Origin of the sequence: Anaplasma phagocytophilum str. Webster (genome assembly GCF_000964685.1) — a bacterium.
Taxonomy (GTDB): domain Bacteria; phylum Pseudomonadota; class Alphaproteobacteria; order Rickettsiales; family Anaplasmataceae; genus Anaplasma; species Anaplasma phagocytophilum.
Window position 1 is genome coordinate 1 of record NZ_LANS01000001.1, and the last position, 115,343, is coordinate 115,343.

83 protein-coding genes, 2 tRNA genes and 5 pseudogenes (1 of these 90 running past the window's edge) are annotated in these 115,343 nt (G+C 42.2%); 18 read left to right on the plus strand and 72 right to left on the minus strand.

Features of this window, described 5'->3' with window-relative positions; genetic code table 11:
* Window positions 1–145: 145 nt before the first annotated feature.
* The 8 genes and pseudogenes from APHWEB_RS00005 to APHWEB_RS00040 all read right to left on the minus strand — a co-directional run.
* Window positions 146–358, minus strand: a complete 213-nt coding sequence (locus APHWEB_RS00005; RefSeq protein WP_152538981.1) for a hypothetical protein — start codon at window positions 356–358, stop codon at window positions 146–148.
* Window positions 359–756: 398 nt separating this feature from the next.
* A complete protein-coding gene (gene dnaA, locus APHWEB_RS00010) occupies window positions 757–2,136 on the minus strand; it encodes a chromosomal replication initiator protein DnaA (RefSeq protein WP_011450597.1) in 1,380 nt (459 codons plus the stop codon).
* 215 nt (window positions 2,137–2,351) lie between these two features.
* A complete protein-coding gene (fabI, locus tag APHWEB_RS00015) occupies window positions 2,352–3,167 on the minus strand; it encodes an enoyl-ACP reductase FabI (RefSeq protein WP_202805309.1) in 816 nt (271 codons plus the stop codon).
* Window positions 3,168–3,223: 56 nt separating this feature from the next.
* Window positions 3,224–3,297, minus strand: a tRNA-Asp gene (locus APHWEB_RS00020).
* Window positions 3,298–4,157: 860 nt separating this feature from the next.
* Window positions 4,158–4,832 carry an exodeoxyribonuclease III gene (locus APHWEB_RS00025; RefSeq protein ID WP_020849575.1) on the minus strand — a complete coding sequence of 225 codons (675 nt, stop codon included), beginning with the start codon at window positions 4,830–4,832 and terminating at the stop codon, window positions 4,158–4,160.
* Between the two features lie 163 nt (window positions 4,833–4,995).
* Window positions 4,996–6,447, minus strand: coding sequence for an Asp-tRNA(Asn)/Glu-tRNA(Gln) amidotransferase subunit GatB (gene gatB / locus APHWEB_RS00030; protein ID WP_011450594.1), 1,452 nt, complete (start codon window positions 6,445–6,447; stop codon window positions 4,996–4,998).
* Window positions 6,448–6,472: 25 nt separating this feature from the next.
* Window positions 6,473–7,858: a malonyl-CoA decarboxylase gene (locus APHWEB_RS00035; RefSeq protein ID WP_011450593.1), complete on the minus strand. Its 1,386-nt coding sequence runs from the start codon at window positions 7,856–7,858 to the stop codon at window positions 6,473–6,475.
* A gap of 402 nt (window positions 7,859–8,260) precedes the next feature.
* A pseudogene (locus APHWEB_RS00040) lies at window positions 8,261–8,907 on the minus strand (PCRF domain-containing protein); the annotation flags it as partial.
* Between the two features lie 1,010 nt (window positions 8,908–9,917).
* Here APHWEB_RS00040 and ssb point away from each other — a divergent pair.
* The 3 genes and pseudogenes from ssb to prfB all read left to right on the plus strand — a co-directional run.
* Complete coding sequence (gene ssb, locus APHWEB_RS00045) at window positions 9,918–10,397, plus strand: single-stranded DNA-binding protein (protein ID WP_011450589.1); 480 nt, start codon at window positions 9,918–9,920, stop codon at window positions 10,395–10,397.
* 511 nt (window positions 10,398–10,908) lie between these two features.
* Complete coding sequence (locus APHWEB_RS05870) at window positions 10,909–11,214, plus strand: preprotein translocase subunit YajC (RefSeq protein ID WP_020848879.1); 306 nt, start codon at window positions 10,909–10,911, stop codon at window positions 11,212–11,214.
* Window positions 11,187–11,339 (plus strand): annotated as a pseudogene (gene prfB, locus APHWEB_RS06160) (peptide chain release factor 2); the annotation flags it as partial. The gene APHWEB_RS05870 and the pseudogene prfB, both read left to right, overlap by 28 nt.
* 1,220 nt (window positions 11,340–12,559) lie before the next feature.
* On the opposite strand, the gene APHWEB_RS00055 reads toward prfB, so the two are convergent.
* Entirely contained in the window at window positions 12,560–12,772 is a 213-nt protein-coding gene (locus APHWEB_RS00055; protein WP_152538981.1) for a hypothetical protein, read from the minus strand.
* Window positions 12,773–13,018: 246 nt separating this feature from the next.
* A complete protein-coding gene (locus APHWEB_RS06165; RefSeq protein ID WP_155237129.1) occupies window positions 13,019–13,168 on the minus strand; it encodes a hypothetical protein in 150 nt (49 codons plus the stop codon).
* A gap of 578 nt (window positions 13,169–13,746) precedes the next feature.
* Between APHWEB_RS06165 and APHWEB_RS00060 the strand changes: the two genes are divergently transcribed.
* Together APHWEB_RS00060 and APHWEB_RS00065 are read left to right on the plus strand one after the other, a co-directional pair.
* On the plus strand, window positions 13,747–15,138 hold the full coding sequence (locus APHWEB_RS00060) for an HGE-14 family type IV secretion system effector (RefSeq protein ID WP_020849278.1): 1,392 nt from the start codon (window positions 13,747–13,749) through the stop codon (window positions 15,136–15,138).
* Window positions 15,139–15,372: 234 nt separating this feature from the next.
* Window positions 15,373–16,824 (plus strand): HGE-14 family type IV secretion system effector, encoded by a 1,452-nt coding sequence (locus APHWEB_RS00065; protein ID WP_011450582.1) that lies wholly within the window; start codon window positions 15,373–15,375, stop codon window positions 16,822–16,824.
* Window positions 16,825–17,312: 488 nt separating this feature from the next.
* Here APHWEB_RS00065 and APHWEB_RS06170 read toward each other — a convergent pair whose 3' ends face one another.
* The 9 genes and pseudogenes from APHWEB_RS06170 to APHWEB_RS00105 all read right to left on the minus strand — a co-directional run bounded on the left by APHWEB_RS06170 (window position 17,313) and on the right by APHWEB_RS00105 (window position 31,619).
* A complete protein-coding gene (locus APHWEB_RS06170; protein ID WP_011450581.1) occupies window positions 17,313–17,477 on the minus strand; it encodes a hypothetical protein in 165 nt (54 codons plus the stop codon).
* A 69-nt stretch (window positions 17,478–17,546) separates the two neighbouring features.
* Window positions 17,547–17,741 (minus strand): hypothetical protein, encoded by a 195-nt coding sequence (locus tag APHWEB_RS00070; RefSeq protein ID WP_045890449.1) that lies wholly within the window; start codon window positions 17,739–17,741, stop codon window positions 17,547–17,549.
* Window positions 17,742–17,961: 220 nt separating this feature from the next.
* Window positions 17,962–20,298 (minus strand): annotated as a pseudogene (locus APHWEB_RS00075) (APH_0455 family type IV secretion system effector); the annotation flags it as partial.
* A gap of 73 nt (window positions 20,299–20,371) precedes the next feature.
* Window positions 20,372–21,718: an HGE-14 family type IV secretion system effector gene (locus tag APHWEB_RS00080; protein ID WP_020849276.1), complete on the minus strand. Its 1,347-nt coding sequence runs from the start codon at window positions 21,716–21,718 to the stop codon at window positions 20,372–20,374.
* Window positions 21,719–21,750: 32 nt separating this feature from the next.
* A complete protein-coding gene (locus tag APHWEB_RS00085; RefSeq protein WP_133121361.1) occupies window positions 21,751–21,999 on the minus strand; it encodes an HGE-14 family type IV secretion system effector in 249 nt (82 codons plus the stop codon).
* A gap of 526 nt (window positions 22,000–22,525) precedes the next feature.
* Entirely contained in the window at window positions 22,526–24,004 is a 1,479-nt protein-coding gene (locus APHWEB_RS00090; RefSeq protein ID WP_020849275.1) for an HGE-14 family type IV secretion system effector, read from the minus strand.
* 1,220 nt (window positions 24,005–25,224) lie between these two features.
* On the minus strand, window positions 25,225–26,607 hold the full coding sequence (locus APHWEB_RS00095) for an HGE-14 family type IV secretion system effector (RefSeq protein ID WP_011450578.1): 1,383 nt from the start codon (window positions 26,605–26,607) through the stop codon (window positions 25,225–25,227).
* 769 nt (window positions 26,608–27,376) lie between these two features.
* Window positions 27,377–29,215: a translational GTPase TypA gene (typA, locus tag APHWEB_RS00100; protein ID WP_011450577.1), complete on the minus strand. Its 1,839-nt coding sequence runs from the start codon at window positions 29,213–29,215 to the stop codon at window positions 27,377–27,379.
* A gap of 82 nt (window positions 29,216–29,297) precedes the next feature.
* Complete coding sequence (locus tag APHWEB_RS00105) at window positions 29,298–31,619, minus strand: AAA family ATPase (RefSeq protein ID WP_011450576.1); 2,322 nt, start codon at window positions 31,617–31,619, stop codon at window positions 29,298–29,300.
* A gap of 143 nt (window positions 31,620–31,762) precedes the next feature.
* Here APHWEB_RS00105 and APHWEB_RS00110 point away from each other — a divergent pair, with 143 nt between their 5' ends.
* Window positions 31,763–32,473: a TerC family protein gene (locus tag APHWEB_RS00110; RefSeq protein ID WP_011450575.1), complete on the plus strand. Its 711-nt coding sequence runs from the start codon at window positions 31,763–31,765 to the stop codon at window positions 32,471–32,473.
* Between the two features lie 151 nt (window positions 32,474–32,624).
* The gene (locus APHWEB_RS00115) at window positions 32,625–32,852 is read left to right on the plus strand and encodes a translation elongation factor G, truncation (RefSeq protein ID WP_011450574.1); all 228 of its coding nucleotides are present in this window, start codon (window positions 32,625–32,627) and stop codon (window positions 32,850–32,852) included.
* Here APHWEB_RS00115 and rbfA read toward each other — a convergent pair.
* From rbfA to APHWEB_RS00200, 17 genes are all read right to left on the minus strand, one after another.
* A complete protein-coding gene (rbfA, locus tag APHWEB_RS00120; RefSeq protein WP_011450573.1) occupies window positions 32,849–33,205 on the minus strand; it encodes a 30S ribosome-binding factor RbfA in 357 nt (118 codons plus the stop codon). The two genes, APHWEB_RS00115 and rbfA, sit on opposite strands and share 4 nt — an antisense overlap.
* Window positions 33,202–35,673: a translation initiation factor IF-2 gene (gene infB / locus APHWEB_RS00125; RefSeq protein ID WP_011450572.1), complete on the minus strand. Its 2,472-nt coding sequence runs from the start codon at window positions 35,671–35,673 to the stop codon at window positions 33,202–33,204. Before infB ends, rbfA begins: the two co-directional genes overlap by 4 nt.
* A gap of 17 nt (window positions 35,674–35,690) precedes the next feature.
* Window positions 35,691–37,235: a transcription termination factor NusA gene (nusA, locus tag APHWEB_RS00130; RefSeq protein WP_011450571.1), complete on the minus strand. Its 1,545-nt coding sequence runs from the start codon at window positions 37,233–37,235 to the stop codon at window positions 35,691–35,693.
* 239 nt (window positions 37,236–37,474) lie between these two features.
* A complete protein-coding gene (locus APHWEB_RS00135) occupies window positions 37,475–40,609 on the minus strand; it encodes an efflux RND transporter permease subunit (protein ID WP_226988834.1) in 3,135 nt (1,044 codons plus the stop codon).
* A gap of 221 nt (window positions 40,610–40,830) precedes the next feature.
* A complete protein-coding gene (gene tatC, locus APHWEB_RS00140; RefSeq protein WP_020848869.1) occupies window positions 40,831–41,571 on the minus strand; it encodes a twin-arginine translocase subunit TatC in 741 nt (246 codons plus the stop codon).
* A 168-nt stretch (window positions 41,572–41,739) separates the two neighbouring features.
* Window positions 41,740–42,942, minus strand: coding sequence for a flavodoxin-dependent (E)-4-hydroxy-3-methylbut-2-enyl-diphosphate synthase (ispG, locus tag APHWEB_RS00145; RefSeq protein WP_020849274.1), 1,203 nt, complete (start codon window positions 42,940–42,942; stop codon window positions 41,740–41,742).
* A 183-nt stretch (window positions 42,943–43,125) separates the two neighbouring features.
* Window positions 43,126–44,877: a TRP75-related protein gene (locus tag APHWEB_RS05735; RefSeq protein WP_155237126.1), complete on the minus strand. Its 1,752-nt coding sequence runs from the start codon at window positions 44,875–44,877 to the stop codon at window positions 43,126–43,128.
* Window positions 44,878–45,079: 202 nt separating this feature from the next.
* A complete protein-coding gene (dxr, locus tag APHWEB_RS00155; RefSeq protein WP_011450566.1) occupies window positions 45,080–46,237 on the minus strand; it encodes a 1-deoxy-D-xylulose-5-phosphate reductoisomerase in 1,158 nt (385 codons plus the stop codon).
* A 96-nt stretch (window positions 46,238–46,333) separates the two neighbouring features.
* Window positions 46,334–47,722: an NADH-quinone oxidoreductase subunit N gene (locus tag APHWEB_RS00160; RefSeq protein ID WP_155237125.1), complete on the minus strand. Its 1,389-nt coding sequence runs from the start codon at window positions 47,720–47,722 to the stop codon at window positions 46,334–46,336.
* Window positions 47,723–47,729: 7 nt separating this feature from the next.
* Window positions 47,730–49,193, minus strand: a complete 1,464-nt coding sequence (locus APHWEB_RS00165) for a complex I subunit 4 family protein (protein ID WP_044104213.1) — start codon at window positions 49,191–49,193, stop codon at window positions 47,730–47,732.
* 8 nt (window positions 49,194–49,201) lie between these two features.
* Window positions 49,202–51,079, minus strand: coding sequence for an NADH-quinone oxidoreductase subunit L (gene nuoL, locus APHWEB_RS00170; protein WP_011450563.1), 1,878 nt, complete (start codon window positions 51,077–51,079; stop codon window positions 49,202–49,204).
* A 119-nt stretch (window positions 51,080–51,198) separates the two neighbouring features.
* Window positions 51,199–51,525 carry an NADH-quinone oxidoreductase subunit NuoK gene (gene nuoK, locus APHWEB_RS00175; protein ID WP_011450562.1) on the minus strand — a complete coding sequence of 109 codons (327 nt, stop codon included), beginning with the start codon at window positions 51,523–51,525 and terminating at the stop codon, window positions 51,199–51,201.
* Between the two features lie 43 nt (window positions 51,526–51,568).
* On the minus strand, window positions 51,569–52,174 hold the full coding sequence (locus APHWEB_RS00180; protein WP_011450561.1) for an NADH-quinone oxidoreductase subunit J: 606 nt from the start codon (window positions 52,172–52,174) through the stop codon (window positions 51,569–51,571).
* Window positions 52,175–52,579: 405 nt separating this feature from the next.
* A complete protein-coding gene (locus tag APHWEB_RS00185; protein ID WP_020848867.1) occupies window positions 52,580–52,915 on the minus strand; it encodes a hypothetical protein in 336 nt (111 codons plus the stop codon).
* Between the two features lie 490 nt (window positions 52,916–53,405).
* Complete coding sequence (gene nuoF, locus APHWEB_RS00190; RefSeq protein ID WP_011450560.1) at window positions 53,406–54,686, minus strand: NADH-quinone oxidoreductase subunit NuoF; 1,281 nt, start codon at window positions 54,684–54,686, stop codon at window positions 53,406–53,408.
* Between the two features lie 69 nt (window positions 54,687–54,755).
* Complete coding sequence (locus APHWEB_RS00195) at window positions 54,756–55,697, minus strand: 3-hydroxyacyl-CoA dehydrogenase (RefSeq protein WP_155370084.1); 942 nt, start codon at window positions 55,695–55,697, stop codon at window positions 54,756–54,758.
* A 209-nt stretch (window positions 55,698–55,906) separates the two neighbouring features.
* Window positions 55,907–56,374 (minus strand): hypothetical protein, encoded by a 468-nt coding sequence (locus APHWEB_RS00200; protein WP_011450558.1) that lies wholly within the window; start codon window positions 56,372–56,374, stop codon window positions 55,907–55,909.
* Window positions 56,375–56,778: 404 nt separating this feature from the next.
* On the opposite strand from APHWEB_RS00200, the gene miaA reads away from it, so the two are divergent.
* Window positions 56,779–57,717 carry a tRNA (adenosine(37)-N6)-dimethylallyltransferase MiaA gene (miaA, locus tag APHWEB_RS00205; RefSeq protein ID WP_011450557.1) on the plus strand — a complete coding sequence of 313 codons (939 nt, stop codon included), beginning with the start codon at window positions 56,779–56,781 and terminating at the stop codon, window positions 57,715–57,717.
* A 285-nt stretch (window positions 57,718–58,002) separates the two neighbouring features.
* Here miaA and APHWEB_RS00210 read toward each other — a convergent pair whose 3' ends face one another.
* The 3 genes from APHWEB_RS00210 to APHWEB_RS00215 all read right to left on the minus strand — a co-directional run bounded on the left by APHWEB_RS00210 (window position 58,003) and on the right by APHWEB_RS00215 (window position 60,479).
* Window positions 58,003–58,698 (minus strand): VirB8/TrbF family protein, encoded by a 696-nt coding sequence (locus tag APHWEB_RS00210; RefSeq protein ID WP_020848864.1) that lies wholly within the window; start codon window positions 58,696–58,698, stop codon window positions 58,003–58,005.
* Between the two features lie 121 nt (window positions 58,699–58,819).
* On the minus strand, window positions 58,820–58,978 hold the full coding sequence (locus APHWEB_RS06610; protein WP_011450555.1) for a hypothetical protein: 159 nt from the start codon (window positions 58,976–58,978) through the stop codon (window positions 58,820–58,822).
* A 169-nt stretch (window positions 58,979–59,147) separates the two neighbouring features.
* Window positions 59,148–60,479: a DNA recombination protein RmuC gene (locus APHWEB_RS00215; RefSeq protein WP_020848863.1), complete on the minus strand. Its 1,332-nt coding sequence runs from the start codon at window positions 60,477–60,479 to the stop codon at window positions 59,148–59,150.
* A gap of 89 nt (window positions 60,480–60,568) precedes the next feature.
* Here APHWEB_RS00215 and serS point away from each other — a divergent pair, with 89 nt between their 5' ends.
* Window positions 60,569–61,855 carry a serine--tRNA ligase gene (gene serS / locus APHWEB_RS00220; protein ID WP_011450553.1) on the plus strand — a complete coding sequence of 429 codons (1,287 nt, stop codon included), beginning with the start codon at window positions 60,569–60,571 and terminating at the stop codon, window positions 61,853–61,855.
* Between the two features lie 367 nt (window positions 61,856–62,222).
* Here serS and APHWEB_RS00225 read toward each other — a convergent pair whose 3' ends face one another.
* The 6 genes from APHWEB_RS00225 to yihA form a co-directional block, all read right to left on the minus strand.
* Window positions 62,223–64,205 carry a hypothetical protein gene (locus APHWEB_RS00225; RefSeq protein ID WP_133121360.1) on the minus strand — a complete coding sequence of 661 codons (1,983 nt, stop codon included), beginning with the start codon at window positions 64,203–64,205 and terminating at the stop codon, window positions 62,223–62,225.
* A 465-nt stretch (window positions 64,206–64,670) separates the two neighbouring features.
* Window positions 64,671–65,861, minus strand: a complete 1,191-nt coding sequence (locus APHWEB_RS00230; protein ID WP_011450550.1) for a dicarboxylate/amino acid:cation symporter — start codon at window positions 65,859–65,861, stop codon at window positions 64,671–64,673.
* A 135-nt stretch (window positions 65,862–65,996) separates the two neighbouring features.
* Window positions 65,997–66,155: a hypothetical protein gene (locus APHWEB_RS06825; RefSeq protein WP_230474279.1), complete on the minus strand. Its 159-nt coding sequence runs from the start codon at window positions 66,153–66,155 to the stop codon at window positions 65,997–65,999.
* Between the two features lie 7 nt (window positions 66,156–66,162).
* Complete coding sequence (gene hemF / locus APHWEB_RS00235; protein WP_011450549.1) at window positions 66,163–66,987, minus strand: oxygen-dependent coproporphyrinogen oxidase; 825 nt, start codon at window positions 66,985–66,987, stop codon at window positions 66,163–66,165.
* 182 nt (window positions 66,988–67,169) lie between these two features.
* Window positions 67,170–68,153, minus strand: coding sequence for an acetylglutamate kinase (gene argB, locus APHWEB_RS00240; RefSeq protein WP_011450548.1), 984 nt, complete (start codon window positions 68,151–68,153; stop codon window positions 67,170–67,172).
* The gene (gene yihA / locus APHWEB_RS00245) at window positions 68,131–68,712 is read right to left on the minus strand and encodes a ribosome biogenesis GTP-binding protein YihA/YsxC (protein WP_011450547.1); all 582 of its coding nucleotides are present in this window, start codon (window positions 68,710–68,712) and stop codon (window positions 68,131–68,133) included. The genes argB and yihA overlap by 23 nt, the downstream gene beginning before the upstream one ends.
* Window positions 68,713–69,037: 325 nt before the next feature.
* Between yihA and prfA the strand changes: the two genes are divergently transcribed.
* The 3 genes and pseudogenes from prfA (at window position 69,038) to APHWEB_RS06180 (ending at window position 71,654) form a co-directional block, all read left to right on the plus strand.
* The gene (prfA, locus tag APHWEB_RS00250) at window positions 69,038–70,117 is read left to right on the plus strand and encodes a peptide chain release factor 1 (RefSeq protein ID WP_011450546.1); all 1,080 of its coding nucleotides are present in this window, start codon (window positions 69,038–69,040) and stop codon (window positions 70,115–70,117) included.
* Window positions 70,118–70,405: 288 nt separating this feature from the next.
* Window positions 70,406–71,521 (plus strand): annotated as a pseudogene (locus APHWEB_RS00255) (TraG/VirB4 family ATPase); the annotation flags it as partial.
* On the plus strand, window positions 71,514–71,654 hold the full coding sequence (locus tag APHWEB_RS06180) for a hypothetical protein (protein WP_011450544.1): 141 nt from the start codon (window positions 71,514–71,516) through the stop codon (window positions 71,652–71,654). The pseudogene APHWEB_RS00255 and the gene APHWEB_RS06180, both read left to right, overlap by 8 nt.
* Before the next feature lie 375 nt (window positions 71,655–72,029).
* On the opposite strand, the gene APHWEB_RS00260 is transcribed toward APHWEB_RS06180, so the two are convergent.
* The 4 genes and pseudogenes from APHWEB_RS00260 to mutM all read right to left on the minus strand — a co-directional run bounded on the left by APHWEB_RS00260 (window position 72,030) and on the right by mutM (window position 76,659).
* Window positions 72,030–73,559: an acyl-CoA carboxylase subunit beta gene (locus APHWEB_RS00260; RefSeq protein WP_011450541.1), complete on the minus strand. Its 1,530-nt coding sequence runs from the start codon at window positions 73,557–73,559 to the stop codon at window positions 72,030–72,032.
* 348 nt (window positions 73,560–73,907) lie between these two features.
* Window positions 73,908–74,141, minus strand: a complete 234-nt coding sequence (locus APHWEB_RS00265) for a hypothetical protein (RefSeq protein WP_020848860.1) — start codon at window positions 74,139–74,141, stop codon at window positions 73,908–73,910.
* Between the two features lie 963 nt (window positions 74,142–75,104).
* A pseudogene (locus APHWEB_RS00270) lies at window positions 75,105–75,698 on the minus strand (FAD-dependent oxidoreductase); the annotation flags it as partial.
* A 154-nt stretch (window positions 75,699–75,852) separates the two neighbouring features.
* The gene (mutM, locus tag APHWEB_RS00275; protein ID WP_011450538.1) at window positions 75,853–76,659 is read right to left on the minus strand and encodes a bifunctional DNA-formamidopyrimidine glycosylase/DNA-(apurinic or apyrimidinic site) lyase; all 807 of its coding nucleotides are present in this window, start codon (window positions 76,657–76,659) and stop codon (window positions 75,853–75,855) included.
* A 137-nt stretch (window positions 76,660–76,796) separates the two neighbouring features.
* Between mutM and APHWEB_RS00280 the strand changes: the two genes are divergently transcribed.
* Both APHWEB_RS00280 and gltX read left to right on the plus strand, forming a co-directional pair.
* Window positions 76,797–76,870: transfer RNA gene (locus APHWEB_RS00280), tRNA-Thr, on the plus strand.
* A 122-nt stretch (window positions 76,871–76,992) separates the two neighbouring features.
* Window positions 76,993–78,399: a glutamate--tRNA ligase gene (gene gltX / locus APHWEB_RS00285; protein ID WP_011450536.1), complete on the plus strand. Its 1,407-nt coding sequence runs from the start codon at window positions 76,993–76,995 to the stop codon at window positions 78,397–78,399.
* A gap of 1,035 nt (window positions 78,400–79,434) precedes the next feature.
* Here gltX and APHWEB_RS00290 read toward each other — a convergent pair.
* From APHWEB_RS00290 to APHWEB_RS00370, 16 genes are all read right to left on the minus strand, one after another.
* Window positions 79,435–79,632, minus strand: coding sequence for a hypothetical protein (locus tag APHWEB_RS00290; RefSeq protein ID WP_011450535.1), 198 nt, complete (start codon window positions 79,630–79,632; stop codon window positions 79,435–79,437).
* A gap of 343 nt (window positions 79,633–79,975) precedes the next feature.
* The gene (locus tag APHWEB_RS00295) at window positions 79,976–81,751 is read right to left on the minus strand and encodes a porin (protein ID WP_020849270.1); all 1,776 of its coding nucleotides are present in this window, start codon (window positions 81,749–81,751) and stop codon (window positions 79,976–79,978) included.
* Between the two features lie 1,619 nt (window positions 81,752–83,370).
* On the minus strand, window positions 83,371–85,008 hold the full coding sequence (locus APHWEB_RS00300; protein WP_020848855.1) for an APH_0405 family surface protein Asp55: 1,638 nt from the start codon (window positions 85,006–85,008) through the stop codon (window positions 83,371–83,373).
* Between the two features lie 38 nt (window positions 85,009–85,046).
* Window positions 85,047–86,777, minus strand: a complete 1,731-nt coding sequence (locus APHWEB_RS00305; protein WP_155237397.1) for an APH_0404 family surface protein Asp62 — start codon at window positions 86,775–86,777, stop codon at window positions 85,047–85,049.
* Between the two features lie 746 nt (window positions 86,778–87,523).
* A complete protein-coding gene (locus APHWEB_RS00315; protein WP_020849268.1) occupies window positions 87,524–88,276 on the minus strand; it encodes a cytochrome c1 in 753 nt (250 codons plus the stop codon).
* Between the two features lies 1 nt (window position 88,277).
* The gene (locus APHWEB_RS00320; RefSeq protein WP_011450530.1) at window positions 88,278–89,504 is read right to left on the minus strand and encodes a cytochrome b; all 1,227 of its coding nucleotides are present in this window, start codon (window positions 89,502–89,504) and stop codon (window positions 88,278–88,280) included.
* 8 nt (window positions 89,505–89,512) lie between these two features.
* The gene (gene petA, locus APHWEB_RS00325; RefSeq protein ID WP_011450529.1) at window positions 89,513–90,082 is read right to left on the minus strand and encodes a ubiquinol-cytochrome c reductase iron-sulfur subunit; all 570 of its coding nucleotides are present in this window, start codon (window positions 90,080–90,082) and stop codon (window positions 89,513–89,515) included.
* Between the two features lie 302 nt (window positions 90,083–90,384).
* A complete protein-coding gene (locus APHWEB_RS00330; protein ID WP_011450528.1) occupies window positions 90,385–91,149 on the minus strand; it encodes a hypothetical protein in 765 nt (254 codons plus the stop codon).
* Window positions 91,150–91,367: 218 nt separating this feature from the next.
* Window positions 91,368–92,162 (minus strand): metal ABC transporter permease, encoded by a 795-nt coding sequence (locus APHWEB_RS00335; protein ID WP_011450527.1) that lies wholly within the window; start codon window positions 92,160–92,162, stop codon window positions 91,368–91,370.
* Window positions 92,163–92,430: 268 nt separating this feature from the next.
* Window positions 92,431–93,294, minus strand: coding sequence for a translation elongation factor Ts (gene tsf / locus APHWEB_RS00340; RefSeq protein ID WP_011450526.1), 864 nt, complete (start codon window positions 93,292–93,294; stop codon window positions 92,431–92,433).
* 35 nt (window positions 93,295–93,329) lie between these two features.
* Window positions 93,330–94,220 (minus strand): 30S ribosomal protein S2, encoded by an 891-nt coding sequence (gene rpsB / locus APHWEB_RS00345; protein WP_011450525.1) that lies wholly within the window; start codon window positions 94,218–94,220, stop codon window positions 93,330–93,332.
* Between the two features lie 138 nt (window positions 94,221–94,358).
* The gene (locus APHWEB_RS00350; RefSeq protein WP_020849267.1) at window positions 94,359–94,949 is read right to left on the minus strand and encodes a Maf family nucleotide pyrophosphatase; all 591 of its coding nucleotides are present in this window, start codon (window positions 94,947–94,949) and stop codon (window positions 94,359–94,361) included.
* Between the two features lie 13 nt (window positions 94,950–94,962).
* Window positions 94,963–95,208 (minus strand): translation initiation factor IF-1, encoded by a 246-nt coding sequence (infA, locus tag APHWEB_RS00355; protein WP_011450523.1) that lies wholly within the window; start codon window positions 95,206–95,208, stop codon window positions 94,963–94,965.
* Window positions 95,209–95,285: 77 nt separating this feature from the next.
* Window positions 95,286–96,365 (minus strand): efflux RND transporter periplasmic adaptor subunit, encoded by a 1,080-nt coding sequence (locus APHWEB_RS00360; protein WP_020849266.1) that lies wholly within the window; start codon window positions 96,363–96,365, stop codon window positions 95,286–95,288.
* 8 nt (window positions 96,366–96,373) lie between these two features.
* Window positions 96,374–97,780 carry a dihydrolipoyl dehydrogenase gene (gene lpdA, locus APHWEB_RS00365; protein ID WP_011450521.1) on the minus strand — a complete coding sequence of 469 codons (1,407 nt, stop codon included), beginning with the start codon at window positions 97,778–97,780 and terminating at the stop codon, window positions 96,374–96,376.
* A gap of 7 nt (window positions 97,781–97,787) precedes the next feature.
* Window positions 97,788–98,969 (minus strand): PQQ-binding-like beta-propeller repeat protein, encoded by a 1,182-nt coding sequence (locus APHWEB_RS00370; protein WP_020849265.1) that lies wholly within the window; start codon window positions 98,967–98,969, stop codon window positions 97,788–97,790.
* Between the two features lie 497 nt (window positions 98,970–99,466).
* Here APHWEB_RS00370 and der point away from each other — a divergent pair, with 497 nt between their 5' ends.
* Complete coding sequence (der, locus tag APHWEB_RS00375; protein ID WP_011450518.1) at window positions 99,467–100,789, plus strand: ribosome biogenesis GTPase Der; 1,323 nt, start codon at window positions 99,467–99,469, stop codon at window positions 100,787–100,789.
* A 105-nt stretch (window positions 100,790–100,894) separates the two neighbouring features.
* Here der and gpmI read toward each other — a convergent pair whose 3' ends face one another.
* The 4 genes from gpmI to APHWEB_RS00395 all read right to left on the minus strand — a co-directional run bounded on the left by gpmI (window position 100,895) and on the right by APHWEB_RS00395 (window position 107,644).
* Window positions 100,895–102,385, minus strand: a complete 1,491-nt coding sequence (gene gpmI, locus APHWEB_RS00380; RefSeq protein ID WP_011450517.1) for a 2,3-bisphosphoglycerate-independent phosphoglycerate mutase — start codon at window positions 102,383–102,385, stop codon at window positions 100,895–100,897.
* Between the two features lie 319 nt (window positions 102,386–102,704).
* Window positions 102,705–104,363: an HGE-14 family type IV secretion system effector gene (locus APHWEB_RS00385; protein ID WP_133121370.1), complete on the minus strand. Its 1,659-nt coding sequence runs from the start codon at window positions 104,361–104,363 to the stop codon at window positions 102,705–102,707.
* Window positions 104,364–104,512: 149 nt separating this feature from the next.
* Entirely contained in the window at window positions 104,513–105,967 is a 1,455-nt protein-coding gene (locus APHWEB_RS00390) for an HGE-14 family type IV secretion system effector (RefSeq protein ID WP_020849263.1), read from the minus strand.
* 174 nt (window positions 105,968–106,141) lie between these two features.
* Window positions 106,142–107,644, minus strand: coding sequence for an HGE-14 family type IV secretion system effector (locus tag APHWEB_RS00395; protein ID WP_020849262.1), 1,503 nt, complete (start codon window positions 107,642–107,644; stop codon window positions 106,142–106,144).
* A gap of 616 nt (window positions 107,645–108,260) precedes the next feature.
* Between APHWEB_RS00395 and APHWEB_RS00400 the strand changes: the two genes are divergently transcribed.
* A complete protein-coding gene (locus APHWEB_RS00400; RefSeq protein WP_230468229.1) occupies window positions 108,261–108,527 on the plus strand; it encodes a hypothetical protein in 267 nt (88 codons plus the stop codon).
* Between the two features lie 645 nt (window positions 108,528–109,172).
* Here the strand turns inward: APHWEB_RS00400 and APHWEB_RS00405 are convergent.
* From APHWEB_RS00405 to APHWEB_RS00415, 3 genes are all read right to left on the minus strand, one after another.
* Window positions 109,173–110,417 carry an HGE-14 family type IV secretion system effector gene (locus tag APHWEB_RS00405; RefSeq protein ID WP_020849261.1) on the minus strand — a complete coding sequence of 415 codons (1,245 nt, stop codon included), beginning with the start codon at window positions 110,415–110,417 and terminating at the stop codon, window positions 109,173–109,175.
* 32 nt (window positions 110,418–110,449) lie between these two features.
* Entirely contained in the window at window positions 110,450–110,698 is a 249-nt protein-coding gene (locus APHWEB_RS00410) for an HGE-14 family type IV secretion system effector (protein WP_133121361.1), read from the minus strand.
* A 526-nt stretch (window positions 110,699–111,224) separates the two neighbouring features.
* The gene (locus APHWEB_RS00415; RefSeq protein ID WP_045890440.1) at window positions 111,225–112,658 is read right to left on the minus strand and encodes an HGE-14 family type IV secretion system effector; all 1,434 of its coding nucleotides are present in this window, start codon (window positions 112,656–112,658) and stop codon (window positions 111,225–111,227) included.
* A 661-nt stretch (window positions 112,659–113,319) separates the two neighbouring features.
* On the opposite strand from APHWEB_RS00415, the gene carA reads away from it, so the two are divergent.
* Window positions 113,320–114,417: a glutamine-hydrolyzing carbamoyl-phosphate synthase small subunit gene (gene carA, locus APHWEB_RS00420; protein WP_011450510.1), complete on the plus strand. Its 1,098-nt coding sequence runs from the start codon at window positions 113,320–113,322 to the stop codon at window positions 114,415–114,417.
* Window positions 114,418–114,984: 567 nt separating this feature from the next.
* A protein-coding gene (ispH, locus tag APHWEB_RS00430; protein ID WP_011450509.1) for a 4-hydroxy-3-methylbut-2-enyl diphosphate reductase crosses the window boundary here: on the plus strand, window positions 114,985–115,343 show its beginning. It continues 616 nt past the right edge of the window; the window shows 359 of its 975 coding nt (coding positions 1–359); its start codon is at window positions 114,985–114,987; its stop codon lies beyond the right edge, outside the window.

Below are 115,343 nucleotides of genomic sequence, written 5' to 3' on the forward strand. Positions count from 1 at the left end.
ACCATAAGCCGTTATTTCACAGCCTGGAAGATATAGTCTGCAGCATTAATCTCCAGTACACCATACTTTTTCTATATATCAAGACCTATGCATACTCTTAGAAGGTGCTCTCAAAAATCACCCGCTATTCGTATAGTTTGCGTATTCACCTTAAGGCAATTTTACTTCCTCGAGAATGCATTGCGAATTTAACGGAAATAGCTATAAGATTCCCAGTACATAAGATACAGTTTCTGTATGAATTTCCAGACTTACGTGTATCAGGATTATTCCCTAGATACAGCCCTAAAATCACATGCGACATACCCTGCATACGACCATAATTAGAGGAATAGGCAGTTACTGTACTAATTCTCACATAAACAACCATAAGCCGTTATTTCACAGCCTGGAAGATATAGTCTGCAGCATTAATCTCCAGTACACCATACTTTTTCTATATATCAAGACCTATGCATACCCTTAGAAGATGCTATTGAAAAGCACCTGCTCTTCGTATAGTTTGCATATTCACCTTAAGGCAATTTTACTTACATGCAATGCATTGCCACCTTCACCTCTAACAACATTTGCTAGACCTAAATAACAAGCCATTATGCCTGCCAAAAAAGACGGCATTACACAGGTGCAAGCATACGCCTATCCCCTCCAGAAAATACGCCTGAAACTACTACATACCAGCGCATGCACATCTTTTCAAAAGCTATACACCCAATATCTCCACCATAGGACACACACTTCTGTCGTTACGCCGACCTACCTCAACATCCTTATCAATAGACTTATATCACCCGCAAGCTTTGAATCAGTATCTATAAACTTTTCCACCTGCTTGACAGCATGAATAACAGTCGCATGATCCCTACCACCAAAGCTTTTGCCTATGTCAGGCAAACTCTTCTGCGTCAGCCTTTTCGATAAATACATGGCTACCTGCCTTGGTCTAGCAAGAGCCCTCAGCCTCCTCGCAGAATACATGTCTTCTAGCCTGATGCCAAAAAACTCCGCCACCTTCTTCTGAATAGCGTCTATGGTCACTAATCTATGATTCGCACGTAACAAATCAGACAAAATGTCACTCGCAAGCTCAACAGTAACACTACTCCCAACCAACGAAGAATGCGCGACCACTTTATTTAAAGCACCTTCCAGCTCCCTGATATTAGACTTAATGTTTTTAGCAAGAAATTCAAGTACCTCATCTGGCACGTGTATGCCCATCTTCTCGACTTTCAGCTGCAATATACCCAGCCTGAGCTCAAAAGTAGTCTCATTAATATCAGCTACTAACCCCCATCCCAATCGAGACTTAATCCTATCTTCTACCCCATCTAGATCACTAGGAGACCTGTCAGCAGAAATCACCAACTGCTTACTCTGATCTATAAGCGCGTTAAATGTATGAAAGAACTCTTCTTGCGTGCTGTCCTTGCCACTAATGAACTGCACATCATCCACCATCAATACATCTACTGAACGAAACTGCTCTTTAAACAACATGATGTCCTTACTTCGCAGCGCCGTAACGTACTGATACATAAACTTCTCAGCAGATAGGTAAGCTATCTTCCTCTTCCTAGGAGACCCAAGCGCGTACCAGGCAATCGCATGCATAAGATGCGTCTTACCCAAACCTACACCACCATATAGAAACAACGGATTACTCCCTGGAATTGGCTCCGAAGACTCGGCTACACGCCTTGCCGCAGCAAAGGCTAGCTCATTCGGCTTCCCTACAACAAAATTATCAAACGTAAACCTCGGATCCAAAGGCGAACTCAAATGTTCATATGTACTAACAGAAGAAACTTCCTGCGCCTCTGTAGACCTAACCGAAACACCCCTATTACCCTGCAGAACGCTACTCTCAGCACCATCTGCAACACATATGTCAATACAGTAAACAGCGCTATTCTCCCCACGCCAATACTCAAGGATTTTCTCCAGGTAATGCACGAGAATCCACTCCTTTATGAACCGCGTAGGCACCAAAAGAATAACTCTACCGTTTTCATAACCAGAATACACCAAAGCACTCAGCCAGCTATCATATGCTGCACTGCCATAGAAATCCCGTAACTTTTTCTGAACACTCTGCCATGACAAATGCCCGTCATAGGTACTATCCCTATCCATAGTACCCACATTACAATCAGTAGCCCCGGAATTACCCATCATTTTGATAAACCCAAATCACAACTTTGACTTACTCTATCGCTACCTCCGCAACAATAGACAAGCTCAAAAACTAACCACAATCTCAAAGCACACTCCCCCTATGCGAGAGACAAAACAAGCATCACGCTAAACGGAAAATCACTTATAAACTTTTACTGCAAGGCTACCAACGCTCACACGCTATGATCGCCTTTCACCCGGCTTATGTCAGGAGCATCAACCGATTTCATCCCCACCACATGGTACCCACAATCCACATGCACAGTCTCACCAGTTGTCCCTCTACCCAAATCACTCAGCAGATATAACGCAGCCCCCCCGACATCATCAAGAGTAGTATTGCGCCTCAACGGCGAATTATACTTATTCCACGTCAGTATATAATGAAAATCACTAATTCCAGAAGACGCCAAAGTTCTAACAGGCCCCGCAGAAATAGCATTAACTCTTATCTGCTGCTTACCCAAATCAACCGCCAAATATTTAACACTTGCCTCGAGGGCCGCCTTGCACACGCCCATCACATTGTAATGGGGCACTACCTTCTCAGCACCGTAATAAGAGAGAGTCAAAATACTGCCACCATTGGTCATCAGTGGCTCAGCTTTACTCGCAATGTAAGTAAAAGAATAACACGATATATGCATCGACGTCAGGAAGTTACCCAGAGAAGTATCAACATACCTTCCCTTGAGCTCGTTCTTATCGGAAAATGCAACCGCGTGGACCACAAAATCCAGACTACCCCACTCCTCAGCAAGAACTTTGAACATATTGTCTACAGATTCCGCATCTGATACATCACACGGAACCGTCAACTTAACACCTAGAGACTCCGCAAGGGGATCTACCCTTTTCTTAAAAGTCTCTGAAAGATATGTAAGAGCAACCTCGGCACCCTGTGCACACACAGCTTTCGCGATGCCCCACGCCAAGGACTTATCATTAGCTACACCAATGATGACTCCCTTTTTTCCTTCCATGAGCATGCCGGTACGCACAAAACACCCGTAAACTTCTAACAATACCTACTACAAACACAACGCGGGAGTGACGAGACTCGAACTCGCGACCTCAAACGTGACAGGCTTGCGCTCTAACCAACTGAGCTACACCCCCAGCAACCATGCGAAATGCTACTGGCTCATAGCCATGTTGTCAATCACAGTTTTGGCATCAAATGCAAATTAAAATTGATGGCAAACTTATGCATACATATGTAGTACAAAACTCGAAAAAACTCCCACTAACTACATATCTTCAAAATTACATAAAATAAGTATCATACTGTAATTCTACTAGTTTTAAGAAAAATTACACCTGTACTAAAAATAGTCGCGGGTTTGACAACCTACTGCACCATATAAACATAACAAATGCGAAACATTTTACTTCTCAATCTCCCTAAAGATTTATCCGAGAACAAGGTTTGCCCTCAATACTATCAACCTTCGCTTATCTAATAACTGACTCCAACTCTAGTACATGGTGCGTACAATCCACATGAATATTCTCACCCGTCGTCCCTCTTCGCAAATCACTAGCAAATACAACACGCTCCCCCTATTAGAGTAGATAGATGCTATAGATCTAGCTTTGAACCATCTAAGTGCAAAGTATGAAGCAGCTGAAAAAGAGCGAATGAAAAAGCCATCGCGGATCTAGAGACAAAACAGTACGTATCTATTGTACTACAATAGCGAATTGTATCTATTCCACGTCAGTACATAATGAAAAATCACTGATCCAAGCAGACACAGGTCTAATAGATCCTGCCAAAATCGCATTATCTCACCGCTAGATGACTCCTGAATCAATTGTCAGGTACTGAACACATGCCTCAAAAGCTGCCTTATACATACCTATCAATTGTAAAGGAGCAATACCTTAAAAACACCTCATAAGAGAGTCAAGACACCCCACAACTTATACGTATCAAAACCCCAAATAGCACCAAGAATTAAGCACATGAACCCACATTAGACATCTATGTCGCCCATAACCGGAGCATGATCCGAAGGAGTATCCCAACCTCTAACCTTCGATAGTATAGAACAATCTAGAACTTTATCAGCGATTTGAGGAGAAGATAGCAGAGCGTCTATTCTAAGACCTCTATTATTCTGCCATCCGCCTTCTCTGTAATTCCACCAACTAAACTCTTTTCTATCAATACCCACAAAAGTGCGAAAAATATCCACTATACCGTTATTTAGAATTTCTCTGAATTTAGCACGCTCTAAAATATGAAAGCATAGCCTGCCATCAAGAGCTTTAGGATCGTGCACGTCTATCTCTTCAGGTGCAACATTGAAGTCACCCCCAGCAATGAGGAAGTCCTCTGTTTTCATGATGTTTAACAATCTGTCCTTCAGATGTTCCAGGAATTTCAATTTATAGAAAAACGTCTCAGATTCTACCTCCTGCCCGTTGGGAACGTAGACGCTCACTACTCTTATTTTCTTATTCCCAGTACACCCCAGTGTACACTCTATATATCTTGATTCCTCAGATGAATAACTTCCTGCGCTTTCCAACTCCTTTGTTTCTGGCTCTGACAGCGCTGATGCAGGTGCGCAAGAACAATACTGACACTTCTGCTTATTTTTAAGGTGATGTAGATGAAAGCTGAGATTATCAAAGAGTTGTGTCAAGCCACTGATGCAGGAATTGATGACTGTGCCTGCATCATAAGTGGCTAAGTCTCACCTGCAAGCATCTACAAAAGCACATAGGAATTAGAGCCTATCTCCCAGTACTCCACATTTCACTAGACACAACAAGCCCGAAAGTGCTTATCAATAGAGTAAAATACTACTACTGACTCAGCTTGCTCTGAATGAGTGCATTGAGAACTTCAGGATTCGCTCTGCCCTTTGTTTCCTGCATTATCTGTCCTACAAAATATCCAAATAGCTTTTCCTTACCCTGCTTATATTGCTGAACTTTATCTGGGTTTTTCTCAAGTACTCGCTCAACCATAGCACTAAGCACCCCTTCATCTGCTATCTGCTGTAACCCTTCTTCTTCCACTATCTTCGATGCTGACTTTCCTGTCTCAAACATTGTTGCAAAAACCTGCTTAGCCATTTTGCCAGAAATAGTCCCATCTACCATTAAGCGCAGCAAATCTCCCAAGGCATCTGCACGTACCGGTGAATCACTAATGCACATGCCTCGCTTATTTAGCATTCCAAAAAGCTCACCCGTAACCCATGCCGCAACTAAGTCCCCTGGCAAATTGCGCTGCATAACCTCATCGTAGTATTCTGCAACGTCCCTATCAGAAGAGAGAATCACTGCATCATACCTCGAAAGAGAAAAATCATTCATGTACCGCGACATCTTCGCCATAGGAAGCTCAGGCAGCGTATCTCTTATTGACGCAATAAACTCATCCGTTATCTCCAAAGGAAGCAAGTCAGGATCTGGAAAATAGCGATAATCACACACATCCTCCTTACTTCTCATAGTCCTAGTAGTACCAGTGTCAACATCATACAAAAGAGTGCTTTGCTCCACTTTACCACCGCTTTCCAGCACTTCAACGTGTCTCATAGCCTCGTATTTTATAGCCTGAGCCACATACTTTATGGAATTCAAGTTTTTGATCTCAGAGCGGACTCCTAACGCACTCTCACCTACCTTACGTACCGAAACATTTGCATCACAGCGCAAGGCACCGTTTTCCATATCACCACTACACGCACCAATGTACCTTAAGATAATACGCAGCTTCTTAAGATATTCGGCAGCCTCCTCCGGAGACCGTAAATCCGGATCTGTAACAATCTCCATCAGAGCAACCCCTGCCCTATTAAAGTCTATACACGTCTTATCACCAACGTGCAGGCTCTTTCCAGCATCTTGCTCAATATGAATCCTTGCAATGCCGATCTTCTTATTATCAGCAGATTCATCGAGCATTATGTGGCCATTTTTAGCTATAGGATGGTAAAATTGCGTAATTTGATATCCAAAAGAAAGATCAGGATAAAAGTAATTCTTTCGATCAAATACTGAATATTTCTTCACCTCGCAAGAAAGCGCAAGCGCTGTTTTTACCGCCTGAACAATGCAATACTCATTAGTTACTGGCAGAACACCCGGCATCGCCACATCTAACAATGCCACGTGCGAATTTGGATCTACAGAAATCTCCGTAGAGGCCCCCGAAAATAATTTACTATTCGATACAATCTGTGCGTGTACCTCAAGACCAATTACAACCTCCCAATCATGGCTTGCACCGTTGATTATCCAAGACACCACGCCCTCCTACATTTGTCTTTTCTCAACTTTTCTTCAAAAGAGTAGCTATTTCTCTAGAATATGTGACCTTCCCATGCACAACATAGGCCTCATGATTATCATCAATTTTAGACAACTCATAACTGTAATTAACCATAATCCCCAAAGAACTCAGCAAACCCTTTTGAGAAGTATCAGCCATCCAATTTAGTCGCCTAATAGATGCACCATTACTAAGATGAAAATGAGCAACAGGATCGATAACCCTACTACCACTCTTAGTATTTAAATAGTGCGCACATAGCCTTAGCAATAACTCCTGAGACACAACAGGAATACTCTTAGGATCGCTACTAATGGAATTTATATAACTTTGCAACCCTTCAACAGAATGAGATATACCTACACTGCGCAAGAACGCATCGCCATCTGATGCCAAAACCTCATTGAGCCACCTGACAAATCCCGGTATCGGCGAGAGAGTAGCATAAGTTTTAATGTTACTAAACTCACTGGAAAGCCTGCTCACCACTCTTTTGATGAGAAAATTGCCTAAACTAATCCCAGTAAGCCCAACCTGCGTATTGGAAATAGAGTAGAAAATCGCAACTTTAGCCTCAGACGGATCCTTTTTCGGAGCACTATCATCAAGCAACGCCTGCACACTATTTGCAACATCGTTTACCAATGCCACCTCAACAAATATTAAAGGTTCTTGAGGCATCTTATAGTGGAAAAATGCAAAACACCTGCGATCAGACTCCAACCTATGACGCAAATCCTCCCACGAAGAAATCGCATGCACTGCTTCATAAAATATGAGCTTTTCCAACAGTGACGCAGGAGAATCCCAAGTGATGTGACGCAGCTCTAATAAGCCCACATCAAATAACGAAGAAAGTACTCCTTTTAGATCTCTCTCCAATGCGAAAAAATTCTCCCCCTTTCTCGAAAGCGTAATAGCATCCGCCCTCATATCTACAAGAAATTTCACCCCTTCAGATAAGGACATAAACTGCTTTAAGATACTCAGCCTAGGAGAGGACAAAACTGAAATCAGCTCGAATCTAAGCTTTTCTTCTAGAGCACTGTCTGTATTATTAACATACTCACTAATCTTGCTATCTACTTCTTCCTGTGTAGAGTTGAATCTATCGTTCAACATCCGCAAGAACCTTGCCTTGCCCACATCAGACAGCTGTAGATAAAGATTACCCAACGATATAGTATTGTATCTAGCCTTAACTTCCCCTCCCTTTGGGCTTACGCACTCGCGCATCTTGCTCAAGAGATTGTCTATATCTTGCTTCCTAGATAAGTCTTTGCCTATATTACCAACCCACGATAATACAACGTCGGTCACCTCGTCAAATACCTTAACTACACTGCTAATCGTCCTGTATTTTATCTTCAGTAGGGAGTTTTCCACAAAGCAAGCGCGGCTGGTTAATTCCGCTGATGCTATAACATTTGCAAGGCTTCGTCTACATCAAAGTTCACAACATAGCGTCTAGGAAGTTTGATAAGCGTATAAAATGCACCATCTGGCAACTATTCCCCTTACCAAACTACACCTAACGCTATACCGCTTGAGTGGCAAAGTTGCATCTTTTGCCACCATGACTACATTCCGGAGGAGACTACCACCACGGCAGCAAAGTTTATGGAGAAGCGTATCGTACTGGAGTGTACATAATGCAAAGATGCCACATATTAAGTGTATACTCTTTAAAATTACGAAAAACAAGCCCCTTACCCCAAAAAATATTAGCCAAAGTAACATTCAAATAACACTTAATATGAGCTAAAAGTGGGGATAACAGCTAAACTTACGGACCGCACTTTCTGTTTTATTAACATGCTGCCCCCAGCACCAGAAGCACGATAAGTATCAATACGAAGATCCTTTTCTAGAATTTTTATGTCAATTTCATGATCCACAACAGGAGATACCTCAACACTAGCGAAGCTGGTGTGCCGTTTTGCAGCATGGTCAAAGGGAGAAATGCGAACTAACCTATGAATACCACTTTCAGTACGTGCCCACCCGTAGGCGCCAATACCACATATTTTCACAGTAACAGCCTTCAGACCTGTTTCCTCACCGTCAACAGAATCAACAGTCTCAACAGTAAACTTATGAAAAGATTCAGCCCACTTTGTATACATGCGTAAAAGCATGCAAACCCAATCGCTACTTTCGGTTCCACCAGCTCCAGAACGAATAGTCAAGAAACAACTATTAGCATCAGCTTCGTGAGAGAACATGCACTCAGTCTTTTTCTGAGAGATACGCAACTTCAAGGATTGAAGCTCAGCATTTATCGTTGCAAGAAAGTCTCTGTCATCACTGTCAGAAATCATTTCTGCTAATTCAGCTAAGTCCTTATGTTCTTTTTCTAAAACACGAAAAGATGTGAGAACGGCGCTCACTCTCGACCGTTCACTAAGCAAGCTTTTTGCTTTTTCAGCGTCATCCTCCACTAAAAAGTAGATGTAAAATAAAGGAGAGTTCAGTAGCTGGACGCTAGGCTATAAAAAAAATGGTATTGCTTAGAAGGGATTGAAATATCTAATGTTATTTTGTGCACCAGAACATGCATACTCTATCTTAAACTAAAGACTGCTGTTCCTTTCCTGTGCATCCCATAAGGAAAGTGACAAGCACTTTATATCCAGGCTCTCCAATGCAGATTCCAGCCCCAAACACCTCGCTAGATAGCATTGCACAAGTTACCGATTACTAATCCATCGTTGAGTCGACTAATACGCCCCTAATATTCCGCCAAGTTTGGAAAAATATCAATACTACAGGAACTTAGGCAAGAAACTTGTAAAATTACTTTAAAAGAATAGAGAGACAAATTCCAACTTAATAGCTAATCTCACACCTATTAATATGGCTTTTTACGTCAGAAATCACGAGTAGCCGAATATCGCGGCACTACTGCGTGGCATTTACATGAATAGTGCTTCAGAATTTTATCCCTATGTGTTTTTCTATATTTCTATTATCTGTCACTGATTGAACACAACGAGGTTTGAAGGCTTAACATAAAGCCGTACCAATGCTAAGTAATTTCAACCATATCAATACAAAACCCTTGTGGTAAAAATAAAGATACTGGAAGAGGCTTGTTGTAATAATACACACACCATTCTTGTAGTCGGCAGCAGAGCCTCTACCTTGCCGCATGGAATATACAACAGCTATACCTTATCTTACGCTCAAAAACTCCTCACCAAGCAGAGAAGTTTTCTTCCTCTACCCAGCCAACCTATACAAAAAACTGCTATGTGTGTTACATTCCCCTTGTCCTCATAGAGCAGTACTTAAATATCAAAATTATTTAATATCGCTTCCAGCGCGGATAGGGGCAATGCAGATCAATTATATAAAAATATTCATGAAATTCCGATAACAAAGACTTGAATAAAACGAATTAGAGGATTAGTATTACCGGTGTTTTTCTATTACGTTTGCGGTTATGTCCTCGATAGGAGTCAATAAGGTTATTTTGATTGGGTATCTTGGAAAAGACCCAGATGTGAGAGTTATGCAAAATGGGAAGGAAATGGCAAATTTCTCCCTTGCTACGTCCGAGAGCTGGCTGGACAAAGCGTCTGGTTCGCGCACTGAAAAAACAGAGTGGCATAACATTGTAGTGTTCAGTGAAGGCCTCGTGAAGGTAGTTAAGACATGCGCACGCAAGGGTAGTAAAGTCTACCTAGAAGGTTCTCTACGCACAAGAAAATGGGTGGATCAGAATAACAATGACCGTTACACAACCGAAGTTGTCCTCCAGGGTTTTAATTCGACTCTATGTCTTCTTGACCCCAAGGGAATGTCCTCCGGTGATGCTGCTGCTTCAAGCATAGGCGCTCCTCCAGCAAGCAGCGAAGAGGCTGGTTCGTTTGGCGGCGGCGTGGATTTTCTTGATCCTGATGTAGATGAAATTCCCTTCTAACAGGGCATTTGCTAGCAAGTGTTGCAGTGTGTAAGATGCGCACCTGGGTGTCTGGTTTTTCTACCATCTTAATTGTGTAGGTTTGACGCTCTTTGTGGTTTGCACTCAGTGTGGCTTACAACGGACTGCCCTTCTCTTTGCTCACCTCAAAACAGGAAACCACACGCTAACCGTTCCCATGTTGTTTACCACTAGAGAATTCCCATATGACCCACACATCTATGCCCTTTCCCGGCATGGTCACAACCATGCCTCGTATCTTCTTACCTACCTGAGTAAACTTCTGAGACAGCGCCACTATACCTTATAGATAACTTGTAATCCAAGCTACAAAAAGCCCTACTAACCGAGTATTATAAGCGGTAACACTTGTATGTAGTTATAGGTTTAGTTGGGAGTGTGATTAGGTATATAGCACACCTTTATAAAACTTCTCCTGGCCTCAGGGCCCATCCGTAGAAATTCAGGTCAGGGTACAAATGCTCTATAAGATTAATGCTTGCGTTTACTGATGTTTGCTGCAGATCTTTCGTCTACTTCGGCACCTAATGCTGGAATCTGGGTTTCTACTGCTGGTTTTATCCCCCTACTTCCAATATGCGGTATTTTTTACTTTCTGGTAATACCTCCCCAACAAAAGAAACTCGAGGAACGTAACAAGCTTTTAGAAAGCTTAAAAAGGGGTGATAAAACTGGCAATAATCCACTAGTTTACACCTGTATTTGTTTTTACGAGGCTGTACACATATTAGAATCGTTAAGCTCCCATGTAATGGCATGCTGGCCCTATATAAAATGCATCCATATCGTATGGTGAAGGACTTACGTACAGGACATGAAACTGGCAATGTAGATGCAGTAATGAATGGAGACTTAGACGCTTTTATCACTGCGGCTCTCATGCGTGGATCTCTTGCCAAGGTACAGCGATCTGGATCTTAAAATATTCCATGGTGCTTACCTATGGGATAGGATAGCGATACGCAAAATCACTTGAGAACATAATACGGCAGTACGGGTATGGCCCACGCTGAAGAAGATTATTATGTGCAGAACTAATAACATGGATGTGCACTGTTGCATTCCATGCGCATATCCCTATTCTCCGAACAGTTAGCTATAGTGCTTACCTATGGGACAAGATAGCAATATACAAACCGAAGAACATAATATAGCAGTACGGGTACAGCCCACACTGAAGAAGATTATTATGTGCAGAACTAATAACATGGATGTGCACTGTTGCATTCCATGCGCACGTCACTATTGTCAAAACAGTTCTCTATAGTGCTGACCTCGTAGGGCGTAAGAGACTAACTACAGACTTTCAGGAGAACATAATACTGCGGTACAACCCGCTTTTATAGAGAACTACGCTTTGTAGTATTCTACACGTACATCATCGCGACAAACAATGTAGTGTTGAACACAACGTAGTCAGTATTTAAACTTCTGCTTTATAAAGCACGCTTAAATCCTCTAGCATCTTATAAAATGCCTCTACCACATATTGTTTTCTTATAGTTTGTGCCTTTACCTAAAATGCATTATGACCTCTACGAGAATGTATCGCCACTTTCACAGTAATAGCTATAAGATTCCCGTGCAAAAATACAGTTTCTGTGTGAATTTCCAGACTTACGTGTATCAGGATATTCCCTAGATACAGCCCTAAAAGCACTTACTATCACATAGTATGCTCCTTTACCTAATGCATTACAACACACCCTGCATACAACCATAATTAGAGGAATAGGCAGTTGCTGTACTAATTCTCACATAAACAACCATAAGCCGTTACTTCACAGCCTGGAAAGGTACTAAGCTTTATGAAAGACTAGAATGTGCATATGTGTGGAAGCTGTGTCTGATGGGCTAGCTGTCGGGCTCTTGGTTCGTAAAAAGGGGTTTACCCACTTTGAAAACTGGCCCACAGTTATGGATAATAATTGAAAATATTGCTGCTGCGTTATCAAGATGATGTGCTTTTATTTTTTATAACTTCTTCATACAGACCTATAGTAGTCTTCATGATTCTATAACATTATGGTCTGCAGCATTAATCTCCAGTACACCATACTTTTTTTTCTAAGTATCAAGACCTATGCATACTCTTAGAAGGTGCTCTCAAAAATCACCCGCTATTCGTATAGTTTGCGTATTCACCTTAAGGCAATTTTACTTCCTCGAGAATGCATTGCGAATTTAACGGAAATAGCTATAAGATTCCCAGTACATAAGATACAGTTTCTGTATGAATTTCCAGACTTACGTGTATCAGGATTATTCCCTAGATACAGCCCTAAAATCACATGCGACATACCCTGCATACGACCATAATTAGAGGAATAGGCAGTTACTGTACTAATTCTCACATAAACAACCATAAGCCGTTATTTCACAGCCTGGAAGATATAGTCTGCAGTATTAACTTCCAATACATCCTGCTTTCAGCGTATCAAGGCCTATACCTACTATCCGTAGATATACCCCCAAAATCACTTACTCGCACATAGTATACGTTTTCAGCAACACATTACGACACACCCTGCATATGACCATGAGCAGGCCTCTGTCTAGGCGTTACAGACAGTTCTCAGTATGAATTTTCAAATGAACGATTACAAGCCGTTATTTCGCGGCCCGGAGGATATAGTCTGCAGTATTAACTTCCAATACACCCCAGCTCTCAGTGCTTCAGGATCTATACCTACTCCACGTAGATATGTCTTGAAATAACCCAGAACTAGATACGGCTGTATGCACCCCAAATCCCCCCCCCTTTCACACCAGTAACCATAGCTGCATACCTCACAACATACCTAGAAGATCGCAGCACATGCGTCATATACCCTCAACTCACACCCCTCCTACTACATTCAAAAAATTCAGAATCTCAAAAGAGCTAGAACAGCTAAAATATGCCGCTACAGCTCCATCTACACCTGTATAGAAAATCTTAAAGCAAATGCTCACATTTAATGCAGGAATTAAATCTTAGACATATGTAAGCACAACCCCACTAAAAAATTTCAGCATATATTCACACGTATAACCTTGCTCTCAATCCTTACGCATATCGAGCTCCAAGCTTACATTTCACAACGCTGACAAAGCACCATTTGCAACAGAATTTCATCAGATCTCATATCCATATACTTGCATCATAGCTTTTCACAACAAGCAAATATTTCTCATTACAAAAAACATATTCTTACAATCCCGCACCACCTTCGCTAATACCTAAGAACTTAATAAATGTCTTGCAAGATGCTTAATGAATAAACTAATTAAGTATGCTTATTTATTAATCTAAAAAATTAAAATTTAAATACAGCGTGAGGAGATCATGTCTCATTCCGTGCGAAGCTCGTATACGTATGGTGACGCTATATGTCTCAAAACCGTGGGTAAGTTACTCGCGCAAAATGACGGAGTTGCTAGGGTTATCATGTATTATGTGCAGGAGGCCTATGCGAAACTAGGAAAGATATCCGTTGGTGTTCCGGAACTTGTAACGGCTAGTGATGACCTGCTTCTAGTATCCGCATATTGGGGAAGGAGCAAAGACAGTGGCGGGCGTGTTTCACTTACGGATTCTCTATCGCAAGACAATGCTGTTTTAGAAAAACTTTACTCAACGTTGGTTACTTGCATGTCAATTGTATACAAGAATTATTCCCCTTATCACGACAACGTAACCGAGCATTACAGATTTGTATACAACGTTACCCTGGTGAGCGAAATGCTTACTACCGTAATATATAATCACCAAAATATTATTGCCGAGAAAAGTCCTCAAACACTGGAAACATCCCATCACAAACTTGCTATGAGACACACCGGGAACAAAACACAACAAGCCTTATGTTCTTTACTGGATAGTTCAAAATACGCATACTCTTATGCATATAAATTGCTTGAGAAACAACTTAAATCCGCCGATAACACTCATTCTCTATCCTGTCTCCTGCCTCCATATGCGGTAAAAAGTAATCTGCGACTTGCGCGTAAAGCTGCTGGACTTCTAGACGAAAACACACCTGCTTATGTGAAACATTATGTTCATCAATGCGTTGGCATCATAATTTCTGGGATGAACTCTTTGAATAGGACGTACGCATCAATATTTGTGGATGACAAGGATATAACGTTGCTCCTTAACCTCGCGGGAAATGCGCATAGTATACTAGATACTTGCCTTAGGAACTACATTGCCGGCCAGTGCATCACAACACTTAATACAGAAAAGGAACTTGATGAGAATATTAGAGATTTTGTGGGTACTACCGGGTGTTTGCATAAGATGTATGGCTTGTATGAAGAGGTAAACGATACAGATCATCCCTATGCTCTGAGCTTTCACCACTGCCTTGCCCTCGTACGAGATAACATTTACCCGCAAATTACCAGAGGGTTAGAAGAGGATGATAAGTCAGCATATCACTTCCACAGAGTGCGAAGGCTAATGACCAAAGCTATAGAAGAAATGGAAGTTATAGACCCCAATCTGATGATAGACCCTGAGAAATCAGTTCACTTCCATACGGAATCAATGCAATATTTAAACTCCTTAGCTTGTCGGTGGAATGCAATAAATACACAACATATCTACACAGCTCCCTCATCATCGTTACAAACCGATAATGTTGTTGCAGGATGTTCAAGTTTAGAGCGTGATAGATGCCCCTTGAGTGCGTACCGCAATAGACGTAACACAATAATCTCTCCTTTATCATAGCGAAGAGTAAACGCATGCAACCTGCTAATTGCAGCAATCACTTGGATGATGTAGGCCTACTAAAATTTTTCTCCCCTTACTGTTCATCAGGAAGAAGCAAAGTACCTTATTACTAACAAATGGATTTCATCCTAGCATCTCATAAAGCCATTACTTTTGAGCGTATACTCTATGAGTTAATACTCTTGAAAGTATATAACATTCGCGCTACAGTGCATTACATTATTAACTAATATGCACATGCTCACTGTATGTAGTGGCACACATGGCTTCAAGTATTCTTATACTGCTGAGACTTCCTCTGCATATAAGGATATCATATGCGCCGGGATTTATACTAGAGTGTTTTCCCCCGTAGATTTCTCAAAAATCCTACTCTGCAATATTGAAGCTTTGCAGCAAACATTAGACCGTGCGTTCTCTTTAGATCCAGAATTTTCTTCTATTGCTGCAAGAGTTGCTGCTATAAAACTGCTCTTAATAACCAAAAATGCTGGTAGTAGCAAAGACCCAACAGCAGAAGAGGCAATTTTAGCGCAAGTGCATGGTGTCTTTAATTTGCTGTACGATGCGCTGTACGCTTGTGTTACTGCCACCTGCAATTCTGAACCAGGTAGGTTTATTAGCCCTACACATACAGAACATGGTTTGCATCTACATGCGGCTACGGCAGTTGCCTTGCTAGTCAATATCATCATGATGTGTCGCTACTTTGTATTGGTTAGCACTTCTCAATCTCCAGTTACGAGCGAGGAGACCAGCACACATCCCGTAATGGATATCAAGTTGGCAGTTAACGCGTACATAGACGCTGTTCAGTCAGCCACTCGTCGCTCTTGTATGCTAGCTGAAGTGCCTGAAGAAGAAATAAAGGCATTTTCCAATGCAATACTACATAACTCTGAGCTTCTCATAAGAGTTTCCGAATTGCTTGATGAAGACGGCCCATTTTTGCACCGGTCAAGTACAGAACATTGCTTGAATACCCTACTTAGCACGATCAGCCGTTTATCTTCTACCTGTAGCCGATTAGGAACTCACATAAACGATGGTATTGTATCATCGCGTAGAGCCCTGAGTAGTGAATCATATATCATGCTTAGATCTCAGCTAAACCGTTATGCTCTCCGCACGCTGGACCATGATGCACTCCGTACGGATAGCTCTCTTAAAAATCGCAATACAAATATTGTGCAAGATTTGGTTAGTGGATTGGGTGGCTTGTGCCTTATACGAAGGGAATACTCTTCTGTAAGCGCTGAAGAGCATCCTTATGCGAGCCATATTGAGCGTTGTATTAGGCTCATACGCGACAAAGTTTACTCAAGTATACATGCTTCCGAAATGGAGGATGCACTTAGTCCATCACAAAGCACAAATCATGCAGTACAGTTACACCTTAGTGAAGCAATTGCAGGCCTAAAATGCATCAGGGCGAGCCTACTATTAAATCCATCGATTACTACTGAGTTACACGAAACGGCACTGAATCATCTAGAGAAGGCGGAACGTCTTTGGAAATCTAAACACGACGTAGAACAAGCACACTCTTCTTCTGATATGGAAACCTCGGGGCAGGAAAGCACTAGTTCTATACTACAAGACTTACTTGTAACCTCCCCACTACAATCAAATAACGAAAGTGAACTTATGCAGCCTCCTCAAAAACGCCCGCGGTCCGTATAATCTTTCTCTCGAGTATGCTCTTAGCATCATGCCTTATTGTGGGCTTCTCTTTATATACAGTCTGAGGCATACTCATTTCGAAACTGCGGTAGACGCATCATACTTTCATACACCGTCACCACATATGGTCGGCTCGTATTTTTCGATCCTATAGCATTTCTTAGCTATGAAGCATCCAAGCGCCACCTATGCCTTCTAGAATTATTCTCAGCATACGTAACCGTGGCATAAAAAACCAATTGTATTGAAAAAAGAGGAAACAGTGTGTTACTTCGTGCCCGCTTTGAGCTGTCCGTACTAAAAGCACTCACATAGCAAGGAAATAGCTAATACAACATATTCTCTCAAGGACATAAAGTCTCAAATCCTAGATAAACTTGACTTATGCAACGTATATTACCTATCTCACTGTTCTATCTTAACGCAACTCTGCAATAGATCTTCCCTACAAGAAGAATATATATGGCTATCGCACTACATTTCTTATCTTATCCCATTCCCCGCACCACTATAAGCAGCATAAGATTTTGATACGAAAACCCTGTATCACTGGAATCGATACTGATTTGTAGCAGCTGTTTCTCAAATGTCGCATCAAAGAACTGCCTTACTTTGATTTCGTGATACGTACAACTGCTATGAATGCGCTCCACATAACTAGCATAACGTTTTCAGCAACGGCAGATCTTCATATATAAGCACTGAACACCTACGTTCCAAGATCATGCTCTTCGCGCCTGTTTACTTGGTGGCTCAGAGTCATCATCACTAGGAGTTCGTGGTCTGTGAGAGCTAACTTGTGCTTCTTCCAGCGTAGAACTAGCACCTCCCAATCCTGATGCTGAAGGTTGATCCCACGAATAAGGCATAATCCCTTGATCCTGAGGTGGCACATAGGGAGCTTGTGATCTTCCCATTCCAGTACTAGTACCTCCTAGCCCAGATGTTGAGAATTGGCTAGATGGATAAGGAACATTCTCTAGGACACGTAGTAGAATATGAGGGGGGGGGGGGAACGAGTTGAGCTCCCTGTCCGGCAGTACCTCCCAATCCTGATGTTGAGGGTTGATCCCATGATGTTGAGGGTTGATCCCACGATGTTGAAGGTTGTGCATACGAATAGGGCATCATCCCTGGATCATGTGGTGGAATATGCGAAGCTTGTTGACTTCCCATTCCAGCGGCACTTCCTAACCCTGATGTTGAGGGTTGATCCCACGATGTTGAAGGTTGTGCATACGAATAGGGCATCATCCCTGGATCATGTGGTGGAATATGCGAAGCTTGTTGACTTCCCATTCCAGCGGCACTTCCTAACCCTGATGTTGAGGGTTGATCCCACGATGTTGAAGGTTGTGCATACGAATAGGGCATCATCCCTGGATCATGTGGTGGAATATGCGAAGCTTGTTGACTTCCCATTCCAGCGGCACTTCCTAACCCTGATGTTGAGGGTTGATCCCACGATGTTGAAGGTTGTGCATACGAATAGGGCATCATCCCTGGATCATGTGGTGGAATATGCGAAGCTTGTTGACTTCCCATTCCAGCGGCACTTCCTAACCCTGATGTTGAGGGTTGATCCCACAATGTTGAAGGTTGTGCATACGAATAGGGCATCATCCCTGGATCATGTGGTGGAATATGCGAAGCTTGTTGACTTCCCATTCCAGCAGCACTTCCTAACCCTGATGTTGAGGGTTGATCCCACGATGTTGAAGGTTGTGCATACGAATAGGGCATCATCCCTGGATCATGTGGTGGAATATGCGAAGCTTGTTGACTTCCCATTCCAGCGGCACTTCCTAACCCTGATGTTGAGGGTTGATCCCACGATGTTGAAGGTTGTGCATACGAATAGGGCATCATCCCTGGATCATGTGGTGGAATATGCGAAGCTTGTTGACTTCCCATTCCAGCAGCACTTCCTAACCCTGATGTTGAGGGTTGATCCCACGATGTTGAAGGTTGTGCATACGAATAGGGCATCATCCCTGGATCATGTGGTGGAATATGCGAAGCTTGTTGACTTCCCGTTCCAGCAGTACCCCCCATTCCTGATGTTGAGGGTTGATCCCACGGCGCACCATAGGGTATGGGTATACGCTCAAGAACACGTAGTGGGACACTGATAGCTTGTGCTCCTTCCACTCCAGCACTAGTACTCCCTAATCCTGATGTCGAGGGTTGACTAGGTGCAGCACCGGTCTGCTCAACAGCATTGAAATATCTTCCGTATTTCTTGTCACAAATATTCATCATTACTGAAAGATACCGCAATGCTGTATTGCGCCACTTGACTTCTATCTGTGGAATTAATAGCGCATCTTCCGTAATATGCTCATTGATCTCCTCATAGACATGGCACATGTCTAAAAATGATTTGCGAGCCCTGTATGCCCCGAGCTCCCTTCTTCTGCTATATAAAGCACACAAAATCTGGAGACAATGCCCAATCCTACCTGCAACAACATGATCTACATTACCGGTGGAAGCGTATACTCTATACATCAAGAACAAACCACCTACTGCATGCACTAAAGCACCACCCCGATACCTTTCTCGCTTGAGTCGTAAATCAAAACTGTGAACTCCTAAACCTTCAACATATGCCTCTAAATAGTAGAGAAAATTTGCCATCGCTCTTCTAGAGAGTCCTAGACGCAGGCGTGCACTTTCATTATTACGTACCATCGCTTCACATGCAGCTGCACTAGTCTCAATAGCATCAATAACACTGTCCAAGCAAGCCTCTGTACGATGACGGAAAAAACGCGGTGTATTAGGCTCAACTAACTCAGCAACCTTACTGCAAAGCTCTATGTTATGCCGCACTACGCGCAAAATCGCCTTTATATTCTCTGTTTCCTCAGAATCCAAAGAAGAATTTAAGCATCTACTTAAGGCTGAAAATTTTACATAGCAGTATGCACTTAAAGCTGTCACTGTATGAGATGCACTACCATCTCTACGCTCACTACTCACTGCACCAGTAAACCTCGTGGCAATAGTTCTGGCACAGCAGTTCACTATAGCAATAACATTCACTATGATAGCACATGCCTTGCCTATTTGTAGGTGTGCCTTACGCTTAATAAAGTCTTGATCCATGAACAGCGGCACTTCTTTGTTGCACTGCGCCGTGATGCAGTCCTGCAACGCGTCGTACAACCGATTGATCAAACTATACAACACCCCCGGTTCTGCGCTTGAAGCACCTTCTGCAGCAGTTATACAGCTGTTAATACTGTCTATCTTATCAGCTGCCGCAAACACGACATCTACACCCCGGAGCTTGACAAACGTATCGCGCAATTCCAGCATACATTGACGTATAGCCTGCAGGCATGCAGCATATGGCCTGGAATTAGTCATTATTGAATTACATACAGTTTCTTTATATTCCGCAGAAGAGCAACCACTGTAGGCATATCCAGACATAACTGGAGTAGTGAATATACGAGGCATATGCATCTAATTAACCACTGGAACAACTTCACACCTTGAAAGTGTAGCATACCGGTGTGACGCAGCTCAATATTAAAGATTATGCACTTCGTGATCGTTTACTAGGAGGCTCAAGTTCATCATCACTAGGAGTTTGTGATCTAGGAGAGACTACCTGTGCTCCTTCCAGCGTAGAACTAGCACCTCCTAATCCTGATGTTGAGGGTTGTGCATACGAATAATCTTGCAACGGACCACAAGGTGCCTGAGCTTGCAGTGCTCCCTGTCCAGCAGGATTACCTCCCAATCCCGATGTTGAGGGTTGACTAGGTGAAGAGGGCATATGCCCTGGATCATGAGGTAGCGTATAGGAAGCTTGTGATCCTCCTATTCCAGCCCCAGCACTTCCTAGTCCAGATGTTGAGGGTTGACTAGGCGAACCCTCAGTCTGCCTAATATTATTGAAATATCTCTCGTACTTCTTTTCCCAAATACCAATCATTGCCGAAAGATACCCCAACATAGCACTACAGAACCCAACTTCTGTCTGGGGATTTAATAGTAGACCTCGCGTAACGCATTCCTGAATCTCATCATAGACAGTACACATGTCCAAATATAATTCTTGTGCCGTATATTCTGAAGCTCCCGCTCTTCTGACCTTATATTTATAGAGAGTAAGCAACATTTGAAGACAATGCTCAATTTTACTCGCAACAACATGCCCTGTATTACCCGTGGAAGCATATACTCTGTGCATTGAGAATAAACTACCAATTGCATACACTAAAGCTTGCACATACTTGTCATGCCTGAAACTTTTAAAAGCAACGCTCAGTCCTAAACTTTTATATGTCTTGAAATGGTGTAAAAAACCTGTTCTCGCTTTTTTAGCGAGAGCTAGGCGGTTCTTTGCACTATCGTTATCACTCACCATCTCTTCGCATTCAGCCGAGGTAGACCCAACTGCATCAAGCATACTGTTTAAGCAACTCACCGTACGATCACGGAAACAATATGGAATCTCCGGATCAACTAGCTCAGCAACCTTATTACAAAGCTCTATGTTATGCCTCACCACACGTAGAATAGCCTTTCTACGCTTAGTTTCCTCAGGACCCGGAGAATAATTTAAACATCTGCTTAAAGCTGAAAATTTTGCATTTACGTATGCACTTAAAGCCATGTTGGCATGAAACGCACTATGCTCATCAGCCTCACCTATTGCACTGTCAGACGCCTCGGCTATGGTTCTGACATAGCAGTTTGCCATGGTAATAGCATTCACCAGGATAGCACATACCTTAGCGATTTGTAGGTGTACTTCACGCCTCGTGAAGTCTGGATCCATGAACCGCGGCACTTCTTTGTTGCACTGCGCCGTGGCACAGTCATGCAGCATATCATATGCACTATGGATTATGGTGTGCAATACCCTCTCTCGCACTGCAGGGTCTGCGCTTGCAGTACCCTCTTCATCTAAAAATAGCTTGCAAGCAGCTCTACCCTATCAGCATGCTTCGCAAACACAGCATCTACACCCCGTATCTCGCTAAACGTATTGCGCAACTCTGCCACGCATTCACGCAGAACCTTCAGGAATTCATCATACGCCATTAAACCAGAGGTTATGGCTCTACATAAAGAATTTTTGTATTCTGTAGAAGAGAGACCACTGTAGGCATATCCAGACATAGCTGGACTGGTGAATATACGCGGCGTATGCATCTCATTAACCACTAAACAACTTCACACTCTAAAAGTGTAGCATACCGCTGTGATGCAGCTCAATATTATTGATTTTTTAATAAATAGTAATGCCCATAGAATGAGGCGTTTTGTTTTGATGCACTACACAACCAATAATAGCGGCATGCCTATATTACAAACCTAAATTGGCAGCAACCATATAGTATTTCCTTGCAAATACCTACCGAAGCATTGCTGTTTTATATTGGTCACATGTGTCAGAAATGCCTTCTACAAGAGAAATAGCTTACGTTATGCTAGATTTCAATAAACCGTAATAAAACCTAACTACACAACCAATGGGGCATCCCTTCTCTATAATCTGAAATCGATATGCAGATTTGTATTACCGCTTTCTTGCGTGCTTCATGCAACGGAATATCCCGGCAGTAACCCTCTTTGCATAAGACATTCCACTGCTACAAATTACAAGACATGACTAACCCAATGTCTTCAGCGCCATATCTGCATATAGAACGCTAAATACCTAGATATTGGCGAAAGACTATGCGCTTCGCGCTCGTTTAACAGGTGGCTCGATATCCCCTCTAGGAGTTCGTAATGATCTAGGGGAGCTGATGCGTGCCTCTTCCAGTACGGAACTAGCACATACTGATGCTGGAGCTGAAGTTGAGACTGATGTTGCTTGCTCTGTTGAGAGCGATATCGAGGGATGACGAGACGAAGATTCTCCCTCTTCAGGAACACTGAAATGTTCACTGTTAGCTGACTTCCAAGCACATGACATTTCTTTAAGGCAACACAATGCCTTTTGGTGCAATTCACCAGATATATGAGGACTTAGTAGCAGCTCTGGCGCAACGGCTTGCAGCTCATCAGCGGCTCGACACATGCGTAGGTGTGTCTCATATGCTACATTAGATCCTTTCTCTTCTCCCCATTCATGGCAGGACACTTTCGGGTAAACGCTGTCACGTAGAATTTCAATACAGCGCTTAATGCTGCAAGCAAAAGGATGGTTTGCGCTTTCTGAAGCAGCATATTCTCTATATATCAATAGCAAACAACCAATAGCCCTTATCAAAGCATATGTACATGAACTGCTACGATGTTTAACGGCACTGCCAACTTCTGATCTGTTTACATACCGCGAAAGATCATCAAAACAAGCTTCACTCGCTTCAGAAGACAACAGTATCCTCATGCATGCTATTTCGTCGCCTTGCAAAATCTCTTCACATTCAGATGAGCATGAGTCAATCACCTCACTTAAAGTGCCAAAACAACTCTGAGTATAATGACGGAAACAATTCGGTATGCTATGATCAACCAACTCAGCAACTTTCCGCAAAAGCTCTGCATTGTGTCGAACTACACGAAAAGCGCTCCTTCCATATTCTTGATTTTCAGCACTCAGCGCAGGATTTAAGCATCTAACTATAGCTATACATTTTGTATTGAGATACGCATTTAAAGACAGATTGATATTAGATACTACTTCTTTATCACACGCTACATCTTCAGTGTGAGCCTGAGGATCAGCATCATTAGCAAAGCAGTGTACCATGGAAACAACATTCACCAGGATAGCGCATCCTTTAGCCATTTGTAGCTGCATTCCACGCCCAACAAAGTCAGGGTTTCTAAACATCTCATGATTGCAAGTTGCTGCAACACATGCATACAGCGCATCATAGAGGTGATTCACCAGGTTCATGAGATTCAATTGCCGCACTACATCTTCTTGTGGCTCACTGCCTCTTGCCCTCTCATCATCCACTAGAGATTCGATGTATGCCATCCTCGCTACAAGATCAGCAACCTCTGGATCTGCTTGGGCGACAAGTTCAAACGTCTCGCGTAATTCGAGCACACATCTACGCAGGATCCCAAGAAAATCCTCTTGTGAAATGGCCCCTATTCTTATTGCAGCACATACAGTGTCTTTATACACAGTAGAAGCGGTTCCACTGTAAGTATAGCCATAGTCAAGCGCACTTGTGAATGTACGTGGCGTATGCATCTTATTTAACTCTGCAAGGTATCACACCCCACAATTGTATCATATCAGCGCTGTACAGTTCAATATTATTGATTTTTTAATAAATAGTGATATAAGCCACTATATGGCCTATAGGACTTGTGTTGATGCATGGTATGACTCTTAATAATCACATGCGCATAGTAGTTATTAAAACGTATCAACACGAAAAATTATCAACGTTTTAAGGAGTGAGAATAGTTAGTAGAATACTCCGGATTGGTGGTAAACTGACCATGCTTGCGTTCTCGTTTATTTCTTCAGGAAGCAACTGTAAGCACATGCATATCTGAATATACTACCTCTTTGCACAACGGCATTGCTAGAAGATAACTTCTTCTGAAAACACAACCTATGCCTTATTTCTTGTGAGCAAGATTGAAAACACAGAACTCTCAGTTATTATACTCTGAAGAGCACATAACCTTATGAAGCATTGTACGACGTACGCACGTAGCTCTTGTGCCTACTATGCATTCCTAATATTTTCTCGCGCCTTATGAGCCATAACAATAAAGCCTACCGTTATAGTATTTTCCAAGGGTACCCAGCATGTTTGTCAAGAGCGTCCAAGCTAAACTACACAGTATAGGAACACTAGAAAAGAGACGCAGACTGAGGACATTAGCTGCCACCATTAGAAAATGTATAGCAGCAAAAACACCCATTCTAATTAACGTGCTAAGAGGTATTCATATTCTGCCACATCTATCTAACCTCAATACTCTACCTACTAGAGCTGTATGATGAACTTCATATTACGTCAGAGCTTTAGCATCGCCTATACCTAAGCATCAAACTTCTTGAACCAACCGTATGTGCAATCTTTTCTTGTCTGCAGCATGAAAGAACAAGAAGTTTTGCCTCCTGCTATACCCTATACACAGCACCTTCCAGAGCTTTAGAAACAGCCGTACCTCAAAATATTTCTTTTTTTCTCTACTTTGCTATATTAAACGCAACTGTGCTCCTAGTGTAGAGCCGTAAAATTACCAATACTAGTATATAATAAGCACCTTGGTGACTTCTCTGCTACTAAAGCTCCTATAGATTCTCCACTAAAGGAAAAAACAATACAAAGCATCCCTACTCTCTACCATAAAAACATTCGTTTTAGGTTAAATGACTACTATCAAGTTATTCCTGTAATACAAATATTTCCTGCGTAAATAACACAATAAAAAGACGTTTTAGCAGCTCTGCTATATCTTTCTTGTAAGATCCAAATCTGTAGCATAAAACACCTGCTGCGAAGAAGTAATTTGAGGAGTTCCTAGTGGAGCACCGGTAAACGTAGTAGTGTTAGTTGTTTGTTTTTTCTTATTTGGAAATAAGTATAGTGGGAGCATCGCTCTATATTTTATAGCCTCTATATTCCACGCGGAGGATGCTTTTTCAAGGTATAGAGATGCTATATTGTATAAAGCAACCGACTCCGCTGAGTTTAATAATAAATCTAGTGAAATAGCTTTCAGCTTTTTAGTAGCGTGAGATAAATGTATGGGGACAACACAAGCCAGAGCAGAAGTACTCACAAGCTCATTCTCATAGGAAAATACTATTGGATAAACCTCATCGCGTAAAATTGTAATACAACTCTTAATGTCACGGGTAAGAGAATTATCTAATTTTGCCTGTAATAAGCATTCCCTACATAACAAGAACATACAACCCACAGCCCCGATCAAAGCCTTCACAACCGGGCTTGTCTTACTTTGTATTGAACATGCAGCTTCACTCTCAGTAACATAACGATTCATGTAGAAATTAAATACAATGCGTGCTTCAGTTGCGAGGGAAACGTGTAAAACTTTTTCCTCATCAGTAAGTGCATCAGGCCTCGATATGGAATATGAATTCTCAATAGTGTCCATCATAGTATATAGCAAGTGTCCAATCCGGGGCCTGTAAAAAAAAGGTACGTCTACATCAACTAGCTCACTCACCTTGAGCGCTAATTCTGCATTATGCAAAATAAACCGTGAAAGCGCCATTTTCTCCCCTTTAGGCACCACAGACATTAGGTAGTAATAGCTTTTCGCAGCATGTAGCGCATTTAGATATGCACTTAATGCAAGCTGTACATGCAAAACAGTTTCATCATCATTATCTCTGGGCACAATAGTATGTCTAGGAGCATAGGTTTGTACAAAGCAGTGATATATTGAGATGATATTTACCAGGAGCGCACATGCTTCGAGCATTTGTACACGTATACTATCGCGAAAAAGTAACGGGCTCGTAAATTCACTCAGGTCCTTATTACAAGTAGCCGTTATACATGAAAACAATGTGTCATATAGAAAATCTAAGACGCTATGATCTTGTGCCAATATCCCGCCTATTGAATAGATAACTATCCCGTCTTTTCGTGCAACTATTGATTGCACAAAGGACATCTTATCTGCCAGGAGAGAGAACTTCTCATCTTTAGAACATGCACAAACAAATACCTTCTGCAACTCCCCAATGCTGTCACTGAGAACCTCCATCAAATCACATAGCGAAACTTTCCCCGCTCTAATATAGTAACACACAGTATTTCTGTAATCCGAAGAAGTTCTATCACCATTGAGAATGTCCATAATCGCCTACATCACTCACCCACATACTCATATATTATTAAATATTTAATAATATTCATCTTAGAATAGAAGTGGTGTACCACAAATGCTACTAATTTTTTAATAAAAAATTACGAAAAAGTCCTTTTTCATTGCAATCGCACGCAAAGGAGAATTGCTATGTATGTGTGGAACGGTAAAAGTTGCTTAGGTAAAATAACACGTGCGCTACTAGTCATATCCTAATAGAAAATAGCCAGCGTGAATAACCAGATGACCAATTGAAAACTTTCATTAATCCCTGCAATAGTACAAGGCAAAAACAAAAGAGACTAACCCACAGTGCTTATCTATGGGACAAGACACTAATAACGACAAACTCCTGTAGAAAATAATATGGCGGTACAGCTCTCTAGAGAAAACAACTATTTGTGTTATTCCATGCACAACTCACTATTCCCCAAACAGTTAGCTATGGTGCTTACCTCTATAGGATGAGATAGCGACACACAAACCTACCGGAGAACAGTAATCTGGCAGTACTGTTCGCTTTTATAGAGAACTACGCTGTATAGCATCTTATACGTATACCATCGTAACAAACAATATAGTGTTTGGACACAACATAGGCAGTATTTCAACTTTTCCTCTCCCCTGCAGAAGAAAGGAATAAGTGCATACCGTACACCGGGCAAAGCTCACCCAAACGTCAGCCTAAATACCAGAGCACAGCAATATTCAAATAAAGTGCCTAATAGCCAGGATCCCCTATTGGAGATCCCAACATAATCTAACCTTCGATAATTCCCTTAGATCTGGCAAAGCGCTTCCGCTCGTTTGGATCAAGGAATCTCTTCCTCAACCTTATTGATTTCGGAGTACATTCAACCAGCTCATCGTCATTGATGAACCCTATCATCTCCTCCAAAGACATCATTTTCGGCGGAACTAACCTCACAGCTTCATCCGATCCTGCAGCCCTCACATTAGTCAACTGCTTACCCTTCAGCACATTGACTTCAATATCATTATTTCTATTATGAAGCCCAACAATCATCCCCATATAAACTTTATCCTGAGGCTTGATAAACATCATACCCCGATCTTGTAAGTTAAAAATGGCATATGCAACGGCCTCTCCCTGCCCTGTAGAAATAAGCACACCGTTCATCCTTCCAGAAATTTCCCCCTTATGTGGAGCATATCCATGGAACAATCTGTTCATTATACCGGTGCCTCTAGAGTCTGTCAAAAACTCCCCATGGTAACCTATTAGACCACGTGACGGCATTAAAAACACCATTCTAACCCTGCCCTTCCCAGAAGGAGTCATATCTTGCATGTCACCTTTCCGGAAGCTCAGCTTTTCCATTATAACGCCACTATACTCTTCATCTACATCTATTATCACCTCTTCTATAGGCTCTAATATTGTGGAACCTTCCTTTTTAAAAATCACACGCGGTCGCGATACAGAAAGCTCAAACCCTTCACGCCTCATTGTCTCTATCAAGACACCAAGCTGCAATTCACCTCTACCGCCTACCTCATAGGCCTCACTTCTAGCACCTTCTTTTACAGTAATCGCAACATTAGTTTCCGCTTCAGAAAGCAACCTCTGCTTTATAGCAGTAGAAGTCAATTTCGTTCCCTCAGTCCCTGCAATTGGCGAGTCATTCACACCAATAGTCACAGCCATAGTTGGAGGATCTACAGGAGTAGACTCTATAGGCACAGTTACAGATACATCTACAATGCTATCAGATACAGAAGCCCTTTCCAGCCCTGCAACAGCTATTATGTCACCCGCATCTGCCTCTTCAACAGGAACCCTTTTTAGCCCCGAAAAAGACAAAAGCTTCGTGAGCCTACCACTCTCTACAACCTCACCAGCGAGGTTCAATACCTTCACCTGTGAGTTTATCTTGGCCCTACCGCCATAAACCTTACCAGTCAGCACCCTACCCAAAAACTTGTCTGACTCCAATAACGTCAATAGCATACTAAACGGCGCATTTAAGTCGTACTGTTTTGGCTTTATATGCTCTAATATTCCCTCAAACAGCGGCTCTAACCCCTTCTTCTCATCAGTCAAACTCTTAGAGCACCAACCTTCTCTACCAGAAGCATAGAGAACCGGGAAATCTAACTGCTCACTCGTAGCATCCAGATTGATAAAAAGTTCATAAACCTCATCAAGAACCTCACTTACGCGACTATCTGGACGATCTACCTTATTAACAACAACTATGGGCAATAATTTAGCCTTTAGCGCTTTTGAGAGCACAAATTTTGTCTGAGGCATAGGGCCCTCAGAGGCATCTACAAGCAACAATACCCCATCTGCCATAGACAGTACCCGCTCCACTTCACCACCGAAGTCAGCATGTCCAGGAGTATCGATAACATTGATCTTATGGTTCTTCCAAGTAATGGCAGTACACTTGGCCAAGATGGTAATACCACGCTCCCTCTCAAGATCATTGCTATCCATAACACGGTCCACAACATCTTGATTATCTCTAAAAGCACCACTCTGCCTTAGCATACTATCCAGCAACGTGGTCTTTCCATGATCCACGTGCGCGACAATAGCTAAATTACGTATGGAATCGTAGCCACTCGACATTATTTATCTTCTCTAAAACGCAATGGGATAAATCTATATTATTAGCCAAAATAATCAAAGATAAAAACACACTTCTCGTAAGTTATCCCACCATGCTACTAGCAGCAGATCTCTCAAAAAATGTGTACTTGAAGTCATCACTGTCGGGATCGTACCTAACTTCAACCTTGCCTCCGTGGACAAGTTTACCAAACAACATTTCAAAAGCTAGCTGCTTCTTCAGCTTCTGCGCCACAATACCTTGTATCTTTCTAACGCCGTAGTCTTCCCTTTGACCAAGTTTTGCGAGATAACTCAGCGATTCCTGATCAATATCGATGCTCACATCCTTATGAGCAAGCTGCTCCCTGAGCTCATTGATAAATTTCTCCACAACCTGTGCTATGACACAAGAATCCAGGTACGCAAATGGCACTATCGCATCAAGCCTGTTACAAAACTCCGGACCAAAAATCTTTTCAATGACCTTACGTGCATTGTCAATCCGCACGTTACTATCACGATTAAATCCTATAGGATTGCGGCTAAGCTCCATAGCACCAGCATTGGTAGTCAGTATTATAACAACATTGCGGAAACTGACCTTTTTGCCATACGTATCTGTAATGTAACCATAATCCATAATTTGCAGCAGTATGTTATATAAGCTGCTATGGGCCTTTTCTATCTCATCTAATAGCAGAACACTATACTGATTACGGGAAATGGCATCAGTTAACAATCCACCCTGTTCGTATCCCACATAACCTGGCGGCGAACCTATCATCCTGGAAACTGTATGGGATTCTACATACTCAGACATGTCAAATCTAATCAACTTCATGCCCATACATTTGGCAAACTGCCTAACTAGCTCCGTCTTCCCAACACCCGTAGGACCTGCAAATAAATAACACGCCAAAGGCTTCTGCGAACTTCTCATCCCAGCTTTCGCTATCCTTATAGCATCTACAACATGCGTTATAGCCTCATCCTGCCCGAAGATCACCTTCTTAAGATTATCCTCAAGATCCCGCACCTTTCGTATATCATCAGAAGCCAAAAGGTCGCTACACGGAACCTCAGTAATTTTAGAGATTATAGCCCCTATATCCTTACCCGTAACAATCCTGCTGGATTCTGGAGAGCGTAGTTTGCTATAAACACCAGCTTCGTCAAGTACATCCACCGCCTTATCTGGCAACATTCTTTCGCTTATATATCTATCCGACAACTCTGCAGCATACCTGATCGCTTGGTTTGTATAGCGCACGTCGTGATATACTTCGTAGTAGGACTTAATTCCACTCAATATTTGAACGGTTTCCTCTACAGTAGATTCTTCAACATTGATTTTTTGATATCTTCTAGCTAGAGCACGGTCCTTTTCAAAGTTACTGTTGTACTCCTTGTGAGTAGTAGCACCAATACACCTGATAGTACCTCTAGCAAGCGCAGGTTTAAGAAGATTACTGGCATCTAAAGGGCTGCCACTAGTAGAACCAGCACCGATGATAGTATGAATCTCATCTATAAACAGTACCGCATTTTTCTTATTCTCTATAGCCCGAATAACAGCCTTAATCCTTTCTTCAAAGTCCCCTCTATACCTTGTTCCTGCTAATAGAGACCCCATATCTAAGGAATAAACTTCAACACAGCGCAACTGCGAAACTATATTACCTTCTACTATTCTAAGTACTAACCCCTCTACTATAGCTGTTTTACCAACCCCAGAATCTCCGACGTATAGAGGATTGTTTTTCCTACGCCGCAACAAAACCTCTATTGTTCTTTCCTGTTCGTATTGACGGCCTATAACGTAATCTATCTTACCTTCCCTGGCCAAGTCATTAAGGTTAACACAATACGCTTCAAGGCTGTCACCATCCTTCCTTACTGAGTCCTTGACTATATTTGGAAACGCAACAGAACCCCTCCTACTACTAGCATCAGCATCCTTTATAATATCGTGCTGCTCATAGCCCTCATCGTGCATATTCTCGCCGCTAGACATGCAACTCACTACATCGATGTACTTAACGTTATGCTCGTTAAGAAAGGAAAAGCTATGGGATTCCTTTTCCAAAAACATCTCAGCCAGGACATTCACACCATTAATTTCATCCGCACCTGAAGCATGAGCATGAACTACAGCTCTGTGTACCACCTTCTCAAAAACCCTGCTAGGCTTTACTTCCCCAAGAATGTGCCCTGAAGATACTGACATTTCATATCGCAGAAAGTTCATGACCGTAAGCCTTAACCTATCTACTGAAACTCTGCACACATACAACACACGACGCACATCAACATCATCAGTAAGCGCTAATAATAAGTGCTCGAGAGTCGCACATTCATGACGAAAATCGAATGCTATCGATATAGCGCGGTGCAAACTCGCTTCAAGATTTTTCGACAACACTAAACGCAACCCCTATTTCTCTTGTGCATCAGGGTATCAGGTAAGCATTAAAATATGTTGAAAACAACTTGGATTGCTTGCAAAAAAAGATGTAACCTATAACATTACGAAGTGCCGTATAGATCAGGGGTTTTAGATCGATTATGTACGTTATTTACAACTGTATATCAGAATTTTTAACCCTGCTCATGCTGGAGATAATACTAGGTATTGATAACTTAATATTTATATCGATAATATGTGAAAAACTCCCTATAAACATACGCGATAAAGCTAGAATATGCGGGATATTCATAGCTTTGGGCATGAGATTCTTAATGCTCTATGGAGCATCCCTCATTCTATCAATCAACGAACAAGTTATTTCTATATTAAACATAACCCTATCATATCGAGATATGTTCATGATAGCAGGAGGTGCATTCTTGATATACAAAAGTGCAAAAGAGATGTACTCCGAAGTTTTTCCTGAAGATTTACAGGAAATTCGCACATACTCAGGTATCCTCTGGGCAACACTACAGATTGTTGGCATTGATATAATGCTATCCCTTGACTCAGTAATATCAGCAGTAGGCATTACATCAAGAACATACTTAATATGGATAGTATTTGTAATTTACGCCGTGATGGCGCTCTTTCTCTCTAAAAGCTTCAGCAACACAATACGCAAGTTCGGTAATTGCAAAATTATTGCGCTATTATTTATAGGAATGTTAGGCATCATATTGCTATTGGATGGGTTCAAGATATCGATTCCTCACGAATACCTATATACAACACTGATGTTCTCTCTTGCAGTGGAGGCTATTCAACTCTTAAAACAGCGTTTTAATTCGAAAATAGAAGAATAGAACCAGGCATTCGCTCTAGAAAAGAATTTCTACTTACCTTTTTCCATAGCAGCACTCCCGTAAGGATAGATAAAAACCTACCTACTTACACAAAAACACAGTGTCCATATCCCCTGCATAATACGATAATTTAAAGGAAACTAATCTCTAGATGCAGGATTACATCTACTCTGTTGTGTTGAATTCCGGTAAGGGTTATACAGAGTCTGTAGGTAGGATTTTGTTAATGCACGAGAATAACAGGGAAGACATAAGGGAGATAAAGGCCGGTGATATTGCGGCGCTAGCTGGGCTTAAGAAGACTACTACTCAGAAGATAAAACAGAACTTGATATCCTGTAATTCAACTGTGATTACTTATATCAAACAACAAAATTAGTCATTCAACACTGCAAGCGCATCACTAATACGCAAAAAATTCTCAAACTCTACATCTAATTTAAAATGCAACCTAGGCACATACCTGAGTTTGAGATACTTAAAGACAGACTTCCTCACAACATTAGAAGAGGCATTCAAGGCACGCACTATCTCGTCACCATCTACACCCTTACCACGGACTACAACGAAAATCGTTGCGTTACGAAGATCCTCCCCTACCTTCACTTCAGAAACAGATATCAGCGTACTCAGATCATAGAACTCCCTTAGAAATAACTCGGAAAGCGCCTTCTTGAGCACTGAAGAAACCTTGAGACTCCTATGCTCAACTGGATGATCAAAAACAATCACTCCACACCCCTCATGCGTTCTACAATCTCTAAAACCTTAATTACATCACCAGCAAGCACACCCTTCACGCCATCCACAAGAAGACCACACTCTAACCCACGGTTAACTTCCTTAACATCTTCCTTGAACCGCCTCAGCGCTTTCACAGTGCCTTCACCAATGACAGTCTCACCTCTACAAACACAAACAGTAGCTCCTCGCGTAACAGCACCCTCCGTTACATAACAGCCAAGAACTGTCCCGCTCTTCCCGGAAGAAAACATCTGCCTCACCGTAAGCAAACCAACTTGCATCTCCTGAACAATAGGCTTCAACTTACCAGATACCATATTCCTCACATCATCTACCAAGTCGTATATAACCTGATAATGACGCACATCCACCTTTTTTAACCTAAGGAGATCACGCGCTTTCGCATCAACCCTAACATTAAAAGCCAAAATCACCGCCGAAGACACCTCAGCAAGCAACACATCAGACTTTGTTACATCTCCCATTTCCTTGTGCAAGACATTAAACTTCACTTCTTCATGCACTAACTGCTCAACAGCACAAGAAACGGCTTCCATCGAACCAGCAACATCCGCCTTGAGTATTAAATTAATTTCCTCCACCTTACTATCCATAGAGGCCATAATAGCCCCGCTAAATGAAGGCACAGCGCGATTCTCTTCACGCGCAGAATTAATCTCAGACCTATGCCACAACAAATCCCTAGCTTGCTTCTCCGAAGGCATAACAATCAAAGTGTCCCCCGCCTTAGGAATTGCATTTAACCCCAGAACCCTAACAGGCATCGCAGGCAAAGCAGAAGTCACAACCCTATCAGCGTCATCGAACATGCTACGGACCTTTCCATAAGAACTATCGCCCGCAACTATTATATCGCCCTTTTTCAAGGTACCCTTTTGCACTATAACCGTAGCAACTACACCACATCCCCTGTCAATTTTTGCCTCAATCACAACTCCTTGAGCCCTGCACTCCCGCGGAGCACTCAACTCCAGCATCTCAGCAAGAAGCAATATTGCAGACTGAAGCTTATCTATATTCTCCCCCGTCTTCGCAGATACAGGCACTATCATTACATCTCCACCAAGCTCCTCTGCAATGACCCCATATTGCAATAACTCGTTCGTAATTCTACCAACGTCAGCATCACTCTTATCTATCTTGTTAACAGCCACTACCATAGCTACACCAGCAGCCTTAACATGGTTTATAGACTCAACAGTTTGAGGCATAATTCCATCATCAGCAGCAACCACCAAGACTACAATATCTGTAACATTAGCCCCACGAGCACGCATATCAGCAAATGCCTCATGTCCCGGCGTGTCCAGAAACGTTATCTTTTTGCCATCTACATCTATCTGATAAGCACCTATGTGCTGAGTTATCCCTCTAAATTCCTTCTCTGCAACATTTGACTTACGCAACACATCAAGCAAAGAAGTTTTCCCATGGTCAACATGCCCCATAACAGTCACAACCGGAGGACGCGGCTCAGAAACAAAATCATCACCACATACGTCACTAAGCTCCTGCTCCATCTTGACTATGCTAACTACCCTAGGACGATGACCAAATTCCACAGCTATCTCACACGCTACCTCAGAATCAAGCCCAGTATCCATCCGCGCCTCGACACCAACATGAGATAGCATGCGTAGCACATCCTGCGCCTTCTCAGCCATAGCCAACGCAAGATCACGAACCGTCATCTTGTCACTAATAACAACTTCCCTCGATATTCTACGCCCACTTTTAACATTACTACTGCGACGCTTATGAGTAGATGATGAAAACCTAGTAACACGCTTGTCTTCTAACCCACTAAGCGCATTCTCGATATCCAATTTTATATGCTTACTCGCACCCCTAGAAGAAGCAACCTTCTTTATACTAACGCCTTCCTTTTCCTTATGACGCCCCGTAGCCCCATGAGCATACTTCTTACCACCCCTGTCATCATGGCCACTCTTATTGCTATGTGAAGGAGTTGCCACAGGCGCAACCACCTCTTCAACATCAGGCACTGCAGCCTCTACCGCTTCCACAGGCGGCACATCACCCTCAACGGATACCTCCTCGACAGCTTCCTCAACCACAGCTGCCGCAGCAGCCAATTCCTCCTCTTCCTTAGCCTTTCGCGCCGCAGCTAACTCCTTTTCTTTAGCACTAATACTATCAGCCATATTTATGGCATTAATCCTAAATAACTGCTCCTGCGCAGTCAGCCCACTAACCGCCTTATTAAGACCAGATCTTCGCTTATCATCGTGGGAAATATACTCTCCAGGCCTCCGCTTCTTGCTCCGTACTTCAACTGTCGTAAAAGACTTTCCAGTAGAGGTACCCCTAGCCAAAGAAGGCGGCACTTTAAGCTTATCACCAAGCTTAAGCGTCAAACGCTCCCGTTTACCCGAAGCACTACACTCCCCATCAACCTTTTCAACATCACTCATCTGCAGTACCTGGAAAACTAAACCCACCCAACTCGTTTGCGTGATTCCAGAATGACGGAATCCACTTGCTCTTTACTTAACTTAGCCCTGGGAACAATATCATAAAATTCATCAGTACAAAGAGAAGCTATATCTTCTACGCTCCTCACGCCATTCTCACTTAACTTTACGATATCTTCTACCTGCAAGAACGGAAGTTGCATAACCTCTTCACTCACCGACATGCTTTCAAGCATCTCAATAGCTTCCTTACGCTTGCGCGCCAGACACTCAGCCGCCCTCGTCTTCAACTCTCGCGCTATCTCTTCATTGAAGCCATCAACAGCCGCAATATCGCCAACCTCAGCTCTATCTAGATCTTCAATACTAGAAAAACCCTCACTGACAAGAAGCTGCCCTATAATTTCCTCAACATCCAAATCCTCTACAAAGACCTTGGCACCACTACTCAACTCCTTAGCCTTCCTAGTCGATTCAGTCTCATCCCCAATTACATCAATACTCCAGCCAACCAGCTCTGAAGCCAACCTTATATTTTGCCCATATCTACCTATAGCCAAACTCACTTGGCTCTCAGGTACCACCAGCTCTATCTTTTCTACATCTTCGTCGATAATCACCTTCACCACTTCCGCAGGCGCAATCGCACTAACCACAAACTTGGCAAGATCCGGAGAATACGGAATTACATCTATCTTCTCTCCGTTGAGCTCCGCAACTATATTCTGTATCCTAACTCCACGAGCACCAATACACGCCCCAACTGGATCCACATTCTTATCAGACGAATAAACCGCAACCTTAGACCTAGAACCAGCATCCCTAGCCAAGGCCTTTATAGTAACGATACCATCATATACTTCTGAAATCTCCTGCTTAAACAGAAGCTCCATAAACCTCTTACTAACCCTCGAAAGAAAAATCTGAGGCCCCGTAGCTTCCCTACGCACATCCTCTACATGCGCCTTGACCCTAGCATTAGGACGAAATACTTCCCCCCTAATAGTATTGTATACAGGAAGATACCCCTCGCTCCCGTTTAGATCTACAATAATGTTGTTGTACTCAACACGCTTCACAACCCCATATACAAGATCACCAACTCGATCCTTGAACTCCTCGTATTGCCTCTTCCTTTCCTGCATCATTATTAGCTGCGCAACCTTTTGCTTTGCGAGCTTCGCAGAATTATAATCAATATCAATCGGCGGCAACGGCTCCAACAGTATATCACCAACCTCAACCTGCTCCCCGTCAGCCAACGCATCAGAGATTCTCACAAGCTTATACTTATTAACCTCTTCAGCCGCTATACCACACTCTTCACTATCAAAAGTGAAGTCATCCTTCACTACCAGAACCTGCCGAGCTACAGATATCACCCCCGTCTTCCTATCAATGGAGACCTTAATCTTACTATCCCCATACTTAACATGACTCACAACCTCAAGCGCTTGCTCTATAGCTTCTACTATTACACCAAGATCCAGACCTCTTTGCTCTGCAACATCCCTGGCAACTCTTATGAGCTCAAGATTATCAAAATTATACAAATTCACCATAAAACCCCTTGCACGAGTAGCAAACACCTATCACACACCATGCCATTAGCGACAGTGCTCCATACTAGTCTGCCACGGGGATTCTACTTACGATACCAATTAGAGTCAAGTAATTTCTCCGTATCATGGACACCAAACCTCGCTTATCATTCTAGCCATAGAACAGAAAACGCCTTCTCTAACCCCTTGCTTTTAACCACGAATATGGAGCCCCAGGTTATAGTATCTATGGAACATAATCATAGCACTTTATGTGACGATTTTTGCCTACCTCCACACATTAAAACAGCAGGAGTAAAAAGCAACGTAACAGCCGTTGCAAATAATAATCCCATGGACGTCGTCGTAGACAATTCAAACCACAACTGGCTTGTAGGTGAATCGTATAGAATATTCCTGCCTATAAAGTCAACACTTAACCTCAGCACCATAGGCATAAGACCTAACACCCCTGTTATTACTGTGAGAAAAATAGGTCTAAACCTTGAGAGAGCAGACTTTATTATCGCATCTCTGTAACTAAGACCACTTTTGATGTTAGCGCAAAACGCATCTATGAGCAGTATATTATTGTTAACTACCACTCCTGCTAGCACTATAATCCCCACTCCCCCCATTACTATTCCAAATACTTTGCTAGTGAGTAAGAATCCCAAGAATACACAGGTGGTAGATAAAAACACCGCCGTCATCACTACCATAACGTAGTACCAACTGTTGAACTCAGCGATCAACACAAGGGCTATCATCAGTAAAATTAGAAAAAATGACTTGATCAAAAATGTCTTCGATTCCGCCTGATCTTCCATATCTCCCAGAAAGGCAACCTCCACTCTTGGTTCCCTATCTAGAACCTCTTTTATATACCTCACCCTATCAGCTATAGAATATCCGGGTGCAATGTCAGAAGAAATCGTTATTGCCCGCAAACCGTCAATGCGATTTATTGTTCCCGTACTACTCCTTGCTTTTCTACTAATAAATGAAGAAACAGGTCTAGGACCGTACATAGTGTTGATGAGAAAATTGTCTAAGTATTTCAGCGATCTGTGTTTCTCCTGAAAGCGCGCTATTATGTCAACCCCATCTGTGGAATCCTTAGGATAATACGTGCCTACTAATAATCCGTCAGTGAGCATTTTGATGTACTGCCCTATCATTGAAACACTCACTGCAGCAACATCTGCCTTTTTCCTATCCACCATCATGACCCATTCCATGCCAGAAACCGGGTTATCACTGGATACTCCCCTAAAACCTTGTGATGCAGACATCTCTTTTTGTAACACCCTAGCAGCTTTTTGCACCAAAGCAGGATCATCCGCCCTTAAACTGATTTCTAACTGCTTCCCTACACTAGGCTTCATACTGTATTGCGCAATATCAAAAAACACCCCCTTCATGTCTTTTAAAAGAGTCTCAATATTCCGCAGCACTTTAGAAGACTTTGCCCGCAAATACCAATTCACAAATTCCACGTGTATAACGCCTAACACCTCACTACTAGTAGAGGCCTTGCTATCGCTCAACCGCGTATAGAGGTACTTAATCCCTGCAACTTCACTAATTCTCCCCTCCACCTCCTTCATGAGAAAGTCCTTTTCCTTTAAGGACAAATTACTATCGCTCTTCACCGTTATAGTAGCCTGATCAGGCTCTATATCTGGAAAAAACTCACCCCCGGGACCTAGAGTAAAATACGCTACAGTAGAGAAGATTAATACACCTGATACAATGGAAACAAACTTTATCGGATGATCAAGTACCACACCAAGCACTTTCGTATAAAAGCGCGCTCCCTTTCCAAGATTCTCAATATCTATATCTTCAATTGCATTAACTCGAGCCAGCTCCCCAGGTGATGTTGCAGAACCCCTACCAAACATAGCGCCTAATACTGGTGTAAAAATCAGAGCCGTTATCCATGAGCCTACCAATGCCGATATAGACACCACGGGAATATACTTCATAAACTCACCAGTAAACCCTGGCCAAAATAATAAAGGAATAAATACGGAGAGCCTTATCATGGTGGAAGTAGCCACAGGCCAAAACATCGCAGTAGCGGCTAGACGATACGCTTCCAATCTACTAAAACCATGCGCCATTTTTCTATCTGCATACTCACTAACGACTATCGCATCGTCCACCAGCATGCCTATGACCATTATCAGCGTGAACAGGATTACAATATTTATTGTATAGCCCATGAGATACACTACTGTTATGCTAAACAGTACTGAAACTGGAATAGCCACTGCTATTAAAATTGCAGTCCTTATTCCCATAAATATCATCATAACGACTGAAACAAGGATCACTGAAAACACTAAAGTATTTTCAAGCTCACGAAGCGCAGACTTCACTTCCTCTGATTGATCTTGCAAAAACAACAATGAGACATCCTTAGGCAAAAACCTTGCCGCACTATCACAAATGTGTTCTACACGCTTGACCACTTCAGTAATATTGCTTCCTTCTCTCTTAGCAACTTTTAAGACAACAGCTGGTTTCCCGTTAACTCGAACCAACTCATGATTATCTTTCCTAGCAAATCTAACTGTAGCAACGTCTCTTACCGTAACGAATTGATCTTCCCCAGCCTTGAGAACAAGATCCATAATCTTCTTGTAGCTATCTAGTTCGCCTTCTAGCTTTACTTTATGACTACCAACATCAGATTCCAGCATCCCGTATTCAACAAAAGCATAACTAGAAGATAGAGCACGCTGTATATCCTGAATCTGTATACCGTGATAATTAACTAATTCTGGTGAAAAATTTAGCTCAAGAACGTATTCGTGCAACCCTTCTGTCTCAACACTAAGTACATCTCTTAGTGGCTCAATTTTGGACTTTAATTCACGCGCAACTTTTGATAGCACAACAGCTTCTATATCCCCTACAATAGCCAGATGTAATATCGGCATTGAACCTAAATCCATCTCCTGCACAGTAAGCGAGGTAAGCTGTCGCGGCAACTTTGGACGAATCACATCCAGCTGATTCCGCACATCTTCCATAGCAATGCGCATGTTAGCATCATGATTAAACTTCAAAGCCACACTAACATGACCATCTCTCACTTCTGATAGCACCTTCTTAATACCAGAAACAGCTCTCAGCTCTTTTTCCATTGGAATAGCCAACAGTTTCTCCGCCCTTTCTGCAGATATACCATTAACAACCGCACGCACTGAAATTACGGGTATCTTAATAGTAGGAGTTCTTTCCTGCGGAAGCATCCAGTACGAATGCACCCCTAATATCGCTATAAATAACAACAGAAATAGTGTAAATCTGTTATTTTTCAGGAAATAATCCGCTATAACATTCATATTATTAATATTGTATAGTCTTTTATGATCTAGCAAACAAAACCTACATGCCGAGTCTACCATCCATGTAATAGCATTGTCACCTTCTTCTTACTATGAGATAGATGCCTAAGAAATTGCGTCACGCATTACCACACCATAGCTCTGTACCACTATTTTCTGTGTCGCTCAAGTTAATAACCACGCGCTGATTGGTACTTGCGCTTAAACGTATCGCACGGCAGTTCACGATTTAAATGTCGAGCGCAGTAGGAGCCTTATCTTTTCTCGATATATCTACATGCAATAATAGAGGCTTCATATAATAAAAGCATAGGAACAGCCAAGCCTATCTGACTAAGTATATCTGGAGGGGTCAGTATAGCAGCAACAATAAATATAACCACTATCGCTATCCTCCTCTTCGAAACCAAGCTCTGCGCAGATATAACACCCACACGAGCAAGTAATGTCAAAATCACTGGCAACTGAAACGCTAATCCAAATGCGAACATGAGCTGCAGTACCAAATCCAAATACTCACTTACCGAAGGCATAAACTCTATGGGAACCCCCACTGAGGAGTCTCGATTTTCGAATTTTATAAAAAACTTCCATGCTAACGGAAATATATAATAATACACCCCTGCAGCACCTGTCACAAAAAGCACAGGAGCCGCTATAAGATACGGTATCAGAATACATTTTTCTGCCTTATACAAGCCTGGAGCAAGAAACATATAAAACTGCCAAGCAAACATAGGAAAGGAACAAAATAAAGCCGCCATCGCACCTACCTTTAGGTATACGAAAAACGCCTCAGTAAGATCTGTATAAATCAGTGAAAAATCCTCATTATCCCCCTCAAGATCCACAAGAGGAACAAGCAAGAACTCGTATATCTTCTCAGAAAAAAAGTAACAAGCGATGAATACCAGCACAAAAAACGCAATAGAAAACAGTACTCGTCTCCTAAGCTCTTTCAAGTGGCCAGCCAGTGACATCGTTCCCTTATTCATGAAAATAGAACCCTAGAAGTGATACTGCAAAATGGGTAGACATGACAACGTAAAACACCCTAAGACTACCTCATCACATGATTCAAGCAATAACTCTCTCCCCACTATCTAACAAGCCTAACTCCAAAAAACTCGCACACAGTAATTTTTCACTGTTTCCCAATGCAGTTAGCTATAATTCTTTGCAATGTAAGACTCAATAATATTCAAAAACTGCTCCAATATGTCAGCACCTTGAATGGTACATAACTTGCTGCCATCCTCGTAAACCGCAGCCACTTCTCGCTCTCCCTTACCAGGCATACTAAGCCCTAGATTGGCATGTTTGCTCTCGCCAGGCCCATTAACAACACATCCCATAACCGCAACTGTCATATTCACAACACCCGGATACTTCTTCTTCCAAGCCTCCATGTTACTTTCCATATACTTGTTCACCCCGGAAACAAGCTTCTGAAAAACATCAAAATTTGTACGATTACACCCCGGACAGGAAGTACTCTGCGCTGTAAAATATCTTAATCCTAATGATTGCAAAATCTCCTTACATACCTTTACTTCCTCAGTTCTACCCTCTCTAGTAAGAGAAGTAAGCGATACCCTCACAGTATCACCTATACCCATAATCAATAGATGAGCTATACCCGCAACACTGCTAACAACCCCTTTTAACCCAGCTCCCGCTTCAGTTAACCCAAGATGCAATGCATGATTACTTTGCCCAGCTAAAGCGGTGTATACCGCCACTAAATCTCTCACTTTGCTGACTTTACACGAAAGTACTATTCTATTAGAAGGCAAACCTATCCCCTCTGCTTTCTTCGCACTCGTGATAGCAGAAAGCACCAAAGCCTTTGCCTTAACAACATCCGCGGATTCTGGCACCGGAAGATTCGCATTATCGTCCATGAGCTTCCCAACGAGAACCTTGTCCAAACTACCCCAGTTTACCCCTATTCTCACCGGAATATCGTTCTTTATAGCGAATTCTATAACCTCCTCAAAGTTCTTATCCCTCTTATCACCAAAACCTATATTACCTGGATTGATTCTTATTTTCCCCAATGCAGCAGCACACGTTGGATAATCTCTAAGAAGCCTAGCAACTTCATATTGACCGCATCCAACGATCATCTTCTCATCGAACCCATGCTTTACCAGCACATCAACCATGTCAGGAATTACTTTTATAGACTCATCAGAATTTATAGCCACCCTAACTAACTCAGACCCCTCTCTCGCAAGGGCTAGCACTTCCTGCATGTCCCGATCAAAACTTCCGGAACCCCCAAGAGCCATAGATTGCACCACTACCGGATGCCCACCACCAATTGTTACCTTGCCAACCCTTACAGCTTGACTTACTCTCATACCATACCCTTAATTTTTACGCTTTAAAACAAACCACCCCGTCACAGATACTCAAAAACTGCGAGAAGTTCCAATTAATAGATAGCATTTCTACACTAAAAACTGAGAGCGCTACCCTACTCGCAACCTACAAACGCCACGAATACAGTAACACTCCCACATACACAACGTGAAATAGCGAACCTACCTTAGGCTCACAAAATCACCAAGATCATAATACCTGGAACGACTATCTGGCAACGACATAGGAATACGATATCCGTCGCTATCCTTATCAATTCCTTTGTACCCACCTTCTTCACCTTCATCAAGGAAAGTTGAATCATCGACTGATAAGTCATCTGCCGCGCCTTTACCAGCACTAGAAGAAGTAGTAACATCGCCATCATTTGGCAAATAGTCACCTTCTTCTTCCCAATCTGTCACAGAGTCCGCTCCAGAATCAGCCTCTAAATCCTCAGAAGAATCAGTAACTCCCTCATCATCCACTTCTACTGGATCTTGATACACATCAAAATCTTCTTCGGCACGCTCTTCTTCTCCAAACACAGGAGAACTTTCGGAGTAGTAACCCTCACCATCGGAGCTGTCATCAAACGCCCCAAACCCTTCTACGACATCATATTCTTCCCACCACGGGTAAATATCATTACCTTCAGCTACATCATCTCTATCGGCGCCAACATCACCAACAGAACCATACTCTGCAACATTATCCTCATCTTTACTTGAAGCACCTTCCTCTCCGTAAACCGCAACCTCCTTATTTCCATGCTCTAGATTCAACTCATCACTAGGGCAATCATCTCCAGCATTGCAGCCACCTTTTACCCCTATCCCCTCTTGATCCTCAGCAATGTCATCCTTAGGCAATTCACTACTTATCACATCAAGCGCAGGTCTTTGCTCCTCTTTCACCTCTACAGGATGAGACAACTTCTTGTGTCCCCCATGAGATTTGTGAGCGCCAGTAGGACAATCGCAATCATCTCCGCAGTCGCAATCTACTTTTATCCCCTCTTGATCCTCAGCAATGTCATCCTTAGGCAATTCACTACTTATCACATCAAGCGCAGGTCTTTGCTCCTCTTTCACCTCTACAGGATGAGACAACTTCTTGTGTCCCCCATGAGATTTGTGAGCGCCAGTAGGACAATCGCTATCATCTCCAGCATTGCAGCCACCTTTTACCCCTATCCCCTCTTGATCCTCAGCAATGTCATCCTTAGGCAATTCACTACTTATCACATCAAGCGCAGGACTTTGCTCCTCTTCCACCTCTACAGGATGAGACAACTTCTTGTGTCCCCCATGAGATTTGTGAGCACCGGTAGGACAATCGCAATCGTCGCCGCAGTCACAATCAATATTTACTTCAAACTCCTCGTGTTCTTCATCAGCACTATCCCCTGGCAATCCGCCGCTAAGCATAGAACTTTGCTCTTCTGCATCAAGCAACTCACCTTCTTTAGTTTTTACCAAGATCGATTCGTCAACCCTTTCTTCTTTCCCAGAAATAACCCCACTCTTATTCAGATCAACATCTATAAAGCGTGCTCCCCTCACACGAGAAAGGTCGATACCCTCGCTGTTTACCATCCCACCTTTCCTGCGCTCACCAGCATTGTACATTACACCATATCTTTGCAACTCATTGATAATCCTGCCTTTTTCCTCATCACTGATCTGGCGACGCCCACTTTTCTGCTGCAAATCCCTGCCACGATTCCGCTTTTTCATACTCTCTTGTTCACGAAGAGCATCTTCTCTACGCTTCTCGTATATCTCGTAAGATTGAGCAAAACTCTCATCATCATCGAAATAATCCCCACCAGGATTATACGGAGGAGCATAATTTCTACTCATCTCAAAAGCATACTTGCCTCCACAAGAAGAGAGAATCAATAAAACCACTACAGACAGTACAAATCTCAACATGTAACTAACCGATGAAGCCGATATATAAAAGAACAACACATCTATAAAGCCAAGCCCAACAGAACATACGCACCCAAAAGTATAGTGTGCATCACTGCTTTAGAATAAATAACACCATTAAGCAATCCAATACAACATTTATCGCATTTAAAGTATCACCAAAAATGCTAAACTGTTTCCTCATATCGAAAAAGCTTAATTAAGACGCATCGCTAATAACCTCTCTAGCTATACACCTGCCTAATAAATCATATTCCATTATGTCTGCTAGAGAAGAGACTTTTCCATAAGGAACCTTGTTCATCACATGCAAAACAATATTAACTATCTCTAAAAAAGTAATCTCGGAATTTAAAAATGACTCCACCGCAACTTCATTTGCAGCATTAAATACTATACTTGCAACATCCCTCTCAGAAGACTGTAAAATATCAAATGCAGCCTTCAGTGCCGGAAATCTCTCAAAATCAGGCCTAATAAAGGTCAATTTGCCATACGCAATTAAATCCACCTCCCTTACAGACACCTCCTTCCTATGAGGCCAATATAACGCATGAAGTATTGGGATACTCATATCCGGCAACGACATTAACGCAGTAGAAGTTCCATCCTGATAAAACGCCAAAGCATGAACTATTGATTCCGGATGAATCACAACATCTATTTTCCTATATCCGAGCTCAAAAAGGTAACTAGCTTCTAATACTTCCAAAGCTTTATTCATCATCGTTGCACTATCCACAGAGATTTTCTTACCCATTTTCCAAACTGGATGAACTAGCGCATCTTCTATTGTAACACTTTTTAATTGATCATGAGACCAATGCAGAAAAGGCCCTCCTGAAGCCGTAATTGTAATCTTATAGGGATTATCCCCCTGAGATAATAGACGAAAAACCGCATTATGCTCTGAATCCACCGGAACAATCCTAGTTCCACTTTTACAAGCAGCATCCCTTAGAAGAACTCCCCCACAAACTACACTCTCCTTGCTGGCTAAAGCAATAGTACCTACACCACTTTCTATCAGCCGCATCACCGCACTTAAAGCCACAATACCAGTGATAGCCATTACAGCGGTATCTACACTAAGGGCAGCCGCTTCAAGCACAGCCTCCTTACCAGCAGCAACCCTTATACCTGAACCATGTAAAGACCTTTTAAGCTCCTCATATTGAGCATCATCAGCAATAACCGCCATTTCAGCATTTAATAACTTAGCCTGCTGCGCCAACAAGCTCACGTTACTACCAGCTACAAGCGCAATAACCTTAAAATCTTCTGTATTACCCGATAAAATACCTACAGTAGTTTTACCTATAAATCCTGTAGAACCGAAAACTGATACCTTTTTCACACACCTCTACCGTATACAAAAAACTCCACTAGTAACTCTTACAACACATGATCTTCCTACTGCTTACTTGCTTATGCAGAGATTAGCTCAGAGTAGCTATATAATACGCTCTCTTAGAAGCACAACTACAAGACTAAGTGTTACAGCGACAAATGCCATAATCGACAAACCAACATTCCTGCTTGTAGCGGAATGTTCCCCCGTCGGCACATCAAAATAAACCACCTTGGCTATGCGAAAACAATAAAAACACGGGATAATACTAGTGAGACATAGGAATACTACGCATACAAGCGTCGGCACCCCAAATGCATCAACACCACCTATCGCCTTAAGTAATGTGTACTTAGCAAAAAAACCAGAAAACGGTGGCAACCCAGCCGACGCCAACAACGCTGCCACAAACGTAAATGCCAAAAACGGATTTTTTGCGGCTAAACCAGCAACATCTGTTATCTCAAACCCCTCGTCATCATACCTAAGCAGCACCGTGAAAATCCATACATTAATGAGCAGATATGTCACCACATAAAACAGCACAGGCTTGAAAGTAACAACTCCTGTACTCATGCCGGCTAATACATAACCAATATGGCCAATGTTAGCATACGCAAACAGCCTCTTAACATTCTTCTGCTGCATAGCAGAAAACTCACCCACCACCATCGATAATGCAGCCATCAACAACATGCTCCATACAAAACCCGTAATAGGAATAACAACCCCCTGCATTAATCCTGCAAAGACTAATACCATAGCTGTTTTAGTAACTATAGTAAAAAACACCACCGCAACAGTTGGCGCACCTTCATACGTATCGGGAATCCACATATGAAACGGAACAGCACCAAGCTTGAACAATAACCCCACAAGCACTAAAGCACAGCCAAAAGTTGCCCCTAGAGATTCCTCTCCTCCCAACACTTTAGAAACAACACCAAGACTAAATTCCGAAGCATATCCATATACTAAGGAAATACCATATAGCATTATGCACGATGAGAGAGCACCTAGAACAAAAAACTTGATAGCAGCCTCTGACGCCTTTATAGAGCTGCGATTAAAGCATACCAATATGTAAGAAGCAAAGCCTATCAGCTCAAAAGAAAGATAAAAAGACAGGAAATGATGCGCTTCGACAAGAGTCAGAGTTCCCAAGAAAGCAAAAAGCATCAAAACAGCAAACTCATAGCGGTAACTACGCTTCGCAAAGAAAAATAACAAGAAGGCAAAAAGCCCCGATACTGCAACTACTGCCCTAGCAAGACAGGTATGCGCAGTACGCACCACGAAGCCACCAAAAAGAGATACCTCTTCTCCAGAAAAATATATTAACTCCTTACACGCCAACACAGCCGCTATAGCAACAGAGATAAGAGACATACTCCGCACTCGCCGCTCACTCGTAAACATCCCCAACACCAGTAGCGCTAGAGCAGAACCCAATACAGTAATCTCGGGCACTATGTATAGAAAGTCGCTCAAATACACATCACCCCCAAGACAATTGAAACTTTTGTAATTCTGGCAAAATAGCACTTATCCAAGGCTTTAAAAATGTTATCACGGAAGCAGGATATATACCAAAGAATAGAACAAGAGCTGCCAATATCCCCAAAATAACAAATTCAACAGCGTTAATGTCACTATCTATCACCTTAGCACCCTCAGGGCTACTTCCCCATATCACTTCACGACACAAACGCAACGTGTAAGCAGCGCTCAATACCACTCCAACCGCGAAACAAACTGCAGTAAACCTAAAAGCCTGAAAAATTCCCAATATGGATAGAAACTCCCCGATAAAACCTGAGGTTCCCGGCAAACCAGCTGAAGCCATGCTAAAGAATATCATCATAAATGAAAGCTTGGGCATCGATGCAGCTATCCCACCACACTTAGACATATCCATAGTACCAGTACGGCTATATATCATACCAACACATAAAAACAGCGCAGCTGAAATAAGACCATGACTGAGCATTTGAAAAATTGCACCAACAATTCCACTCTCATTTAGTGAAAATATACCAGCAGCAACAAAGCTCATATGCGCTACAGAAGAGTATGCAACTAGAGTCTTCATATTCTTCTGGGCAAAAGCCACTAACGACGAGTAAACCAGTGAAATCGCGCTCAAATAAACCACAAACTCCGAGAGCTTCCAGCTGATTTCAGGAAGTGCACTAAGGCAGAACCTTATAAACCCGTACCCCCCCATTTTGATAAGCAACCCAGCAAGCAACACAGAACCCAGAGTAGGAGCCTGTACATGGGCCTTAGGCAACCAAGTATGACAAGGAACCATAGGAAGCTTCACCGCAAATGCAAAAAAGCAGGCAATCCAGAGCGCTATTCTAATACCTATAGGTAAAGCTAGCGCAACAGAAACATCTGCGTAAAAAGACTCAAACATCCCCAGAGAAAAAACTCGCGAATATACCAGCCCTATCAGAAATAACAGAGATGCCGCTCCAGTATAGATTAAAAACCTAAATGCAGCACTGATCCGATCTCCATGGCCCCACTTGCCTATTATAAAGAACATAGGAATAAGCGAAGCTTCGAAAAATACATAAAACATCAGAGAAGTGTGCACAGAAAAGACGCCAAGAACCGTCGCCTCTAGCAATAACAACAGTGCAAAAAAGGAGCTTTCTGATTCTTTATCAACACCACAGGCACGACTGAATACTCCACATAATGCACATAAAAAGAAGAGAAACGTCGATAGTATCACCATCAACAATGATAACCTATCTACCGCAAATACCTCTCCTATCCATGTATAATCTCTTAATACTGGAAGCCCGTTGCCATAGAAAGACAGCAGAACCGCGATACTCGCTATGAACGTTGCAAAAGTAATTGAAATAAATAGCCCGCCCCTCAACTTAGAGGAAGAGTCTCTCAAAAAAGCAATAAGGCATCCCCCTAATACGGGGATAAGAATCATAAAAGGGATCACTGTGTTTTAAAACCATATACCACTAACAGCGCAGCAGATACCACTCCAAGCAGCATTACAAGAGCATAGCCAACTACACGTCCACTCTGTATTCTTACACCATGCTGAGCAGACATTACAACCGCCTTAGTAATACCACCTAAGATAAAATAATCAATCACTTTTTGGTCAACAGCACGCCAAAGCAACTCGGATATTTTTTGCATTGGAATTACAAAAACACCCTCATATATCTCATCAAAATAAAACTTATTCTTCACTACATTTTTTAATGCATGAGGAATATAGTAAATCAAGCTTTTGTAACGACAAAAGAGATAACACAACAGCACGCCCAGCGCGACCATGCCCGTAGGAATCAATTCTATTATCCTGCTTATCTCTCCTTCATGCGCATGGACACTCAAACTATTGGACCAAAACGCACCCTCTGTTATCCCCAACACATTCTTGAACACCATACCGGAAAATACGGCACCCACCATGAGCACCAAGAGCGGAAGCAACATGATTTTCGAAGACTCATGTATGGAAGGAATCCTCTCAGAATGAGAATTATGAAACACCCTTATCATTAACCGACATGAATAGGCGGAAGTCAAACATGCTACCAAATTCGTGATAACAAACCCCGCTACATGCCCATAACTACTCTCTATAATGAGATCCTTTGAGTAATACCCCGCCAACGGAAAAACACCCATGAGCGCCAGAGAACCTATCCACATCAAGGCATAAGTGAAAGGTATATCTCTCCAGCAATTTTTACTCATATACGCAATTCTCTGCTCCCCATTATTGGAATGTATCACATTACCCGCTAAGAGAAACAACAACGACTTGAAAAACGCATGAGTCAATAGATGAAATATAGCTAAATGGTAGCTCGAAGTTCCACACGCTACAAACATGTACCCAAGCTGGCTACACGTAGAATAAGCCACTATCTTCTTAATATCTTCCTGCAATATAGCCACTACCGCTGCAAACAAACAGGTTGCTAGCCCCACTACCAATATGACTTCCTGCCCTATTGGCGACAACTCTACAATGGGAGAACTCCTCGCTATAAGAAAAACCCCTGCGGTAACCATTGTAGCAGCATGTATAAGCGCAGATGCAGGAGTAGGCCCTTCCATCGCGTCAGGAAGCCATACATGTAACCCCAATTGCGCAGATTTACCCATACATCCCACAAACAGCAGAATAACAGCTAAATCCTTCAGCGGAACCTGGTAGCCCCAAACATCAACCACTCCCAAATCCCAACCATCGGCAATCTTCGCAAAGATTTCATCGAAATTTAATGTATGGAAAGAATAAAAAACAACTAGAATCCCACAAAGGAAAAATAAATCCCCTACTCTATTTACTACGAATGCCTTCATCGCAGCTTTGGTCGCAGAATCTTTACCGAACCAAAAGCCTATTAGAAGATAAGAGCATAAACCAACTCCCTCCCAGCCAAAAAATAGCTGCATGAAATTGCCACTCGTTACCAAAGCCATCATGAAAAAGGTAAACATGGAGAGGTATGCTAAAAACCGCACAGCACCCTTATCTTTGTGCATATACCCAACAGAGTACAAGTGTACGATAAACGAGACAGTAGTTACTACGATCATCATCACAGTAGTCAACTTATCAATGTAAATTGACCAGCGCACCGATACACCACCCACTTCCAACCAAGAAAGCAAATCTACCGCATAACTCTGCTTGGTGGCTAAGAACAAATACCACGACAAAATAGCCGACTTGCCGATAAATGAGCAAGCCACTACATGAGAGACAAACCTCCCATGCTTTAACAAATACCCCAATAGAGCACCTAAAAGCGGAAGCACTACACATAGAAACTCTATACTGAACATAACAGCCACTATAGCAAAATTACACGCTCACAAACATGAGCCACACTTACATAACAAGAACTACAAGCGTACTTAACACAAAAAAGCCACAGACAGCAAATCTCCCCTCTGGAGCAACATTACATCTTTAGCAAATTATCCTTACCAAGGTCTATGTTCCCAGCATTACGAAAATGAGCCAACATTATAGCCAACCCTATAGCAGATTCTGCAGCAGCAACGGTAAGTACAAATACCACAAAAATTTGTCCTTGCATATCTCCACTATACGAAGAAAACGCAGCAAAGTTCAAATTTACGGAGAGCAACATGAGCTCCAAAGACAGCAAAACGTTTATGACACTCCTGCTATTAATCACAATTCCACAAACCCCAATGGCGAACAAGATAGCAGCGAGTGCTAGAAAATGACTCAACGTTATGCCAGAACTGATTAAAAAATCCATGCGTTACACCCCGTGCTATCTCCAAAAATACACAATTCGAAAATTAATCAATATCTTCAATACCTTTACAGACAGCAGGAGAGCATAACTCCACCTTTGAAGAACGATCAACTTGTGCGTACACATTCTGCTTGCGCGATTTCACAGCCTTTGACCTCACCGTCAAAACCAAAGCCCCTATAGAAGCAACTAAAAGTAAAATGCCCGACATTTGAAATGCGTAAAAATATTTCGTGTACATCTGAGATCCAATCAGAAATACATTTCCCATAGCGCTAGCTCCTGCCTCACCTATACCCCTAATGAAAGCAGCCTTAGTATGGAAAATCGCATACGTCGCACATCCAAAAAGCGCCGTAGCAAGTGCAACACATATAGGATAATACCTAACAAACCCATGGGAGGACTTGACAAAATCCATATCTAGCATCATCACCACAAATAAAAACAAAACCGCCACTGCCCCCACATACACAACAACAAGCAGCATAGCTACCAGTTCCGCACCAAGCAGGATGAACAGAACACTAGATATAAAAAATGTCAAGATCAGGCTCAGAACTGCATAGACTGGGTTAGAAGATATCACAACTGCTACTGCGGAAAACACTACCATCCCAGCAAAGCAGAAAAATAAGAACCCAACCATTTAGCAGAACCTACAACCACCGGGATGATAATATAACAGTTTAAGTTATCAAGTCAAATTACTGTGTATCCCAAAAAAAGCATCTATGCCATTGAGAATCTCAAAATTTGTATTCCATCGTCTAAAAATTGTTAACAATTCTTTCCAATATCAGTTCACATGCTGAGCTTTTACTGCTACCTATATCTCTCCAGAAAGCTGGACCACTTCTATCACGCCTAGCAAGGCTCCTAAAACTAACAAACGCTTCTAAAAATTAAAATTGTTTACAGCGTAACAAACAGAGCGTCTGAAAAGCCAATTTTCACATCTAGATAATTATCGAAGAAATGCTAATTATGCTCGAAATCCAACGCGATAGCTTATGCTGAATAGCGAAAAAGGCTCTCATAATCACCTGAAAATCTACGTATCACACTTCTGCATAACAATTCCCTGAAAAGTAATGCAACATGCACGAAGATAGGAATCGGAAGAAGCACCTGCGCGAGGAAGCCACAACCTAATCAAGACGCTGCGCTTGGTATATGCCGAGACTACAATGCGGATCGCGGCATACATAAAGTGCTTTCCTATACTTCCGCCACTACCCATACAATTCATTGCCATCTCTCTTGGCTCCAGAACGGAAACACTACCAAACATCCGCCATACATAGTTGGTGAGGCACAATATTTCAGTGCGGCTCCTATCGAGGGACGTACAGCGAGAAGTATCATGCCTCCCCATCTCCCTACCCATACAACTCACCTCTCTCTTAACTTCAGAAGAGAAGACAGACCTAATATCTGTATTGTATTAGGCATAATACCCCAACGCAGCTCTTATCGAGGAAAGTAACGCAACATGAACTCAAGATAGAAACTGGGATAAGTGCTTTAAGGGAGACACAACCTAATCTAGATGCTGCGCTTGGTACATACCGAGACTACAATGCAGATCGCAGCATACATAAAGTGCTTTCCTATACTTCCGCCACTACCCATACAATTCATTGCCATCTCTCTTTGCTCCAGAATGGAAACACTACCAAACATCTACCACACATAGTTGGTTAGGCACAATATTTCAGTGCGGCTCCTATCGAGGGACGTACAGCGAGAAGTATCATGCCTCCCCATCTCCCTACTCATACAACTCACCTCTCTCTTAACTTCAGAAGAGAAGACAGACCTAATATCTGTATTGTATTAGGCATAACACCTCAACGCAGCTCCTAAGCAGTACGTAATTAAGCTAAACGTCGCGCCTTAGAACTTCTTAGCCTCTCCTCTACAACAGATCTAAAATGACGAAATAGACCTTGTATCGGCCATACCGCAGCATCCGCCAACGCACAAATTGTATGCCCCTCTATCTGAGAAGCAACATCTAGCAGCTTATCTATCTCACTCTCCTCTGCTGTACCATCGAGCATTTTTCGCATCATTCTCCACATCCAACCAGTGCCTTCCCTACAAGGGCTGCATTGACCACACGATTCATGCATATAAAAACTCGAAATCCTCTCTATAGCTTCGATGAGATCAGTAGACTTATCCATAACTATCAGGCCAGCAGTTCCTAACCCAGACTTAGCAGCCCTCAAAGAATCAAAATCCATAGTTATATCGTCGCATATGTGCTTCGGCAACATGGGAACAGAAGACCCTCCAGGAATCACGGCAAGCAAATTATCCCAACCTCCTATTACGCCCCCTGCATACTTCTCAATGAGTTCTCTCATGGGAATTCCCAATTCCTCCTCGACATTGCAAGGATTGTTCACGTGACCAGATATACAAAAGACCTTAGTCCCAGTATTATTCGGTATACCTAGCGAAGAGAACCACCCCGAACCTCTTCTTAGGATATCCCCTACTACAGCAATAGTCTCAACATTATTTACAGTGGTCGGCGACCCGTATAATCCCACAGCAGCCGGAAATGGAGGCTTCAATCTGGGCATGCCTTTCCTGCCCTCAATAGATTCAATCTGCGCACTCTCTTCTCCGCAAATGTATGCCCCCGCTCCCCTATGAATAAAAACGTTCAAGTTATAACCAGAACCACACGCATTTTCTCCTAATAGACCATCTGCATAAGCTTCCTGTAAAGCCTTGAAAAGAACGGTGTACTCATTATAAAACTCACCCCGAATGTAAATGTAAGCAGCAGTCACACCCATAGCAAAACCTGCAATAAGTATGCCTTCTAGAATTTTATGCGGATCATACCTAATTATGTCCCTGTCCTTACACGTACCAGGCTCGGACTCATCAGCGTTTACCACAAGATACGCAGAAGAACCCTCCGGCAAGGCTTTCGGCATAAAACTCCACTTAAGCCCTGTGGGAAACCCTGCTCCTCCTCTCCCCCTGAGGCCTGAGTCCTTAATTTCTTGAATGATTTTATCACGCCCTAGTGCCAGCAACTCTTTAGTGTTAAACCACGTACCACGGCTTTTTGCCGCCGCTAAATAAGGGCTTTCTTTTCCGGATAAATTAGTAAATATAGAATCCTCGTCTCTCACAATACCCCCACTAAGACCATGTCTATATTACTAAAGTACAGAAATAACTCAAATTCTTAAGTTCGCAACTTACTTCAACGAACACTGCATACCAAGCCTGGAAGCAACCTCACAAACACCATACTTCCATCCATATCCTATACGTAGAATATCGTCTACCCTGGATATTATCGTGGCACCATACAGCCCTGAGATATACTCTGCGTACGCCAAAAATCGACTCCATATTGCGTTAGAAAATGTCTCGCACTTTTTGTCTAAAAGGCTTTCATGTAAAAACATATCTTTTTTCAGCCCCCTGTAGAGCCCACTACGCAGATCTATTACCTGATCCATGGCACCATAGCGCATGTGATACGTGCGATAAAAGCCACCTCTTCCGTTGATACCAGTCAAACCATCGGAAATCATACCATAAATGACTTCTGGTAATTTTTGCCGCAACTCAAGCATGGGATCATTTTTCTCTAGACAGCCCACCAGCCTCTCCAGAGAGGAAACAAAACAATCCAATCCCATCTGGTCAAGGATTGAAAAAACCCCCGGTAATGGCACTCCCGTATTATCATTTGTCACAATATGATCAGCAACCTCTACATCAAGACCATACTCCAAAGCCGCAGAAATACAGTTCACTGCCCAAAAGTATCCCATCTGATCAAACAGAGGTTTTTCTCCCTCTGAATAAGTCAAAAAACGCAATTTATCAGCCTGAAACTCGCTCAGAACACGACTGCAAGAAGAAGCGTTGTCATCACACAAAATACACTCAAACACAGGAACAGGTTGAAAAAATGTCGGAAGATGAACAGAAACCAGCCTCGATAATACGTCATCAGAAACCGATTTACGAAGAGCACTACGCTCTTCCAACGACATTCCTAAAGACAACAACGGCACCGCGCTATTACGAATACGATCTCCGCTGTAGAACCTAGCCCTTTTATCTTGATCCTGCAGTAGCTCGAGAACACAACCCACATCCTCAAGAGCGCCAACTTCAGAACTCAAGCTGCGAACCCTCACGCGACTATCAATAGTTTGCCCGCGAGCACATTATCGCAGTACAGCACCAAATCAATACCAGAATCCGCAAGGCACCTGAGCAGTAATACGTTCGAGCACGCAGGATCTACAACTGCTAATTTCCTGGAAAGCAAGCAACCTCCTACAATTGATCACAATGCCGTAAACACCACCCAAATGGCTAACAAGTGCCCCTATGCACCAAACTCGTCCTTAATTTTCTGCACCATATCCTCAGGAGGATTCTCTCCCCAACCAGAATATAGAATCTCCCCATAGAGCGCCACGTCCATCGACCCACTTTTGCTCTTTGCAAGGAACATCTCTTTCTTATGCTTGTCCACCAGTACATAATGCCAAGCCGGCCTGCCTTTATCCTTACCACGCACCAAGAACAAGCAATCTAACCTACTTTTCTTAGTTGCCTTCGCAAACCCTTCGTTATTACTTGTTTTTGAGGTTCTAAGAACGCTCTTATCCTCACGGAAAGAAGCAGGGCGCTCACTCTTGCTTAAGAGTTTGGTAAAACCACCACCTGCAGCAGAAGACGAAGCATCAGAATTTCCCCCTATACCCTTCTTTTGGGTAAAAGTCCCCCCTTTACTGAATCTAGAGGCAAACCCCTTGCCACCGCCACCGGAAGCACCACCTTGATCAGCCATAGCACACACCTTTAAAGTTCAACAATCCAGAACAGCAGCCTACACGAAGTTTAGCATGTGCTACATTCAAGTTCAACATGATTCCGGCAAGGTATTGTAAATAACAACATCCTCCATACATGTCAGGAAACTCGCATTTTAATACCGGTTACCATTTGTCACCATTACAATACCTAAAATTATAAACATTTTTGGTATCCATTGAATTAAAAACAAATTTACAACACTGAAATGCCTCTCAGAAGACTGATTCACGTTTATCAAATCTTCGTAATGAGCATAAAAACTCCTTTTCGATCATCCTAGAACAATACATACTGTATATCATCGTACAATTGTGGTATCCTGCAAGTTAGTTACACGGAATTGTACTCTCAGAACAAAATTTGAGATAATTAATAGACATGGAGAAAGAAATAGTCGTAGTTACAGGACCAACAGCGTCCGGCAAGTCTGCAGCTTGTGATATTATTGCCGATGATCTCAACTGTAGAGTGATAAATTGTGACTCAAAACAAATTTACCACGGTGTGCCAATTCTCACTGATCAACCTGTATCTGTACGCGACATACATAAGTTGTATGGATATGTTGCGCCAACACAAAATTATTCTGCAGGATTATGGTTACAGGACGTAAAAAGAGAGGTACAGCAGGCTTGGGATGACAATGTGCTACCAGTCATAACAGGCGGCAGCGGGATGTATATAAACAGCCTCGTCAACGGCATATCTGACATACCGGCAATAGATCCTGAAGTCCGCAAAACCGCAAGAAATCTTTTAGAATCTCTCGGGAACGCTGCATTTTATGAAGCACTTGTTGCAAGAGATAGCAATGCTGCACGTCTACATCATAACAATACCCATCAGATATTACGCGCATTTGAGGTTTTGGAGCAAACTGGAACGTCGATATTCACTTGGTGGGAGCGTTCACCGCGTATTAAGCCTTTTGAGAATTGCGAAGTCTTAGTCTTGTTACCTCCTCGCAACAAACTATACGACAAGATTAATCGAAGATTTCTCACAATGATGCAAACGGATGCAATATCTGAGGTAAAGTACTTAATGTCACTGAATCTGCCTATGCATGCGCCCGTTATGAAGGCACATGGAGCTCCTGAAATTGTACAATACTTGCAAGGTAAAATAGAGTTTATGGAAGCTGTGGAAATAGCTCAGAAGAATACGCGTCATTATGCAAAAAGGCAATGTACGTGGTTCAGAACCCAGTTGCCTTGTGATACACGCTTCTTCAGCTCTCAGAATGAAATCATAGATCACGTACTTGCGCAATACGCTTCAAAGTATCCGAGAACCCACACACGGCCCTGTAATTAGCACATAACATGCCATCTGTAACAATGTTTGAAAGTATAGCTGAAGAGCATAAATCATAACGCATCAAAGTATCAGAACGTTATCGACTACATATAACCTGTCTCGTGCATTGTGCTTCATACACAAAATACCTAGTATAGAGCAATATGAGAGCCCCGGGACAAAACACAGAAAATCCGTTGGTAATGATCATCTTCTAAATAGCCAGGTCCAAGAATGCATAAACACGTTGAGTGTTACAAACAACATCCAACCATAACCTGCGGTGTTCTGCTACAAAAGACGCTAGTCTATATACTGGTATGCGTGAATAGTGAACTCAAATGGAATAACCCCAGCTGCCGCTATTCTGATGTTCGATAATGCAAAAGAAAGCTGAACCTTCCTCGATTGGGTATCCACTAAAACTCCCTGCACAAAACAGTCAACACTAAATTCCACAATAGCACTGCTCATAGATGAAATGTGCCGTGGTAAAAGTTCAACTTTATTAATCACAGCCTCTAAAGTTACGTCTTCTGTTTTGTACTTGGAAATCAATGCTTGTATCCCAGAACCTTGTTCCATCGCGTTCTTGAATCCGACAAATATCTTACGTGACGAATTATTCTTTACAAAACCAAGCTTGGTCTCTTCGTCACCACGTACGTATGATTCATAACGTTTTACATACTCCCCCGCCAGATACGAAGCTAAAACATCTTCTTCCTTGTCGTCTAAATTCGAACTGAGCTTCTTTATCCTCATGAATTCATCGCTGTACCGGTCAGTATACTTTACAAAGCTAAAATCCGTCTTTGTAGGAAACAGCGAATATATATCAAATGCTAAAATTAGTATAAATACCGTAAGTACAATGAGAAAAAATGCAAGCCATGCTCTTTCAGTAACAACGGACAAGTACCGCACAAAATACCACCGAAGTGCCTTCTCAAAGTACTGTTCCTTTTCTCCTACAAAACAGCCGCCAGTCTCCTTCACTCAAAATACCCCACAAATGGATTACCCACATCCCATAATGTTCTCTTTTTGTACAGTAGAACCTACCTACTGACCACAGAGATACCTCGAAACAGGAAAATACACGCTAACCGTTACAATTCTATTGACCACTGGAGAATCGTGACCCCATGTCAGGTGATAAACTCTGCATTCCTATACCATTTGCCATATGGCCACTAACCATGCTTCTTCCCCTTCCTAAAGCAAGATAGCCCTTCCGAGACAACAACACTGTACCTGAAGCTAACGTGTAATCCAAACTACAAAAAGCCCTACTAACCGTATTATACTCTCAAATTGATAAACATACTCTCTACACCTAGAAGACTGCTTTTAGTAATTTCCAAACGTACGGAAAACCCCTCAGCACGCTAAAAGCGTCAACCTATCAAGCATCTGCGGTTTATATGTGATTATGCACATGCTTTTTAACCGTCCACCGCCTCTATTTCTAAGCTTTTTGAAGCTTTTACCCCCAAGTTTTTTAAATTTTTAGTCCTGGATAAAATATTTCCATGCCCTTCAGAAAGCTTTTTCATGGCATCTCTATACACACACCCTGCAACATCGAGCTGCTTGCCGAGCTTTTGCATATCTTGAATAAAACCGGCTATTTTATCGTATAATGCCCCACCTTGACGGGCAATCTCCAGTGTGTTGCGATTTTGCTTCTCAAGCCTCCACAAAGATTCTATAGTCCTCAAAGTCGCAAGCAACGTGGATGGGCACACTATAACCACTTTCTTACACCAAGCATATCCGTGCAATTCTGTATCAGCTCTAACCATTAAAAAATACGCACTTTCTATCGGAATGAACATTAGTACAAAATCAGGCGCATTAAGGCTATCTATGTCGGTATATCTCTTCCCTGCCAGATCATTCACATGAGATCTTACCGAATGCACAAATTGCTTCAGGTGCGCCAATCTGAGATTTTCATCCTGCTTTTCTGAACAATACCTCTCATAGTGTACTAGAGACACTTTCGAATCCACAACTATGTGTTTATCTTCCGGGAGTAGTACAACAACGTCAGGATACTGCTTTCCTCCTGTGATGCCTGTTAAGCTCATCCCAGCACTGTGCATTTTATAATCTTGATCTCGTCGTAACCCGGAATCTTCTAAAACCTTTTCTAGAATTACTTCTCCCCAGCTACCCTGCAACTTATTATTCCCCTTAAGCGCACTTGCCAGATTTTCTGCCTGTAAAGTAATTCTCTCATTTGCAAGAACTATACGCTGAATTTCGTTCTTAAGAGAAAATTGCTCCTTTCCCTGACGCACAAATGCTTCTTCTAATTCCTTTTTTAAAATCTGCATATTCTCTTTGACTGGCTCTAACAGGTAATGCAACCCTTCGCGTGACATTTTGCTGAATTTATTCATTTTTTCATCAAAGATTTTATTAGCTAGATTTTCAAAATGGAGCTTCGTCTGCTCATCGACTGACTTGAGAAACGCATCAAACTGCATATTCGTTCTCTCGAGATTTTTCTTCTCAATATCCAAAACCAGAGCTTTATCCCTCGCTTCTTGGAGTTCTAGATGTAAATTTTGAATTTTCTGCTTTAACCCCGCGTTTTCCTCTAAATTTTCCCGCAATCTTTCCTCTAATCCAGCCTTTTCGATTACAACGTCATAGTAGCTTCTTTCTGCCACCCTTCCTTTAGTAGAGATAAAGTATGTGATAAAAAAAACACAAATCGCCTCTACCCCCATAGCAGATACGATCTGCCAAGTTGTATTCAGAATCATAAATAAGCCGCATCGTGCAGTAAAATAGTCTTAACAATTGTATGGCTTATCGTATAGTATGTCTAAGCTCTTCTGCGTAGAGATAAGTAATGCATGATATCGAGTTTATAAAAAACAACCCTGAACTTTTTGATAAAGCAATGCTGTCTCGTGGGCTCGAGAGTCAAGCTGCAAAGATCATAGAGCTTGATTTACAAAAACGTAAACTGCTAACAGAGCTTTATGCCCTAAGAGAGCAGCGCAATGCGATTACTAAAGAGGTAACTGTACTAAAGCAGAGCGGCGCAGATTGCTCGTCACATGTAGAAACTTCTAAGAAGCTTGCTCATGAAATTTCAGAGCTTGAAGAGCGTATTAAGCGTGACACCGGGCTCTCGTACCTGCTATGTAGTCTTCCAAATATTCCTGATGATGCAGTACCCTTTGGCAAAAGCGCTGATGATAACGTAGAAGTTCGTTCCTACGGACAGAAGAGGAGTTTTTCTTTTGAAATTAAACCTCACTACGTTCTTGGTGAGATGCTCAACCTCATGGACTTCCGTAGAGCTGCTTTTCTATCAGGATCCAGATTTTCCATATTAAGTGGTCAGCTTGCAGCTTTGGAGAGGGGCCTTGCGTCTTTTATGTTGGAGATGCATACAAAGGAGTTTGGATACACAGAAGTTTTTCATCCATCTCTAGTCAATGACCTTGCAATGTTCAATGTGGGGCAATTACCAAAATTTACCCATGACTCCTTTCAGACAACTGATGCCATGCGCTTGGTGCCGACTAGTGAGGTTGTTTTGACTAACTTAGTTGCAAATACAAATCTGCATCGTAATTCTTTACCTCTCAGGTTTACCGCGTACTCACAATGCTTCCGTTCTGAAGCTGGTAGCGCTGGGCAAGATACCAGGGGAATGATTCGTCAGCATCAATTTAGCAAGGTAGAGTTGGTAAGTATCACCGATGCTAGCCAGTCTAATGTAGAACTGGAGCGTATGCTATCTGTGGCTGAAGAAGTGCTAAAAAGGCTCGAGTTACCATATCGAGTGGTGCTGCTATGTACGGGAGACATGGGATTTTCTGCTAGCATCTCTTACGATATTGAAGTATGGATGCCTGCTCAAAATAAATACAGAGAGATATCAAGTTGCTCCAATTGTAAAGACTTTCAAGCAAGAAGAATGGGCGCAAAATGTTTCTACCTAGAAAAACAGAATAAGCGTTCTTCTTTTGTGCATACCTTGAATGGTTCAGCCTTGGCGTTAGGAAGAACTATAGCTGCTATTATGGAGAATTATCAAAATTCAGATGGGACTATAACAATACCTGATGCTCTGCGGAAGTTCATGTCAGCTGATTATATAAGGCCTGGAACTGCTCTTCCCTAAAACACCGATGCTCCCTCTCCCTTAGAGCATTATTGCGCGGGAATCTTGGCACATAAATGTGCTGCAAGTTCTCAGTCCATGCCTTAATACCTATGCTTATCTAGAGTAAGGGATTATAGCTTCTATAATGAAGAATTATCAAAATTCGGGTGGGAGCCTGTACAGCTGTCTCAATATGTGGGTGGATCCTGTAACTATAAAGACTATACAGCGGAGCAGCATTTAATATTCATTACATGAAACTATATCTACATAGCTCAATAACACACCAATCTCCCAAAAACACAATAATAGTCGCAGTATATAGAGCTTCTTTTTGCATACACTAAGTACACATGTGCCATCACCTAGAAAAATAAACCTCTTCTTAATCCAAGACTACCCCTGCATTTACCTCACCCCTAATTTCTCTTTTCTCCCTTCCATAAACAAGCTCATATACCACATCTGACAGAGAACCGCGACTTACCTTGACCAATGTATCTTCGCACGGGGCCACCCGAAAGTTTAGCGAAACTTCGTCCAATAACATGGCGTCTATGGGAACACTATACTCATTCCCCCTCATGAGTACATCTACACCCAAATTTCTCCAATAAGACTTAACATATAACCCTAAAACACTATGAACAGAACATGCTTCTAACTCTAAAGGCTCTACACCCCGTAGTATACTCAATTCCTTTGCAGCCCACATCCATACCGCAAGCTTCACAAAAAACATTAGAACACTAGGATCTGGCCACGCAGTAGCACAACACGTGGTTTCCAATATTTCAAACTCCCTTAACATTCTATAGATCCTGTTCCTACTACTACGTATATACTTCTCCTCCTCTTCTTTATTCCCTTCCCAATAAACTTGCTTCTCTTCTCCATGATAGGAAATCATACTTAAAATTGTCCGTTCATTCGGTCTAGTACAACCAAAAACATCGAAGTTTTTAATTCTATAGGAAATATCCGAAACTAACATCCTGTAATGAGCATTTTTCTTAAGAAGCCTATACACCCTGGTTTTATGAAAATACGGGACCATAATTCCACACATGGCAAAGAACTCCATGCCCTTCTCATCCACAAAATCCAATATCATGGAGTGAGTCACATCATTTGTAGAAAACCTCAGGAGATTATCCATATGCTTTCTCATAATACCAAATGTCTTCACCTCACTGCATAGATCACCGTATATACTACTGAGCAATTTACCTTGAAACATCTCCCCCCCTAGGGATGTCATTGCAACGTGAATTGCAACTTCTTTGCTCCCAAAATCGTGCAGCATAATGCCGTTTAACCACGATTTTATACTGGTTCTATCGAAAAAGTTATGAGTATCTCTAGACAGCATCACATACATAACGGACAGCATATGCATGAGTGCTTTTTCTGCATAAACACATTCACGCTTATCAAATTTACTATAACCCTCTGCCCCCCTTTGTAGACTCTCTAGAAAAACAATTTCACTATTAGAAAAATAGGTGTTGTCAGGCTCCTTATTCCTACTTAATGCAATATCCTTGCTGTAGTCAATTACGTGCTGAAAGACCTCTTTATAGTTATACGCCGCCCACCATGCCCCCGGAAATGCATCGAAGATCGACGTACTGTCCACATCCATAAGTGCTTGCTTATAAGGCGTAGTACTCTTAGTCATACCTAGACAACAAACAGGGTACCACTTAAAAAATTCCATACCTATACCAGAAATTAATTCTTGCGACATGGCCATGGAATACAAAATATACTCAACTACACTTCCCCTGAAATCCTCAACCATTGATATAGATATATGTCCCTCGTGAGGCAGTACTTTGAGCATTTTATTCATAGCACGCCTTCTAATCCCAGCAACAGATTTGCGTTCCTGAGACAAACAAAGAAATTTCTTCTCTAGCAATAATCTAAAATACCGCTCATCATGCTGTGAAAAAAATTCTATAGGAAACGCTATACCATTGCGTGGAAGCTGTTTACACTCCTGCAGTTTTCCTTCGTTTATCAGATAACTGTTAGCGTCAACCCCAATCTTAACTCCATCAGATGTCTCTACTCTGGAATTTTCACTTATATGAACTTTACTAGAAAAAGGAATTGCCTTAACACCAGGTTCTTCCAGCAAAGCCGTTATATAATAACCTTTTGTGCTACCAACGGGCTTTTTCTCTTTTTTAATCTGGGAGTATAACAGACATAATGAAAGCGAGATAAGTGTTAACGATACAAAAAGTAGCCACGTCGTAAAACGATCTTCAATTCCGTACTTAGCACCTACTACGCCAGCTGATACTAATACAACTATTCCGCTGATAAGTAATACCTTTCCTGTTCGTATGATAAGCATACCCATCCCGTATTACCCCTTAAGCGGCATACCAGTAGGAAACACATCTCACACGTGAACATTTACAGCGATTATACTAAAATCTCAATACTTTTTTGCCTACTGCAGCATACACCTGCTATATAATACAGAATAGTCGTCCTCGCATAGCAACCGCAAAAAGAAAACCCCTTTTAGTATGAGCTTTTGAAAGCGCACTCCGCCCTGCACAAGAAAATCCTGTATTATAGGCCTTGATTAAAGTCAGCATTATTGTGCGCAATACACATGGTAGAGCATATATAGTGATGAACTCAAGGCATTTAGAGTCAATTACGTAGCTCGGAGCGGAAAATAGCCGTTGTGGATTCTGAATGTGCCCTTGTAATCATAATGCCATGACAAAGAGCACTTGAAGCAGCTAATACAAGAGCTCGACGACAAGGTGGTTAATCCGTTTGTGCGCCATGCTTAAAAGTACCACACCTATGAGCTTATCGCCTGATGCTTTCTTCCTATGACTCGAGTAACACATATGTCTGACCACACATTTAATGCAGTTTCAAACATGTCAAGGATAGAATACATGGGCAATATCAAACCCATAACATGCAAGGGCACCTTCATATAAGTAAGGTAACTCATGACCATAAAATAACATCCCATAGGCACGCCCGCATTACCTACAGCTCCTCCTATAGCGAAAATAACCCATATTAAGATTTCCATAAATGAAAAAGAATGCAAATTAACTTCACATACAAAAAGTACTGTTATCAAGATGAATGAAGCACATGCATTCATGTTTATGCTTGCGCACAGCGGCAATACAAAAGACGTTACTCTTTTTGATTCACCTAAACCTTCATTGACACACTTAATGGTCACTGGTAACGCAACTACGGATGATCTGGAAAAAAACGCAGTTACTAACGATGGTAAAACAGCTTTCAATGTGGGTATCACCGGTATACCCTTTGCCATCAGTAACCCGGGCAATACTATAACCGCTTGTATGGCGTTGGCCAACATAACGCATAGTACATACTTTGTAAGCCCATTAGAAAAATCTTGTCCCTGAGGCATGCACAAAAACACAGTCATAAATCCCCACACCGCCAGTGGCATAAGATATGTAAGAAAACCTGCAGCTCGTAAAAATACCTCAAACATCGCAGAGAAAAATTTGCTCAGAAATGCACGCTGTTCGTCTTCAATAAATAAGCACCCCGCCCCTAACAAAAAAGAGACTCCTATACAGCCTATTACATTATTATCGAGAAAAATTCGCACGAAATTGTCTGGAAATACTGACATAAGGTGTGCACCATAATCCCAGTCCATAACACTAGACGAATCGGATACTTCAGAGATGTTTATACCTTGAGCCGGCGCTATGACTATGTACAAGCATAACCCGATCAACGCTGCTACTGTAGTCGTTGCTAGCGCATAAAAGATAGTGCTACCTATAAGACTCTTAGCATCTTTTAAGCCGCTTAACCCAGAAAAAGTCGACATTACGGACAGAAATATCATGGGAATACCCACGAGTTTCAGCAAACCTATGAACATGGAACTGACGCCCTGAGCTGCTTCTAATAGTACAGGAATATCCAGATACTTGGTTAAAAATGCAAAACCTACAGCAAGGAAAATAAGAAAAAACTTCAACATACTACTCTCAACAATTCCAGTACTTCAGTTCAAAACCATAAAGCACACCACCTTTGCTAACACTTTACAAAAATAAAACCACTCTATAAACCAGAAAACCAAGTGGCCATGAGCATCACAAAAAGCAATACAAACCTAAACCCATTTCGCAAGCGGAGGCATCATTATGGCATCGGAATTACCGTCCGTCATTAATCCAAACCTGCTACTACGGTTCGTAAAGCGACAGCACAAAACCATCCTACAAGCCACAAAACCACGTTGCCAGATGGCCATGAACATCACAAAAAGCAATACAAACCTAAACCCATTTCGCAAGCGGAGGCATAGACATCATTATGGCATCGGAATTACCGTCCGTCATTAATCCAAACCTGGTACCACGGTCGTAAAGCAAATTGAACTCTACATAGCGACCACGACTGATAAGCTGATAATCTCGCTCTTCTTCACTCCACTCCTTATGCATATTCCGTCTCACTATCGCCGGATAAACCTCTAGAAAACATTCCCCAACCGCGCGAGTAAAGGCAAAGTCCTTCTCAAAGCCAGTCTGCAGATAATCGTAGAATATTCCGCCGACTCCCCTAGGCTCCTTCCTATGCGGAAGATAGAAATATTCGTCACAGTTCTTTTTAAACTGATCGTAGTAGTGCGCATCAAACTTATTACACATGGCTTTCAAGGCATCATGGAAGAAAATAGTGTCATCATCATTGTGATACACAGGAGTAAGGTCGATACCACCACCAAACCAACTCTTTGAAGTACAAATAAACCTTGTATTCATGTGTATCGCTGGAACAAATGGTGAACACATATGTGCAACAATAGAAACGCCACTCGCCCAAAATTCACCATTACTTTCTCGTGCACCTGGAATTTCTGCAGCAAAGTCGCTTTTCAGCTTTCCGTGCACTATAGAAAAATTAACACCCGCTTTTTCAAATACAGATCCTAGAATGATAACTGACTCCCCGCCACCGCCACCTTCTCTTTCCCATTTTCTTTTCTTAATTGTGGGAGCATTGTCAGAAAAATCTGCCTCTACTGCAAGAAATGCACTAACTATTTTATCCCTTAAAACAGCAAACCACTCAGTAACTAGATCTTTTTTCTCGTCCATCTTAGAGCTCTCAACACATCAACAATCTATCCATATTTAAAGAGCACAAACAAAACACCCCTCTACCACTACCACAGAGAATATGCTCTAGATAGTAGCAAATATATTCCATTTAAAAGGTAATACTACTAAATTACGGAGTCCTTATAGCACAGCATAAACTGAGCAGCCCACTATATAACTCAGTCCTTGGAAAAATCGCCGCATATACTGGTGCCGGTTCCATTGATAGTAAATAACTCCATAAGCAAAATATGCGGTATTGAACCATCCACAACATGCGCAGTACCACACGTTTCCCTAGCGAATTTTATACAAGTTTGCAACCTCTGGACCATAGTCTCACAAACCTTACCGTCATTTAACAACTTCTCAGCTTGCTCTACCGTACCTACCAGCAATTCATCATCATGCTGCATATTTTTTATATCCTCTGCACTATCAGTAAGGATAACTAACTTAGCCGCCGATAACGAAGATGCAATAGCCCCTGCAACCAAATCAGGGTTGACCACATGCGTCATTCCATTTGGGCCTCTACAAATTGGCGAGACGATAGGAATAAAATCCGATTCCTCTAGGAAAAATAACAACTCCGTGTTGACACTCTGAGGCTCACCAACAAACCCTATATCCATTATCTTTTCTACATTGTTTGGTTGCCCATTTCGTGCAGTGAAGCACACCTTCTTTGCCTCTACCAAGCATGCATCCTTCCCGCTTATACCCACGGCATAGCCGCCATTTTCATTAATTGTCTGAACAATTTCCTTATTTACCAAACCAGAAAGCACCATTTCCGTGATTTCTAAAACCTCAGAATCGACAACCCGGAAATCATTTACAAAGACTCCTTCTTTTTTGCCAAACTTCTCTAAAACCTCTTCTACCCGATAATTCCCGCCATGCACGATTATCGGATGAATGCCTACTTGCTTTAATAGCACTATGTCACTAGCAAAACTATCTGCAAGCCTCTTATCTTGAAGAGCCGTGCCATCGTACTTGATAACAAACGTCTCACCAGAAAACTGATGTATACTCTTTATAGACTCAGATAGAACTCGTGCTTCGTTTAACCACTGATCTTCTTCGGAAAGCTGACCGCCCTCAAGCCACGGACCATTCTCCTTGCGAGAACCTTTAGATACATCTTGAAATTTCATGAGCCAACTCCCTTATTCCCCTTCCAGATTTACTACTTACCCACATGATTGGTTGTAGCAAAAAATTACCGCCTTGTGCTTGATTTTGCACGAAAGATACCATACTACCAAGCGCTTGCTCAGAAAGTTTATCCGCCTTTGTCAGAACGATACTGTAGTAAATACCGTGCTCCTCCAACCAGCACAAAAAATCCCTATCTATCTCCTTAAGACCAATTCTGGAATCTATAAGTAAAACTAGCCTCTGTAAAGCTTCTCTACTCATTAAGTAGTGTTCCATGACGTCTAGATACCCCCTAGTCGCTTCCTTAGACGCTTTAGAGTAGCCATATCCTGGAAGATCCACCAATGCCACGATTCCCTTATTAAGGTAAAAGTTAATTTGCCTTGTAGAACCGGGATTAGAAGAAGTTTTGGCGTTTTTCTTGTTATTGGTAATGGCATTTATCAAACTAGACTTCCCCACGTTCGATCTACCTGCAAACGCTACTTCTGGGACACCAAAATCTGGAAATGACTTCCGATCCTGCACCCCAGCAACAAATCTACAGCCAAGCATATAGACACCCCGTTAACCTGGAAAAATCCGTTCCCATCTGTGTCTCATACGGTAAACACAAGCCGAATTCAACTTACCCCAGATAGCAACACTATAAAGCCATAGGGACTAATTGTATACAAATGAGTTTACAGGAAATCACGCTTGTCACTGAAAAATACTTTTATATATTCTCTTTTCGATATCGCTCGAATATCAATGTAAATCTATTGCAAACAGTAGTACAAAAATTTACAATTCCAGATACGGGTGTTTGTAGCAGCGGTATGCTTCTGTCACTTACATACTTACCGTTTCTGGGCGTTTTAGAGGTACAGGTAGAATTATGAGCTTTGAAAGCACCTTTGAGGGGTTGTGTGAAAAATTTCGCATTTTGAAACAACAGCTTTCCGCCCCCGAGACACTTGGAACCCAAGCTTTTGTCGTGGCATCGCGTGAGTATTCAGACTTACTCCCTATCATGTCTTTGATCGAAAAATACAAATCTACGCAGAAGGAAATTGCGGAATTGGAAGAGTTAGTAAATAGCGCCAGTACTGACCCTGAACTCCGCAGCCTAGCTAAAGATGAGTCACACATCAAACAAAAACTCTTACCTAAGCTCAGACACGAACTACAACTATCGCTGCTGCCCAAGGATAGAGACGATTCTCGTAATGCAATTTTAGAGATTAGAGCAGGTACAGGGGGCGAAGAGGCCGCGCTATTCGTGGGGAATCTATATCGTATGTACCTTAAGTATGCTGAAAGAAAAAATTGGAAGGTGGAAACCATTAACATTTCCACAACAGGAATCGGCGGCTATAAAGAGGCATCGTTTAGTATAGGCGGTAAAGATGTTTTTGCGCGGCTGAAGTTCGAATCCGGCGTGCACAGAGTACAGAGAGTGCCTGAAACTGAATCATCAGGTAGGTTGCACACATCTGCTGCAACTGTGGCTGTTTTACCTGAAGTTGAGGAAGTAGATCTAAAAATTGATGAAAAAGATCTCAGAATAGACGTTTACCGTTCTAGTGGACCTGGAGGACAATCAGTAAATACCACAGACAGTGCTGTCAGAATAACACATATCCCTACCGGCATAGTGGTAATCCAGCAGGATGAAAAATCGCAACATAAGAATAAGAGTAAAGCATTAAAAGTGCTCAGGGCTAGGTTATATAACCTAGAAAAACAAAAAAGGGAGGAGGAGATCTCTAAAATGCGTAAAAGTCAGATAGGTTCCGGAGACCGGTCCGAGCGCATTAGGACCTATAATTTTCTTCAGTCCCGCATCACTGACCACAGGATCAATTTGACGTCGTACAGGCTCGATTACGTAATGAAGGAAGGAGACTTAGACGAGTTCATAGATGCTCTAGTCGCAGATGATCAAGCTAATAAGCTGAAACAAATAACGCACTGAAGCCTCGTTTCATACTATGGACCAACTGTTTGGGATTTATTCCCTTAGGGTACGTAGTAATAAGACGGTCCTTAAGTTGTATCTCTATGTACAGGGTGCGGCGTGTTACATGATACATTTGACGTCACACAAACTAGGTTGTGTCATGAAATAAGAAGGCTTGGACAGGTTCATAAACGCTCTCGGCACGGATGATCCAAGTTTTGATGTGTGGCAGGAATGACTTTTCCCTGACAGTGCGCTACACAAACTCTTGTGTCTTTTGTTTTCTACTATGAATAAAATGCAGATACCAAATCAGGCACGCCGTTCTTTTTCAGTTTTCACATGCGTGATGTTGGGCATACAGCAATCATTGGGCCAACTGGTGCGGGAAAGACAGTACTGATGAACTTTTTGTGTGTTCAGGCGATGAAGTTTTCTCCGCGGGTGTTCTTTTTTGACAAAGATCATGGTGCTGAGATATTCATCAGGGCTTTGAAGGGGGTATACAGCATTATAGAGACAAGAGGCTCCACTGGGTTAAATCCGCTGCACTTAGACGATACTCCTGACAATAGGGGTTTTCTCATGGAGTGGTTTAAGTTATTGGCTACTACTCTGTCAGATAAGCTTACGCCTGACGATATATTGCGCATTGATGATGCTATAGAGGGTAATTTCAAGCTCAAAAAGGAAGACAGAAAGTTACGTAATCTGGTTCCTTTTTTGGGTATAGGTGGAGAAGATACTCTAGCGAGTCGCATGATGATGTGGCATTCAGAAGGGTCGCACGCGGCGCTTTTTGATAATGACGAAGATGTATTAGACTTCACTAAGTCTAGAGTATTTGGATTTGAGATGGGATATTTGCTAAAAGATCCCATGGCTCTTGCTCCGACGCTTTTGTATTTGTTTCACAAGATAAGTATTTCTCTCGATGGAACTCCTTCTATGATTATCTTGGACGAAGCGTGGGCGCTGATAGATAATCCTGTTTTTGCGCCTAGGATTAAAGACTGGCTAAAAGTTCTTAGGAAGCTCAATACTTTTGTCATATTTGCGACACAGAGTGTTGAGGATGCTAGTAAAAGTCAGATAAGTGATACCTTAGTTCAGCAGACTGCCACTCAGATATTTTTGCCTAATCTTAAGGCTACTAGTGCTTACAGGGATGTTTTCATGCTGACTGAGCGGGAGTATTCTTTAATAAAATATACAGATCCTGGCACTAGGTTTTTCCTAGTCAAGCAGGGGGTCAGTGCTGTTGTGGCCAGGATAGATTTACGAGGGCTCGATGACACGATAAACGTTTTGTCAGGTAGGGCCGAGACCGTTGCCATACTTCGTGAAATTATGGAAGAAGTAGGGGATGATCCAAATGTGTGGTTGCCTATTTTTTATCAAAGGGTGAAAAATGCATAGGGTAGCAAGGGCATTGGTATTTTTGATGTTTCTTGTTGTTACAGTTCCTTTAACGTCATACGCGGCGGGCGATGCTACTGCTAGTACACCAACAGAGGAAGAAAACAACTTGGTGCATTATAGAAGGTTATAGTCCAAGAACTCATAACATAAGCTATCGCCCTCACCTAAGCCAATGCACCTAGATGGAACGGGGTCTCAGCCCATACCTTGATACTCAATAGCTACACAAAAACACATAACCTAGCGCGCCATAAAGTCAGATAAGTGATACAGCAAACTGCAACCCAGATATTTTTGCCTAATCTTAAGGCTACTAGTGCTTACAGGGATGTTTTTGCTGGCTGTACTGAGAGTATATCCCTATCACATGAACCCAATGACGCATCACAGATGTAACTGCAGAACCCTACTTTGTTGCATAACATCGTAACAAAGTATCAGAACAGCTAGTGAACACCCCTTCTCTCCCTCTCTAAGCACCTATATATAAAATGCTCTACCTGACCTATAGCGGGAGGTTATCATGCTTACGCCATGGGCGATCAACCTTCTTATCACGCAGCATATGTAATGCATTGTATATATGCCACCTAGTAGTTGATGGCATGATCACATCGTCTATAAATCCTCGAGAAGCTGCAACGTACGGGTTCACCACCTTGTCGTTGTACTCCTTTATTAGCTGCTTTAAGTACTCTTGGTCTTTTTCTTTACGGAATATTATTCCCACCGCACCTTCTGAACCCATAACGGCTATTTCAGCACTGGGCCATGCATAATTAACATCTCCCCTTAGGTGTCTTGAGTTCATCACTATATACGCACCACCGTATGCCTTACGCACAATCACGCTAACCTTTGGTACTGATGCTTCAGCATATGCATATAACAACTTAGCACCATGATCTATAATTCCTGAATATTCCTGCGACACGCCAGGTAAGAACCCTGGGACGTCTATCAGCGTCACTAGCGGAATATTAAAAGCATCACAAAATCTCACAAACCTCGCAGCCTTTCGCGAGGAATCTATGTCCAGACACCCAGCCAAGTGCATAGGTTGATTCGCGACAATACCAACCGCGCTACCACCTATCCTACCAAAACCCACAATGATATTCTTGGCAAAATCTGGCTTTATCTCAAAAAACACCCCCTCATCGCACACCTTCGCAATCAATTCATACATATCATACGGAACCGTACTGTTCCTGGGAATAAGTGTGTTCAGCGACTCATTTTCACGATCTACAGGATCTGACGTCGGCATAGCCCTTGCTGAGCTCCTGTTGTTCGGAGGAAGAAATGACAAAAACTTACGCACCTGACTTAGAGCATCCACTTCATCATCAAAAGCCAAATCTGCAACTCCTGTCTTACGAGTATGCACCGCGGCACCACCAAGCTCCTCCTGAGTCACATCTTCGAAAGTGACTTTCTTAATCACGTCCGGCCCGGTAACAAACATACACGAGCCCCTGACCATAAATACAAAATCCGTAAGTGCAGGAGAATACACAGCACCACCAGCGCATGAACCCATAATAAGAGATATCTGCGGCACAACACCCGACATATCTACATTACGCTGAAAAATCTCACCGTAACCCGCCAAAGAATCTACTCCTTCCTGTATCCTGGCTCCCCCAGAATCGTTGATCCCGATTACGGGCACTCCCGCCTTCGCTGCCATATCCATGACGTGGCAAATCTTTTTCGCATTCATCTCACTCAGAGATCCGCCAAATACAGTGAAATCCTGCGAATATACACAAACGCGCTGCCCGTAAACAGTACCGCACCCTGTGACAACCCCATCACCAGCAACTTTGGATTCACTCATACCAAAGTTTACCGACCTATGTTCGACAAATACTCCGTATTCTTGAAACGACCCCTTATCGAGAAAAACGCCCAACCTTTCTCGGGCAGTAAGCCTACCCCTACTATGTTGCTTCTCTATCCTAGATGGCCCACCACCCAGTTTTAACTGAATTTTCTTATTCTCTAACTCCTGGAGCACCACGGGACCCATGATATACCCTGAAAAATTGAACTATTAACTTTTTGATTATAGCAAAAAAAAGGCCCTGTACGTTAAACTAATGCACAAAACACAGAGATATGCCCTGCCATGATTGCACATAATAGGATACTTTGCAACTCCAGGTTAACAGCAAGCCCAGATAGAACCCGAATTTACACGCTACAGCTTATAAAAAACCACCCACTACTTTCACGGCTTCCAGAACGGGACATCACTCTGAAAGCAGCGTAATAAAAAAACACGAGCAGGACAGATTTAAACACCTTTTAGAAACACTTCTAGCTCCTAGTTAGATCCAAAGACTTATGCACTGCTACTCGGCTATTACACATTTCTCTAATACCCAACACTGCTAATTGCCACAATCGAGAAACCCACTGTCGCATTATATCCGTTCCATCTGTAAATCCTAGCACGAATAGTAAAGAATGAAAAATTTCCATTGCTGCACTTAGTGCTTACCTCACTTATTCTTGACCCTGTAGTATATATTGTTCCAGCCTTAGAGCTTAAAATAGTAGTATTGGTGTTGTACAATCTAAGCCAGAAGATCGCATTTCTCCCATGCATACGTTATGCACCTATGGCCTTACAAAAGCAGTAACAGCATCTCCTCTATCTCCACACTCATAGCCGCACTTCTAGCATCCACATCCTGCCTCTCTATGACAATTTTGTACTATAAGCTCACCAAGCAACCTAATGTAAAACTTTAACCACACAGCAACTCTAAAGCGCTGAACCAAAAGTAAGTATAGCAACACTGCTCTGCAAAAGATGCCTCGCACTTCCAATACAACATCATCGTTCCACATCTATAACACTGTACCTCGCTGAGACATGGAGCTTTACCCATTTCCGGCACTACACCCAGTTCAATAGAAAATTATCGCAGAGAATGCAGCATATTCTGTAAAAGTACGAAGCAAGAATAAGAAAATGGAAGGCAATATCACTACTCCATATCTAAAGATGAGGCACCTTCCCCCCTAGACAATATCGGTCTTCATAATTCCGGCTCGCCTTGCACCATTTCCAAGAGCAAATTATCGCAGGGAATGCAGCAAATTACGTAAAAGCACGGAGCAAGAATAAGAAAATGGAAGGCAATATCACCACTCCATATCTAAAGATGAGGCACCTTCCCCCCTAGACAATATCGGTCTTCATAATTCCGGCTCGCCTTGCACCATTTCCAAGAGCAAATTATCGCAGGGAATGCAGCAAATTACGTAAAAGCACGGAGCAAGAATAAGAAAATGGAAGGCAATATCACCACTCCATATCTAAAGATGAAGCACCTTCCCCCCCCTAGACAATATCGGTCTTCATAATTCCGGCACCCTGCACCATTTCAGTAGCAAATCACCACAGAAAATATGAAATTTGCCGTAAAAGCATGAAGCAAGTAAGAAAATGAAGAGTGCTTTCATTCTCAAAAGTGCAGCACATTAAACGCCCCACTACCAACTCACACAAATTGTAATAAGCTAGAACAGCGCGGGTAGTCCCTTAAGGGAAAATTGCAGAAACAAAACGCTCTTGAGATACTAGTGAGTACGCACGTCCGATCTCAGTTAAGCGCATATCAGCATTATCAGAGCGCAGAGTTAGCCTATACTCAGCACGTGATGTAAAAAGCCTATAAGGCTCGCTTGTACCTAATGTTACAAGATCATCTATCATCACTCCTATGTATGAGTCACTACGCTTCAAAACCAGAGGTTCCTGATTTTGCACTAAAGAAAGCGCGGCATTTGCTCCGGCAACGATACCCTGTCCGGCAGCTTCTTCATACCCTGTAGTGCCATTAATTTGCCCTGCGCAGAAGAGCCCTTTAATTTTTTTAGTCTCTAACGTATGGTACAACTCGCGAGGATCTATGAAGTTGTATTCCACAGTGTATCCATGGCGGAGCATCACAGCCTGTTCTAGTCCATTAATACTCCTCAGCATCTCAAGCTGCACTTCAATAGGACAAGAAGTAGATATACCATTTGGGTATACAGAGTTAGTTTCAAGTCCCTCGGGTTCAAGGAAAATCTGATGGCTTTTGTGGTCTGGAAATCTGCGTATCTTTTCTTCTATAGAGGGGCAATACCTAGGAGCCATTACATCTATAAGAGAGACTCGCACCGTGAACCTGCTAGATGTAGGTTCCTCCCATGGCCTCTTATATATAAGGCAGGCATTATAGTGTTTGAATAACCAAAAGCAAACAGGAAAAAAATACTTACCGAACCATACGATAAAACTCAACATATAATCAACTGCATCTATATCATTTCTGACAGTGCCTACAAAAAAACGTACTTCTCCCTCCTTGCTTTTCTACTTGTATCTCACCTCCACATGTATAGCACTTTTCGCCTTTTCTGCCATAAACCCTAAAGTGCTTCGAAAAATTACCAACGTCACCTGTAGGTGTACGGTAGTCGCGAATTGACGACCCCCCAGTTGCTATAGCAAGCTTGAGTACTTCTCGTGTAGACTCCACAATTCTACAGCACTCCTCCCTGGAAAGAGTGCTAACTTCCCTGTGTGGCAATATAGCAGCAGTGAACAGTATCTCCGATGCATATATGTTGCCTATTCCTACAACAACAGCACTATTCATTAAGACAGACTTTATACGAGCTTTCCCATGCATATTCAGCAAACAATCTGCATTGAAGGCTTCCGAAAACGGATCAGGACCCATCTTTTCCAGCAAAGATCTGTAACCTTCCCCATCCAGCAGTGTAACTAGTCCAAATCTGCGTGTATCATTGAACACAAGACTATAGCCATGCTGCATAGCAAAAACCACACAATCATGCTTCTCCGGAACAGGAGCGTGCATATATAGGATTCTGCCACTCATACCCATATGGAACACAAGCTTTGCTCCAGAATCCAGCTGCATCACCAAATACTTGGCAACCCTATATACGGAACATATTTCTCTTCCGGTCACTAACTGCTCGAAATCATCAGCTATACGGACCCGCAGATCACGTCTCTTCACCTCGACATCACGTATGCGCTGACCTATTATTTTATCCGCAAGAGACCTTGCAATCACCTCAACTTCTGGTAGTTCTGGCATCGTCGCAACAAGCTCTTTTCTTCTGCTTCCTTCGGGTTATGTTCTCTTTAAGGAGAATTGCTAACTTTTTCTTCCTCTCCTCAATGTTCGTGTTTCTCTTTGACTTGCTCATAACAAAAAACTACAATCTCCCCCGGGCCGTTATAGCTTAGTGGTAGAACGCGTCCTTGGTAAGGACGAAGCCCGAGTTCGATTCTCGGTAACGGCACCATCCCCAAAATAACAGCTTTCTACGTCTCTGTGTAGTACTTTAATTCTCCTGCTAGTGCGTTGCTATTGGTTTTTTTTCGTTGTACCATAACCCCTCTATGGATTTTTAACAGGTCTACAGCAGTGCGCGTCGTTACGAGATTTGCTCCATCTCCCACTGGAAGCTTGCATTTAGGAGGAGCTAGAACTGCGCTTTTTAACTGGTTATTTGCCAGACATCACAAGGGAAAATTTTTGCTGCGCATGGAAGATACCGACAAAAAACGGTCATCCGACGTGGTTGTACAGTCTATAATCGATGACATGTCATGGCTAGGCCTCCAACACGATGGCGATATTGTAGTACAATCTTCTAGAGCCGCTAGACATGTCGCAGTAGCGAGAGAGTTAGTAGAATTAGGTAGAGCTTATCGGTGCTATTGTTCGGAAGATGAAGTCAATGAGCAAAAGTTACAGTCTGAAGGTACTGGTAAATATTTCAGACACGTGTGTCCCTGGAAACATCTGAATAGCACTGGTGATCTTCCCAACAAACCATATGTCGTAAGGCTCAAAAGCCCTGAAAATACCACAATAGAGTTTCTCGATGGTGTATATGGGAAAATATCCGTAAAAAGCGATCAGATAGACGATATGGTGATATTGCGCTCTGATGGCACGCCTACATATCTTCTGGCCGTTGTAGTTGATGACCATGATATGGAAATTACGCACATAATACGGGGTTCTGATCACATCACGAATACTGTAAAGCAAATCGTGCTAGCTGAAGCTATGAGCTGGGTCAGTCCGAAATTTTTTCACATCCCATTAATTCACGATGAAAATGGAGCCAAGCTATCTAAGCGCAATCGTGCTCCTGGAATACACGAATACAAAGAACAGGGGTTTCTGCCTGAAGCACTGTGCAACTATCTGCTGCGCATGGGATGGAGTTACCAAAATAAGGAAATTGTGTCTATGCAAGAAGCAATAGCGCTATTTTCCATGGAAGATGTAGGAGTTTCATGTTCGTGTTTGGACTACAAAAAATTGGTGTTTTTAAACCATCATTACATGGGATCAAAAAGCGAATCAGAAATTCTAGATTTGTTGCTACCAATCCTTGAAGAAAAGCTGGGTGGTAGAATCTCCGAAGAAAAACTCTCACGTTTATCCTTGGGAATAAAACAACTGGTAGAACGCGCAAAAACCTTAACTGACCTCGCTGAAGACTCACTTTTTTATGTTCAAGACGTGGAAATCAACATCAATCCAGAAGCTGTAGAAACAATTCAAAACAGCAAAAAGTTCCTTGCAGAATTGCTGGAAAGTATGTCAGGAATCCACCCAGATATGTGGAAGAAAACCCACCTATCTTCGCAGATTAAGGAATTCTCTAAAACACGTAATCTGGCTATGAGTGATGTATATCATTTCCTCAGAGCATCTATAACGGGTAGACTGCAATCCCCTAACATTTCGGAAGTTATGGAGATATTAGGACAAGAAATGTGTATCAACAGGATGCTTTCAGCACAGGAAATCTGACACTTCACCGTATTGGGCGAAGCTTGAGTTTTGGTACCGCATGTATCATGTACACTTGCAGTATTAGTTGTACTAGAGGCTTTATTAGAATCGTATCGGCCTTGTGTGACCTTATGTAAAAAGACACAGCTACGTGGCGGTAGTCCTATGAGATCGCGCAGTCTACTGGCATGATAAATGTATTTGCCTTGCTACAAGAGTACCAATGGTCTTCCAATCACTGCACAGATGCTGGCATCCCATCATAAAGCTCCGTAACAATACGTTCACATGACCCCTGCAATGGTATTTTGCTGCAGGACAGTGCTATCTATAATAAGTCATAATCTCATATTCATGTGCGACACCTACCTCATAAGATGATGTGGCAATACGCTCGTTCAGCTGCCGCAATAGTATTTTGCTTCAGAGTAGCATCACCTATGATACGCCGTAATAACATCCCAATACAGATGCGACGCGTTACTTCACGATGTTCGCGAGCAGTGCGTCCATGAAACCCGTACAATAGTCTTTTGCTTCAGGACAGTGCTATCTATAATAAGTCATAATCTCCTAATTCATGTGCACACCTACCTCATAAGATGATGTAGCAATGCGCTCGTTCACCTGCTGCAATAGTATTTTGATTCAGAGTAGCACCACCTATAATACGCCGTAATAGCATCCCAATACAGATGCAACGCGTTACCTCACAATGTCCTCGAGCAGTGCGTCCATGAAACCCGTACAATAGTCTTTTGCTGCAGGACAGTGCCATCTATAATAAGTCATAATCTCATATTCATGTGCGACACCTACTTCATAAGATGATGTGGCAATGAGCTCGTTCAGCTGCCGCAATAGTATTCTGATTCTGAGTAGCACTATATATGATACTACATAATAACATCCCAATATGGACGCAGCACGTTACTTCATCAGATCTCACGTAAAACAATGCGTTCCTAGCATAATTGCGCCCCAAGATATCTCCGTACCTTCACAAAAACCTATAGGGTAAACAAGATCCACACAGATAACCAGAGCTTCCGCTTACAGAAAAGCCCCTAACCCTCCTACAACTGCCGATAATCCAACCGCAGCAAGATCATGGAACCATCCTTCTAGCTGCCCTTTCTTTGAAGAAATCCTAGAATTCAGAAAAGATCTAGAACTTGAAGATGCATACTCAGCACTTACCGATAAGTCTAGGCTAACTTCGTCATGCCCTAAGCTGTATACCTTATTCAACGACCATAAAGCACTTAAGACATTCTTATAAGCAGGCGAGCAAACTTAAGAATATGCCTTACACGTCAATTACAAGCCAGACAATCTTACGTCTTGTGGCGTAAAAAGTATTCACTGCAGAAAATGTACGTGCTTTTGCTTATAGGAGAGTTCTACAGATAGTCCTTATACAGACAACCCGCTTTCTTCTATAGCAGAAATGGACAGCCACTACGCATTTACATTTATGGTTAAGGCTACGGCAGCCATATTACAAAAACTAAGCATCTCCGTTACCGTTAATCACGGCACTATGGAGATGCTTGTCAGGTACAGCTTTTAGTCACATCAATAAAAACACAACCTAAAATCTCACTTTCATACCGGCCAATATAACTTGACCTCTATTTACACCATCAGTAGCTACAGGATCTGTGACAACGGCAGATAACGCTGAGAAGTTGTGGTAGTTGGCAAAAATCATACTCTTAACTCTTGATGAATGCCCTGAAATATTGTACTCAGCTCCCAATGATACCTCGTTAAATATGTTGCCACTGTAGTTACTACCCCTATAAAACGCAGATACATATAGCCTGTCATATTCGTATCCAGCACCTGCTGTTAAGAAGTAGCTTCCACTCGTTCTGATAATTACTCTGTCTGCGGTATTTAAAACAAACTCACCAAGTCTATAGGAGTACATGTTATTGATATTATCTATTTGACCCAGATATCCGTAAGACGCAGCGAGCTTTACATTCTTGTATTTCAACATTCCACCAAGAACAATATTCTTAATGGTGTCCATTTTCGCAAATTCTATATCAGTACTATCCCGCAATAAGCGCGTTTTTCCTTTAGCATATTCAGTAACCACTGATAGCTTAAAATCCAAGTCGTTAAAAGATGAACTGTAAGTCATTCCGGCATTCACTATGTTCTCGTAAAGGGGAATGATAAACTTCTTTCTCGTGCCCCCTTCTTCCACTAGCGGAATTGAAAATTTGTTTTTAATTGCCCTATGAAATCGTGTGTAATCTTTAAAAACACGCATACGTGCGACTAATGATCTTTTAATAGCAGTATGTGCATCCAGTACTAGATCTTCTTCGTATCCGAACGGAGCATAACTCACCCCTAATCTTAGTCCAGCAAAATCAGGAGACAGGTATGTAAACCTTAGCGGTAGAGCATTAGTTAAATTCAGCGCATTATTAGCATCGATTGGCTTAGAAGCATTCCTTGAAAATCTGTTACCCCCATCAAAAAGGCTTTCACTGTATAACCCAGTAGATAAGTAGAATACATTTTCTAAATAAAGCTTCTTTAGCTCTATAGGTAATGCAGGTCTGCTCCTATGTAATACAGGTCTAACTTGATTCCCGTATTGCAAAGGAGCAAGGTCTTCTCCTATGCCTTTCGTTGATGCCGCTGTATTTCCAGGTAATGCAAGGTCCTCCTCTATCTCTGCCGTGAATACAGCTGCGTTTCTAGGTAACAATACAAGTCTTTTTTCATTGGTCAGACCTTCTAAAGGGTCATGTATGCCACGCAGGTTAACATATCGCATCCACGTATTGCTAATATCCCCAGCCCCAATGCTGAGAGCATCAACTCTCATTATAGAATCAATACCTACCTGATAGCCAAAACTAACTTCTCCAAAAGTGGTATTTACGTAAACCTTTGTCCCACGATTTCTTACTTGCTTAAAAGATGTATAGTCAGCCTTTTGAGTATATGGAACTTCTAACTCTATACTTCCACCATAACGTATCTTATAGTTGTCGTTTTTGCCTTCTGCTGTCACATACAGCATAGCGTCACTCGCAAAACCTTGCGCCCTTAAATTCTCGCTTTCGGGAAATAATTTCTCTTCTATTCCTTTTTTATGATAGTAAGAATCACGAAACGCAAACCATCCGTGCGATAACACTGAACCACCAATATCTATCACCGGAGACACGGTAATATAACGCCCAAGATTACTCTTATCTGTTACTCGTTTTACCGCTACTATGCCCTTTTCATCACTCAACACCTTGGACTGCTGTGCGGCCGATGATGCAAGAGCATCACTCATTCCGTAAAACATCATAAGCGACGCAAGAGTAGTAGATAAAGAAACCCTCGTCATTTTGTATTACCTGATTAAACGTTGAAGAACATGTTAACTGTACGAGCTATACTTAATAAGTGATAATATTTCTGTCAAGGATTTAATTGCGACAAGATGGAATTTTATTAGGAACAATACGAATTTATAATTTAGAATTATTTTTCATAACGTAGTAAAAGACAAATTCTTGCTGATAAATGAAGATTTTTTCCTATAGATTAGGAAATAAAGTACAAGTACAGATTTTGTGTTTTTAACTGATAAAAACCACTTCTGTAAAATTAAGAGAAGTTATTCTTTATGTATGTCCTATGGAACAAGACATCAGCATTTTATATGCTAGCACTGGTATATGATCTTGTGAACCCGCTTCAACAGAAATGTTTATCTTGCGCTATTTAGTTCGAGAACAAGATTTTTAGCATCTTTATGTAATTCTTAAAAACGTACTGCTATTTATCTGCACATACAAATCCTCATGCATGAGGTGCTAAATCGTTTAGTAGAGAAAACTTCACCCCTAAAAAACGGCTTTATCTTCTTGTTAGTAACTCCTTAACAGACCCTAAAGGATACCTAGAAATTTAGGTATGCATCTTAAAAATCAATATATAAGATCTATACAGAAAAATTGTCTGATATATCCACTATAGCTATAGAAAACTCTCTCAACTAGTATCAAGCAACTATCGGTTTACAGCTTTCTTTTTAACTTTTTCGAGTATTTCACGCACATGCTGGAGGCTCGCAGCATAGCTTCAACTTTATCACTTTGCACCTAAGTCAGTATTAAAGCCAAATGTTTTATATCCCATACCATCCGATAAAGCACATTACATAGAAATGTCGGCAAAAAACTTCAATCTTTACTTCAACTCTGAAAAGAACCCATTGCAACTTGAGCTACGCTGCCGCTAAAGTGTAGGTAGCATGTAAAAACTCTTTATAGCCCTACGCAAAGCATTGCAAAATTAGAAACTCCCTATAAAAATTTTAAGCATTACTAGAAGGAACGGGCGCATCATAGTCACTAATAAAAAATGCCATTACATCTAAACCCCTAAAAAACAATGTAGAATTTGCCAATATATTGCATCTATAGGCTAAGTTATTGCATAGATAACTTAGTCATCTAGTTCAAAATAAAACTAACCAAAGAGCTAAACAGATAAATATCCAATTTACGTATCTTCGTCGAAAAATCATTTCACGAGGAAAAAAGCAGATAAATTAACATCATCAAATAACAGTTCACTTCAGTATCTGCGTATAGAGCTTTTACTACGCACCTCAGAACCTAGTACGTTTGATTTCAAAATGGAATTCTAAAAATAAGAAAATTATAGTGATTTCTTCTTACGGAAGTGCAATAGCACCCTATTTCCTTAAGTAAACATATCATTCGAAGTAACAGAGCCAACTACCCTACACATTCCCAGTTAAACAACTCAATTTATTGAGTCATCATACAAATAGGCAAGACAAGGTCCACACCTTTTCGAGGACCACCCCACCTCTACAACATAACAAACCTTAGACTCTCCACAAAAAAAGGGGCGCCGTACCTCAGTACACGCCCCAATAAGAAGACTTGGCTAAATAAACCACAAGAGTATTCTTGCAACAACCCCTTGTTATTAAAACGCAAACTTCATTCCTAATAACGCCACAGCGCCATTATTAGTATTTGCACGCTCTCCACCTTCTTTCAATACAAACCCACTACTCTCAGTAGATTTGTACTCATGGATGTTGAATTTATGTTGCACAGAGAACATGTGACAATTTAGAAATACTTCTAAGCTCGTACTTCCCTTACTAAAAAGGTTATAACCGACTCCTACAACCAAATCCTTCAACGTATTCTCCCCATCCACAACGGAATCCAACTCATACTTCCCTGGGATCTTATGAGATACCGTAGCAGGCGGAATGTGCGTTAACCTACTCATAAAGTAAGCAACTGTAGCAGAGAAAGAACCAATCGTATAGGAAACCGCTGAAGTCACATAATGAGACGGCAAACCCTTCTTTTTCACATAAGGTACCTTATGTCTTACATCCTTTAATATGTACATTTTAGGACTACCAGACTTCCCAAGGTATCCACCGCCAACAGCAAACCGCAACCTACCCAAGTCTATTTCTAAGCCACTGGAAAACGCGGACAAATCATTGTAATCAGCTACATAAATTTCTTCCTTTCTTCTTCCTTCTGGCACTATATCCCTAGCCTTCTTCGGTCTTGCATACTCACCAGCAAGCGATAACCTAAACTTAGCAATATCGGCTAACTCGTACTCGTAATTCGCAGCACCGCTTACTATGTTTTTATATACCGGACCAGAATCAAAACGAGGAGGCACCACGGCAATCATTTTGCCAAACTTAACCCCCGTCTTCGCGAATAAATTTACTGTACCCAAGGAATCGAAACCAGCAATACCATCCCGTACAGTAAACTCTCCACCCTTGTACATATCATCCCGATATCCCGTTGGAGAGTAACTAAAACCAACAGACAAGCCACCCAACCTAGCAGACTCAAAAGAAAACCTCAGCGGCATAGAATTTAAGACATCCTTTGTCTTCGCAGAAACACCACTAACACCCCGTAAGTCTCTTGTAGACCGGAATAAATTCTCACTGTAAAGCCCTGGATACATGTGAAAAGGTACACCCTTCGCATACTTTAAAAAGCCACGCAAGTACCGACCCCAAGCGCTTCCATTTTCACCTGATAAGCCACCGAAGACATCCACCTTCATTTTTGACTCGACACCTTCCTGGTAACCAACAGAAAAATTTCCCAAGGAAGTATCAGCAAAAACCCTGCTCTCTATACCAGGCGCACCATGAAACACCATAGATCCACCAGAACCCGCAGGAACCATAAGGGAAAAATTTGCCCCATATTGGGTACCTAGCACATCACGACCCGTACGCAATCCAAGAGATAACATCGCATCATAGCTAGCTCCCCAAGAATCAAGACCATGCTCCAACGGCGAAGAAAAGACATCTCCAACTCCTGGATAACCATAACCCTTATAGCCCAACTTTGCGCCATACATTTCCAGCGCGAGCTTCTGACCTTCACTGTTACCTTGCCCTTTTACAGCCCGATCACTCAACAACCAGGCATAAGATAACACCTTACCCGTTACCGACGCACGCTCTCCTTCAAACCCCCCTCCAGAAGATGCAGCAACTACACCACCAGAGGACCCCAGGAGAAGCATCGCCATACTCACAACTACCAGAGAACCTCTCATACAAAACCTTCAAAAATCCACAAACACCCACACTCTTCTTAGAAGACCAGCTTCACACCTAAAGCCATCAAGCCAAAGTCATACTTCAAAGGCTTAACCATAGCACATCCATGATCCTTATAACCGACATCACGATGATATACATCACGAGTGTTATAGCGACAATAACGCTTTTCTACGAACCCCGTAGCAAAGCTGTAGCTCGCCGCTATCTTATGAAGCTGAGTAAAAAGCACGCAGCGCATACTCTCCCCCCTATACATCTCATAGCTCACCCTCAGTCCTAAATCACTCAGCCTAGCAAGCGTGAAATACCCACCCTTGTTGCTATAAAAATAAGAACCATCTATACGAAAAGAACCCACCTTATAACCAGCACCCATAGCGAGATAATATGAAGGCTTCAAAACGTTCCTAGCATCATTGCGCCCCCAAGATATATCCATACCTTCACCTTCCCAAGGGCCCATAGGGTAACCAGACCTACCTAGATAACCGTAGCTTCCTCCTGCAGAAAAACCCCTAACGCCCACAGCTGCCGACAATTCAACCGCAGCAAGATCATGGAACCATCCTTTTGGCTGCCCCTTCTTTGAAGAAATCCTAGAATTAAGGAAAGATCTAGAATTCGAAGATGCATACTCAGCACTTACCGATAAGTCTAGGCTAACTTCGTCATGCCCTAAGCTGTATACCTTATTCAACGACCATAAAGCACTTAAGACATTCTTATAAGCAGGCGAATAAACTAATGAGTTCCCTATAACCCTACTAAAGTTAACCCCCCCTTTTTTACCTTTCTCTTTGAAGACCTTATCGTACCACCACCCCCACAAAGTATCCTTAGCTCTCTTTCCCTCGATAGAACGCAAACTACCAAAAATACCTAAAGTATCCCCAGCTTTAGGCTTAGGACCTTCATATATAGCACTATCCTCCGGTAACCACGCGTTAGACAAATCGTCCGCATACCCTGTAGGAGAATAACTCACACCAAATTTCATTCCATACAAAGTAGGAGATTGATACGTAATCCTCAACGGTAAGTTATTGACGAAATACTTGCTATAGTGCTTACTATGCTCTTGAAGCCCATAATAGTCTAGATAGTTATTCGCACGGAACATACTCTCACTATAGAGACCAGGGTACAGCAGCGCAGAATTACTTAGCAACCACTGCCAAGCACCATTAGTAAAGAAGTCACCCTTTAACAAAGGCAACCTATACTTCAATAGAGTAGGATCCTTACCCCTGATAAAATCGTCGAAACCACCATTTCTTACGGACTCAATACCCTCCTGATATCCCAATGAGAACTTACCGTATGGAGTTAAGACATATGCCCTACTACCTCTGTTTATGAAGGCCTTTCCAACTTCAACCGCACTATTTACTTCTGGCACCATTACCTGAAAATCTGCACCATAAGCAGCGCCACTATCACTCAGATATTCAAAATTTACGTGACCTGATATATCACAATCTTCGCTCCAATCTAGATGCTTTTTTACATTCCCATCCACATCCAATGAATCACGTATTGTACCTATGATAGATCCTTCTTTAGGAAGACTCGGCAGCACTCCCCTGCCACCCCAGTTATAGAACAGCACTCTACCACTTAACGAAAAGCTATCATTTATTCTTCCTGCGCCATTATCTTCTGCAACAGAATATATATTCTTTTTTCCCTGTGCATCTGACGCCTCCACTTGCGTCAATCCAGCACCAAGAAACATGCCGCAATATACCGCGCACAACGCCACCCGGGCCTGCATAGTCATAACCTTAGAAAGCAATACATCCCGCAGGTTACATCATTTGAAATGTTAGTACAACCAAAAATGTACACCAATATTTAATATTATCGTATGATAGAAACTTCTGAGATGAACACGTATATGCATATATTGCATCAGAAAATTGAGCAAAAATACCAACTCTAAATTGTGTCTCTAAGATCAATAAGTAATGAAAATGTATACTTTTAAATACATATAAAAAACACCATAAAATCTAGTCAGTAGGACCTTTTCTTTCTTACAAGTATGCTCTCATAGATCTACTACTCACTATAGAACATACACCCTAAAATCACACACTCTGTACCTGCTTAGACACTATATATAGCCCCAAGCATGATAAAAATATTGAAAATCTACGATGGGCATGTTGGTAAATTTTATAGAAATTTTCCTATAACAGAGCTCATTGAATAGCACATAAATTGAATAACGTATAACTTGTGCATAGCCACAGCAATAAGGCTTCATTCACGCATCAACAGAAGACCCAGCCTTCATGCCAAAACGACTCGCACAAAAAAGACATGCTTCCATTGTCTAAAATACACGCAAGATTGCCGCTCTTAGGAGATCCACGCAAAAGACATCTAATGAAAAAGCTCACCCATGCAGCAGTATGTAAGAGAACAAATTCATTGCGCCTTTCAACGTGCACACACCTAAAAGCGATAGTAAAAATACCTATAGGCTACTCCACACCACAGAAGCTATTTACGCAACATATTCCAGAGTCGCCTATTTACCATAGTAACCAGCACAGTGCCCGCCATCAATGATACAACAACCTTAATGCCTAGCTTCTTTCTCGCCTCCATTTCAGGCTCAGCAGCCCACTGCAGGAAATTCACTACATCTCTCGCCATATTTTCAATACTGGCTTCAGTGCCGTCCATATAACCCACAAGGCCTTCTGAGAGCGGAGGCGCCATAGCTATTCTTCCAGCTGAAAAGACTGGATTTGCATATAAACCGTTCTCATCAGCATCTGCCCCCTGATAACTGGTAAGCAGTTTGTATACGTAATCAGGCCCACTGTGCCTTGCCTTTATCATCAATGATAAATCAGGAGGATTTGCACCATTATTAGCAGCAGCCGCAGCCTCCTTATTTGGAAAAGGACGAGGAAAGTAATCCGACGGTATACCAGGCCTTTCAAACATATCACCAGATTCATTAGGCCCATCAGTAACAGTGTATGAACCAGCTATCGCCTTCACTTCCGCCTCCGAGAAACCTACTTCTCGAAGATTACGAAAGGCAAGCCTTTTCATAGAGTGGCAACTCGAACACACCTCTCTATACACCTGATATCCCCGCTGCACCGCTGGTCGATCAAATGTCCCAAAAATTCCTGAAAATTTCCATTTCGGTACATCACCTCCAGGCACAACATGCCCACATACTGCACCTAAAGGCAGCAAACACACGAATATCCATAAAAAAGTCGACGCACGCATCATATCACTTCATCTCCGGCACAGTGTCACTTAGGGTACTAGGCAATTCTTTGCATTTTTCATATTTCGATAGCAAAGGCAAAACGATAGAAAAATACGAAAAGTAATAAAGTGTCGAAAGCCTACCCAGAGAAATAAAAGGCTCCTTTACCTCCTGACCACCTATCCACATCAAAAGACAAAAATTAAGCACAAAAATCCAATAGAAAACTTTAAAGACAGGGCGATATTTACCACTTTTGACTTCAGACCTATCTAAAAATGGCAGCAAAAACCACACCAATATCGAACCAAACATCGTTGCAACACCCAACAACTTATCAGGAATTGAGCGAAGCATTGCGTAAAACGGCAAGAAGTACCATTCTGGCACTATATGCTCCGGAGTAACCATAGGATCTGCCTCAATATAATTATCCGGATGCCCTAAATAATTTGGCGCATAAAATACAAATAAGTACAAAAATACAAAAAATAACCCAAAAGTTATACAATCCTTGATTATAAAATACGGCCATATAGGAATGGTATCACGCTTAGATTTCACCTCAACACCGCTAGGATTTCCAGAACCGAATCTGTGTAGAGCTATAACATGCAGCCCCGCCAAACCTATAAGCGTAAACGGCAATAAATAATGCAGCGCAAAAAACCTGTTCAGCGTAGGATTATCAACGGAGAATCCACCCCATAACCATCTAACAATCCCCTCACCTACCACAGGCACAGCTGAGAAAAGATTTGTAATTACAGTAGCTCCCCAAAAACTCATCTGCCCCCATGGTAGAACGTACCCCATGAATGCAGTAGCCATCATAACCAAAAAGATAATTATCCCCGCAAACCATACCAGCTCCCTAGGTTTCTTATATGACCCATAATAGAGCCCTCTGAAAATGTGTATATAAACAACAATAAAAAAAAAGGATGCCCCAACAGCATGCGTATACCTAACGAGCCAACCATAATGCACATCTCGCATTATGCGCTCCACACTATTAAAGGCATGATCAACATGCGGAGTATAGTGCATAGCTAAAAATATACCCGTAATCACCTGGATTATTAAGGCAATACCAGCCAATGACCCAAAATTCCAAGCATAGTTCAAATTCTTGGGCACCTGATAATTCGCCAATTCCCTGAAAAACGCACATACAGGAAGTCTGTACTCTATCCAGGCTAATACACCCTTGCCGCACTCAGCAGCGTTATTCTCGTTCTTTTGCATCTCTACCCCTACACAGCAGTACCCTTCTTGCCAATTACCATAGTACTATCATCTACAAAATGATAATCAGGTATTGGCAAATTTAAAGGCGCAGGCCCAGCCAAAATCCTCCCAGAAGTGTCATATTTCGAACCATGACACGGGCAATACCACCCCTTATCACCACTTTTAACCTCCGTAGGAACACACCCTAGATGAGTGCATATACCTACCATGACTAACCACTCTTCTTTCCCAACGAAAGTGCGCTGCTGATCAGTCTGAGGATCACGCAATCCAGATATATCTACAGCTCTAGCCTTTTCTATCTCTTCCTTCGTACGTCTTCGAACAAACACAGGCTTGCCCTGCCACTTAACAACCTTGGTGCTACCTTCTTTTATACTGGTTAAATCTACCTCAACTGTTGATTGGGCCATAACCTCGGCCGAAGGACTCAACGATCTGAATAAAGGATATAAAAAAGAAAAAATACCTATAAATGACATAAAAAGAGTGGTGAGCCCCAAAAAATCTCTCCTTTGTACTTCTCCAGCAAAACCTTCACTCTTACCAGAAGCAATATCATCATCAGCCATATCATTCCCCTTCACGCTAGTCAAATTTAAGCCTCATATTCTAATTCACATACTAGAACGCTGTGGAAAACAATCCACAAAAACAAACCCCGGCAGCAGCACTCACAAAATGTAAGCGAACTTAAGATTTAAATTATCACATATACCACAAAAATCACAGATTGCTCAACTGTTAGAACACACATTAATAAAGAGATGTACCAATAATAGTAAAGAGCATATAAATAAATGCATTTATATAAACTCAGTAACTAGGCTGATATGCTCAATAATAGCCTAATTGATACAAATACCATAATGAATCATGAATTCATAAGTCTTGAAGCTCTAGACATCTCATCTTCGACTGCCTTCAATATCTTTTGAGCAGCCTTACTCGTCAATGAACCTGATAAAATACGCCCCATAACTAATGAAGTAAAATGATCAGATACCCGAATACCGTACTTTATGTGTTCAGGAAAATTGTTATATGTTTCAATCCCACTAACCAATTTGCAATACCTGTTCTCTTCTTTTTCCAGTGCTTTACTCAGCTTCTTAGCCAATTTATTCCAGGAACGCATATATTCAGAAAATACAAACCTCATGGCATATGCAGCCAAAATGCAAAATACCAATAAAGTCACCCTAAAAGCCACATCTATAGACTTTGCAGTTTCAGGTTTAAGCAGATGTGACTCAGAAACCCACTTAGAAACCATCAAAGCAAACATCTTAACAATTGTCAGTACAAGCACTCCCCGATAAACCTTTATGCATGTCTGTTTGCTTTTTTCTACATTACAATTTGCAAACTCTACTAATCCCTGAGATATACCCAGATTGATTGTATTACCAAGGCAAAATAATGAAAAGTGGTCTTTCACCCGTCTTTCCAAAATCAATAACTTTATGCGATTGCCATCTAGCTCATTTCGTAACACCGCACACCTTTTCCGAATTTTGTCATGTGTATCACGCTTACCTGTTGAACATTTAATAACCAAAAAAAGCGCCGTTGCTAAACCCAAAATTGCCAAAATTTTGCCGATAATTTTCTTGCTACTCCCGCTCAACAGCCACATACCATCCCCCTTATCGTATGCAACCGTATCGCCAATCCGAGTTGCTTAGCGGCGTAACTATCAGTTCATGTAGCATAATTCAAGTCCAAAATTTCTCAAAATGTTGCGTACCAATCACTCATCACTGCGACTAAACAATATATGAACCAGTTTTCAAACTTGGCACTAAAGAATTATATGAACATCCTGGCAACAGACAGTATATACACCACAAAAACTCATTTTTTGCTCAAAACATGTGCAAGTACTAGCAAGAAAAATGAAGTTATTATGGTCATAGGTCCAGGAAACGTATCAAATCTCACGGAAAGCATCAATCCTACAATACCAGAGATTACAGAAAGAGCCATTGACACCATAACCATCTGAGCAGGAGTTCTAGAAAGTAACCTCGCTCCAGATGCTGGAATAATAAGAAATGCAGTAACGAGAAGAATACCAACTGAACGAGAAAATAAGACCACAGCAAGAGCAGACATGATCAAAATTTCCATCTTTATACGGCGCGGACTTATACCCGTAGATAGAAATAAATCATAGCTTATCGAAACAGATACCCAGTATTTCCACCTATAAATTATGACACATACCCCCACCAAGGAGATACATAACATCTGAACAAGCTCTCCGCTACTGATCATCAATATGTCACCGAAAAGAGAGTGTATTATACGCTCACCAGACGATGGTATAAATGACAAAAGAACCATACCAACCGACATCACAACACTCGTCATGATATTAAGAACGGCATCTATAGAATGCACCTTGTCTATAACGAAAGAGATAATAACCGCCAAAATTAATGCGACTACTAATACAGTAAATGACGCGTCCATTTGCAATACAGTAGCCACTCCCACCCCTAGCAATGAGGAATGAGCAATGCTGTCCCCCATGTAAGACAGCCTATTCCAAACCATCATAGATCCGAGCGGGGCCGTAACTATACTCGCTATCAGGATCGCGAAAACCCCATTGATAAAAAAGCTCTCCGAGATGATGTCAAGCATGACAACCTACAACTGAAAATAGAAATACAAGCTTCCCATTCTCCACAAGGAAAACCCTACATCACCCATTGCTACAGTACACACGAGAAGCACTTCAAGGACTATACGCACTAGCAGACCAACTCTCACACACAGCTTAGCCCGAAGTACGCACGTCTATACATAAGTAATACACACGACGCTATGCGGACACACCCGCTCCGCACTTACCTACAAACACAAAAGAACAAGCAGGGACATTCCTAACAAATGCCCCACCCCCTAACATCTAAGCAATTGCGAATAACCTATACGCAGCTATACGTATCTCATGCTTCAGACTCTGCCCTTTTTGAACGAGAAGATCACGAATCTTTGTTTGACCATCCATAACAAAAACCTGCTCTAATAGCACCATCTCCTCAAAGAACTTCTGCATTCTACCTTCTATGATCTTCTGCGCTACAGAATCAGGCTTTCCAAGAGCTTCGACCTGCCTCGCTACAAGCTCCCTCTCACGGTCAACAACATCACTACTCAATGTATCAATAGATAATGCCTCTGGCTTAGCAGCTACAATATGCATAGCAAGCTGTTTAGCAAAACTAGCCAATTCATCAGAATGAGGACCACCCTCCAATACTACTAGAGCAGCAGCCTTGCCCAAACCTTCGCTAACCATACCATGAACATAGCTTCCTATGACACCAGGACCACTTAATTTTACAAACCCAACACCACTCAGGACTACATTCTCTCCCAAAACAGCAGCAGCAGCCACTATCTCATCAGCAACACGAGACCCATCGTAGCTACTAGCAGAAAATCCCTCCAAATCCTCCACACCATAACCATAAAGCCCCCTTACAAGACCAAGAGCCAATGAGCGAAATTTCTCATTACGAGCAACGAAATCAGTCTCTGAACCCAATTTCAGTATCGCACCCACATCACCCTCAGCAAAAACCGCAACTAGCCCATCCGCAACATCTCTATGAGATTTCTTGTATGCCTTAGATAAACCCTTTTCTCTGAGATACTCTCTAGCCTTATCCATATCACCGGAACATGATTCAAGAGCCTCCTTACAGTCACCAATTCCCGCACCAGTTATCTGACGCAACTCTTTGATAACCTCAACATCAATTTTCATCTACATCACCTTAAAAATAAGCAGAAGCATCAGTACTATTCTTGCACAACGGCATCTTCACCGCCAGAGGCAGAAACAACAGACCCCCCGGCAACTACTTCAGCAGCACCTTTAGAAGCCTTACCACCCCCCTTATGAGCAGCAATAGACTTACCCTTTCCAGAATCAACTACGCTTCCATCCTTAGCTTGCCCTACCGATCCAGCAACACTAATTCCCGAACTCATCAAATCCGAGCGAATAGCTTCCAATATTGTATTGGACACAGCCCTACAGAAGAAATCTATAGACCTAATAGAATCATCATTACCCGGAATAGGATAATCAACACCCCTCGGATCCGAATTCGTATCCAAAACAGCAACAACAGGAATTTTCAGCTTATTAGCCTCTTGTATAGCTATGTGCTCCTTATTAGTGTCAATCACAAAGAGAATATGAGGCAATCCCCCCATTTCACGAATCCCACCTAAAGACCTCTCAAGCTTTTCTCTTTTCTTATCAAACATTAAGAGCTCTTTTTTTGTAAATTTAGCATCTGTATCATTTAACAGCTTCTCGAAGTCTAAAAGACGCCTAATCGAAGATGATACAGTCTCCCAGTTAGTAAGCATACCACCTAACCACCTGTGATTCACATAGTACTGCCCACAACGAGCCGCTTCCTCTGCAATAACATTCGATGCCTGAACTTTAGTACCTACAAAGAGCACCCTACCCCTTCTATGAACCACATCATACAGAACGCTCAGCGCATTCCGAAGAAGAACAGCAGTCTTCCTCAAATCTATTATGTGAATGTCTTTGTACCTATGTACGCCATATATGTACGGCGCCATAGCTGGATTCCAACGACCGGCCTTGTGCCCTAAATGCACCCCAGCTTCCATTAAATCACGTATGCTAAACTCTGGTATACTCCCCATAAGAAAACTCCTCAAACTACAATAGTTCAACCTCCACAGCACAACCTACGGCTAAGTAGGACCATTGCGCAGCTGTGTGCGAAATACAAGACTTACATACAAGCCTCAGCATGATGCTACCAGGCTACTGAAGCTTTATCAAGGAATATGTGTCAATTTGAAATATCCACTCAAGAGACAATACGTCTCATGCAACGGCAGACCTACTATAGAAGAATGCGAACCCTGCATCCATGAAATCAGCGCACCAGCCCAACCTTGTATACTATATCCACCAGCTTTTCCCTTCCATTCGCCGGAACGTATATAGCAATCTATCTCATCTTTGGATAAACGCTTAAATTTCACCACGCTGACTACACTACGTACACGCACATCCCCAGTAGGCGCACAAAGACAAACCGCAGTGCACACACGATGCCTCCTACCAGATATCATTTCAAGATACTCAGTAGCTTGAGCCTCATCATCTGTTTTCAACATTATCCTTCTGCCGCAATAGGCAACGGTATCCGCACCCAAGACAAACTTATCAGGCCTAGACGAAAAAACTTTGAGCGCCTTCTCCCGAGCAACACGCTCTGCATATAATCTAGGTAACTCACCTTTGTGCACAGACTCATCCAAATCAGGCGATATAACCTCACCAGGCACTATCATGAGTTGCTTCAATAGTCTAAGCCGATATTCAGAAGACGATGCCAGCACTAAACTATCCATCTTCAGCACTTCAATATACCTCTCAGTCTTTATTCCTCAGCCTACTAACCACTCTACCCTTTCCTAGCCCGTTCTTGTTGACGCCATAAGAACTAACTTCAACCATTACCCTATCGTGCATAAGAATACGTATTTTACTCTTGCGTATACGACCAGAAGCGTGCGCCATAATCTCATAACCGTCATTCAATTTGACGATAAACACGGCATCACGTAGTAACTTAGTTACTACACCTTCGACCCTTGCAACTCCCTCCTTAACTTTCAACTCTCAACCAGAAAAACCAACATGGCCGTCATTGTAAGATATACATGTATCCATTGCAATTAGTTTCAAATTCCCCATTAAGTATTACATTCAACTATTTGCGCACCATCCAACGCATATTCATGGCCCCGTACAATTAACTTTACCGAATCTTCATGAATACCAGAAACCCATATATATCCCTCGTCATCATCTACTATTGAGACATCCAGAACCCTAATTATCCCCCTATCATCCAGCACTTTAACACCAAGATTACCCTTAGCACTTACACTAAGAGAGGAAGAAGGTATTCGACAAGCCTTCTCTCTCCTAATAACGAATTCAACCTGAGCAAACATACCCTCAGTAATCTCAAAAACACCCTGAGGCTCTATTATAATCTCCAATTTATATGACTTAGTCTCAGGCGAAACCACCTTACTAACGAAGCTCACTTTACCCGACGATACAACACCAGTACGCCCCAGCTTCACCTTAACGCTATCACCTGGTTTAATATACGCCACATCCCTTTCAGGGACATACGTTACCACTTTGAGGTTATCAAAATTCAAAACCCTAGCAACAGTCTGCCCAACACTAACCATAGATCCGACTTGAGGCAAAATCTCATCCACAATACCCGCAAACGGCGCCTTTACTGTAGCGCTATCAAGTGCCAACTTCGCGTTCTTATAATTAACCTCCGCCTCTCTCAACGCAACAAGCGCAGCATGATCATGAACTTGAGACCTATACCCCTCAGCGCCCAGAGACTCCGAAACACCACGCTCAAGTCGCCTTTGCTCAAGCAGTACCCTAGCTTGCTCTAACCGCTCTAACTTACCCCTGGCATCTATTCTTAAGATAACTTGATCTTTATCAACAGCACTCCCATTACTAAGCAGCACCTCTTCAACCCTTCCATCGGCTTCAGAGATAATATCAACAGCACGCGCAGCGGCCACATTAGCAGAGAAAACTCTCTTGACCTCATGCACCGCAGCATCGAACTCTAATACATCGATAAGAGAACAAATATCAGCTCTGCCATCAAAAATAGGGCCCTGAGATGTCTTCCTGCTAATTAATATACCGCTAGTAAACCATAACACACAGCCCACAACTAACAGTGCCGCAACTGCATATCTCCTACGCAGTGTAAATGGACCCACCTCAACCTCTAGCGCTTATGAGACACAACCTCGCATGCATCTCTAAATACTTCATTCACATCCGGATGCGAATGACAAATATGGCAGATATCTTTAGCAGTCGCTCTATAACCCAACGCAACAGCAGCTTCATTAATCATAGTGTCAGCATGCGCACCTACTATATGCACACCCAAAATCACATCAGTCTCCTTGCACGCTATCACCTTGACAAAACCATCACTATCGCATGCAACCCTAGCCCTACCATTGGCAGCAAAGCTGCTCTTACCAACCTTATATTTGTAGTTTACGCTCTTAAGACTCTCTTCACCCCTACCTACAGAAGCCGCAGCAGGATGCGTATATATAACCGCAGGAATCACCCCATAGTCAACTTGCGTCACGTTACCAGCAATTAATTCAGCAACTGCATGCCCCTCTATTTCCGCCTTGTGAGCAAGCATAGCACCACCAATAACATCTCCTATCGCGTAAATCCCCTTTATACTGGTTTCATACCTATTGTTAACACATACGAAACCTCGGTTATCGAGCAACAGCCCATCCATAGCAACAACCCCGGTAATACTAGGACTTCTACCTACAGCCACCAGAACTTTATCCACTTCCATGGAAGCCATAGCACCATTAACTACAGATTCACAATTAACCAACAACCCTGTATTTCCCTTGGCAACAGATACTACCTTCTGAGCCAAATTAAATTTGATACCCTGCTTCTCCAGAAAACCCTGTAACGCCTTGCTTATGTCTGCATCAAATCCAGAAGCTATTTTATCAGCATACTCTACTACCGTCACTTCGGAGCCTAACCTACTCCATATGGAAGACATCTCAAGCCCTATGGCGCCGCCTCCTATCACCAGTAGCCTCTTCGGGACATCCATGCTTAGCGCCCCGTCCGAAAATATAACTGAATCCCCATCAACATCTATCCCCGGCAAAGAAGTAGGAGTAGACCCCGTAGCCAGCACTACGTTTCTCGCTAATACCTGCCCCAGAGAACCATCTTGATTCGAAAGCACGACTTCAAAGAAATCTCCTTTCTTTCCTGCTATCTTGGCTTCAGCACGTAACTTATGAACTCCAGCTGCAGAAAAGAGGCCATCTATGCCCGAACTCAGCACAGCTATTTCATTATCCCTAACCTCAAACATCTTTTTGAGATCAAACGCCACATCCTTGGCCATAACTCCCAGTTTAGGAAAGAGATCTTTCGCGGAGTGAAACTTGTAAGAATACTCCAACATAGCCTTTGAAGGAATACACCCAACCCTAAGACAGGTACCGCCCCATTGCGAATTCTTATCTATACAAACAACACTCAATCCCAATTTGGCAGCCTTTATAGCGCATTTATACCCCCCAGGACCTGCACCTATTACGGCAACATCGTAGTTACTGCTACCCATAAAACACCTATGAAACAATCACAAATCCCATCTTACCAGCAGCGACATATATCGAAGCATCAGCCTTAATAGGATAACGCAGGCTTTGCGCCCCAGAGATCATATAGGACTCCTCTATTACTCCTGAAAAGGCATTAACACCTACAAGATAACCTTCCATACTCAAGAGCCACAACTTCCCGCTGACCATAACGGGCGCCCTCCACCGCAAGCATTTCTTCTTACCAAACTTACCTAGAGACAATTTCCAAAGTCTTACCTTGCTATCTACATCATATGCAAGCAACTCACCAGTATCTGTCACTACGAAAAGCGTCTCCTCATCCTCTTTTGAGAGACTGAGAACACCAAGATCCTCAGACCACGTAATTTTCCCCGTTTCCAAATCTATACTTGATAAAGCACCGGAATCATCTACTACAAAAACCTCCGAACCTGCAACTACCGGTGTGATCTCTATACTACCTATTGAACCCATGCTCCTGCGCCTGAGTTCACTCTCCCACATCTTATCTCCACTGTATGAATCTAAGCATAACACCCTACCATCTGGTAAAACTACAATAACATAGTGTTTACCTGAGGAATATGCCACCGATAAATCACTCTTTACGCGCACCTGTACCGAGCTTTCTTCCCGATGCCATAACAGCCCCCCTGTTTCGACATCAAAAACACATAGATACCCATCTATTGTCATAAAAGCCACAGACTGCCCTTCATTCAACAGCACTAGATTGCCACTAATAAAATTTCGAAGAGTACTACTCCACTTCACCTGCCCCGTACTAGGATCTAACCCGTACAGCACGTTATCAATCGCACACAGAATAACTCCTCTAGAATGTATCAAACTCGAGGAATATACAGAACGCCTCCCCCCAGCTAGTGCTACATACCATAATACCTTACTAGTATCACCGCTATTCAATGCTGTGAGCCTACCCTGATCGTCCAGAGTTACAATCACATCAGAAACATCACCTGGAACAATAGTTAAGCTGGTAGAGATACCCCTAATCGTTTTTACCTTAGAGAATGTCCCATCGACATCTGAAGATCCTGAAGAACGCCCGAATAAACCTCGGCTATTCTCAGAAATAACCGTTAATACAGAAGTACTTGCAAATACCACAGTACTCTGCCATACAACAACCAAAGTAACAAATACAGCCGCTAGCAAACGCATAGTAACTACAACACGTAAAAAACACGGTTCATAATCGTGCAACTACCCGAAAAAATCAACCTATTATTTACGCCATAAATCCAGTTAAAAAGTTCACTGCTCCCTATATAAGCATTAGAGGCATTGGTACTGCACTTAGAGGTAATCAAGCTTCCTAACACTCCACAATATGCCTAGCGCATGCGTGTGCACTATTCCCTTAATCATCCCTCAACATAGGAATCAGTGATACTGCCCCTGAATTTAAGAGATTAACAAACTTCCTGTATCCCACTACATGCTTTGCGTAAGAAATACTCCCTGAGTAAGTATACCCTTTTTGCATGCTCATGCCTCAATATCAGGATCAGTGCTGCACAACAAATTTGTAAATGCGGCAGAGTTGTCAACTGTGCACCAATGCAATGCTTCTTTAGTAATAAGACATATGCAGCTTCACACTTGTGATATTGTAGGTATAATCCTTGAACAAGTGATTCTATACATTGGTATTATAAATGCAAAAAGTGGCTATAGTTGGGTTACCCAATGTAGGGAAATCTACTTTATTTAACCGTCTAACAAGAAGGAAATCTGCAATAGTCAGCGATATAGCTCATGTTACTCGTGATAGAAAAGAAGCCTTAGTAGACTTTTGTGGACTGCGGTTTATAGCCATAGATACAGGCGGCGTTGCGGACGGAGGTGAAATACAGTCATTAGTAAAAACGCAGGTGCAACTCGCACTTGAAAATGCCGACGTTGTGCTATTTGTGATAGATGCCCAACGCGCTACAGATTCCCACAGCACATCTCTAGGCAAATGGCTAAGCAAGATAACTAACAAACCCATAATCTTAGTAGCTAATAAATGTGAAAGTAATAAAAACAATGTCCACGTGGATACAATGGAATATCTAGGGTTCCTTGGACCTGTGTACATATCTGCAGAACATAACTTGGGCATGGCAGATTTATATGAAGCTATTGCCCCATTAATAGAACAGAGTGAAAGGCCTAAAAAAGACCAAGATCGCCCAATAGCAATTTCTATAATAGGCCAGCCTAATGTGGGGAAGTCAACATTTGTGAACAGTATTTTAGGCGAAGAGAGAGTAATAACAAGTGGTATAGCAGGCACTACTCGTGATTCCATAAGCGCTGAATATTCTTATAAGGGCATCACGCTACTGTTGACTGATACTGCAGGCATTCGCAAGCGTACAAAAGTAACTGAGAACATGGAGAAACTTTCCGTACAGTCTGCAATCCATGCATTATCAAAATCACATGTAGTAATATTAATAGTAGACTTCACACAAGGCATCAGCCAACAGGATCTCTCCATAGCAAGCACCGCAATAAAAGACGGAAAAGGTATTGTTTTGGCGCTAAATAAAGCTGACCTTGTAAACGATAAAGCCGCAGAAGACGCAATCTTAAACGCAATACGGCAGTACAGCAGAGTCGACTTTGATGTTCCTATCATGAAGATGTCCGCACTAGAAAATATTGGATGCGATAAGGTTCTAAGTAAGGCTGTAAAAATATATGAGTCCGCAAGCACACACATAAGTACTTCGAAACTTAATAAGTGGCTTGGTACAGCTATAGACTACCACCCTCCACATTTGCAAAATAAGAAAAAAGTCAGGCTAAAATACATATCGCAAGTTAGCACACTGCCCCCCACCTTCGTAATAGCTACAAACAGTACAGAGGTGGAAAGTACTTATCAAACGTATCTGAAAAACAGCTTCCTAAAACATTTTTCCATGCAAGGTGTCCCCATAAGGATGATTTTCAAGAAGGGTAACAATCCCTATATCTCCAAAGACTAGCGCCAAATCTGGCAATCTTATCGGCGGTTTCAAGCTACATGTCCTATAACTTCGCAACAACAGGCCCTCACAATACGCAATTTGGATTGCAATCCCTCGGTATAACTAGCTATTTCTGGTGATCAAGGAGCACCCTGTCATATCACTAGGCTGAGGTATATTCATAAGATCGAGAACGGTCGGAGCAACATCACACAGCCTACCATCCGACAAGCTTATATCACCATCAGCGTTGCATACCACAAACGGAACCATACTTGATGTATGTGCAGTAAATGGTGAATCATTTTGCACATCAAACATCTTCTCAGCATTTCCATGGTCAGCAGTTATCAGCATAACAGCTCCCGCGTTTACTGCAGCATAAAACACCCTCTGTAAGCAACTATCTACAGTAGTAACCGCTTTTTTAGCTGCTTCCATATTACCGGTATGCCCAACCATGTCAGCGTTTGCATAATTAACCACCGTCAATGCATATTGCTGAGAATTTATGCGCTCTACCAACGAATCAGTTATCTCCACAGCTGACATTTCAGGCTTCAAGTCATACGTACTAACATCAGGCGACGGTATTATTATCCTATCTTCCCCTGTAAAAGGCTCTTCCCTACCCCCGTTAAAAAAGAACGTTACGTGAGCAAACTTCTCAGTTTCAGCAATACGCAGCTGCTTAAGCCCGCGCTCGGAAATAACCTCACCTAAACTTCTATGTATCTCTCTAGGAGGAAATAGACTAGCAATACGCATCTTCTCCGAGTACTGCCGCATACCCAGCACGTTACTGACCTCTGGAAACCTATGCAACAACATACCTAGCAATTGCAAGACACGGTCATTCCGGAAGTTAGTGAATAATACACCATCCTCCGCACCCATACCATCATAATCGCCTATGACCGTAGGTACCATAAACTCATCAGTAACTCCACTATTGTAGCTTTTTTCTAAAGCCTCCATTGCACTGCCGCTTCTCGGCCCTGTAGCATACGCTATTGCATCATAAGCTTTACATGTCCTATCCAGGCGATTATCCCTATCCATAGCATAGTAACGCCCTGCAACAGTAGCAATTTCGGCATTTAAGTGCTCAATTTTAGCGTTCAGCATACCGATATACTTCTCAGCAGAACGCGGTGGAACATCCCTACCATCTAGAATTACATGTATAAAAACCTTGATGCCAAATCCGGTGATAACCTCAATAATGGTTTCCATGTGCGCCTGAAGAGAATGCACTCCACCATCAGAAAGCAGACCAATCATGTGGCATACCCCACCCTTCGCCTGTATATCGCGCACAAAGTCCAACAATTTAGGATTCTTGTGAACCTCATTAATCTCAAGATTAATTCTCAACAGATCCTGAAGCACTATCCTGCCGCATCCTATACTTATGTGCCCTACTTCTGAATTCCCGACCTGACCTGAAGGCAATCCGACATCCGTTCCACTAGCAGACAAACTACTCATAGGACAGCATGAAACCGCAGTGTCCCAGAATGGCGTATACGCCGCATGAATAGCATCATAACGACCACCACTACCATTACCCCATCCGTCAAGTATACAGAGTACTACGTTGCTCCCAGACATACGCTACCGCGTTGCTCAATGAAAGTGCGATTTTACCTATGTGATTTATGGTAGTAAACAACTATCGTATATACTCGAAATAATTCATAAAAATAATACGAATGCACGCGCATTTAACTTCCAAAATCATATTGAAAAAATCGATGTCACCGCAGAGCTCATACATTTTCCAACGATATGCCGATAAACGTCCAGATCACCATAATAAAGTGAGCTAAAGCCTTCATCTCTGCTTGCTTTCTGGCCCAGTTGCTACGATAAGTTACCCTGATAAAGACAACGCACCAATACTCCAAAATATGTTACATACGGATAGTAACTATCGGTAGCGTGCCCGTTTACTAGGTTGTTCGTCTTCATCGTCGTCAGGCGTTTGTGATCTATGAGTGCTAACTTGTGCTTCTTCCAGCATAGAACTAGCACCTCCCAATCCTGATGCTGAAGGTTGATCCCACGAATAAGGCATAATCCCTTGATCCTGAGGTGGCACATAGGGAGCTTGTGATCTTCCCATTCCAGTACTAGTACCTCCTAGCCCAGATGTTGAGAATGGGCTAGATGGATAAGGAACATTCTCTAGGACACGTAGTAGAATATGAGGGGGGGGGGGAACGAGTTGAGCTCCCTGTCCGGCAGTACCTCCCAATCCTGATGTTGAAGGTTGACTAGGCGAACCACCAGTCTGCTCAACAACATTGCAATATTTTCCGTATTCCCTTTCGCAAATTTCCATCATTTCTGACAGATATCTCAATGCAGCATCACGCAACTTGACTTCTGCCCCTGGATTTAATAGCAGATCTGCTCCAAGATGTTGTTCAAGATACCCATAAACAGAGCGCATGTCCACGTACATTTTGCGTACTTTATATGATGCAAGGCTCCTTGATGCAAGGTTCCTTCTTGTGCTAGGTAAAGTAAGTAAAATTTTAAGACAATGCTCAATTATAGCCGCACTAGCATGCTCTGTATTACCCGTGGAAGCGTATCCTCTGTACATTAGGAATAAAGCACCAATCGAATGAACTAAAGCACCCACATATCCTTCTAGCTTGCAATATTTAGTGGCGGGCCTAGCTTCTACATCATGTCCCCTTAAATGGTGTACAAGACCCGTTTTCGCTTTTTTAGCGATAGCAAGATGCCGCTGTGCACTCTCGTCATCACTCACCATCTCTTCACATTTGGCCGAGGTAGCCTCCATAGCATTAAGAATCCTTTTTAAGCTACGCTCTGTACAAACACGGACACTATGCAGCGTGTCATTACCAAATAACTCAGCAACCTTACTACAAAGCTCTATGTTATGCCTCACCACACGTAGAATAGCCTTTCTACGCTTAGTTTCCTCAGGACCCGGAGAATAATTTAAACATCTGCTTAAAGCTGAAAATTGTACATTTACATGTGTACTTAAAGCCAGGGCAGCTCGAAACGTACTACTATCATCTCTCGCACCCGCTACACTAACAGACCGCGCGACAAGATCTCTAATACAGCAGTTTACTATGGCAATAGAATTAACCAGAATACCACATACCTTGGCTATTTGTAGGTGTGCCCCACGCCCGATAAAGCCTGGGTCCATGAACAGTACCACATTTCGGTTGCAGGATGCTGTAGCACAGCCATACAGCGTATCACACAAATTATAGGCTAATTCACACAATACCCGCTCTTGTGCTGTAGCTCCTGCACTCGAAACACTCTCTGCAGCTAAATCGCGTTCTATTAAATCGCGTTCAATACTTTCAATCCTACGAGCATTCTCTTCAAACGCACTATCTAACCCGCGGATTTCGTCAAATGTACTGCGCAATTCCAACATACATTCATGCACAGCCGTCAGACATGCTGCATATGTCATCTTCGAAGAGGTTATGGCAGCACATGTCTCATCTCTATATTCCTTAGAAGAGAGACCACTGTAGGCATATCCAGACATAGCTGGAGTAGTGAATATACGAGGCGTATGCATCTCATTAACCACTAAACAACTTCACACTCTAAAAGTATAACACACTGGCTATACGCAGCTCAACATTATTACGTTTTTAACTAATAGTAATACCTATAGGATTGGTTTTGATGCGTACCATCACCTGTAATAGTGCCATGCAAATGTAGTTATTGAAGATTATGCTCTTCAAGCCTGTGGACTAGGTCCGCAATTTCCCCACGAGGAGTTCGTGATCTATGCGCAGTAACTTGTGCCCCCTCGAGTTCAGAACTAGTAGTTACTGATGTTGAAGCTGATCTTGAGACTGATGTCTGAGTTGATGTTGAGGGTTGACTAGGTGAACCTTCAGCCCGTTCAACAACATTGGGGCATCCACCATTAAGCGCCCGCCAAATATTCATCATTGCTGCAAGATATCGCAATGCTGCACTGCGCCATTTAATTTCTTGCTGTGGATTTAATAGTAGATCTGGTGTAATACATGCTCCTATCTCCTCATAGACAGAATATATTTCCGAGTATATTTTGCGTGCTCTATGTTCTGCAGCTCTCGATCTTTGTACGTTATGTAGATTAAGCAAAATTCGAAGGCAACTCTCAATGCTGATTGCAACAGTATAATCTGTATTACCCGTGGAAGCGTATCCTCTGTACATTAAGAATAAACAACCAATTGCCTGCACAAAAGCAGCAGCATACCCTTCCTTCCTGAGACGTCTATCACTAACGCTAACTGCTAAGCCTATATATGTCTTTGAATAGTACACAAAACTTGCTCTCGCTCTCTTAGCAATCGCTAAACGCAGACGTCCCCTCTCGTCATTACGTATAATCTCTTCGCATGCAGTCGCGCTAGACTCCACTGCATTAAGAATCTTGTTCAAGCAACTCCCTGTACGATTACGGAAACAACGCGGTACGTCCTTATCAACTAACTCAGCAACCTTATTGCAAAGCTCTATGTTATGCCACACCATAAACAAAATCGCCTTTTTGCGCTTTGTATCTTCAGAAGACAAAGAAGAACTTGAGCATCTGCTTAAAGCTGACGATTTTACATTTACGTATGCACTTAAAGCTAAGACGGCATTAAACACATTATCCGCGTCACTCTCACCCATCGTACTAACAGAGGGTGTAGTAGCAGTCCTAGCACAGCAGTGTACTATAGAAATAACATTTACTAGGATACTACATGCATTAGCTATTTGTAGATGTACTCTACGCTTGATAAAGTCTGAGTCCATGAAGAGGGCCTCTCTTTTGTTGCACGATGCTGTAGCACAGCCATACAGAGCATCGTACAGACGATGGACTATGCCGTACAACACCCTCTCTCGCACTATAGATTCTGCGCTCGAAGTACTCTCTGCATCTATGTAGCGTACAAGACTCTCCATCCTACTAACATTCGCCACAAACGCACTATCTACCCATCTAATCTTGTAAAATATCCCGCGTAATTCCGATGCATATACCGCCACAGCCCTCATACATTCATCATACGGCATGGCACCAGAAATTATGGAATTACGTATAATATCTCTATACGCCGTAGAGGAGATACCACTGTAGACATATCCAGACATAACGGGACTAGTAAAGATACTGGGAGTATGCATCTCATTAACCAATAGACAACACCTCGATCCGAAGAAAGTGTAGCATACCAGCGTTATGCAGCTCAATATTATTGATTTTTTAATAAATAGTAATACCCATAAAATTTGTTTTGATGCATAACGCACCCGTCATAGTGGCGCGCCCATGTGCCTGGGACACGTGGCAGCGAAAGATTATGCACTTCGTGATCGTTTACTAGGTGGCTCAAGTTCATCATCACTAGGAGTGCGTGACCCATGAGAGGATACCTGTGCCTCCTGCAGCTCAGAACTGGCCTCTGCTGATGTTGAAGGTTGGGCATACGAATGATCCTGCGGTGGTATATAGAACGTTAGCTGATCTCCTAGTCCCTCAGCAGTACTTCCCAATCCTGATGTTGAAGGTTGGCTAGGCGAACCCTCGGACTGTTCAGGAACATCGAAATAGCCCGCGTTCATTTCCTTCCAAGTATTCATCATTACTGAAAGATTATGCAATGCAGCATCGCGCAACTTAATTTCTACCTGTGGATTTAGTAATAGATCTGGCGTAATATGCTTTTCAATATCCCTGTGGATAGAACACATGTCCAAATGTAATTCTTGTGCCGTATATTCTGAAGCTCCCGCTCTTCTGACCTTATATTTATAGAGAGTAAGCAACATTTGAAGACAATGCTCAATTTTACTCGCAACAACATGCCCTGTATTACCCGTGGAAGCATATACTCTGTGCATTGAGAATAAACTACCAATTGCATACACTAAAGCTTGCACATACTTGTCATGCCTGAAACTTTTAAAAGCAACGCTCAGTCCTAAACTTTTATATGTCTTGAAATGGTGTAAAAAACCTGTTCTCGCTTTTTTAGCGAGAGCTAGGCGGTTCTTTGCACTATCGTTATCACTCACCATCTCTTCGCATTCAGCCGAGGTAGACCCAACTGCATCAAGCATACTGTTTAAGCAACTCACCGTACGATCACGGAAACAATATGGAATCTCCGGATCAACTAGCTCAGCAACCTTATTACAAAGCTCTATGTTATGCCTCACCACACGTAGAATAGCCTTTCTACGCTTAGTTTCCTCAGGACCCGGAGAATAATTTAAACATCTGCTTAAAGCTGAAAATTGTACATTTACATATGCACTTAAAGTTAGACCAGCGTGAAACACACTATGCGCATCACTCCCACCCATTACACTAGCAGAACGCATGGTAATGGTTTTAATTAAGCAGTTCACTACGACAATAGAATTAACCAATATGCCACATGCCTTAGCTATTTGTAGGTGTGCCTTACGCTTAATAAAGTCTTGATCCATGAACAGCGGCACTTCTTTGTTGCACTGCGCCGTGGTGCAGTCCTGCAACGCGTCGCACAACCGATTGATCAAACTATACAACACCCCCGCTTTATGTTCTGCGCTTGAAGCACCTTCTGCATCAGTTATACAGCTGTCAATACTGTCTATATTATCAGCTGCCGCAAACACGGCATCTATACCCCGGAGCTCGCTAAACGTATTACGTAACTCCAATGCGAATTCACGTAGAACCTTCATGCATTCATCATACGGCTTTAAACCGGAGGTTATGGCTCTACATAAAGAATCTTTATATTCCGCAGAAGAAATGCCTTTGTAGGCATATCCAGACATAGCTGGAGTAGTGAATATACGAGGCGTATGCATCTAATTAACCACTGGAACAACTTCACACTCTAAAAGTGTAACACACTGGCTATACGCAGCTCAATATTATTACTTTTTTTAATGAATAGTAATACCCATAGGATGAGGTGTTTAGTTTTGATGCAGAACATCACCCGTCATAATGGCAGGCCCATATAGTTGAGAAACGCGGAAGCATAAAAGAGACCATAATGTGAAACTCAATTACGCTTAAAAGCGTTTCTAAACGCAGCTCTAGCCTGAGAAATAAAGACTGAAAAACATTTGCCACCTATACCAGACACAATTTAGAAGGTGTACAGCGGGAAAAACACGCGTTCTAAATCTATGCACCATGAAGTGTCCATACCGAATGCATCTCCAAGACCAATTCACTAAGAACCATATCAACTACTACACACAAATGCATATACGTATGAAAAAATAAAAAAGTTCTGTGATAGATTTAATAAAGAAGTGCGGGGAATATAAACCTTGTTTGCTTACTGAATACAAAACATGCTTAAGACAATATTAAGAATTCTCGATTAGAGCTGGCCTTTTCCAACGTGGTTATTGATAAGTGAGAGAGAGGCTTCTCGAATATATAACAGAGCTAAAAACACAAATTGTTTTTGTGCTAAAAAAAGAACTTGAGGCTCTGAGTGTGTGTGATATTCAGAGATTTAAGGCATTGCAAGATATAGAAGGCAAGCTACTCCTGTTGCTTAGCAAAGCGTCCAAAAAAGTGAAAAAGGACGCTACTATAGTGCGTGATAGTGATTACAATACCGTCGAAAAACTTACTACCGTATGCATTGAATTCGATAGATGTCTAGCGATGAAGCATGATGCTTTATCAAGTCTGCAAAACTCTGCCGCTGGTGTTTTGCTCAATGAGTGATGCTTGTATCGTATTACACCTCTACATAAGATCTTTGGAGTGATGTTTGGTATCCTTTTCACAAAAAAGAAATTATACACTTAGCTACTCAATAATATTAGCACTTAGGTATAGAGTCTCTGCTGTGACATAACTTGCTGATGTTATGCACGCTGCTCTGCACTTTAACTTATTGTCTGAAGTGACACCCAGTTGCAAGAAGCGACCTAAAATCCTTTGAAGGATTTCATAAATGACACACCATGTACTTTCTCGCCTATACCGGATTACATACTCAAATATAAAAGGAAAAATTCATTGGCGTATCTCATGGTATCACCTGTCATATTTTACCTGTGCGAGTTGAGTAATATACAGAACAGCATTTCGAGAGATTACACCCCTTCCCGCTCATAATAGCAGATCACCTTTCTGAGTGGCCCGGTACTACTAGAAACCAGGAAAACCCTGAAAATGCCACATAAACCGTATCTGGGGTTAACTCTACTGGGACACGCACAGCTGCCCTATCGCACTTCCCATACTGCTATAGAAGAAAAACACTGCTGTGTTATGCAATGGCCTATGCTTTCTATACAAAATAGCCTGCTATTTTAGCAGCAATAGGTATTACTACGGACTCACTGTACACCCAACATTTCAATATTATGCACTTCGTGATCGTTTACTAGATGGCTCAAGGTCATCATTACTAGGAGTTTGTGATCTATGAGATGCTACCTGCGCCTCTTGCAGTGCAGAACTGGCCTCTGCTGATGTTGAGGGTTGACTAGGTGAAGAGGGCATATGCCCTGGATCATGAGGTAGCGTATAGGAAGCTTGTGATCCTCCTATTCCAGCCCCAGCACTTCCTAGTCCAGATGTTGAGGGTTGACTAGGCGAACCCTCAGTCTGCCTAATATTATTGAAATATCTCTCGTACTTCTTTTCCCAAATACCAATCATTGCCGAAAGATACCCCAACATAGCACTACAGAACCCAACTTCTGTCTGGGGATTTAATAGTAGACCTCGCGTAACGCATTCCTGAATCTCATCATAGACAGTACACATGTCCAAATATAATTCTTGTGCCGTATATTCTGAAGCTCCCGCTCTTCTGACCTTATATTTATAGAGAGTAAGCAACATTTGAAGACAATGCTCAATTTTACTCGCAACAACATGCCCTGTATTACCCGTGGAAGCATATACTCTGTGCATTGAGAATAAACTACCAATTGCATACACTAAAGCTTGCACATACTTGTCATGCCTGAAACTTTTAAAAGCAACGCTCAGTCCTAAACTTTTATATGTCTTGAAATGGTGTAAAAAACCTGTTCTCGCTTTTTTAGCGAGAGCTAGGCGGTTCTTTGCACTATCGTTATCACTCACCATCTCTTCGCATTCAGCCGAGGTAGACCCAACTGCATCAAGCATACTGTTTAAGCAACTCACCGTACGATCACGGAAACAATATGGAATCTCCGGATCAACTAGCTCAGCAACCTTATTACAAAGCTCTATGTTATGCCTCACCACACGTAGAATAGCCTTTCTACGCTTAGTTTCCTCAGGACCCGGAGAATAATTTAAACATCTGCTTAAAGCTGAAAATTTTGCATTTACGTATGCACTTAAAGCCATGTTGGCATGAAACGCACTATGCTCATCAGCCTCACCTATTGCACTGTCAGACGCCTCGGCTATGGTTCTGACATAGCAGTTTGCCATGGTAATAGCATTCACCAGGATAGCACATACCTTAGCGATTTGTAGGTGTACTTCACGCCTCGTGAAGTCTGGATCCATGAACCGCGGCACTTCTTTGTTGCACTGCGCCGTGGCACAGTCATGCAGCATATCATATGCACTATGGATTATGGTGTGCAATACCCTCTCTCGCACTGCAGGGTCTGCGCTTGCAGTACCCTCTTCATCTAAAAATAGCTTGCAAGCAGCTCTACCCTATCAGCATGCTTCGCAAACACAGCATCTACACCCCGTATCTCGCTAAACGTATTGCGCAACTCTGCCACGCATTCACGCAGAACCTTCAGGAATTCATCATACGCCATTAAACCAGAGGTTATGGCTCTACATAAAGAATTTTTGTATTCTGTAGAAGAGAGACCACTGTAGGCATATCCAGACATAGCTGGACTGGTGAATATACGCGGCGTATGCATCTCATTAACCACTAAACAACTTCACACTCTAAAAGTGTAGCATACCGCTGTGATGCAGCTCAATATTATTGATTTTTTAATAAATAGTAATGCCCATAGAATGAGGCGTTTTGTTTTGATGCACTACACAACCAATAATAGCGGCATGCCTATATTACAAACCTAAATTGGCAGCAACCATATAGTATTTCCTTGCAAATACCTACCGAAGCATTGCTGTTTTATATTGGTCACATGTGTCAGAAATGCCTTCTACAAGAGAAATAGCTTACGTTATGCTAGATTTCAATAAACCGTAATAAAACCTAACTACACAACCAATGGGGCATCCCTTCTCTATAATCTGAAATCGATATGCAGATTTGTATTACCGCTTTCTTGCGTGCTTCATGCAACGGAATATCCCGGCAGTAACCCTCTTTGCATAAGACATTCCACTGCTACAAATTACAAGACATGACTAACCCAATGTCTTCAGCGCCATATCTGCATATAGAACGCTAAATACCTAGATATTGGCGAAAGACTATGCGCTTCGCGCTCGTTTAACAGGTGGCTCGATATCCCAACTAGGAGTTCGCGGTCTATAAGCAAGAACTTGTGCATCATCGAGTTCAGGACTAGCACATAGCAATGCCTGTGCTGATGTTGAAGGTTCACTAGGCAAAGGCTCTGGCTGTTCAGGAACATGGAAATACGCCTCGGTAGCTGATTTCCAAGCACTTGACATTTCTGCAAGGCTACACAACGCCATTCTGTACCATTCACTCGATATCCGAGGATTTACCAATAGCTCCGGCATAATGTTTTCAAGCTCATTAGAGACTTCACATAGGCGTAAGTATACCTTATGCGCCACATGAGCCCCTATTGCCTCGCCACATTCATGGGAAGACACTCTCGGGTAAACGTTATCACGTAGGACTCGAATACACCTACCAATACTACAGGCATAGGAATGCTCTCCTTCTCCTGAAGCGGCATATTCTCTATATACCCGTAATAAACAACCAACTGTCTTCATCAAAGCATTTATGCATACAGTGGCACAAGGTTGAGCAGTACTCTCCGCTTCTGATTTACGAACGTACTGATCAAGATTACGACAAAGCGCTATACGCGCTTCTGTCGCTAATGAGAGGCGCATTAATGACTTTGCATCTCTACGGAGCATCGCTTCACATTCAGTAGCATCAGATTTAACAGCATCAAGAATCATGTTCAAGCAATTCTCAGTGCGGTGAGGGAAACAACTCACCATGTCCGGATCAAATAACTCAACAACTTTCCGAGCAATTTCTGCATAGTGTCGCACTGCACGCAAAATTGCCTTTCTATGTTCTCGCCTTACAGCACGCGTCTCAGATTTTAAGCATCCAAGCATAGCTGCACATTTTGCATGAAGATGTGTGCTTAAAGACGCGTTAATAGCTGGAATAACTGCTGTATCACACCCTGTATCCACAGCAGTAGCCTGAGAATCGGCAACCTGAGCACAGCAGTTTAACATAGCAATAGAATTGACTACTATGCCACACGCTTGCGCCATTTGTAGGTGCGTTTCACGCTCAACAAATTCAGGGTTTCTAAGCTTATCCTTGTTGCAAGTTACCGCAGCACAGACGTGCAGTGTATCATAAAGATGCTGGACTATGTTACGCAATTTCCCTACTAGATCTTCTTCTAGCACACTGCTTTCGATCCTCACAATCTCTACAAGCGATTCAATGTACGCTGTCCTAGCAACAAGATCAGTAACATCAGAATCTACCTGAGAGACACGGTCAAATATCTCGCGTAGTCCCCCTAAACATTCCTGCAGATTACCCAAAAAATCGTCACGTGAAATGGATCCGGCTTTTAATTCAGCACATAGGGCATCCCTGTACGCAGTCGAAGCTGTGCCACTGTAGCAATAGCCAGAATCGCCCTTACTGGTGAATATATGCGGCGTATGCATCCCATTAATCCCCTGAAAAGTATCACACCGCGGCATTGTATCATAGCAGCACTGTGCAACTCAATGATTGATTTTTTAATAAAGAATGGTGCGTATTACTATGTGGCCCGCAGGATTTGTTCCTAATACACAAACAACTGCATGCACACAGAATCAACGTTTTAAGGAGTGATTACCTCAAAAAAACAACTACTTGTGTAAACGTCTGGCTCGTAAGAACCCACGGCATTTCGATAAACTTTAGCTTTTATTTTGTAAGCCCTTAATTGTTTAAAACTGCAGCACAGCTCCATAACCATAAGGAGTGCATGTCAAAATCATGAAAGCACAAACATAGTTATATAGTAAAGCATGCTCACAAATAGCACTCAGATTACAACAAGTGAACTAAATCACCTTCTATCTCCCATACATACTGCACCAGCGCGCATATCAAATTCAATGAACTGTGACCCCTCAAGACACTATGCAATAACTAATACTTAAAAAACCCCTATGAGTGTAAGTTCCCACAACAACCTGGTGTATGTTGTTGTGGAATTTCGCATCTATAGCCTAATATCTGTTTCTCCTCACATATTATTATGAAAGTTTTTACACAAATCTCTATCAGTTTCTTAAGAGCTTTGGTACAATACCGGAGTTTGACTTTCATGCAAGTATGACCAGCGAATTTCATAATGCGGTTATTGTACTGTCTGATGGGCGGTATTTTTTCGGAAGATCACTCGGTAAGAGGACTGACTGCGTTGGAGAGGTGTGCTTCACTACCGGAGTCACAGGATATCAGTATACTATTACTGATCCTTCCTTTGCCGGTCAGATCGTCACGTTCACGTTTCCTCACATAGGGAATGTCGGGATAAATAGCAAGGATTTTGAGTGTGAGCAGGTCTTGGCTAAGGGCATAGTAGTTAGGGAGATATCCGGTGCGTCGCATGTATCTTCACATATAGATCTTAACTCTTGGATAGAGCAAAATAATTTCACCGGGATATCTGGTGTAGACACCAGGGCGTTAGCCATACACTTGCGCGAGAATGGTACACTAGGTGGAGTCATACATCACTTCGACGATATAGGTGCGGTGCACATACAGGAATTACAAAATGTGGCACGTACGCATAAAAAGTCGCTGGCAACTGAGCTCCCTCACCTTATGGATCATAGCCATCATGTTGATGGGCACAGTGTTTGCGTCATTGATTTTGGTGCAAAACATGGAATATTTAGCGCCTTGACTAGAATAGGGTGCGCTGTTCATGTGGTAGCCGCGCAGAATGACTTTGCAGCCAGAGCCTTGTCACTAAAACCCAGAGGCATAGTAATATCAAATGGCCCTGGAGATCCCGCAGATATAAGTGACCCCGTTATGGACCAATTACGCGTGCTTATAGATTCTGGAATCCCTGTTTTGGGCATATGTTTGGGACATCAACTTATAGCAAAGGCTCTTGGAGCCAAAACTATTAAGATGCACCATGGTCATAGGGGAAGCAACCATCCAGTATATAGCCTGGAAACTAAGTCTGTAGAAGTCACTAGCCAAAACCATGGGTATACCGTTGACGCCAGTACTTTGCCCGATAACATAGAGGTCACACACATATCACTTTTTGATGGCACCGTAGAGGGAATCAAGATGACCAATCGTCCTGTGCTTTCGGTGCAATATCATCCAGAGGGTTGCCCAGGACCTAACGATTCGCACTATATTTTCAGAAAGTTTGCCGATTTGATCACATCTGCACACGCATAACTGCTTTAGAGCCTAGTGCTTCGCTGTGCTTGACTCTATGGGTTTCTAGTGACTTAGAAAGTCTGCTGATTTTGATCACATCAAAGCATGTGTGCCTGTTTATATAGCTGTAATGGGAATGCGTTTATGGTTATTTTGCTTGCTACGTTTACATTTGTGAATTGTAACAAGTTGCGTCCAGTTAAAGCTGGGACTCCTGAATCCACCACAGGCTATTGTTCCTTTATTATTTGACTGATATCAGTTGTTCATAGTACCCATTCGTGTGCTTTCTCACTAAGGCTATACACAAACCCATATAACTACTCCACATTACAAAATTGCCGTGTATCACCTCAGACTCATCAGCTTATAATGTGCGCAAAAAACCTTACATTGTATTTCAGCACACCACATAAACGCTAATGATCCTGGGATTATCATAAATTGCGCGAAATGGTATCGTGCTGTATAATGCACCCATGTATCAGGTGTATACAAACTTGCGAAATTTAGTTTAGTAGTAACTCTATAAGTGGTTGGTTTCTGTAACTGCAAAGCACTGCTTTCAGTATCTGTGGGGGTTTTATGCATAGTAACTGCAATGACGTTGAGGTGATTTTAGCGCAACCGCGAGGCTTTTGTGCCGGTGTGGAGAGAGCGGTAGCTATTCTTGATATGGTTGTTGACCAGTATATTGCTAGTAAAGAAGTTTACGTTCTGCATGAGATTGTCCACAACGCCTATGTGGTGGAAAGTTTTAGAAAAAGAAACGTTAAGTTCGTAGCCTCACTTGATGAAGTTCCTACTGGAGCTGTTCTTGTGTTCAGTGCTCATGGTGTTGCAAAGCAAGTTCGTGCCGCAGCTCAGGAACGAGGCCTTGTGGTAATTGATGCCACCTGCCCACTCGTTACTAAGGTGCATCTTGAGATTCATAGATACAATAA

Excerpts from the sequence above, each read along its gene's own strand:
- APHWEB_RS00095 (WP_011450578.1), bottom strand. The coding sequence starts at position 26,607 with ATGGACATTCTCAATGGTGATAGAACTTCTTCGGATTACAGAAATACT.
- APHWEB_RS00295 (WP_020849270.1), bottom strand. The coding sequence starts at position 81,751 with ATGACGAGGGTTTCTTTATCTACTACTCTTGCGTCGCTTATGATGTTT.
- APHWEB_RS00330 (WP_011450528.1), bottom strand. The coding sequence starts at position 91,149 with ATGTGGCTGTTGAGCGGGAGTAGCAAGAAAATTATCGGCAAAATTTTG.
- tsf (WP_011450526.1), bottom strand. The coding sequence starts at position 93,294 with ATGAAAATTGATGTTGAGGTTATCAAAGAGTTGCGTCAGATAACTGGT.
- dnaA (WP_011450597.1), bottom strand. The coding sequence starts at position 2,136 with ATGGATAGGGATAGTACCTATGACGGGCATTTGTCATGGCAGAGTGTT.
- miaA (WP_011450557.1), top strand. The coding sequence starts at position 56,779 with ATGGAGAAAGAAATAGTCGTAGTTACAGGACCAACAGCGTCCGGCAAG.
- typA (WP_011450577.1), bottom strand. The coding sequence starts at position 29,215 with ATGTCGAGTGGCTACGATTCCATACGTAATTTAGCTATTGTCGCGCAC.
- APHWEB_RS00200 (WP_011450558.1), bottom strand. The coding sequence starts at position 56,374 with ATGGCTGATCAAGGTGGTGCTTCCGGTGGCGGTGGCAAGGGGTTTGCC.
- ssb (WP_011450589.1), top strand. The coding sequence starts at position 9,918 with ATGTCCTCGATAGGAGTCAATAAGGTTATTTTGATTGGGTATCTTGGA.
- APHWEB_RS00060 (WP_020849278.1), top strand. The coding sequence starts at position 13,747 with ATGTCTCATTCCGTGCGAAGCTCGTATACGTATGGTGACGCTATATGT.
- APHWEB_RS00395 (WP_020849262.1), bottom strand. The coding sequence starts at position 107,644 with ATGCATACGCCTCGTATATTCACTACTCCAGCTATGTCTGGATATGCC.
- APHWEB_RS06180 (WP_011450544.1), top strand. The coding sequence starts at position 71,514 with ATGCATAGGGTAGCAAGGGCATTGGTATTTTTGATGTTTCTTGTTGTT.
- rpsB (WP_011450525.1), bottom strand. The coding sequence starts at position 94,220 with ATGGGGAGTATACCAGAGTTTAGCATACGTGATTTAATGGAAGCTGGG.
- lpdA (WP_011450521.1), bottom strand. The coding sequence starts at position 97,780 with ATGGGTAGCAGTAACTACGATGTTGCCGTAATAGGTGCAGGTCCTGGG.
- APHWEB_RS00300 (WP_020848855.1), bottom strand. The coding sequence starts at position 85,008 with ATGAGAGGTTCTCTGGTAGTTGTGAGTATGGCGATGCTTCTCCTGGGG.
- APHWEB_RS00110 (WP_011450575.1), top strand. The coding sequence starts at position 31,763 with ATGTACGTTATTTACAACTGTATATCAGAATTTTTAACCCTGCTCATG.
- carA (WP_011450510.1), top strand. The coding sequence starts at position 113,320 with ATGACCAGCGAATTTCATAATGCGGTTATTGTACTGTCTGATGGGCGG.
- APHWEB_RS00115 (WP_011450574.1), top strand. The coding sequence starts at position 32,625 with ATGCAGGATTACATCTACTCTGTTGTGTTGAATTCCGGTAAGGGTTAT.
- APHWEB_RS00415 (WP_045890440.1), bottom strand. The coding sequence starts at position 112,658 with ATGCATACGCCGCATATATTCACCAGTAAGGGCGATTCTGGCTATTGC.
- APHWEB_RS00320 (WP_011450530.1), bottom strand. The coding sequence starts at position 89,504 with ATGCAAAAGAACGAGAATAACGCTGCTGAGTGCGGCAAGGGTGTATTA.
- APHWEB_RS00265 (WP_020848860.1), bottom strand. The coding sequence starts at position 74,141 with ATGCATGGGAGAAATGCGATCTTCTGGCTTAGATTGTACAACACCAAT.
- nuoL (WP_011450563.1), bottom strand. The coding sequence starts at position 51,079 with ATGTTCAGTATAGAGTTTCTATGTGTAGTGCTTCCGCTTTTAGGTGCT.
- APHWEB_RS00065 (WP_011450582.1), top strand. The coding sequence starts at position 15,373 with ATGCACATGCTCACTGTATGTAGTGGCACACATGGCTTCAAGTATTCT.
- APHWEB_RS00315 (WP_020849268.1), bottom strand. The coding sequence starts at position 88,276 with ATGATGCGTGCGTCGACTTTTTTATGGATATTCGTGTGTTTGCTGCCT.
- APHWEB_RS00225 (WP_133121360.1), bottom strand. The coding sequence starts at position 64,205 with ATGCTTATCATACGAACAGGAAAGGTATTACTTATCAGCGGAATAGTT.
- infB (WP_011450572.1), bottom strand. The coding sequence starts at position 35,673 with ATGAGTGATGTTGAAAAGGTTGATGGGGAGTGTAGTGCTTCGGGTAAA.
- APHWEB_RS05870 (WP_020848879.1), top strand. The coding sequence starts at position 10,909 with ATGTTTGCTGCAGATCTTTCGTCTACTTCGGCACCTAATGCTGGAATC.
- serS (WP_011450553.1), top strand. The coding sequence starts at position 60,569 with ATGCATGATATCGAGTTTATAAAAAACAACCCTGAACTTTTTGATAAA.
- APHWEB_RS00070 (WP_045890449.1), bottom strand. The coding sequence starts at position 17,741 with ATGGGAAGATCACAAGCTCCCTATGTGCCACCTCAGGATCAAGGGATT.
- APHWEB_RS00335 (WP_011450527.1), bottom strand. The coding sequence starts at position 92,162 with ATGCTTGACATCATCTCGGAGAGCTTTTTTATCAATGGGGTTTTCGCG.
- APHWEB_RS00180 (WP_011450561.1), bottom strand. The coding sequence starts at position 52,174 with ATGGTTGGGTTCTTATTTTTCTGCTTTGCTGGGATGGTAGTGTTTTCC.
- prfA (WP_011450546.1), top strand. The coding sequence starts at position 69,038 with ATGAGCTTTGAAAGCACCTTTGAGGGGTTGTGTGAAAAATTTCGCATT.
- APHWEB_RS00090 (WP_020849275.1), bottom strand. The coding sequence starts at position 24,004 with ATGCATACGCCACGTACATTCACAAGTGCGCTTGACTATGGCTATACT.
- ispG (WP_020849274.1), bottom strand. The coding sequence starts at position 42,942 with ATGAGAGTAAGTCAAGCTGTAAGGGTTGGCAAGGTAACAATTGGTGGT.
- hemF (WP_011450549.1), bottom strand. The coding sequence starts at position 66,987 with ATGGACGAGAAAAAAGATCTAGTTACTGAGTGGTTTGCTGTTTTAAGG.
- nuoK (WP_011450562.1), bottom strand. The coding sequence starts at position 51,525 with ATGGATTTTTTAATCAGTTCTGGCATAACGTTGAGTCATTTTCTAGCA.
- APHWEB_RS00385 (WP_133121370.1), bottom strand. The coding sequence starts at position 104,363 with ATGCATACGCCTCGTATATTCACTACTCCAGCTATGTCTGGATATGCC.
- der (WP_011450518.1), top strand. The coding sequence starts at position 99,467 with ATGCAAAAAGTGGCTATAGTTGGGTTACCCAATGTAGGGAAATCTACT.
- yihA (WP_011450547.1), bottom strand. The coding sequence starts at position 68,712 with ATGCTTGGCTGTAGATTTGTTGCTGGGGTGCAGGATCGGAAGTCATTT.
- APHWEB_RS00085 (WP_133121361.1), bottom strand. The coding sequence starts at position 21,999 with ATGCATACGCCGCGTATATTCACCAGTCCAGCTATGTCTGGATATGCC.
- APHWEB_RS00410 (WP_133121361.1), bottom strand. The coding sequence starts at position 110,698 with ATGCATACGCCGCGTATATTCACCAGTCCAGCTATGTCTGGATATGCC.
- petA (WP_011450529.1), bottom strand. The coding sequence starts at position 90,082 with ATGGCTGATGATGATATTGCTTCTGGTAAGAGTGAAGGTTTTGCTGGA.
- mutM (WP_011450538.1), bottom strand. The coding sequence starts at position 76,659 with ATGCCAGAACTACCAGAAGTTGAGGTGATTGCAAGGTCTCTTGCGGAT.
- APHWEB_RS00260 (WP_011450541.1), bottom strand. The coding sequence starts at position 73,559 with ATGGGTCCCGTGGTGCTCCAGGAGTTAGAGAATAAGAAAATTCAGTTA.
- tatC (WP_020848869.1), bottom strand. The coding sequence starts at position 41,571 with ATGAATAAGGGAACGATGTCACTGGCTGGCCACTTGAAAGAGCTTAGG.
- APHWEB_RS00370 (WP_020849265.1), bottom strand. The coding sequence starts at position 98,969 with ATGCGTTTGCTAGCGGCTGTATTTGTTACTTTGGTTGTTGTATGGCAG.
- APHWEB_RS00215 (WP_020848863.1), bottom strand. The coding sequence starts at position 60,479 with ATGATTCTGAATACAACTTGGCAGATCGTATCTGCTATGGGGGTAGAG.
- APHWEB_RS00165 (WP_044104213.1), bottom strand. The coding sequence starts at position 49,193 with ATGATTCTTATCCCCGTATTAGGGGGATGCCTTATTGCTTTTTTGAGA.
- APHWEB_RS00390 (WP_020849263.1), bottom strand. The coding sequence starts at position 105,967 with ATGCATACTCCCAGTATCTTTACTAGTCCCGTTATGTCTGGATATGTC.
- fabI (WP_202805309.1), bottom strand. The coding sequence starts at position 3,167 with ATGCTCATGGAAGGAAAAAAGGGAGTCATCATTGGTGTAGCTAATGAT.
- APHWEB_RS00185 (WP_020848867.1), bottom strand. The coding sequence starts at position 52,915 with ATGGGTAGGGAGATGGGGAGGCATGATACTTCTCGCTGTACGTCCCTC.
- APHWEB_RS00230 (WP_011450550.1), bottom strand. The coding sequence starts at position 65,861 with ATGTTGAAGTTTTTTCTTATTTTCCTTGCTGTAGGTTTTGCATTTTTA.
- nusA (WP_011450571.1), bottom strand. The coding sequence starts at position 37,235 with ATGGTGAATTTGTATAATTTTGATAATCTTGAGCTCATAAGAGTTGCC.
- gpmI (WP_011450517.1), bottom strand. The coding sequence starts at position 102,385 with ATGTCTGGGAGCAACGTAGTACTCTGTATACTTGACGGATGGGGTAAT.
- argB (WP_011450548.1), bottom strand. The coding sequence starts at position 68,153 with ATGAAATTTCAAGATGTATCTAAAGGTTCTCGCAAGGAGAATGGTCCG.